Source organism: Plasticicumulans lactativorans, assembly GCF_004341245.1.
Taxonomy (GTDB): Bacteria; Pseudomonadota; Gammaproteobacteria; order Competibacterales; family Competibacteraceae; genus Plasticicumulans_A; species Plasticicumulans_A lactativorans.
In genome coordinates this window covers 57,672-169,864 of sequence record NZ_SLWY01000004.1, presented here as the reverse complement: position 1 = coordinate 169,864, position 112,193 = coordinate 57,672, and the positions used below count along the sequence as shown (strand labels likewise).

Annotated in this window: 105 protein-coding genes and 1 pseudogene (2 of these 106 cut by a window edge); 55 read left to right on the top strand and 51 right to left on the bottom strand. The window is 69.9% G+C overall.

Annotated features, from left to right (window positions below; genetic code table 11):
• Positions 1–6, top strand: the end of a protein-coding gene (locus EV699_RS04295; RefSeq protein ID WP_132539315.1) for a GlsB/YeaQ/YmgE family stress response membrane protein. 231 nt of this gene lie to the left of the window's left edge; 6 of the gene's 237 nt are visible here — the last part of the coding sequence; the start codon falls outside the window, past its left edge; its stop codon occupies positions 4–6.
• Positions 7–21: 15 nt separating this feature from the next.
• On the opposite strand, the gene EV699_RS04290 is transcribed toward EV699_RS04295, so the two are convergent.
• A complete protein-coding gene (locus EV699_RS04290; RefSeq protein ID WP_132539313.1) occupies positions 22–1,314 on the bottom strand; it encodes a S41 family peptidase in 1,293 nt (430 codons plus the stop codon).
• 424 nt (positions 1,315–1,738) lie between these two features.
• On the opposite strand from EV699_RS04290, the gene EV699_RS04285 reads away from it, so the two are divergent.
• From EV699_RS04285 to EV699_RS19840, 8 genes are all read left to right on the top strand, one after another.
• Positions 1,739–2,164, top strand: coding sequence for a rhodanese-like domain-containing protein (locus tag EV699_RS04285; protein ID WP_132539311.1), 426 nt, complete (start codon positions 1,739–1,741; stop codon positions 2,162–2,164).
• A gap of 25 nt (positions 2,165–2,189) precedes the next feature.
• Entirely contained in the window at positions 2,190–2,444 is a 255-nt protein-coding gene (gene grxC, locus EV699_RS04280; protein ID WP_132539309.1) for a glutaredoxin 3, read from the top strand.
• Positions 2,445–2,534: 90 nt separating this feature from the next.
• A complete protein-coding gene (gene secB, locus EV699_RS04275; protein WP_132539307.1) occupies positions 2,535–3,008 on the top strand; it encodes a protein-export chaperone SecB in 474 nt (157 codons plus the stop codon).
• 16 nt (positions 3,009–3,024) lie between these two features.
• A complete protein-coding gene (locus EV699_RS04270) occupies positions 3,025–4,029 on the top strand; it encodes an NAD(P)H-dependent glycerol-3-phosphate dehydrogenase (RefSeq protein ID WP_132539305.1) in 1,005 nt (334 codons plus the stop codon).
• 78 nt (positions 4,030–4,107) lie between these two features.
• Positions 4,108–5,610: a YifB family Mg chelatase-like AAA ATPase gene (locus tag EV699_RS04265; protein ID WP_132539303.1), complete on the top strand. Its 1,503-nt coding sequence runs from the start codon at positions 4,108–4,110 to the stop codon at positions 5,608–5,610.
• Positions 5,611–5,792: 182 nt separating this feature from the next.
• The gene (locus tag EV699_RS04260) at positions 5,793–6,212 is read left to right on the top strand and encodes an HIT family protein (RefSeq protein WP_132539301.1); all 420 of its coding nucleotides are present in this window, start codon (positions 5,793–5,795) and stop codon (positions 6,210–6,212) included.
• A gap of 104 nt (positions 6,213–6,316) precedes the next feature.
• Entirely contained in the window at positions 6,317–6,508 is a 192-nt protein-coding gene (locus EV699_RS04255) for a hypothetical protein (protein ID WP_132539299.1), read from the top strand.
• Positions 6,509–6,592: 84 nt separating this feature from the next.
• Entirely contained in the window at positions 6,593–6,760 is a 168-nt protein-coding gene (locus EV699_RS19840) for a hypothetical protein (protein WP_165904027.1), read from the top strand.
• A 111-nt stretch (positions 6,761–6,871) separates the two neighbouring features.
• Here the strand turns inward: EV699_RS19840 and EV699_RS04250 are convergent, their stop codons facing one another.
• The 6 genes from EV699_RS04250 to EV699_RS04225 are packed head-to-tail and all read right to left on the bottom strand — an operon-like array spanning position 6,872 to position 12,723.
• Positions 6,872–7,630, bottom strand: a complete 759-nt coding sequence (locus tag EV699_RS04250; protein WP_132539297.1) for a lysophospholipid acyltransferase family protein — start codon at positions 7,628–7,630, stop codon at positions 6,872–6,874.
• On the bottom strand, positions 7,627–8,160 hold the full coding sequence (locus EV699_RS04245; RefSeq protein ID WP_132539295.1) for an HAD family hydrolase: 534 nt from the start codon (positions 8,158–8,160) through the stop codon (positions 7,627–7,629). The genes EV699_RS04250 and EV699_RS04245 overlap by 4 nt, the downstream gene beginning before the upstream one ends.
• Before the next feature lie 57 nt (positions 8,161–8,217).
• Positions 8,218–10,293, bottom strand: a complete 2,076-nt coding sequence (gene glyS / locus EV699_RS04240) for a glycine--tRNA ligase subunit beta (protein ID WP_132539293.1) — start codon at positions 10,291–10,293, stop codon at positions 8,218–8,220.
• Complete coding sequence (glyQ, locus tag EV699_RS04235) at positions 10,286–11,248, bottom strand: glycine--tRNA ligase subunit alpha (RefSeq protein ID WP_132539291.1); 963 nt, start codon at positions 11,246–11,248, stop codon at positions 10,286–10,288. Before glyQ ends, glyS begins: the two co-directional genes overlap by 8 nt.
• Before the next feature lie 38 nt (positions 11,249–11,286).
• Positions 11,287–12,486 carry a patatin-like phospholipase family protein gene (locus EV699_RS04230; protein WP_132539289.1) on the bottom strand — a complete coding sequence of 400 codons (1,200 nt, stop codon included), beginning with the start codon at positions 12,484–12,486 and terminating at the stop codon, positions 11,287–11,289.
• A gap of 30 nt (positions 12,487–12,516) precedes the next feature.
• Positions 12,517–12,723, bottom strand: a complete 207-nt coding sequence (locus EV699_RS04225) for a heavy-metal-associated domain-containing protein (protein ID WP_132539287.1) — start codon at positions 12,721–12,723, stop codon at positions 12,517–12,519.
• 417 nt (positions 12,724–13,140) lie between these two features.
• On the opposite strand from EV699_RS04225, the gene glnA reads away from it, so the two are divergent.
• From glnA to pcaC, 4 genes are all read left to right on the top strand, one after another.
• On the top strand, positions 13,141–14,550 hold the full coding sequence (glnA, locus tag EV699_RS04220) for a glutamate--ammonia ligase (RefSeq protein WP_132539285.1): 1,410 nt from the start codon (positions 13,141–13,143) through the stop codon (positions 14,548–14,550).
• Positions 14,551–14,887: 337 nt separating this feature from the next.
• Positions 14,888–15,961 carry a nitrogen regulation protein NR(II) gene (gene glnL, locus EV699_RS04215; protein ID WP_132539283.1) on the top strand — a complete coding sequence of 358 codons (1,074 nt, stop codon included), beginning with the start codon at positions 14,888–14,890 and terminating at the stop codon, positions 15,959–15,961.
• 8 nt (positions 15,962–15,969) lie between these two features.
• Entirely contained in the window at positions 15,970–17,379 is a 1,410-nt protein-coding gene (gene glnG / locus EV699_RS04210; protein WP_132539281.1) for a nitrogen regulation protein NR(I), read from the top strand.
• Between the two features lie 106 nt (positions 17,380–17,485).
• Positions 17,486–17,887 carry a 4-carboxymuconolactone decarboxylase gene (pcaC, locus tag EV699_RS04205; RefSeq protein WP_132539279.1) on the top strand — a complete coding sequence of 134 codons (402 nt, stop codon included), beginning with the start codon at positions 17,486–17,488 and terminating at the stop codon, positions 17,885–17,887.
• Between the two features lie 72 nt (positions 17,888–17,959).
• Here the strand turns inward: pcaC and EV699_RS04200 are convergent, their stop codons facing one another.
• Positions 17,960–18,664, bottom strand: coding sequence for a tetratricopeptide repeat protein (locus tag EV699_RS04200; protein WP_165904026.1), 705 nt, complete (start codon positions 18,662–18,664; stop codon positions 17,960–17,962).
• Between the two features lie 301 nt (positions 18,665–18,965).
• On the opposite strand from EV699_RS04200, the gene EV699_RS04195 reads away from it, so the two are divergent.
• From EV699_RS04195 to EV699_RS04180, 4 genes are all read left to right on the top strand, one after another.
• Positions 18,966–20,075 carry an S-(hydroxymethyl)glutathione dehydrogenase/class III alcohol dehydrogenase gene (locus EV699_RS04195; RefSeq protein WP_132539446.1) on the top strand — a complete coding sequence of 370 codons (1,110 nt, stop codon included), beginning with the start codon at positions 18,966–18,968 and terminating at the stop codon, positions 20,073–20,075.
• 4 nt (positions 20,076–20,079) lie between these two features.
• Positions 20,080–20,601 carry a GNAT family N-acetyltransferase gene (locus EV699_RS04190; protein WP_132539275.1) on the top strand — a complete coding sequence of 174 codons (522 nt, stop codon included), beginning with the start codon at positions 20,080–20,082 and terminating at the stop codon, positions 20,599–20,601.
• Entirely contained in the window at positions 20,598–21,494 is an 897-nt protein-coding gene (fghA, locus tag EV699_RS04185; RefSeq protein ID WP_132539273.1) for an S-formylglutathione hydrolase, read from the top strand. Before EV699_RS04190 ends, fghA begins: the two co-directional genes overlap by 4 nt.
• Before the next feature lie 332 nt (positions 21,495–21,826).
• Entirely contained in the window at positions 21,827–22,480 is a 654-nt protein-coding gene (locus EV699_RS04180; RefSeq protein ID WP_132539270.1) for a dioxygenase family protein, read from the top strand.
• Between the two features lie 48 nt (positions 22,481–22,528).
• Here the strand turns inward: EV699_RS04180 and EV699_RS04175 are convergent, their stop codons facing one another.
• A complete protein-coding gene (locus EV699_RS04175; protein ID WP_132539268.1) occupies positions 22,529–22,879 on the bottom strand; it encodes a bleomycin resistance protein in 351 nt (116 codons plus the stop codon).
• 764 nt (positions 22,880–23,643) lie between these two features.
• Complete coding sequence (gene ubiK, locus EV699_RS04170) at positions 23,644–23,937, bottom strand: ubiquinone biosynthesis accessory factor UbiK (RefSeq protein WP_132539266.1); 294 nt, start codon at positions 23,935–23,937, stop codon at positions 23,644–23,646.
• Between the two features lie 287 nt (positions 23,938–24,224).
• Here ubiK and glnK (EV699_RS04165) point away from each other — a divergent pair, with 287 nt between their 5' ends.
• The 3 genes from glnK (EV699_RS04165) (at position 24,225) to glnK (EV699_RS04155) (ending at position 26,446) form a co-directional block, all read left to right on the top strand.
• Positions 24,225–24,563 carry a P-II family nitrogen regulator gene (glnK, locus tag EV699_RS04165; protein ID WP_132539264.1) on the top strand — a complete coding sequence of 113 codons (339 nt, stop codon included), beginning with the start codon at positions 24,225–24,227 and terminating at the stop codon, positions 24,561–24,563.
• A gap of 38 nt (positions 24,564–24,601) precedes the next feature.
• Positions 24,602–25,948 (top strand): ammonium transporter, encoded by a 1,347-nt coding sequence (locus tag EV699_RS04160; RefSeq protein ID WP_132539262.1) that lies wholly within the window; start codon positions 24,602–24,604, stop codon positions 25,946–25,948.
• A 159-nt stretch (positions 25,949–26,107) separates the two neighbouring features.
• The gene (gene glnK / locus EV699_RS04155; protein WP_132539260.1) at positions 26,108–26,446 is read left to right on the top strand and encodes a P-II family nitrogen regulator; all 339 of its coding nucleotides are present in this window, start codon (positions 26,108–26,110) and stop codon (positions 26,444–26,446) included.
• A 71-nt stretch (positions 26,447–26,517) separates the two neighbouring features.
• On the opposite strand, the gene EV699_RS04150 is transcribed toward glnK (EV699_RS04155), so the two are convergent.
• The 4 genes from EV699_RS04150 to EV699_RS04135 all read right to left on the bottom strand — a co-directional run bounded on the left by EV699_RS04150 (position 26,518) and on the right by EV699_RS04135 (position 30,566).
• Positions 26,518–27,291, bottom strand: coding sequence for an ABC transporter permease (locus EV699_RS04150; RefSeq protein ID WP_132539258.1), 774 nt, complete (start codon positions 27,289–27,291; stop codon positions 26,518–26,520).
• Positions 27,292–27,350: 59 nt separating this feature from the next.
• Positions 27,351–28,274 carry an ABC transporter ATP-binding protein gene (locus EV699_RS04145; protein ID WP_132539256.1) on the bottom strand — a complete coding sequence of 308 codons (924 nt, stop codon included), beginning with the start codon at positions 28,272–28,274 and terminating at the stop codon, positions 27,351–27,353.
• On the bottom strand, positions 28,271–29,677 hold the full coding sequence (locus tag EV699_RS04140; protein WP_132539254.1) for a M20 family metallopeptidase: 1,407 nt from the start codon (positions 29,675–29,677) through the stop codon (positions 28,271–28,273). The genes EV699_RS04145 and EV699_RS04140 overlap by 4 nt, the downstream gene beginning before the upstream one ends.
• Before the next feature lie 106 nt (positions 29,678–29,783).
• The gene (locus tag EV699_RS04135; RefSeq protein ID WP_132539252.1) at positions 29,784–30,566 is read right to left on the bottom strand and encodes a hypothetical protein; all 783 of its coding nucleotides are present in this window, start codon (positions 30,564–30,566) and stop codon (positions 29,784–29,786) included.
• A 72-nt stretch (positions 30,567–30,638) separates the two neighbouring features.
• Here EV699_RS04135 and EV699_RS04130 point away from each other — a divergent pair, with 72 nt between their 5' ends.
• The gene (locus tag EV699_RS04130) at positions 30,639–31,409 is read left to right on the top strand and encodes a ferredoxin--NADP reductase (RefSeq protein WP_132539250.1); all 771 of its coding nucleotides are present in this window, start codon (positions 30,639–30,641) and stop codon (positions 31,407–31,409) included.
• Positions 31,410–31,579: 170 nt separating this feature from the next.
• Positions 31,580–31,774: a hypothetical protein gene (locus tag EV699_RS04125; RefSeq protein WP_132539248.1), complete on the top strand. Its 195-nt coding sequence runs from the start codon at positions 31,580–31,582 to the stop codon at positions 31,772–31,774.
• 21 nt (positions 31,775–31,795) lie between these two features.
• Here the strand turns inward: EV699_RS04125 and EV699_RS04120 are convergent, their stop codons facing one another.
• A complete protein-coding gene (locus EV699_RS04120) occupies positions 31,796–32,344 on the bottom strand; it encodes a DUF3455 domain-containing protein (RefSeq protein WP_132539246.1) in 549 nt (182 codons plus the stop codon).
• A 312-nt stretch (positions 32,345–32,656) separates the two neighbouring features.
• Here EV699_RS04120 and EV699_RS04115 point away from each other — a divergent pair, with 312 nt between their 5' ends.
• The 4 genes from EV699_RS04115 to EV699_RS04100 all read left to right on the top strand — a co-directional run bounded on the left by EV699_RS04115 (position 32,657) and on the right by EV699_RS04100 (position 36,736).
• Complete coding sequence (locus EV699_RS04115; protein WP_132539244.1) at positions 32,657–33,952, top strand: hemolysin family protein; 1,296 nt, start codon at positions 32,657–32,659, stop codon at positions 33,950–33,952.
• Between the two features lie 10 nt (positions 33,953–33,962).
• Positions 33,963–34,883: a patatin-like phospholipase family protein gene (locus tag EV699_RS04110; RefSeq protein ID WP_132539242.1), complete on the top strand. Its 921-nt coding sequence runs from the start codon at positions 33,963–33,965 to the stop codon at positions 34,881–34,883.
• Positions 34,880–35,578, top strand: a complete 699-nt coding sequence (locus EV699_RS04105; protein WP_243662551.1) for a sulfite exporter TauE/SafE family protein — start codon at positions 34,880–34,882, stop codon at positions 35,576–35,578. The genes EV699_RS04110 and EV699_RS04105 overlap by 4 nt, the downstream gene beginning before the upstream one ends.
• Before the next feature lie 87 nt (positions 35,579–35,665).
• Positions 35,666–36,736 (top strand): 3-deoxy-7-phosphoheptulonate synthase, encoded by a 1,071-nt coding sequence (locus EV699_RS04100; protein WP_132539240.1) that lies wholly within the window; start codon positions 35,666–35,668, stop codon positions 36,734–36,736.
• Positions 36,737–36,743: 7 nt separating this feature from the next.
• On the opposite strand, the gene EV699_RS04095 is transcribed toward EV699_RS04100, so the two are convergent.
• The 5 genes from EV699_RS04095 to pdxR all read right to left on the bottom strand — a co-directional run bounded on the left by EV699_RS04095 (position 36,744) and on the right by pdxR (position 43,435).
• On the bottom strand, positions 36,744–37,205 hold the full coding sequence (locus EV699_RS04095; RefSeq protein ID WP_165904025.1) for a thermonuclease family protein: 462 nt from the start codon (positions 37,203–37,205) through the stop codon (positions 36,744–36,746).
• Positions 37,202–38,626, bottom strand: coding sequence for an AcvB/VirJ family lysyl-phosphatidylglycerol hydrolase (locus EV699_RS04090; RefSeq protein ID WP_132539236.1), 1,425 nt, complete (start codon positions 38,624–38,626; stop codon positions 37,202–37,204). The genes EV699_RS04095 and EV699_RS04090 overlap by 4 nt, the downstream gene beginning before the upstream one ends.
• A complete protein-coding gene (gene mprF, locus EV699_RS04085; protein ID WP_132539234.1) occupies positions 38,623–41,181 on the bottom strand; it encodes a bifunctional lysylphosphatidylglycerol flippase/synthetase MprF in 2,559 nt (852 codons plus the stop codon). Before mprF ends, EV699_RS04090 begins: the two co-directional genes overlap by 4 nt.
• A 54-nt stretch (positions 41,182–41,235) precedes the next feature.
• Positions 41,236–41,700 carry a tRNA (cytidine(34)-2'-O)-methyltransferase gene (locus tag EV699_RS04080; RefSeq protein WP_132539232.1) on the bottom strand — a complete coding sequence of 155 codons (465 nt, stop codon included), beginning with the start codon at positions 41,698–41,700 and terminating at the stop codon, positions 41,236–41,238.
• A gap of 235 nt (positions 41,701–41,935) precedes the next feature.
• On the bottom strand, positions 41,936–43,435 hold the full coding sequence (gene pdxR / locus EV699_RS04075; RefSeq protein WP_132539230.1) for a MocR-like pyridoxine biosynthesis transcription factor PdxR: 1,500 nt from the start codon (positions 43,433–43,435) through the stop codon (positions 41,936–41,938).
• An 88-nt stretch (positions 43,436–43,523) separates the two neighbouring features.
• On the opposite strand from pdxR, the gene EV699_RS04070 reads away from it, so the two are divergent.
• Together EV699_RS04070 and EV699_RS04065 are read left to right on the top strand one after the other, a co-directional pair.
• On the top strand, positions 43,524–44,147 hold the full coding sequence (locus EV699_RS04070; protein ID WP_132539228.1) for an FMN-binding negative transcriptional regulator: 624 nt from the start codon (positions 43,524–43,526) through the stop codon (positions 44,145–44,147).
• A 33-nt stretch (positions 44,148–44,180) separates the two neighbouring features.
• Positions 44,181–44,537: an antibiotic biosynthesis monooxygenase family protein gene (locus tag EV699_RS04065; protein ID WP_132539226.1), complete on the top strand. Its 357-nt coding sequence runs from the start codon at positions 44,181–44,183 to the stop codon at positions 44,535–44,537.
• A gap of 140 nt (positions 44,538–44,677) precedes the next feature.
• On the opposite strand, the gene EV699_RS04060 is transcribed toward EV699_RS04065, so the two are convergent.
• From EV699_RS04060 to EV699_RS04050, 3 genes are all read right to left on the bottom strand, one after another.
• Entirely contained in the window at positions 44,678–45,163 is a 486-nt protein-coding gene (locus tag EV699_RS04060; protein WP_243662550.1) for a hypothetical protein, read from the bottom strand.
• A gap of 239 nt (positions 45,164–45,402) precedes the next feature.
• Positions 45,403–45,897 (bottom strand): HNH endonuclease, encoded by a 495-nt coding sequence (locus EV699_RS04055; protein WP_132539224.1) that lies wholly within the window; start codon positions 45,895–45,897, stop codon positions 45,403–45,405.
• Positions 45,898–46,006: 109 nt separating this feature from the next.
• The gene (locus EV699_RS04050; RefSeq protein WP_341540215.1) at positions 46,007–46,201 is read right to left on the bottom strand and encodes a KTSC domain-containing protein; all 195 of its coding nucleotides are present in this window, start codon (positions 46,199–46,201) and stop codon (positions 46,007–46,009) included.
• A 697-nt stretch (positions 46,202–46,898) separates the two neighbouring features.
• Here EV699_RS04050 and EV699_RS04045 point away from each other — a divergent pair.
• The gene (locus EV699_RS04045) at positions 46,899–47,348 is read left to right on the top strand and encodes an Hsp20/alpha crystallin family protein (protein WP_132539222.1); all 450 of its coding nucleotides are present in this window, start codon (positions 46,899–46,901) and stop codon (positions 47,346–47,348) included.
• Between the two features lie 85 nt (positions 47,349–47,433).
• Positions 47,434–47,916 (top strand): hypothetical protein, encoded by a 483-nt coding sequence (locus tag EV699_RS04040; RefSeq protein ID WP_132539220.1) that lies wholly within the window; start codon positions 47,434–47,436, stop codon positions 47,914–47,916.
• Between the two features lie 19 nt (positions 47,917–47,935).
• Here EV699_RS04040 and EV699_RS04035 read toward each other — a convergent pair whose 3' ends face one another.
• The 7 genes from EV699_RS04035 to EV699_RS04005 form a co-directional block, all read right to left on the bottom strand.
• Positions 47,936–48,958 (bottom strand): hypothetical protein, encoded by a 1,023-nt coding sequence (locus EV699_RS04035; RefSeq protein ID WP_132539218.1) that lies wholly within the window; start codon positions 48,956–48,958, stop codon positions 47,936–47,938.
• The gene (gene mukB, locus EV699_RS04030; RefSeq protein ID WP_165904024.1) at positions 48,955–53,331 is read right to left on the bottom strand and encodes a chromosome partition protein MukB; all 4,377 of its coding nucleotides are present in this window, start codon (positions 53,329–53,331) and stop codon (positions 48,955–48,957) included. Before mukB ends, EV699_RS04035 begins: the two co-directional genes overlap by 4 nt.
• Positions 53,318–53,992, bottom strand: coding sequence for a chromosome partition protein MukE (locus tag EV699_RS04025; protein ID WP_132539214.1), 675 nt, complete (start codon positions 53,990–53,992; stop codon positions 53,318–53,320). The genes mukB and EV699_RS04025 overlap by 14 nt, the downstream gene beginning before the upstream one ends.
• A 3-nt stretch (positions 53,993–53,995) precedes the next feature.
• Positions 53,996–55,339, bottom strand: a complete 1,344-nt coding sequence (locus EV699_RS04020; RefSeq protein WP_132539212.1) for a hypothetical protein — start codon at positions 55,337–55,339, stop codon at positions 53,996–53,998.
• Positions 55,340–55,421: 82 nt separating this feature from the next.
• Positions 55,422–56,063 carry an anti-virulence regulator CigR family protein gene (locus tag EV699_RS04015; RefSeq protein ID WP_132539210.1) on the bottom strand — a complete coding sequence of 214 codons (642 nt, stop codon included), beginning with the start codon at positions 56,061–56,063 and terminating at the stop codon, positions 55,422–55,424.
• 257 nt (positions 56,064–56,320) lie between these two features.
• The gene (gene msrB, locus EV699_RS04010; protein WP_132539208.1) at positions 56,321–56,797 is read right to left on the bottom strand and encodes a peptide-methionine (R)-S-oxide reductase MsrB; all 477 of its coding nucleotides are present in this window, start codon (positions 56,795–56,797) and stop codon (positions 56,321–56,323) included.
• A 138-nt stretch (positions 56,798–56,935) separates the two neighbouring features.
• On the bottom strand, positions 56,936–57,379 hold the full coding sequence (locus EV699_RS04005) for an SLATT domain-containing protein (RefSeq protein ID WP_165904023.1): 444 nt from the start codon (positions 57,377–57,379) through the stop codon (positions 56,936–56,938).
• Between the two features lie 111 nt (positions 57,380–57,490).
• Here EV699_RS04005 and rep point away from each other — a divergent pair, with 111 nt between their 5' ends.
• Together rep and EV699_RS03995 are read left to right on the top strand one after the other, a co-directional pair.
• Positions 57,491–59,533, top strand: coding sequence for a DNA helicase Rep (gene rep / locus EV699_RS04000; RefSeq protein WP_165904022.1), 2,043 nt, complete (start codon positions 57,491–57,493; stop codon positions 59,531–59,533).
• A gap of 154 nt (positions 59,534–59,687) precedes the next feature.
• The gene (locus EV699_RS03995; RefSeq protein ID WP_132539202.1) at positions 59,688–60,788 is read left to right on the top strand and encodes a LacI family DNA-binding transcriptional regulator; all 1,101 of its coding nucleotides are present in this window, start codon (positions 59,688–59,690) and stop codon (positions 60,786–60,788) included.
• Between the two features lie 57 nt (positions 60,789–60,845).
• On the opposite strand, the gene iolG is transcribed toward EV699_RS03995, so the two are convergent.
• From iolG to EV699_RS03980, 3 genes are all read right to left on the bottom strand, one after another.
• Positions 60,846–61,859, bottom strand: coding sequence for a bifunctional inositol 2-dehydrogenase/D-chiro-inositol 1-dehydrogenase (iolG, locus tag EV699_RS03990; protein ID WP_132539200.1), 1,014 nt, complete (start codon positions 61,857–61,859; stop codon positions 60,846–60,848).
• A gap of 44 nt (positions 61,860–61,903) precedes the next feature.
• Positions 61,904–62,725 carry a TIM barrel protein gene (locus EV699_RS03985; protein WP_132539198.1) on the bottom strand — a complete coding sequence of 274 codons (822 nt, stop codon included), beginning with the start codon at positions 62,723–62,725 and terminating at the stop codon, positions 61,904–61,906.
• Positions 62,726–62,845: 120 nt separating this feature from the next.
• Positions 62,846–63,748 carry a sugar phosphate isomerase/epimerase family protein gene (locus EV699_RS03980; protein ID WP_132539196.1) on the bottom strand — a complete coding sequence of 301 codons (903 nt, stop codon included), beginning with the start codon at positions 63,746–63,748 and terminating at the stop codon, positions 62,846–62,848.
• Between the two features lie 513 nt (positions 63,749–64,261).
• On the opposite strand from EV699_RS03980, the gene EV699_RS19835 reads away from it, so the two are divergent.
• Both EV699_RS19835 and EV699_RS03970 read left to right on the top strand, forming a co-directional pair.
• Positions 64,262–64,651 (top strand): hypothetical protein, encoded by a 390-nt coding sequence (locus EV699_RS19835; RefSeq protein ID WP_165904021.1) that lies wholly within the window; start codon positions 64,262–64,264, stop codon positions 64,649–64,651.
• Positions 64,652–64,781: 130 nt separating this feature from the next.
• The gene (locus EV699_RS03970; protein ID WP_132539192.1) at positions 64,782–65,879 is read left to right on the top strand and encodes a HupE/UreJ family protein; all 1,098 of its coding nucleotides are present in this window, start codon (positions 64,782–64,784) and stop codon (positions 65,877–65,879) included.
• A gap of 169 nt (positions 65,880–66,048) precedes the next feature.
• Here EV699_RS03970 and EV699_RS03965 read toward each other — a convergent pair whose 3' ends face one another.
• The 5 genes from EV699_RS03965 to EV699_RS03945 all read right to left on the bottom strand — a co-directional run bounded on the left by EV699_RS03965 (position 66,049) and on the right by EV699_RS03945 (position 75,611).
• Complete coding sequence (locus EV699_RS03965; RefSeq protein WP_132539190.1) at positions 66,049–66,792, bottom strand: M48 family metallopeptidase; 744 nt, start codon at positions 66,790–66,792, stop codon at positions 66,049–66,051.
• A gap of 4 nt (positions 66,793–66,796) precedes the next feature.
• Positions 66,797–70,114, bottom strand: coding sequence for a type I restriction endonuclease subunit R (locus EV699_RS03960; protein ID WP_132539188.1), 3,318 nt, complete (start codon positions 70,112–70,114; stop codon positions 66,797–66,799).
• A gap of 73 nt (positions 70,115–70,187) precedes the next feature.
• A complete protein-coding gene (locus EV699_RS03955; protein WP_132539186.1) occupies positions 70,188–71,846 on the bottom strand; it encodes an ATP-binding protein in 1,659 nt (552 codons plus the stop codon).
• A complete protein-coding gene (locus EV699_RS03950; protein ID WP_132539184.1) occupies positions 71,843–73,108 on the bottom strand; it encodes a restriction endonuclease subunit S in 1,266 nt (421 codons plus the stop codon). The genes EV699_RS03955 and EV699_RS03950 overlap by 4 nt, the downstream gene beginning before the upstream one ends.
• A complete protein-coding gene (locus EV699_RS03945; RefSeq protein ID WP_132539182.1) occupies positions 73,101–75,611 on the bottom strand; it encodes a type I restriction-modification system subunit M in 2,511 nt (836 codons plus the stop codon). Before EV699_RS03945 ends, EV699_RS03950 begins: the two co-directional genes overlap by 8 nt.
• Positions 75,612–75,795: 184 nt before the next feature.
• Here EV699_RS03945 and EV699_RS03940 point away from each other — a divergent pair, with 184 nt between their 5' ends.
• Together EV699_RS03940 and EV699_RS03935 are read left to right on the top strand one after the other, a co-directional pair.
• Positions 75,796–76,221, top strand: coding sequence for a GNAT family N-acetyltransferase (locus EV699_RS03940; protein ID WP_132539180.1), 426 nt, complete (start codon positions 75,796–75,798; stop codon positions 76,219–76,221).
• 149 nt (positions 76,222–76,370) lie between these two features.
• Complete coding sequence (locus tag EV699_RS03935; protein ID WP_132539178.1) at positions 76,371–76,859, top strand: heme-degrading domain-containing protein; 489 nt, start codon at positions 76,371–76,373, stop codon at positions 76,857–76,859.
• A 12-nt stretch (positions 76,860–76,871) separates the two neighbouring features.
• On the opposite strand, the gene EV699_RS19830 is transcribed toward EV699_RS03935, so the two are convergent.
• The 4 genes from EV699_RS19830 to polA all read right to left on the bottom strand — a co-directional run bounded on the left by EV699_RS19830 (position 76,872) and on the right by polA (position 82,392).
• Positions 76,872–77,969, bottom strand: coding sequence for an alpha/beta hydrolase (locus EV699_RS19830; RefSeq protein WP_165904020.1), 1,098 nt, complete (start codon positions 77,967–77,969; stop codon positions 76,872–76,874).
• Positions 77,966–79,090, bottom strand: coding sequence for a hypothetical protein (locus EV699_RS19825; RefSeq protein WP_165904019.1), 1,125 nt, complete (start codon positions 79,088–79,090; stop codon positions 77,966–77,968). Before EV699_RS19825 ends, EV699_RS19830 begins: the two co-directional genes overlap by 4 nt.
• Before the next feature lie 110 nt (positions 79,091–79,200).
• Positions 79,201–79,494, bottom strand: a complete 294-nt coding sequence (locus tag EV699_RS03925) for a nucleotidyltransferase family protein (RefSeq protein WP_132539176.1) — start codon at positions 79,492–79,494, stop codon at positions 79,201–79,203.
• Positions 79,495–79,617: 123 nt separating this feature from the next.
• Positions 79,618–82,392 carry a DNA polymerase I gene (gene polA / locus EV699_RS03920; protein ID WP_132539174.1) on the bottom strand — a complete coding sequence of 925 codons (2,775 nt, stop codon included), beginning with the start codon at positions 82,390–82,392 and terminating at the stop codon, positions 79,618–79,620.
• A 166-nt stretch (positions 82,393–82,558) separates the two neighbouring features.
• Here polA and EV699_RS03915 point away from each other — a divergent pair, with 166 nt between their 5' ends.
• The 5 genes from EV699_RS03915 (at position 82,559) to EV699_RS03895 (ending at position 86,228) form a co-directional block, all read left to right on the top strand.
• Positions 82,559–83,284 carry an LOG family protein gene (locus tag EV699_RS03915; RefSeq protein ID WP_132539172.1) on the top strand — a complete coding sequence of 242 codons (726 nt, stop codon included), beginning with the start codon at positions 82,559–82,561 and terminating at the stop codon, positions 83,282–83,284.
• Positions 83,285–83,312: 28 nt separating this feature from the next.
• Positions 83,313–83,648 carry a DUF2782 domain-containing protein gene (locus EV699_RS03910; protein ID WP_132539170.1) on the top strand — a complete coding sequence of 112 codons (336 nt, stop codon included), beginning with the start codon at positions 83,313–83,315 and terminating at the stop codon, positions 83,646–83,648.
• Positions 83,649–83,717: 69 nt separating this feature from the next.
• Positions 83,718–84,659: a homoserine kinase gene (locus EV699_RS03905; RefSeq protein ID WP_132539168.1), complete on the top strand. Its 942-nt coding sequence runs from the start codon at positions 83,718–83,720 to the stop codon at positions 84,657–84,659.
• Positions 84,660–84,762: 103 nt separating this feature from the next.
• On the top strand, positions 84,763–85,632 hold the full coding sequence (locus EV699_RS03900) for an NAD(P)-dependent oxidoreductase (protein ID WP_132539166.1): 870 nt from the start codon (positions 84,763–84,765) through the stop codon (positions 85,630–85,632).
• Between the two features lie 47 nt (positions 85,633–85,679).
• Positions 85,680–86,228, top strand: a complete 549-nt coding sequence (locus EV699_RS03895; RefSeq protein ID WP_132539164.1) for a lipocalin family protein — start codon at positions 85,680–85,682, stop codon at positions 86,226–86,228.
• Between the two features lie 12 nt (positions 86,229–86,240).
• On the opposite strand, the gene EV699_RS03890 is transcribed toward EV699_RS03895, so the two are convergent.
• Together EV699_RS03890 and argS are read right to left on the bottom strand one after the other, a co-directional pair.
• Positions 86,241–86,972, bottom strand: coding sequence for an SPOR domain-containing protein (locus EV699_RS03890; protein WP_132539162.1), 732 nt, complete (start codon positions 86,970–86,972; stop codon positions 86,241–86,243).
• A complete protein-coding gene (gene argS / locus EV699_RS03885) occupies positions 86,969–88,654 on the bottom strand; it encodes an arginine--tRNA ligase (RefSeq protein WP_243662549.1) in 1,686 nt (561 codons plus the stop codon). The genes EV699_RS03890 and argS overlap by 4 nt, the downstream gene beginning before the upstream one ends.
• Before the next feature lie 228 nt (positions 88,655–88,882).
• Here argS and prsT point away from each other — a divergent pair, with 228 nt between their 5' ends.
• Positions 88,883–91,699: an XrtA/PEP-CTERM system TPR-repeat protein PrsT gene (prsT, locus tag EV699_RS03880; protein WP_132539158.1), complete on the top strand. Its 2,817-nt coding sequence runs from the start codon at positions 88,883–88,885 to the stop codon at positions 91,697–91,699.
• 156 nt (positions 91,700–91,855) lie between these two features.
• Positions 91,856–93,004: a PEP-CTERM sorting domain-containing protein gene (locus tag EV699_RS03875; protein WP_132539156.1), complete on the top strand. Its 1,149-nt coding sequence runs from the start codon at positions 91,856–91,858 to the stop codon at positions 93,002–93,004.
• A 79-nt stretch (positions 93,005–93,083) separates the two neighbouring features.
• Here the strand turns inward: EV699_RS03875 and murB are convergent, their stop codons facing one another.
• From murB to EV699_RS03850, 5 genes are all read right to left on the bottom strand, one after another.
• Entirely contained in the window at positions 93,084–94,112 is a 1,029-nt protein-coding gene (murB, locus tag EV699_RS03870) for a UDP-N-acetylmuramate dehydrogenase (RefSeq protein ID WP_132539154.1), read from the bottom strand.
• Positions 94,113–94,163: 51 nt separating this feature from the next.
• Complete coding sequence (locus EV699_RS03865) at positions 94,164–95,150, bottom strand: gluconeogenesis factor YvcK family protein (protein WP_132539152.1); 987 nt, start codon at positions 95,148–95,150, stop codon at positions 94,164–94,166.
• Positions 95,151–95,192: 42 nt separating this feature from the next.
• On the bottom strand, positions 95,193–97,385 hold the full coding sequence (locus EV699_RS03860) for a primosomal protein N' (protein WP_132539150.1): 2,193 nt from the start codon (positions 97,383–97,385) through the stop codon (positions 95,193–95,195).
• Between the two features lie 265 nt (positions 97,386–97,650).
• Positions 97,651–98,262: a trimeric intracellular cation channel family protein gene (locus tag EV699_RS03855; protein ID WP_132539148.1), complete on the bottom strand. Its 612-nt coding sequence runs from the start codon at positions 98,260–98,262 to the stop codon at positions 97,651–97,653.
• 28 nt (positions 98,263–98,290) lie between these two features.
• Positions 98,291–98,923, bottom strand: a complete 633-nt coding sequence (locus tag EV699_RS03850; RefSeq protein ID WP_132539146.1) for a MarC family protein — start codon at positions 98,921–98,923, stop codon at positions 98,291–98,293.
• A gap of 199 nt (positions 98,924–99,122) precedes the next feature.
• On the opposite strand from EV699_RS03850, the gene EV699_RS03845 reads away from it, so the two are divergent.
• Positions 99,123–99,545: a hypothetical protein gene (locus EV699_RS03845; RefSeq protein ID WP_132539144.1), complete on the top strand. Its 423-nt coding sequence runs from the start codon at positions 99,123–99,125 to the stop codon at positions 99,543–99,545.
• Between the two features lie 66 nt (positions 99,546–99,611).
• Positions 99,612–100,793 carry a TRAP transporter substrate-binding protein gene (locus EV699_RS03840; protein WP_132539142.1) on the top strand — a complete coding sequence of 394 codons (1,182 nt, stop codon included), beginning with the start codon at positions 99,612–99,614 and terminating at the stop codon, positions 100,791–100,793.
• Positions 100,794–100,867: 74 nt separating this feature from the next.
• Here EV699_RS03840 and EV699_RS03835 read toward each other — a convergent pair whose 3' ends face one another.
• Complete coding sequence (locus EV699_RS03835; RefSeq protein WP_132539140.1) at positions 100,868–102,301, bottom strand: TRAP transporter large permease; 1,434 nt, start codon at positions 102,299–102,301, stop codon at positions 100,868–100,870.
• A 1-nt stretch (position 102,302) separates the two neighbouring features.
• Positions 102,303–102,839, bottom strand: a complete 537-nt coding sequence (locus EV699_RS03830; protein WP_132539138.1) for a TRAP transporter small permease subunit — start codon at positions 102,837–102,839, stop codon at positions 102,303–102,305.
• Between the two features lie 185 nt (positions 102,840–103,024).
• On the opposite strand from EV699_RS03830, the gene ubiD reads away from it, so the two are divergent.
• From ubiD to EV699_RS03780, 10 genes and pseudogenes are all read left to right on the top strand, one after another.
• Positions 103,025–104,491, top strand: a complete 1,467-nt coding sequence (ubiD, locus tag EV699_RS03825) for a 4-hydroxy-3-polyprenylbenzoate decarboxylase (RefSeq protein ID WP_132539136.1) — start codon at positions 103,025–103,027, stop codon at positions 104,489–104,491.
• A 5-nt stretch (positions 104,492–104,496) separates the two neighbouring features.
• On the top strand, positions 104,497–104,754 hold the full coding sequence (locus EV699_RS03820; RefSeq protein WP_424450018.1) for a YkgJ family cysteine cluster protein: 258 nt from the start codon (positions 104,497–104,499) through the stop codon (positions 104,752–104,754).
• 41 nt (positions 104,755–104,795) lie between these two features.
• Positions 104,796–106,640, top strand: coding sequence for a type I restriction-modification system subunit M (locus tag EV699_RS03815; protein WP_132539134.1), 1,845 nt, complete (start codon positions 104,796–104,798; stop codon positions 106,638–106,640).
• Positions 106,637–107,269 (top strand): annotated as a pseudogene (locus tag EV699_RS03810) (DUF1016 N-terminal domain-containing protein); the annotation flags it as partial. The gene EV699_RS03815 and the pseudogene EV699_RS03810, both read left to right, overlap by 4 nt.
• A gap of 62 nt (positions 107,270–107,331) precedes the next feature.
• The gene (locus EV699_RS03805; protein ID WP_243662548.1) at positions 107,332–108,684 is read left to right on the top strand and encodes a restriction endonuclease subunit S; all 1,353 of its coding nucleotides are present in this window, start codon (positions 107,332–107,334) and stop codon (positions 108,682–108,684) included.
• On the top strand, positions 108,681–109,124 hold the full coding sequence (locus EV699_RS03800; RefSeq protein WP_132539130.1) for a hypothetical protein: 444 nt from the start codon (positions 108,681–108,683) through the stop codon (positions 109,122–109,124). Before EV699_RS03805 ends, EV699_RS03800 begins: the two co-directional genes overlap by 4 nt.
• Before the next feature lie 5 nt (positions 109,125–109,129).
• The gene (locus tag EV699_RS03795) at positions 109,130–110,074 is read left to right on the top strand and encodes a DUF5655 domain-containing protein (RefSeq protein WP_132539128.1); all 945 of its coding nucleotides are present in this window, start codon (positions 109,130–109,132) and stop codon (positions 110,072–110,074) included.
• A gap of 105 nt (positions 110,075–110,179) precedes the next feature.
• Positions 110,180–110,788 carry a nucleotidyltransferase domain-containing protein gene (locus EV699_RS03790; protein WP_341540213.1) on the top strand — a complete coding sequence of 203 codons (609 nt, stop codon included), beginning with the start codon at positions 110,180–110,182 and terminating at the stop codon, positions 110,786–110,788.
• Positions 110,736–111,185: a DNA-binding protein gene (locus tag EV699_RS03785; protein WP_132539124.1), complete on the top strand. Its 450-nt coding sequence runs from the start codon at positions 110,736–110,738 to the stop codon at positions 111,183–111,185. Before EV699_RS03790 ends, EV699_RS03785 begins: the two co-directional genes overlap by 53 nt.
• Positions 111,182–112,193, top strand: partial view of a type I restriction endonuclease subunit R gene (locus EV699_RS03780; RefSeq protein WP_132539122.1) — the beginning only. It continues 2,099 nt past the right edge of the window; the window shows 1,012 of its 3,111 coding nt (coding positions 1–1,012); it begins with the start codon at positions 111,182–111,184; its stop codon lies off the right edge, out of view. The genes EV699_RS03785 and EV699_RS03780 overlap by 4 nt, the downstream gene beginning before the upstream one ends.

Here is a 112,193-nt window from a genome sequence, read left to right as displayed (position 1 = left end):
CGCTGAACGCGCCGCCCCCGCTCAGGAGGCCGGGCGCATCAGCGCCAAGCCCTTCAGCAGGTTGAGCGCCTCGTTCAGCGGGTAGTCCGACTTCGCCAGCGGCGTGGCGCCGGCGTCGGTCTTGGGCGCCGCCGGGCGGCCGCCGCCGCCGTTGGGGTTGCCGAGGTGGCCGGCGAGATCGGCCTCCTTGAGGCGCTCGGTCACCTCGAGCTCGGTGACGCGCAGCGCGTCGATCAGGATGTCGGGCGTGATGCCCTCGGCCTGGATCGAGCGCCCGCGCGGCGTGAAGTAGCGCGCCGTGGTGATCTTCAGCGCGGTGCCGTCGACCAGCGGCATGATGGTCTGCACCGAGCCCTTGCCGAAGGTGCGCTCGCCGACGATCAGCGCGCGGCGGTGATCCTGCAGCGCGCCGGCGACGATCTCCGAGGCCGAGGCCGAACCGCCGTTGACCATCACCACCAGCGGCGCGCCGCCCAGCAGGTCGCCGGGGTTGGCGTTGAAATTCTGCCGCGAGTCGGGGTCGCGCCCTTCGGTGTAAACCACCAGGCCGCCGTCGAGGAAGGCGTCGCTGACCTCCACGGCGCCCGAGAGCACGCCGCCGGGGTTGTTGCGCAGGTCGAGCACCAGGCCCTTGAGCGTGCCGCCGGCCTCCTGGCGCAGCTTGTCGAGCGCCTCGCGCAGGTTGGGGGCGGTGCGCGTCTGGAACTGGGTGATGCGCACGTAGCCGAACCCCGGTTCGAGCATCCGGCTCTTCACGCTCTTCACCTGGATGATGTCGCGTTCGAGGGTGATCTCGATCGGCTTGTCCTGCCCGCTGCGCACGATGTTGAGCTTGATCGGGCTGCCGGCCGGGCCGCGCATCAGCTTGACCGCCTCGGTGAGGCTCATGCCCTTGGTCGGGGTGTCGTTGATGCGGATGATCAGGTCGCCGGCGAGGATGCCGGCGCGCGCCGCCGGCGTGTCGTCGATCGGCGCGATCACGCGCACGAAGCCGTCCTCCTGGCCGATCTCGATGCCGAGCCCGCCGAACTCGCCGGTGGTGCCGACCTGCATCTCGCGGTAGGCCTCCTTGTCGAGGAAGGCCGAGTGCGGATCGAGTCCGTTCAGCATGCCCTTGACCGCCGCTTCGAGCAGCTGGCGGTCGTCGACCGGTTCGACGTAATCGCGCTTCACCCGTTCGAGCACCTCGGCGAAGGTGCGCAGTTCGTCGAGCGGCAGCGCCGGCGGCGGGTCGTCGGCCAGCGCATGGCCGGCACCGAGGCCGAGCGCGAGGGCGATGCCGAGGGCCAGCGCGGGGCGGATCTTGAGGCTCATGGGGACTCCGGCGAAACGGTGGGAAGAGGCGCAGCGGTGGCGTTGGTCGGACGGCGGCGGGAAGGTGCCGGCAACGCTACGGCAGCCGGTGGTCGTGCACCGCATCGGCCTCCCGCGGGCGCCGCCACCGGCCACGGCGGCCGCACGGCGCACCGGGCGCGGGATGGCCGCGACCGTTGCGGAGATGGCGCGGGGCCGGTACCAGGGAGGGCGGGGCGGCGGACATGGGGGCGTCGGCGTGGCACGGAAAAAGTCCTGAGAGGATAAAACCTTGGCTGCAGCGGCGCCAGCCGGCGACGCCACGGTGCGCTGCGCCGGCGACAGCGGATGGCGGGCGGGGCCCCTTGGGCCGGGCGAACGGGTACACTTCGCCCACCATCGCCGGCCCCGGCCGGTTCCGTCGACGTCACCGCAGAGACCCCGTATGCCCGAATTCCTCGCCTTCGCCCAGAAGCACTGGATGCTTTTCGCCGCCCTGTTCGCCATCCTCGGCATGCTGATCGTCGGCGAGTTCCGCCGGCGGACGAGCGGCGCCTACAGCGTCACGCCGATGGAAGCGCTGCGACTGATGAACGATGCCGATGCCGCGGTGGTGGACGTGCGCGAGGTGAGCGAGTTCCGCGTCGGCCACATCCCCGAGGCGCGCAGCCTGCCGGCGGGCGAACTCGACCGCCGGGTCGGCGAGCTCGAGAAGTTCAAGTCGAGCCCGCTGATCGTCTATTGCCAGAATGGCGAGCGCTCGCTCGCCATCGCCCGCAAGCTGCGCGACCAGGGCTTCGCTTCCGCGCGGGCCCTGGCGGGCGGCCTGTTCGCCTGGCAGGGCGCCAGCCTGCCGACGGTCAGAAAGTAGCGCGACGCGGGGCCGGTGCCGGGCCATGCCTGAGATCGTGATGTACGCCTCCGCCTGGTGCCCCTACTGCCGGGCGGCGCGAGCGCTGCTCGACCGCAAGGGCGCGAGTTACACCGTGCTCGACGTCGACGCGCAGCCCGACTTGTGGGACGAGATCCTGCGGCGCAGCGGACGCGACACGGTGCCGCAGACCTTCATCGGCGAGCACCATGTCGGCGGCTACGACGACATGGTCGCGCTGGACCGCCGCGGCGAGCTCGACCGCCTGCTGAGCGGCTGAGACGCCCCGGCGGTGGACCCGCCACCGCGGGCGCAGGTATAAAGCGACGCCCCGTCCGCGGGGCTTTCCCCACCGACAGCAGGCCATGTCATGAGCGACGAGAACACGCAGCAAGAAGCCGTGCAGCAGCAGTTCGAGATCCAGAAGATCTACGTCAAGGATGCTTCGCTCGAGATTCCCAATGCCCCGGTGGTCTTCACCGAGCAGTGGCAGGGCGAAAGCAACCTGCAACTCGGCAACGCCTCGAACCAGCTCACCGACGAGCTCTTCGAGGTGGTGCTCACCGTGACGCTGACCACCAGCAATGCCGGCAAGACCGCCTACCTGGTCGAAGTGAAGCAGGCCGGGATCTTCACGCTCAAGGGCTTCAGCCGCGAGCACATGGGGGCGATGCTCGGCGCCTACTGCCCGAACGCGCTGTTCCCGTACGCGCGCGAGACCATCTCCACGCTGGTGCAGAAGGGCGGCTTCCCGCCGGTGTGGCTGCAGCCGGTGAACTTCGACGCGCTCTACCTGCAGCACCTGCAGGCGCAGCAGCAGCAGGCCGGCGCGGCATCCGCCTGACCCCGCGCGTGTCGTCATGACGCAATGCGTGGCGGTACTGGGGGCAGGCTCGTGGGGCACGGCGCTGGCCCTGCAACTCGTGCGCAACGGACATGCGGTCCGGCTCTGGGGGCATGATCCGGAGCACCTTGCGCGCCTTGCCCGCGAGCGGGTCAACGCGGCCTTCCTGCCCGACATCCCCCTGCCGCCGGCCCTGGCGCCCTGCGCCGATCTCGCCGCGGCGGTCGCCGGCGCCGCCCTGGTGCTGATCGTCGTGCCCAGCCACGCGTTTGGCGCGACGCTCGCCCGCCTCGCGCCGTTGCTGCCGGCGGGGCAGGGGGTGGCCTGGGCCACCAAGGGGCTCGAAGCCAACAGCGGGCGGCTGCTGCACACCGTGGCGGGGGCCGTCCTCGGCGACGGCCACCCGGGTGCCGTGATCTCCGGGCCGAACTTCGCCGCCGAGGTCGCGCGCGGGCTGCCGACCGCGACGACCGTGGCCGCCACCGATACCGCCCACGCGCGCTTCGTCGCCGGGCTGTTGCACGGCCCGGGGTTCCGCGCCTACACCAGCTCCGACATGGTCGGTGTCGAACTCGGCGGCGCGGTCAAGAACGTGCTTGCGATCGCCTGCGGCGTGGCCGACGGCCTCGGCTTCGGCGCCAATGCGCGGGCCGCGATCATCACCCGCGGTCTGGCGGAGATGGTCCGGCTGGGGGTGGCGGCCGGCGGCCGGCTCGATACCTTCATGGGCCTCGCCGGCGTCGGCGATCTCGTGCTGACCTGCACCGACGACCAGTCGCGCAACCGTCGCTTCGGCCTGGCGCTGGGGCACGGGGCGACGACGGCCGCGGCGCTCGAACGGATCGGGCAGGTCGTCGAAGGCGCGCGCGCGGTTCCTGAGGTGCTGCGCCTCGCACGTGCGCTCGGCGTCGAGATGCCGATCGCCGAGCAGGTGGAGCGCGTGGTCCACGGCGGCCTCGATCCGCGCGCCGCCGTGAGTGCGCTGCTCGCGCGCGAACCCAAGGCCGAAGGCTTCGCCTGAGGCCATGGCGAACCATCCGCGGACCGGCCGGTTGCCGCCGCGGATATCCGAAGGGTGTATCCGCAGGGAGGGGGAACCGTGTCGCTCGCTACCGTGAACTGCCGCGCCCGCGTCGGCATCACCGCGCCGGCCGTGCTCGTCGAGGTGCACCTGTCCAACGGGCTGCCGGGGCTGACCCTGGTGGGCCTGCCCGAGGCCGCGGTCAAGGAAAGCCGCGACCGCGTGCGCGGCGCCATCCTGAACGCGCGCTTCGAGTTCCCGGCGCGCCGCATCACCATCAACCTCGCGCCGGCGGACCTGCCCAAGGAAGGCGGGCGCTTCGATCTGCCCATCGCGCTCGGGCTGCTGGCGGCGAGCGGGCAGATTCCGGGCGAGCCGCTCGCCGGCTTCGAATGCCTCGGCGAACTGGCGCTCGGCGGGGAACTGCGGGGCGTGCGCGGCGTCCTGCCGGCGGCGCTCGCCTGCCGCGACGCGGGGCGCAAGCTGCTGGTGCCACGCGCGAACGCCGATGAGGCCACGCTGGTGCAGGGGCTCGACGTCTTCGCCGCGGACCACCTGCTCGACGTGTGCGCCCACCTGCGTGACGGGCACACCCTGCAACCGTACGTACCCACGCGCGCGGCATCGGTACCGCGGCTGATGCTCGACCTCGCCGACGTGCACGGCCAGGCCCACGCCAAGCGGGCGCTCGAAATCGCGGCGTCCGGCGCGCATAACCTCTTGTTCTCAGGCCCGCCTGGCACCGGCAAGACGCTGCTGGCGATGCGCCTGCCCGGCATCCTGCCGGCGATGAGCGAAGCGGAAGCGATCGAGGTGGCGGCGATCGCCTCGGTCAGCAGCCAGGGATTCTCGGCGCTCGACTGGGGGCGCCGCCCGTTCCGCTCGCCGCATCACACGGCGTCGGGGGTCGCACTCGTCGGCGGCGGGGGCAATCCGCGCCCCGGCGAGATCAGCCTGGCGCACTGCGGCGTGCTGTTCCTCGACGAGCTGCCCGAGTTCAACCCGCGGGTCCTCGAAGTCCTGCGCGAGCCGCTGGAATCGGGGCACATCACGATCTCCCGCGCCGCCCAGCAGGCGGATTTCCCGGCCCGCTTCCAGTTGATCGCCGCGATGAATCCCTGCCCGTGCGGGTATCTCGGCGATCCCGAGCGGCCTTGCACGTGCTCGGCGGAAACCGTCAGGCGTTACCGCGGGCGTCTGTCCGGCCCGTTGCTGGACCGCATCGATCTGCATGTCGAGGTGCCGCGGTTGCCGCGCCATCTGCTGCGGGGTGACGATCCCGAGGAGCCATCGGCCGCGGTGCGGGACCGGGTCGAGAGGGCGCGGGCGCGGCAGACGGCGCGGGCGGGTGTACCCAACGCGGCGCTGGGCCCGCGGGAGATCGTGCGCGACTGCCGCCTGGGCGATGCGGATCATCGCCTCCTCGAACAGGCGATGGAGCGCCTGGGCCTGAGCCCGCGTGCCTATCACCGCATCCTCAAGGTCGCACGGACGATCGCCGACCTTGCCGATGCGCCGTCCATCGGCACCTCCCATCTCACGGAAGCGATCTCCTACCGCCGGCTGGATCGGGCACGCTGATGCGGCGTGTCGGGATCAGCCAGAGCGGCTATCGCTGACGCCCTCACGCCGCGTTACTCCGCCGGAGCGTGCTGCCCGGCATCAGTGGCGCCACCGCCAGGCGTCGGGGCAGCGAAACGCGTCGACGCGGGGCGATGCTACGCTCCGGGGCGTTCCCGTCACCGTCGAAGGAGTAGGCCCTCGTGAGCGCTGTCGACAACTGCGTGTTCTGCAAGATCGTCAAAGGTGAACTGCCTGCGGTAAAGCTGTTCGAGGACGCGGACGCCCTGGCGTTCATGGATGTGTTTCCTGCCTCGGTGGGTCACGCGCTGGTGATCTGTCGGGACCATCACGCCAACCTGCTCGACATGCCTGACGACGGCCTGGCGGCAACCGCGGTCGTCGCACGCCGCATCGCGCAGGCGATCATGACGGCGCTGCGGCCGGATGGTTTCCAGATCCGCCAGTTCAACGGGGCGGCGGCCGGGCAGACCGTTTTTCATTACCACGTCCACATCGTGCCCGTGCACCAGGGCGTCGGCGCACCGGCGCATGGCCGCGAGCGTAGCGATCCCCACGTGCTCGAGGAACTCGCGGCACGCATCCGCGCGGCGCTCGCCTAGCTGCGCGTATCGACTGTTACCGGTTGTCACGAGTTGTTGTTTGCCTTGTCGTGCGGGCACCACATCCCTATGATGTAGACACGACGTATATACGAGTGCTTGCCATGGTTGGAAAGAAGAAGAAAAAGGGAGACGAGGATAAGGAATGCAAACTCGTGGTGCGTATCGAGAAAGGGTTGCGCGACGCTTTCGTTGATCGTTGTCGCGACCTCGACACCACGGCGTCGCGGGAAGTCCGCCGGTTCATCCGGAGCTTCCTGAAACCGGTAGATCAAGAAGGGGAAGACGGCCGCTAGCGCGATCGTCGAATACACCCTCACAGTTCAATGGCGGGAGAAGCGCGTCACCGAACTCAATCACGTACTCTGGAGGTCATCGTCATGCAGGAGCGAGTGGATATCACCCATAGCCAGACCCAGGCGGCCATCGACGCGATGGAAGCGTATTTCGCGGCGCGCGCGCGGGGCGCGCCGCGTGCCGAACGCGAGCGTCTCGAACGACACTGGCTGAGTGCCGCCCGGCGGTTGCGCATCAGCAGTGCGTCGTGACTCCCGGCGCCACGGTGGAGGCGATTCCGGGCCTGTCGTTCGGCAGAGGGAAGCTGCCGATCACGCGGCAACGCCTCGGCTCATGAACCTTCACCGTGGCCGGCCGTTCACTTACGGGGCGGGCGGCATTCCGAGGTCATCGCGGGCAGGCGGAAGCGTGGTCTGAGCGTGTTCGATCCACGCTTCGGTCAAGGCGATGAGTTCCTTGCCGCTGCGGTGAGCGCTGTCGATGGGAGGACCGATCACGAAGTGGATCGTGCCCGGATATTTGATGAAGCCTCGCCGCGGCCAGACTTCGCCCGCATTGTGGGCGATTGGCAGGATGCTGCTTTTGGCATGCGCGGCCAGAATCGCGCCGCCAGCGTGGTACTGGCCGCGCGCGCCGGGGGCGACGCGCGTTCCTTCCGGGAAGATGACCACCCAATCTCTCTCTTCCAGCCGCTGCTTGCCTTGGGCGAGGACCTGGCGCATGGCGCCGCGCCCATCCTTGCGGTCGATTGCGATCGGCTTCAGCAGGGCGAGGGCCCAACCGAATACCGGCACCCAGAGCAGTTCACGTTTGAGGACCCATACCTGCGGCACGAAGAGGTGCTGCATGAAGAGGGTTTCCCAGGTCGACTGGTGCTTGGCGAGAATGACGCAAGGCTGCGCCGGGATGTTTTCGACGCCGCTCAACACCGTCCGTACGCGACACGTGACACCCAGCCACCAGACCATGAAGCGGGCCCACTGGCGCACGACGCCGTAGCGAATGCGCAGCGAAAATGGCCACGTGAGTAGCGACAGCAGCGACCAGACGGTAACCGAGACGACCCCCCCGACGCTGAAAAGCAGGGAGCGCAGAAAGAGTTCGGCCTTCCGGGGGCTCATGAACGGACCTCGCGCGCCGGATTGCCCAAGCGATATTCCGCCCACCCGTGCAGGTTCGGGAAAGCCTCGCACTCCGTGCCGACCACCATGCCGGGCGTGTACAAGCGCACGGTCTGCGCCCCACTGGCATGTGCGCCGGCGATGAAGGCATCGCTGACACCAATCGCGGTGAGCGCGTGTACCGGTTGATGCAGCCGCCGCGCGATCGCTTCGAACAGTCCGGGATTGGGCAGGTGCCACGGGTGCCGGGGGTCCGTACCGGTGTGGACGACGACGGCGTCGATCGCGCCGCCCGCCTCGTGGATGCGTTGCTGCATCAGATTGTGTACGCGGTGCAGGGACTCGAGCGTCATGCTGCCACGACCGATGGCGGGTTCATGGTGGGCGACGACGATCTGCCATCCGGCATGGCAGATCCGGGCGAGCGCTTCGAGTGATCCGGTGATCGGATTCCACAGGGCAGGGGAGGTAACCCCTGCGTCGACCGGACAGTTGAGAACACCATCCCGTTCGACGATCAGCGCGAGCATTGGGCGTTACCTACCTGACGACGTTCGGAGTGAATGGCGGATCCGTTGCGGGCGCGTTCAGTTGCTCAGCTTCGACAGATCCGCCACGCGCAGGAACAAGCTACCCAGTTCGTTCAGCAGCGCGATCCGGTTCTGGCGCAGCGCGGTGTCGTCGGCCATCACCAGCACGGCATCGAAGAACGCGTCGACCGGTGCACGCAGGCCCGCCAGGCGACTGAGGCCTTCGGCGTAGAGACTCGCCTCCAGCATCGGCACGGCTTCCGAGGCAATCTCGGCGAGAGCGGCGGCCAGCGCCAGTTCGGCGGGCTCCACCAGCAACTCGGTACGCACGGCGAAGGGTAGTTCACCTTCCAGCTTGCGCAGGATGTTCCGGATGCGCTTGTTGGCCGCTGCGAGGCTCTCGGCCTCGGGTAATTGACGAAAGTCGGTAACGGCCCGGATCCTGCGGTCGAAATCCAGGGGCCGGGGGGGGCGTAACTCGGCCACCGCTTCGAAGGCATCGGCCTTGAAGCCCTGTTCGATGTAATAGCCGCGCAGACGCTCGGACATGAAGTCGAGCACCGTGTCGATCGCCGCCGCGGTGTGAACCGCGGCGGGGAAGGCCGCGGCAGCCTCGTGCAGCACGGCCGGGAGATCGATGTCGAGCCCGCCCTCGATGATGATGCGCAGAGCGCCGAGAGCGGCACGCCGCAACGCGAACGGGTCCTTGTTGCCCGAAGGGCCCTGCCCGATGGCGAAGATGCCGACGAGCGTGTCGAGGCGTTCGGCGAGCGCAAGGAGACGTCCGGTCGCGGTGCCGGGGATGGCGTCACCGGCGAAGCGGGGCCAGTACTGCTCCTCGATGGCGCGTGCGGTTTCAGCGGACTCGCCATCGTGCTTCGCGTAGTAGTGCCCCATCGTGCCCTGCAGTTCGGGGAACTCCTGCACCATGCTGGTGAGCAGGTCGCATTTGGCCAGCCGCGCCGCATGCTCGACGCCGTCGGGGTTGCCGCCGGTCGAGCGGGCCAGCGTGCGGGCAAGTGCCGCGACGCGTTCCGACTTGTCGTACAGCGAACCGAGCCGTTGCTGGAAGACGACGTTCTTCAGTGCAGGCTGATGGGATTCGAGCCGGGTCTTGCGGTCCTGATTCCAGAAGAATTCGGCATCCGCGAAGCGTGGTCGGATGACGCGCTCGTTGCCGGCACGGACCTTGGCGGGATCGCGACTCTCGATGTTGGCAATGGTGATGAAATGCGGCAGCAGCCGCTGCTGCGCGTCGACGATCGGGAAGTATTTCTGGTTGTCCTGCATCGTCGTGATCAGGGCTTCATGCGGCACTGCGAGAAAGCGCGGCTCGAAGTTGCCGACGAGCGCCACGGGCCATTCGACCAGCGCGGTGACTTCGTCGAGCAGCGCGGGCTCGATCACGGCGGTGCCGCCCAGCTCGCTGGCCAGGTGGGAGGCCTGGCTGCGGATCGCTTCGCGACGCTGGCCGAAATCGGCAAGCACCTTTCCGGTTTCGGCCAGCACTGCCGCGTAGGCTGCAGCGCGTGGTAACGGTATCGGCTCCGGGTGGTGGAAACGGTGTCCGTGCGAGTCGCGTCCGGCCCGCACGCCGAGGATGGCGCCGGGTACGACGTCGTCACCGAACAGCATCACGACCCAGTGGACCGGACGGACGAACTCCTCACTGCCATTGCCCCAGCGCATGCGCCTCGGTATCGGCAGCTCCTTCAAGGCCGTTTCCACGATCTCGGGAATCAGCGTGGCGGTCAGGGCGCCGGGCACGATCGAGTGGTAGGCGAGCCAGGCACCCTTCGCGGTTTCGACACGGTCGAGCTCGGCGACGGTCACGCCGCACGAGCGCGCGAAGCCCTCGGTCGCCTTGCTGGGATTGCCAGCCGCATCGAAGGCGGCAGCGAGGGCGGGTCCGCGGCGTTCGACCCGCCGTTCGGGCTGCACCACGATCAGGTCATGGACGAGTACGGCGAGCCGGCGCGGCGCCGCGAAGCGTGTCAGGACGCCATGTCCGAGTTCCTTGCGGCTCAGCCCATCGCGGATGCCGGCTTCGAACGCTTCGGAGAGCAAGTGCAGGGCCTTCGGCGGAAGTTCCTCGGTTCCGATCTCGATCAGCAGGTGGCGCGTCTCAGCCATGACTGGCCACCTCTGCGCGCTTGCACATCGGGAAGCCGAGCGCTTCGCGCGACTGCAGGTAGGCCTGGGCGCAGGCGCGGGCGAGGGTGCGCACGCGCAGGATGTAGCGCTGGCGTTCGGTCACCGAGATGGCCTTGCGGGCGTCGAGGAGGTTGAAGGTATGCGAGGCCTTGAGCATCTGTTCGTAAGCGGGCAGGGCAAGGCCGAGTTCGATGAGGCGACTGGATTCGCTTTCGCAGGTATCGAACCAATCGAACAGCTTCGTGGTGTTGGCGTGTTCGAAGTTGAAGGTGGATTGCTCCACTTCATTCTGGTGGAACACATCGCCGTAGCTGATGCGACCGAAGGGGCCATCGGTCCAGACCAGGTCGTACACGCTTTCGACGTTCTGCAGGTACATCGCGATGCGTTCGAGACCGTAGGTGATCTCGCCGGTAACCGGCCGGCAGTCGATACCGCCGACCTGCTGGAAGTAGGTGAACTGGGTGACCTCCATGCCGTTGAGCCAGACTTCCCAGCCGAGCCCCCATGCGCCGAGCGTCGGCGACTCCCAGTTGTCTTCGACGAAGCGGATGTCATGGATCAGGGTATCGATGCCCAGACGCTCCAGGGAGCCGAGGTAAAGTTCCTGAAAGTTGTCAGGTGAGGGTTTGATGACCACCTGGAACTGGTAATAGTGCTGGAGGCGGTTGGGGTTTTCGCCGTAACGCCCGTCGGTGGGGCGACGCGAAGGTTGTACGTACGCGGCAGCCCAGGGCTCGGGGCCGACCGAGCGCAGGACGGTTGCGGTGTGGAACGTGCCGGCGCCGACTTCCATATCGTAAGGTTGTAGGAGTGCGCAGCCTTGTTCGGCCCAGTACTCCTGAAGGGCCAGGATCAGGCCCTGAAACGTCGATACGTCACGCACGTGTTGCCTCCGGACCGGAACGCGCAAGGAAGGCCCGCGTAGAGCCATGAAAGGGCACGGAGTATATCCCGAGTGGTGGAGACGGTTCATCCGAGGCGGGGGGCGTCCCGAGGCGTTTCACGTGAAACCTCGGCAGGTGCCCGAAGACCCAGCAAACGTCGCAGGCGCGGATAATCGTTGCAGGCGTCACGGTAACCGAGGGCGATCAACTCGCGGCAGAAACCCTGTTCGAACAGCAGGTAGCTGATCAGCGGGCGGCCGCGTCCGCGCGTCGCGCCGATGCTGCGCAGCAGATAGTGGACGGAGCGTGGAAAATCACCGGCGTGTCGTTCGGCCAGTGGCCGGACGTCCTCGCTCGGGAACACCGTCATCAATTCGATGGTCCGCAGGGCCTGCCGTGACCGCATGGTCGACGGTACGTACTGCAGCGTGTGATTGATGCGTCGCAGACGCTCGATGTCCGTCGACAGCCCATCCATGAAAATGGTGTCGAGGATGAAGCTCGCGATCTGGCCGGGCGACGGGTGTTCGAGGTAGGCCACGGGAGGACGGTTGGGGTCGTCCGGCATTTCATTGCGGGCCCCGATGGCGAGCAGTCGCGATGCACCGAGATGCAGCGCACAACTCAAGGGGGCCAGTTGGCGCATGGACCCATCACCATAGTAGTCATAGCCAATGCGTACGGCTGGAAACAGGAACGGGATCGCTGCGGACGCCAGGATGTGGTCGATCGTCAGCGGGCGGGGAATCCCGATGCGGCGCGTGCGTTCCCAAGGGGGGATGGAGGCGTGGCCTTGGAAGAAGGTTGTCGAATGGCCGCTGTTGTAGGCGGCCGCGGTCAGGCTGAAGGCGTGCAATCGCCCATCATCGATCCAGCGCTGGATGCGCACGGGATCGACATGGGCTTCGAGCAGCATGCGCAGCGGAGCGTTGTCCAGCAGCGACCGTGGCGTGTAACGGCCGATCCCTCCGAAGAGCAGAGACAGTGTCCAGAGCAAGGCGCTCTTCGCAGCCAGCCGGGGAGCCGTACGAAAAACCTGCTCGCAGTGCATGTTCGACCACACGCGCTCCAGCGTCGCCACTCCGCGCTTGAAGTGGCCGGCTTCCGTCGCCAGCACGGCTGCGTTGATGGCGCCTGCCGAGGTTCCGCAGATGATCGGAAACGGGGTCGGCCCGTTGTCGGGCAGCAGTTCAGCAATGGCCTTGAGCACGCCCACCTGGTAGGCCGCCCGTGCGCCGCCTCCCGTGAGCAGCAGTCCGGTCAGATCGTTTGGGCTGCCGAGCATGTTCCCGGAGTCCAGGTGGCGGCGGGGCTCTCAGCCCGCCTTCTCGGGAAAGCCCAACTCCGCCAGCCGCTGGCGTACGGCAGGCCCCACCGCTTCCGTGTCGACCTGGATGGAGACGATTCCGTGGGCGACATCGACGCTGATCGTTCCGACGCCGGGCGTGTGCCGTAAACCCGTTTCGATAGCCTTGGCACAGCTACTGCAGCCGATGTTGTCGACTTCGAGCTTTATTTCCATCACCGGATACCCCGCTTTGAGTGACTATCGTTTGTAGAACATATGGATAACGGAAACACTGATCCGGAAGCTTGTTCACAGTTGGCGTATGCTTTGCGCTGTCGCGTTGACAGGAGGATGACCCTAGGTGATCGGTGCCAATCGATCTCCGATCCCATTGTCATGGTGTTGATGTGTCCTGTTGATATGGTTTGAACCCGTCCTGTGTGACCCATTTTAGTGCGCATGTGCAATTGTGGTGCACGATTTTGATGCACCAAGACTTGGCACCTGCTTGTCCATATACTGTCCGCCGACTGAAACCGTAATCCTCAATTCTGGCACGCTTCATGCTGATAGTGAGCGCGCGAGTGATCGGCCGTCGAGGCCGAGTATGGTCGTTTCACCACCGTCATCCGAAGTTACGGAGGAAGTTCAATGCCCGCTGCTGATGTTCTGAAAAAGATCCAGGAAGAAGGGATCAAGTTCGTGGACTTTCGCTTCACGGATACCCGCGGGAAGGAGCAGCACGTCACCGTTCCCGCCAGTACCGTAGACGAGGATGTGTTCGACAGCGGCAAGATGTTCGATGGCTCTTCGATCGCCGGCTGGAAGGGGATCAACGAGTCCGACATGATCCTCATGCCCGATCCCGCCACGGCATTCGTGGATCCCTTCTTCGACGAGCCGACGATCAATATCACCTGTGACGTGATCGAGCCGGCCACCATGCAGGGCTACGAGCGTGATCCGCGCTCGCTCGCGCGCCGCGCCGAGGCCTACCTGAAGTCCACCGGCATTGCTGATACCGCCTACTTCGGGCCGGAGAACGAGTTCTTCATTTTCGACGACGTCCGCTTCTCGACCGAGATGGGGCGTGTGTCTTATACGATCGATTCCGAAGAAGCGGCCTGGAATACCAACAAGCAGTACGCCGACGGCAACATCGGCCACCGGCCGGGCGTCAAGGGCGGCTATTTCCCGGTGCCACCGGTCGATTCCCTGCACGATATCCGCGCGGCTATGTGTCTGGCGCTGACCGATGCCGGCTTGCGCGTCGAAGTTCACCACCATGAAGTGGCCACGGCCGGTCAGTGCGAGATCGGCGTGGGCTTCGACACGCTGGTGCGCAAGGCCGATGAGGTTCAGGTACTGAAGTACGTGATACAGAACGTCGCCCACAACTACGGCAAGACGGCGACCTTCATGCCGAAGCCGCTTCACGGCGACAACGGTTCGGGCATGCACGTGCACCAGTCGCTGGCGAAGGACGGCAAGAACCTGTTCTCCGGCGACCTCTACGGCGGGCTGTCGGAGACGGCGCTGTTCTACATCGGCGGCATCATCAAGCATGCCAAGGCCTTGAATGCGTTCACCAATCCGTCGACGAACTCGTACAAGCGCCTGGTCCCGCACTTCGAAGCGCCGGTGATGCTCGCCTACTCGGCCCGCAACCGCTCGGCGTCGATCCGCATTCCGTACGTTTCCAATCCGAAGGGGCGGCGTATCGAGGTTCGCTTCCCGGACTCCACCGCCAATCCCTATCTGGCGTTTGCGGCGATGCTGATGGCCGGTCTCGACGGCATCCAGAACCGCATCCACCCGGGCGATGCGATGGACAAGGACCTGTACGACCTGCCGCCGGAGGAGGAGAAGCTCATCCCGCAGGTGTGCTTCTCGTTTGAGCAGGCCCTGGCCGAACTCGACGCGGATCGCGCCTTCCTGACCAAGGGCGGCGTCTTCACCGACGACCTGATCGATGCCTACATCGCGCTCAAGACCTCCGAGGTCCAGCGCGTGCGGATGATTCCGCATCCGGCCGAGTTCGAGCTGTACTACAGCCTCTGATCAACGCGTCGTTACGCCGATGCGAACGCCCCCGCAAGGGGGCGTTCCTGTTTTTGGAGGGGCCATCGCCGCTGCTTCATGGGATGTTGCCGATTCAGCGGCGAATTCAGTTCGCAGTCGCAAGCCGCTGGTCGGCATGTGATGCACTAATTTGGTGCTGCTGATGCCTCAAATAAGCGGGCTCCGATGCACGGGGCAGGATCATGTATGAAGTGCCTGCCCTATCGCAGGTGCCCGGATGCCCAGTTTTAGGCTCCAAGCGGTCCGCAGCGCATGTCGGAGCACCGTTCTCCTGCACGATTTTGGCGCTGGCTCGGGTCTTGCAAGCACCGCCGACATGTACCGGGAGATTGCCGTCGTGGTCAGGACTGATTACCCCCGCCGCGTCATGGACAACATGACTACCGGTGTCATAGTGCTGGATCGAAATCTGCGGACGGTTTACATGAACCCGGCCGCGGAGATGCTGTTTGCCCTCAGTTTCCGCCAGGCCCTGGGCGCCAATTTCTCGGACCTTGCGATCGGTGCCGAGGCGCTGATCAAGGGCATGCGGCGCTGCCTGGAAGCCGCGCACCCCTACACGGAGCGGGGCTTGCAGCTGACGTTGCCGGGGGAACACCTGATCACGGTCGACTGCACCGTCACGCCCATCGTCGAGTCCGAGCAGCCGCTCGAACTGCTCGTCGAGTTGCGCCAGGTCGACAGGCAATTGCGCATCACGCGCGAGGAAAACCTGATCGCCCAGCAGACCACGGCGCAGGCCCTGGTGCGCAACCTCGCTCATGAGATCAAGAACCCGCTGGGAGGTCTGCGCGGTGCGGCCCAACTGCTGGAGCGGGAGTTCGGCGAAGAGCGCCTGAAGGAGTACACGCGCATCATCATCCACGAGGCCGACCGCCTGCGTGGATTGGTCGACCGCATGCTCGGGCCTACCCGCCCCCCCGTGCGCACGGAAACGAACATTCACGAGGTCCTCGAGCGCGTGCGCAGCCTGGTGCTCGTGGAGGGCATCGGCAGCACCGAATTGGTTCGCGACTATGATCCGAGTATCCCGATGCTGAAGGGCGATCCGGATCAGCTCGTGCAGGCGCTGCTCAATATCGTGCGCAATGCCGTGCAGGCGCTCGCCGGCCAAGGCACCATCACGCTGCGCACGCGTGTTCAGCGTCAGTGCACGATCGGCGCAAAGCGCCACAAACTCGTAGTGAGGGTGGACATCGTGGACGATGGGCCCGGCATTCCTGAAGCCATCGCTGAACGCATCTTCTATCCGATGATCACCGGGCGCGCCGATGGGACCGGACTCGGTTTGTCGATTGCGCAAGGTTTGGTCAGCCAGCATGGCGGGCTCATCGAATGCACCAGCCAGCCGGGCGAGACGACATTTACCCTGCTTTTGCCGATGGAGTGAATCAAACGATGGCCAGGAAAGAACAGGTCTGGGTGATCGACGATGATCACTCGATCCGCTGGGTGCTCGAAAAGGCGCTGCAGCGAGAGGCGATGACCGTGACCTCGTTCGAAAGCGGCAATGCCGCGCTCGCCGCCCTCGAACGCAGCCCGTCGCCGGATGTCATCGTCGCGGACATCCGCATGCCCGGCATGAACGGACTCGAACTGCTGGCGTGCCTGCGTGAACGGGCTCCCGGTCTGCCGGTGATCATCATGACCGCGCATTCCGATCTCGACAGCGCCGTTTCGGCCTATCAGGGCGGTGCTTTCGAGTATCTGCCCAAACCGTTCGATGTCGATGAAGCCGTTGCGCTCGTGCGGCGGGCAAGCGACCTGCGCCGGCAGCAGGCGGCACAGGTCGACAGCGCCGGTCCGATGCCCGAGATCATCGGCGAAGCGCCGGCGATGCAGGAAGTCTTTCGGGCCATCGGGCGACTGTCGCGCTCCAACATCACGGTGCTGATCAACGGCGAGAGCGGGACGGGCAAGGAACTGGTGGCGCGCGCCCTGCATCGCCACTCGCCACGCGCCGACAAGCCCTTCATCGCATTGAACATGGCGGCGATTCCCAGGGATCTGCTGGAATCGGAACTGTTCGGTCATGAGCGCGGTTCGTTCACCGGTGCGCAGAGTGCCCGCCAGGGGCGATTCGAGCAGGCCGACGGTGGAACCCTGTTTCTCGACGAAATCGGTGACATGCCGGCCGAGCTGCAGACGCGGCTGCTGCGCGTGCTCGCGGAAGGGGAGTTCTATCGTGTCGGCGGTCACACACCGACCAAGGTCGATGTCCGGGTGATCGCGGCAACTCATCAGGACCTGGAGGCACGTGTACGCCAGGGGCAGTTCCGCGAGGACCTGTTCCACCGCCTCAATGTGATCCGGATCCACCTGCCGCCGTTGCGCAAGCGCCGGGAGGACATCCCGCTGCTGATGAATCATTTCCTGAAGGCAGCCGCGCGCGAACTCGACGTCGAACCGAAGACCTTGCGCCCGGATGTCGTGGGTTTCCTGAGTCAGCTCGAATGGGCGGGTAACGTACGCCAGCTGGAGAATCTGTGCCGGTGGCTGACCGTGATGGCGTCCGGCCGCGAGGTCCATCTGGAGGATCTGCCGAGCGAGCTGCGCAGCCCTCCGGTCAACAGCGCTGAAGGCATCGTCGGCGTGTCGGACTGGCGCCAGTCGCTGTCGGACTGGGCTGCAGCCAGCCTGGCCCGCGGTGAAAGCGATCTCCTCAACACGGCGCTGCCGGATTTCGAGCGGATCCTCATCGATGTCGCCCTGAAGCACTCGGGCGGCCATCGGCAGGATGCCGCAAGGTTGTTGGGCTGGGGCCGTAATACACTCACCCGCAAGATCAAGGAGCTTCACATGGAGTGAGGACGTGCGGGGTTTCAGCGTGCGATCCGTGTTTCACGTGAAACACCAGGCGAGAAAGTCGATGTGGAACAATCGCCCGCGAGAGCCGTAACAACCGAGGACTGCGATGAACGACGAGCAATTCGACAAAGGGCTGAAGGTCCGGCGGGAGGTCATGGGGGATGCGTTCGTCGACCGGGCGCTGGCAAACCTCGACGACTTCACCCGCCCCTTGCAGGAACTGGTGACCGGGTACGCGTGGGGTGAGATCTGGACGCGGCCCGGGCTGGATCGACGGACGCGAAGCCTGCTCAATCTGGGGATGCTCGCTGCGCTGAATCGTGGCACCGAGTTCAAGGGGCACGTCCGCGGAGCGCTCAACAATGGCTGCACCCGCGAGGAGATCGTCGAGGTGCTGCTGCAGGCAGCCGTGTACTGCGGAATGCCGGCAGGTGTCGAGGCCTTTCGCAATGCCAAGGAAGTGCTCGATCAGATCGACACGGAGCGCCGTGCGGCCGATCAAGCCTGAGCGGCGTCCCCCTGCGGCAACAAAAAAGGCGCTCAGGCGCCTTTTTTGTTGCCGCAGGGGGCGTGGTGCGACTCACTGCATCTGCGCACTCGCAGGCGCCGGTGCCTTACCGCTGCGGACCTGCTTCAGTTCGCCCAGCAGGCGCTTGGCGTCTTCGTCGCCTTGATTGGCAGCGAGCTTCAGCCACTTCTCCGCCTCGGCATAGCTCTGCTTCACGCCCAGCCCGTTGCCGTAGTACACGCCCAACTGGGTCTGGGCCGGCGGCAGTCCCTGATCGGCAGCCTTGCGTACCCATTTGGCCGCCTCCGTGTAGTTCTTCTCGACACCCACGCCTTGGGCATACAGCAGGCCGAGCTGCATCTGGCCGGGAGCCCAGCCTTGCTCGGCGGCCAGGCGCGTGAGCCGCACGGCTTCCGCCGGGTCCTTGTTGACGCCCCCCTGGCCGAGCGCATAGGCGATCGCCAGGTTGGTCTGCCCGCCAGGGAAGCCCTGATCCGATGCCTTGCGGAACCAGCGTACGGCTTCGTTGATGTCCTGCTCCACTCCGGCACGCGGCTCTCCACGGGCATAGAGCAGACCAAGCTGCGTTTGGGCACCCGGGTTGCCCGCTTCGGCCGCAGTCCGGAGCTGTTTCATCGCCTGCGCGACTTCGGGTTTGACATCCGCTGCGGCGGCGCTGGTCGACTTGTCGTCGGATTTGGCGGCGTTCATCGCGGGGAAGGAACTGCAAGCGGTACCGGTGAACACCAGCGCCGCGATCAACAGCAATCGTTTCAACAGTATGTCCTCGTCAGTAAGAAGCGTGATCCCGCATGGGCGGACCTGCGTGATCGGACAATTATGACCCTCTGTCCGTGTCCGCGAAAACCGGCGCATATCATTCGCAACGGGCATGGCCCGGGACTTGGCCGATCGTCAGCGGGGGAGCGAATCGAACCGATGTGTGTGTCATGCCCACGGGCGTCTAAAGTTCAACGTACCGCATTTCGAGTGCTACCCGCGGCAGATCGTTCACCGCCGATGCCGCCGGGCCTCTTCCAATAAAGCCAGCCGCGATCCGTGCCGAAGGAGCACCTGCATGAAAATCCGAGCCGCCGTTGCCTGGGCGCCCCAACAGCCCCTCGACATCACCGAGATTGACATCGAAGGCCCGCGCGCGGGGGAGGTCCTGCTGCGCGTCGTCGCTACCGGCGTATGCCATACGGATGCGTTCACTTTGTCCGGCGATGATCCGGAAGGGGCCTTTCCCTGCGTGCTCGGCCACGAAGGCGGCTGCATCGTCGAAGAGATCGGCCCCGGCGTCAGCACCCTGAAGCCCGGCGACCACGTGATTCCCTTGTACATCCCCGAGTGCGGGCATTGCGAATACTGTGCCTCCACCAAGACCAACCTTTGCCAGAGTATCGCGTCGACCGTGTGGACGGGTTACATGCCCGACGGTACCCGCCGCTTCTCGAAGGGGGGCGAACCGATCTTTCACTACATGGGCTGTTCGACCTTCGCCGAGTACACGGTCGTGCCCGAAATCGCGCTGGCGAAGATCAACCCTGCCGCGCCCCTCGACAAGGTCTGCCTGCTCGGCTGCGGCATCACCACCGGCATCGGTGCCGTGTTGAACACCGCGAAGGTCGAACCGGGATCGACGGTCGCCGTGTTCGGCCTCGGCGGCATCGGCTTGTCGGTGATCCAGGGCGCGGTGATGGCCAAGGCCGGGCGCATCATCGCCATCGACACCAACCCCGGAAAATTCGACATGGCACGTGCGCTGGGCGCGACCGACTGCGTCAATCCGCACGACCACGGCGTGTCGGTGAAGGAGGTCATCGTCGACATGACCCGCGGCGGCGTCGACTACTCGTTCGAATGCATCGGCAACGTCGAGGTGATGCGCGAGGCCCTGGAGTGCACCCACATGGGCTGGGGCGTGGCGACGATCATCGGCGTGGCGGGGGCCGGCCAGGAGATCCGCACGCGGCCGTTTCAGCTCGTGACCGGGCGTACCTGGAAAGGCACCGCCTTCGGCGGCGTCAAGGGTCGCTCGCAACTGCCCGGCTACGTCGAGAACTACCTGGACGGCCGCATCGAGATCGACCCGATGGTGACGCACGTGATGGGCCTCGAGGACATCAACCGGGCCTTCGACCTGATGCACGAGAGCAAGAGCATCCGCTCGGTGATCGTCTTCTGACGGCATGACCGGCGCCGCGATTCGCATCCGCCCCTACCGGCCGACGGACGTGACGTGCCTGATCGCCCTGTTTCGCGACACGGTGCGCCGCGTCAATCGCCGTCGCTATGGACCGCGACAGGTGCGCGCCTGGGCACCCGAAACGATCGACGTCGCCGCCTGGTCGCAACGCCTGACCGCTCACACGAGCTTCGTCGCCGCGCGCGGCAGTCGTGTGCTCGGTTTTGCCGAACTGGCTGCCGATGGCTGCGTCGACACGCTGTACGTGCATGCACGGTGGCAGGCGCAGGGGATCGGCTCGCGCCTGCTGGCTGCGGTCGAGGCCGCGGCGCGCACGCACCGCCTGGCGCAGCTCTACGCCGCAGCCAGCCTGAGCGCCGAAGGCTTCTTCGCGGCGCACGGCTTTCGCCTGCGGCGCCGGCAGATCGTCGAGTTGCGAGGCGTGGGTTTTCGCAATGCCGTCATGATCAAACCTCTCGCTCCCCCGCGCCGTCCGCGCCCGGGCCTCACGTGGAGAACTGCATGAACGCCCCGATCCGCATCGAGCACGTCCGCGAACACGGCGGCTGGCTCGACCGCTACACGCACATGTCGGCGTCGTGCCAGTGCGCGATGACCTTCTCCGTTTACCTGCCACCCCAGGCCGAGTTCGGGCCGGTGCCGGTGCTCTACTGGCTGTCGGGGCTGACCTGCACGGACGACAACTTTCGCGTCAAGGCCGGCGCGCAGCGCTATGCGGCCGAGCTCGGTCTCGTGCTGGTGATCCCCGATACCAGCCCGCGGGGGAGCGAGGTGCCCGATGATCCCGCCTACGATCTCGGCCAGGCCGCCGGTTTCTACGTCGATGCCGAGCGCTCCCCCTGGAGCACCCACTACCAGATGCACCGCTACGTCACGCAGGAGCTGATCGGGTTGGTGGAAGCCCACTTCCCGGTGCGGCCCGGCGTACGTGCCATCAGCGGCCACTCGATGGGTGGACACGGCGCCCTGGTGCTCGCACTGCGCAACCCCGGCCTGTTTCGCAGCGCATCGGCCTTCGCGCCGATCTGCCACCCGTCGGCCTGTCCGTGGGGTGTGAAGGCCTTCAGCCACTACCTCGGCGAGGACGAGGCCGCCTGGCGGGCCTGGGATGCCACCTGCCTGATCGAGGACGGTGCCAGTGCGCCACCGCTGCTGATCGACCAGGGTACGGCCGACGAATTCCTGTCCGAGCAGTTGCACCCGGAGGACTTCAGCCGCGCCTGTGCCCGGCGCGGCGTTCCCCTGACGATGCGCTGGCAAGCCGACTACGACCACAGCTACCACTTCGTGGGCAGCTTCATCGGCGAACACCTAGCCTGGCATGCGCGCGCCCTGCAGGCGGCGGAAGCCGCGTCCGGCGCCGTGCCCAAGGGCCCGGTTCAGGAACGCACGGCATGACGTCGCGGGTCATGGCGGCGCCACCGCCTGCCTGAGCGTCGTCGTCCCCGATGGCCGGCCGTGGACGGCATCGTCTGGCGTGCGGGGCATCACGGTGCCACGTCCGGGTGTCCGGGCCGCGCACCGGTTCCGTCATCCGGCTCCAGCACGACGTGCGGCGACGTCCGGGTCGTGTGGCGCAGCGGCAGGATCAATGCGCCGAGCGGGCTCGGCGCAAGCATTGCCTCCTCAGCCGTAGCGTGGCGCAGCGGCCGTAATCGGTCCGTGCAACCCGCAGCGGCGTGCGCGTGTCGAACCAACGCCTGTCCCGCCACGCCGCCCCGAGGTGCAGCATGAAGACCGTCGCCGTCGATCTGCTACGTCGCCGCCTGCTCGCCGCATCCGCGCTGTGGATCGGCGGCAGCGTGCTGATCCCCGTCGCGCGGGCGCTGGGTGGCGTGCGGGCGCCGACGCCGGCCAATGCGCTCGGCCCGTTCTATCCGCGCCATCCGCCGGCCGAGGTCGATGCCGATCTCGCCGTCGTCGAGGGGCAACGCGGACGCGCAGCCGGCACGCCGCTATCCGTCAGCGGCCGGGTGCTCGATCGGCACGGTCGAGCCATCGCCGGAGCGCGCATCGAGGTATGGCAGGCCAACGCGTACGGCCGTTACCACCACCCGGGGGATGGCAATGCCTCGGGGCCCCTCGATCCGGCCTTCCAGGGCTACGCGCTGCTGCACAGCGGCGGCAACGGCAGCTTCCGCTTCGCGTCCGTGATGCCGGGGCCTTACACCGGCCGTACGCCGCACATCCACTATCTGATCGACGCCGCCGGAACGCGCCTGGTGACGCAGATGTTCTTCGCCGGCGAGCCCCGCAATGCGGAGGACTTCCTGTACGCGGCGCTGCCGGACGCGGGGCGTGTGGCGGCGACCGCGATCGACGTCGCCGCTCCCGCTGCCGGCGGGCGTGCGGTGCAGTGGGACATCGTGCTCGCCACCGGCTGAGCGCTTTGTCGGCGGTGCCGCGATGTCGCGCGCCGGGGCGCGGCGGTCCTACGCGTGCTCGGCGAAGCGGATAAGGTTGCCGTTGCAGTCGACGATCGCGAACTCGCGCAGGCCCCAGGGCCGGACCGCGAGTTCCCCGTTCGGGTGGATGACCCCATGGCTGCGGCACTCGGCGTAGAGGGCGTTGATGCCGACGACGTTCAGGCGGCAGCCCGAGGCTTCGGCCATCGCGCGATCGGGGCACAGCCAGAAGTGAATCTGCACGCCGTCGCGGCTCACCGCGGCATGGGTGGGCTGCCGGAACTCGGTCTTGAACCGCAGCACGCGTCGATAGAACTCCAGGGTGGCATCGAGATCCTGGGCGGGCAGCACGGGAACGGCGGAAGCGATGCGGCTCATCGAGGTCTCCTGGCCGGTGGCTGGCGGCGAAGGATGGGCGGATTGTCGGGACACGGCAAGGTGGCAGCCGCGTTGTGCCGGTCGTTGGCTGACGGGATGGCGAACGCCGTGGCCGCGTCGTCACGGCTCGCACCGCCATCGTCTCTCCGGCACGCCGCTGGCCGCGGGCGACAGGCGGAGCGCGTGCACCGGTATTGCGCGTCGAATCGGAAAGGCTGCGGAGCCGCGTCGGCGACCCGCACCGGTGCCGTGCACGGCGTGTGCGCGTCGGCTGCGCTGGCGGGCTGCTGAAACCCCGCCCGCCGATGCCCGTCGAGGCGTGACAGGCCCTCCCCCACCGCGCGGGTCATGGAGATTCCGCGTCGCAGCCCCGTCGTGCACCAGGTCGGGGCATTGGATCGCCGGTGCGTTCGGCACGTCGTCAGGGAGTCCTGGCGAGCAGTCCGGCGGCAAATGCCCATCGGCCCCAGGCGGGTCGCACGGCGGCGGATGACCCGTCCGGGCCCCGGACGCCTCCCCGCGGCGGGCATGCGACGGTACGGCGACCCGATGGGGCGCCGGCGGGCTTGGTGGCGCCCGCCGCCTGCTGCCCGCCGGCGGTCTTCACGCCAGCGGAAACGGGCGGTGCAGCGAGCATGCGTCGGCGGTGGCGAACGTGGACGCCGGCATGGAAATCCCCCGCTCCGCAGGGGATTTCCAGCGGAACTGGCCGTCACCGGCGCCCTGCGGGTGAAGACGGCGGGGCGCGGCGGCCAGGGGTCAGGTCAGCCTTGCAGGCCCACGTCCTCGGACGGCGGGGCCGCTGGGGCAACCGCCAGTACCTGTGCTTCGAGTGCTGCAACGCGGGTTTCGAGTTCTTCGAGGCGTGCCCGGGTACGGGCGAGCACGGCGGTCTGCACGTCGAATTCCTCGCGCGTCACCAGTTCCATGCGCGCGAACGCCGCCTGCAGCGTCGCGCGGAAGTTCTTCTCCAGGTCCTGTTGCAGGGTGCGCAGGCCCGGCGGCACCGCTTCAGCGAAACGGCGGGCCAGATCGTCGAGCATTTTGGGATCGATCACGGCAGGGGTCCTCATGCGTAAGGTCAGGGGGAGCGAGTGTAACGGTCCGGCGCCGGCGCGGAGATCGTGCCGATGCACCCATCTGGTGCATCATATTGGGGCGCTCTGCCCCAATGGCACGCAAGACGTGCGCACGACTTGCGGGCATTGCTGCAACTTGCTGATTCAAAGGGCCCACCACTGAATGGCATGGTGCGTGCTTGAGTTGTACAGCAGCGTTCCGTCGGCCAGCGGCACGACGGAATCCGGCAACCCGTACTCGAGCATTGGTATTCAGGAGCACCGACATGAAGCTGGTCACCGCCATCATCAAGCCTTTCAAACTCGACGACGTCCGCGAGGCGCTCTCCGACATCGGCGTGCAGGGCATCACCGTCACCGAGGTCAAGGGCTTCGGGCGGCAGAAGGGCCACACCGAGTTATACCGCGGCGCCGAGTACGTGGTCGATTTCCTGCCGAAGGTGAAGATCGAGATCGGCATCGACGACGGCCTGGTCGACCGCGTCGTGGAGGCCGTCAGCAAGGCGGCGAACACCGGCAAGATCGGTGACGGCAAGATCTTCGTCTACGACCTCGAGCAGGCCTTCCGCATCCGCACCGGCGAGAGCGGCGCGGCAGCGCTCTGAGACCCGGCCCTTTTTCGTCTCGAACGAGGAACCCTTCCATGCAAAAGAAAAACCTCTCCGGGGCCATCGCCCTGCTCGCCTTGCTCGGCGCGCCCGTGCTGGCCCTAGCTGAAGAGGCCGCTGCCGCCGCGCCGACGCCCACCCTCGATGCCGGCAACACGGCGTGGATGCTGACCTCCACGGCGCTGGTGCTGTTCATGACCATCCCGGGCCTGGCGCTGTTCTACTCCGGCCTGGTGCGTGCCAAGAACGTGCTGTCGGTGATGATGCAGTGCTTCGCGATCACCGCGCTGGTGTCGGTGCTGTGGGTGCTGTACGGCTACAGCCTGGCGTTCGACACCACCGGCATGGTCAAGGGTGAAACCAACTTCCATTCGATCATCGGCAGCTTCGCCAAGGCGTTCATGGCCGGCGTGGGGCGCGACAGCCTGACGCTGACGATTCCCGAGACGGTGTTCGTGACCTTCCAGATGACCTTCGCGATCATCACCCCGGCGCTGATCGTCGGTGCCTTCGCCGAGCGCATGAAGTTCTCGGCGATGCTGCTGTTCATGGGCATCTGGTTCACCATCGTGTACCTGCCGGTCGCGCACATGGTGTGGAGCGGCGACGGCGCGCTCTTGTGGGACTGGGGCGTGCTCGACTTCGCCGGCGGCACCGTGGTGCACATTAATGCCGGTATCGCCGGCCTGGTGGCCTGCCTGGTGCTCGGCAAGCGCAAGGGCTACCCCACCACCGCGATGCCGCCGCACAACCTGACCTACACGCTGATCGGCGCCTCGATGCTGTGGGTGGGCTGGTTCGGCTTCAATGCGGGTTCCGCGGTGGCTGCCGACGGTTCGGCCGGCATGGCGATGCTCACCACGCAGGTCGCCACCGCTGCCGCAGCGCTGGGCTGGATGTTCGCCGAGTGGCTGGCGCACGGTAAGCCTTCGGTGCTCGGCATCGCCTCGGGTGCCGTCGCCGGTCTGGTCGCCGTGACGCCCGCGGCCGGCACCATCGGCCCGATGGGGGCGATCCTGCTCGGCGTGATCGCCGGCGTGGTCTGCTTCCTTTCCTCCACCAAGCTCAAGCGCGCGCTCGGCTATGACGATGCGCTCGACGTGTTCGGCGTGCATGCAGTTGGCGGCATCATCGGCGCCATACTCACCGGCCTGTTCGCCGACGCGAGCTTCGGTGGCAAGGGTCTGGCCGAAGGCGTGAGCATCGCCCAGCAGTTGTGGATCCAGACCAAGGGCGCGGGCTTCACCATCATCTACAGCACGGTGCTGAGCTTCGTGATCCTGAAGATCGTCGATGCCATCGTCGGCCTGCGCGTCAGCGACGAGGAAGAGACCCAGGGTCTCGACATCTCGCTGCACGACGAGCGCGGCTACACCCTCTGAGCCCGCTGCAGGGAGCGTGACCGGGGGTGGCGGGCGCAGGGGATGCGCCGCCACCCCGCGGCGTTTCTCGGGTCGGCTACGACAAGCCGTGCTCATCGGTTATAGTCCGGCGCACGCTCGCCTCTGCATCACTCGCCAACTCGTCACAGGGGATTCGCCATGAAGCTTGTGTCCGCGATCATCAAGCCGTTCAAGCTCGACGACGTCCGTGAGGCGTTGTCGGAGATCGGCATCCAGGGCATCACCGTCACCGAGGTCAAGGGCTTCGGGCGGCAGAAGGGGCACACCGAGCTGTACCGCGGCGCCGAGTACGTGGTCGATTTCCTGCCGAAGGTGAAGATCGAGATCGGCTGCGACGACAGCAACGTCGATCGCGTGATCGAGGTGATCTCCAAGGCGGCGAACACCGGCAAGATCGGCGACGGCAAGGTGTTCGTGTTCAACCTCGAACAGGCGATCCGCATCCGTACCGGCGAGAACGGCTCCGACGCCCTCTGAACACGCCTGCCCCTGTCAGGCCGTGACGGGCGCCCTCGTGGCGCCCTTTCTGTTGGTGGTGCCCGCCCGTCTCAGTTGCGGATGCCGGTGCCGCGTTCGAGCAGCCACAGCGCGTAGCCGCCGAGCGCGACCACGGCGATGACGATGATGGCGAAGGCCGGCGTCATCGCGATGTCGGAAACGCCGAGGATGCCGTAGCGGAAGGCGTTGACCATGTACAGGATCGGGTTGGCCAGCGACACGCCGCGCCAGAAATCACCGAGCATGTTGATTGAGTAGAAAATGCCGCCGAGGTAGGTGAGCGGTGTCAGCACGAAGGTCGGCACGATCGAGATGTCGTCGAAGCTCTTCGCGTAGATGCCGTTGACCAGGCCGGCGAGCGAGAACACCACGGCGGTCAGGAACACCACGCCGATCGTCACCCCCCAGTGGCTCACGTGCAGATCGGTGAAGAACAGCGCGATCGCCGTCACCACCGCCCCGACGGCCAGCCCGCGGGCCACGCCGCCGCCGACGAATCCCGCCAGGATCAGCCAGTTGGGGATCGGCGCGACGAGCATCTCGTCGATGTAGTGCTGGAACTTGGAGCCGTAGAAGCTCGACACCACGTTGGCGTACGAATTGGTGATGATCGCCAGCATGATCAGCCCCGGCGCGATGTACTGCGGATAGGTGAAGCCGTCCATCGCCCCCACCTGGCCGCCGATCAGCCTGCCGAAGATCACGAAGTACAGCGTCGTGGTGATCGCAGGCGGCAGGATGGTCTGGATCCAGATGCGCGCGAAGCGCAGCACCTCCTTGATGATGATGGTCTTGAAGGCGATCCACTGGTCGTGTGCGTGCATGATGCTCGTTCGCGGGGCGTGCGGAAGGGATGTGCCGGAGGGCGTCGGGACGTCGCGCGTCAGGCGGCCTTGCCTTCGACCAGCCGGATGAACAGCTCCTCCAGCCGGTTCGCCTTGTTGCGCATCGACATCACGCTGATGCCCTGCGCCGACAGCCCCTCGAACAGCGCATTCATGCCGCGGTCCTTGGTCACGTCGGCTTCGAGCGTGGTGTCGTCGATCGCGGTGAGTTCGTAGCCCGCCACGCGCGGCGCATGCTGCAGCGGTGCGGCGAGGTTGAGGACGAAGGTCTCCACCTGCAGGCGCGCCAGCAGGGACTTCATGTCGGTGTTCTCGATCAGGCGCCCGGCATCGATGATGGCGATGCTGCGGCACAGGCTCTCGGCCTCTTCGAGGTAGTGCGTGGTCAGGATGATGGTGGTGCCGGCGGCGTTGATCTCGCGCATGAAGTCCCACATCGAGCGGCGCAGTTCGATGTCCACGCCCGCGGTGGGTTCGTCGAGGATCAGCAGGCGCGGCTCGTGCACCAGCGCGCGGGCGATCATCAGCCGCCGCTTCATGCCGCCCGACAACTCGCGGGCGGCTTCGCGGCGCTTGTCGAGCAGCCCGAGCTGCTCCAGGTAGTGGGCGGCGCGATGGTAGGCGAGCTTGCGCGGGATGCCGTAGTAGCCGGCCTGGTTGACGACGATCTCCTCGACCGGCTCGAACTGGTTGAAGTTGAACTCCTGCGGCACTAGGCCGATGCAGCGCTTGGCGTCGAACAGTTGCGCATCGAGGTCGTGGCCGAAGATGCGCACCTCGCCGGCGGTCTTGTTCACCAGCGAGGCGACGATGCCGATCGTCGTCGACTTGCCGGCGCCGTTGGGGCCCAGCAGGGCGAAGAAATCGCCGGGCTCGACGCGCAGGTCGATGCCCTTCAGCGCCTCGTGGCCGGAACGGTAGGTCTTGCGCAGGTCGCGGATGTCGAGGGCGGGGGGGGTCATCGCTGGGCATGCTCCGCGAGCACCTGCGCCACGCAGGCGGTGAGCTTCTTGGCCGTCGGCAGGTCGAGGAATTCGTTCGGGCCGTGCGCGTTCGAGTGCGGGCCGAGCACGCCGGTGACGAGGAACTGCGCCCGCGGGAAGCGCGCGCCCAGCATGCCCATGAACGGGATCGAGCCGCCCTCGCCCAGGTACATCGCCGGCGCGCCGAAATGGCTGCGCGAGGCGGCGTCGACCGCCTGCCCGAGCCAGCCGGCGAGGGGCGGTGCATTCCAGCCGTCGCTGCACTTCTCGAGCTCGAAGCGGATGCGCGCGCCGTACGGCGGATTGCGCTCCAGCGTGGTCTTGACGTGGTCCGCGGCCCGTTCGGCGTTGCAGGTGGGCGGCAGGCGCAGCGAGAGCTTCACCGCCGTCAGCGGCCGGCAGACGTTGCCGGCGGCTTCCAGCGCCGGCAGCCCGGCCGCCCCGGTCACCGACAGCGCCGGTCGCCAGGTCCGGTTGAGCACCAGGTCGGCGAGGTGCGGGCTCACCGGGCGCGCACCCGGCACGAACGGGAACTTCTCGTAGACCGCGGTGCCCAGCGTGTCGGCCGCGCGCATCGCCTGCACCGCGCGCTGCGGCGGGATGTCGACGTTCAGCACCGGGGCGAGGATCTCGCCCGAGTGCTCGTCCTCGAGCCGCGACAGCAGGCAGCGCAGCACGCGGAAGCCGTCGGCGACGATGCCGCTCGCATCGCCCGAATGCACCCCTTCGGACAGCAGCTCCACGCTCAGATTGCCGGCGATCATCCCGCGCAGCGAGGTGGTGCACCAGAGCTGCTCGTAGTTGCCGCAGCCCGAGTCGAGGCACACGACCAGATCCGGTTCGCCGATGCGCTCGGCGAGGCACTCGATGTAGGCCGGCAGGTCGGGGCTGCCGCTCTCCTCGCTCGCCTCGATCAGCAGCAGGCAGCGCGCGTGCGCCAGCCCCTGCGCCTGCAGCGCGCGGAGCGCGGTCAGGCTCGCGAAGGCCGCGTAGCCGTCGTCGGCCCCGCCCCGCCCGTACAGGCGTTCGCCGCGCAGCACCGGCGTCCACGGCCCCAGGCCTTCGGCCCAGCCGCTCATCTCGGGCTGCTTGTCGAGGTGGCCGTAGAGCACCACGGTGGCATCGAGCGCGCCCGGCACCTCGACGACGATCAGCGGGGTGCGCCCGGGCAGGCGCAGCACCTCCAGGGTCAGGCCGGCGAGCGGCTGCGCGGCGCACCACCCGGCGATCAGCGCGACGGCACGCTCCATGTGCCCGTGCGCCTCCCAGTCCGGATCGAACAGCGGCGACAGGTTGGGGATGCGGATGTACTCGATGAGCTGCGGGACGATGTCGGCGTCCCACTGCGTGTCGATCAGCGTGCTAGCGAGTTGCGGGTCCATGGGGAAGGTCCGGCCGGTGAGTGACCGATTCTAGCGCCGCCGTCCGCGCCCGTACGTATGCGTTCGTGCATGGCGGCCCGCCGGCGGCGGCGCGGTCGGCGGGGGCTCAGGCAGGTGCCGCCGCGACGGCGGGCGCGCGCGCGTGCACGCGCCGCGCGGCACGCATCACGTACATGTCGAACAGCGCGTAGAAGGCGCCGGCGAGGATCGGCGGGTTGGTGGTGGCGAGCCCCAGGTGCGGCAGCACCGGCTGCCAGCGCCAGTTGCCGAGCCAGGTGCCCCAGAGCTCCAGCAGCAGCGCGAGCACCAGCATGGTGGCGTAGAGCTTGCGCGAACGGCCGTGGCCGTACGCGACCAGGAACAGCGCCACCAGCAGCACTTCGAACTGGCTCCAGCCGGCCACCCATGCCCACAGCGCGTAGGCGACAGCGACGGCGGGCACCAGCACGGTGATCAGGTCGGGCAGGCGGCGCGCCAGCGTCGGCCCGAGCATGAAGAGCAGCACGTGGCCCGGGGGCACGAAGGCGGGCACGTTGTGGAAGCGGTAGTCGTAGAACCCCAGGCCGAGCGAGAAAAACAGCTCGGCGCACATCGCGAACGCGGTGGCACGCACCAGCGCGCGCCGCCACGGCGGGGTTTCCGCGTGCAGCAGCAGCGCCCACAGGGTCCAGACCACCGCGCTGACGACGAACTGGCCGACGAGGTCGGTGTGCGCGTCGACGGCGAGGCCGAGCAGCAGCACCAGCGCGATCGCCACGGCCTTCAGCTCGGCGTGCGGGCCGGCGAGCGGGGCCGTGCGGCCGACGAGTTCGCGCAGCGCGGCGGGATCGGGAGAGGGAGCGTGCCGCGCTTTATTTCGAAAAGTTCTTTCAAAGCTGCGAGAATTCAATTTGCGATCCGATCTCTTACCGTAAGCTATTGCACCCGCACATTTCGCAGTCCCAGCCGTCCCGAGACTTCCATGACGTCCAGCGACAAGTACACCGTCGAAACCATCACCTACATCCAGCCGTGGAACCCGAACCTGTTCACATTCCGCACCACGCGGTTTTCGGGCTACCGCTTCATCCCTGGCCAGTTCGCCCGCCTCGGCATCCCCGACGGCGACCGCATCATCTGGCGCCCGTACTCGATCGCCTCGGCCAACTGGGACGAACACCTGGAGTTCTACTCGATCGTGGTGCCGGAGGGGGAATTCACGCCCCGCCTCGCGCAGCTGCGCGTCGGTGACACGCTGCTGGTCGACAAGACCAACTACGGCTTCCTGACCACCGACCGCTTCGAGTGCGGCAAGGATCTGTGGATGCTGTCGACCGGCACCGGGCTCGCGCCGTTCGTGTCGATTCTGCACGACTTCGACACTTGGCAGCAGTACGACAACCTGATCCTGGTCCACGGCGTGCGCCACGCCAACGAGCTCGGCTACGCCGAGCTGCTGCGGGCGCTCCCTGAGCACGAGATCTTCGGCGAGTTCGCCCACAAGCTGCACTACGTGCAGGCGGTGACGCGCGAGGACGTCCCCGGCGCGCTGCGCGGGCGCATCACCGAGCTGCTGGATTCCGGCGAGCTCGAATGCACCACCGGCGTGACCTTCGACGCCGAGCGCGCCCGCGTGATGATCTGCGGCAATCCCGATCTGGTGGAGGATCTGCGCGGCATGCTCACCGCGCGGGGCATGAGCCTCGCCAAGCGCGGCCGGCCCGGGCATTTCGCGATCGAAAACGCCTACTGAGCGGCCGGGAAGGCCACGTGGCGTAGCGAAACAAGGTGTAACTGCGGCCGAGGCGGCCAGGGGGTAGGGTAAGTCCATCCCCGGCGCCGCGCCCGCCCGCTCAACCCCGCATCGATTCCCCTCATCCGGGGCGCGGGCGGCGTCGGGGAACCAACACCCCGGAGCCCGCCATGCGCAGCCAGACGCCGCCCGAACTCGAACAGCTCGAACGCCTCCAGCGCGCGGCGCGCGACGCCGGCGTCGGTAGCGGCGAAGCCGGGCCGGCACGCTGCGAGCGCTGCGGCACCACCCTCACGCCGCTGCGCCGGGCGCGGGGTCACGTCCTCTGCCCGGGCTGCGCCGGCGGGATCGCGCAGCGCCGCTGACGCGCTTCGTTCCAGTCCCTCTCACCCCGCCGCGTAGAAGTAATACGTGGCGCCGAAGTCGACCCGCACCTTCTTGCCAGCGGCCTTCTGTGAGCAGGCCTTCGCCGCGGGCGGCAGTCCGCCGCGGGTGTCGAGGCGCTGGATGCTGCTGACTGTGGTCATCAACCCCTCTCCTTCGTGGGCCTGCGCGGTCAGCAGCTGCCAGGGCAGCGCCGCGGCGGGGTCGGGGGCGGCAACCTCGGCTTTCACGGCACCGACGACCTTGCCGCCTTCGCGGATCTCCCAGCTCGGGCCGGCGTAGTGCAGGCCGATCTTGTTGCCGTCGGCATCGAACAGCGTCGCTTCGGGCGCCCCGGCTACCCAGGCGTAGCGACCGCCTTTCTGCGCCCGGCATTCGTAGGTCTGGGCGCCCTTGGCGGGGGTGACGAGGACCAGGCGTTCGCCGCTGCCGACGGTCAGCGGGGCCGGCACCTCGGGGGCGGCCGGGCCGCGGTTCAGGCCGAGGCTGGTGCAGCCGGCGAGCGGCAGCAGGCAGAGGGTGACGAGCACGGAAGCACGACGGTCGGACATGACTAGTTCCTCGCGAACGGGGGCGGCCGCGCGGCCGCGATCGCACAGAGCATAACGGTCCGCCGCACCGGGCGGGCAGCGTGTGCTGCGGTGGGCGGTACGTCCGGTGTACGGGATGCGTGTGCTACGATCGTTCACCTTTCGTTCGTCGGTATCGCCGCGCACATGCCTACTCCGGCTTCACCGGAACCCCCCCCGTCGCTGACGGCACGCCGTTCGAACCGTTCCCCCCAAGCATGCCGGCACGGCGCCCCTGACGCGGACGCCGGGCGCGCCGGCCCGTTGCCCGTTCGTTCTGAGGATCCCTGAGTCATGTTCGCCTGGGAGATCGTGATCGTCCTGCTGTTGATCGTGCTCAATGGCTTCTTCGCGATGTCGGAACTCGCGGTGGTGTCGGCGCGGCGTGCGCGCCTGCAGGTGCTGGAGCAGGACGGCGTCGGTGGTGCGCGCGCCGCACTGCACCTGTCCGAGGCGCCCGGGCGCTTCCTGTCGACGGTGCAGATCGGCATCACGCTGATCGGCATCTTCGCCGGCGCCTACGGCGGTGCCACCATCGCTGGCGCGCTCGCGGTGTGGCTCGACGAACACTTCGCCAGCCTCGGCACCGAAGCCGCCGGGGCCCTGGCGCTGGCGATCGTGGTCGCCGCGATCACCTACCTGTCGCTGATCGTCGGCGAACTGGTGCCCAAGCAGCTCGCGCTGCGCCACCCCGAGCGCATCGCCGTGCTGGTGGCGCCGATCATGCTCGTGATCTCGCGCCTCGCCCTGCCGCTGGTGTTCCTGCTCGACGTGTCCACCCGCATCGGGTTGCGGCTGGTCGGCGGGCATGCGGCATCGGAGCAGAAGGTCAGCGACGAGGAGATCAAGACGCTGATCGCCGAGGCCACCGAGGTCGGTGTCGTCAAGCAGGCCGAGCGCGCGATGATCGCCGGCGTGATGCGCCTCGCCGACCGCCCGGTGACGGCGCTGATGACGCCGCGCCCCGACATCGCCTGGCTCGACCTCGACGATGACGAGGCCGCGACGCGTGCCGCGCTGCTGGAGTGCCGCTACTCGCGCCTGCCGGTGTGCAAGGGCGATCCGGACGAGATCCAGGGCGTCGTGGAGGCCAAGGACCTGCTCAACCGCGCCCTCGCCGGGCAGCCGCTCGACCTGCGCGCGGTGATGCGCGAGCCGCTGGTGGTGCACGACGGCGTCAGCGCGCTGGGGCTGCTCGAATCGATCAAGCAGTCGCCGCTGCACATGGCGCTGGTGGTCGATGAGTACGGCAGCCTGCGCGGGCTGGTCACCGCCAACGACATCCTCGAAGCCATCGTCGGCGAGCTCGCCGAGCACGGCGCCGAGGCCGACCCGTCGATCGTGCAGCGCGAGGACGGTTCCTGGCTGATGGACGGCGGCGTGGCGATCGACGAGATCAAGGAAACCCTCGGCCTGCGCAGCCTGCCCGACGAGGACGACTACGACACGCTCGCCGGCCTGGTACTGGCGCAGCTCGAACGCCTGCCGAGCGCCGGTGACCACTTCACGCTCAGCGGTTACCGCTTCGAGGTGGTCGACATGGATGAACGACGCATCGACAAGGTGCTGATCAGCGCCGTCGAGCCCTAGCCCGCCGCCGATGGACGCTCCCGCGCCGACCAGCCCGCCCGCCGCGCCGCGCGTCGGCATCGCGCTCGGCAGCGGCTCGGCGCGCGGCTGGGCGCACATCGGCGTGCTGCGCGCGCTGGCCGCGCTCGACATCCACCCGGAGATCGTCTGCGGCACCTCGATCGGCGCGCTGGTCGGCGCGGCCTACGCCGCCGAGCGCCTGGACGCGCTCGAGCGCTGGGTGCTCGACATCGACCGCTGGCAGGTGCTGCGCTTCATCAACCCCGGCTCCGGCGGGCTGGTCGAGAGCGAGCGCCTGATGCAGGCCTTCGGCGAGCAGGTCGAGGACTGCGCGATCGACAGCCTGCCGCGGCGCTACGCCTGCGTCGCCACCGAGCTGCACAGCGGCCGCGAGCGCTGGCTGCGCCGCGGCAGCCTGCTCGACGCGGTGCGCGCCTCGATCGCGCTGCCGGGGCTGCTGCGGCCGGTGTACCGCGATGCCGTCTGGCTGGTCGACGGCGGGCTGGTCGACCCGGTGCCGGTGTCGCTGTGCCGGGCGCTCGGCGCCGAGGTGGTGATCGCCGTCAACCTCAACGGCGAGCTCGTCGGGCGCCCGCCGGCGCGCCCGCGCAGCCGTGCCGCCGAGCTGCTCGAACCCGTCGCCGGGCGCCTGCAGGAGCTGCTCGGCCTCGGCCGCGAAGCCGCGCCGCCCGATACCCCCGGCCTGTTCGAGGTACTCGGCGGCGCGCTGCACATCATGCAGGACCGCATCACCCGCAGCCGCATGGCCGGCGACCCGCCCGACGTGCTGCTCGCGCCGCGGCTCGGGCAGATCGCGCTGTTCGAGTTCGACCGCGCCCCCGAGGCCATCGCCGTCGGCCGCGCGGCGGTCGAGCAGAACCGCAGCGCGCTGTTCGCCGCCCTCGGCCGCCCGGAGCCCGACCCCGCGTGAACGTCGACGACACCCGCTACCTGGCCGCCGCCGTCGTGGCGCTGCTCGGCGGCGTGCACTGCGTGGGCATGTGCAGCGGCATCGTCGGTGCCCTCACCCTCGGCCTGCCGGCACCGGTGCGCGGGCGTTTCGGCGCGCAACTGCCCTTCCTGCTCGCCTACAACGCCGGGCGCCTGGCCAGCTACACCCTCGCCGGCGCGCTCGCCGGCGGCGTCGGGGCGTGGGCCGCGCACCTCACCGTCGTGCACCAGGCGCAGCTCGTGCTGCAGGCCGTGGCCGGCGCCTGCATGGCCGCCCTCGGCCTGTACCTTGCCGGCTGGTGGCGCGGCCTGCTCGCGGTGGAGCGCCTCGGCGCCGTGCTGTGGCGGCGGCTGGAGCCCTTCGGCCGGCGCCTGCTGCCGGTGCGCTCGCCGCTGCAGGCGCTGGCGATGGGCGCGATCTGGGGCTGGCTGCCCTGCGGCCTGGTCTACAGCGTGGTGATCTGGGCCGTCGCCGCCGGCAGCGCGCGCGAAGGCGCGCTGCTGCTGCTGAGTTTCGGCATCGGCACGCTGCCGGCGCTGCTGACGATGGGCGCCTTCGCCGCCACCCTCGCCGGCCTCGTGCGCCGCCCGGCGGTGCGCATCGCCGCCGGCCTCGCGGTGCTCGGTTTCGGCCTGCTGCAGCTTGCCCGCGTCGCCGCCGCGCTGCCCGGCTGAGCCGCGCCAGGCGCCTTGACGCTTCCCCGCGGGCTCGCGTAGAACCGCGTCCTGCCGATGGTTTTTCCCGCCGAGGAGAAGGCGCCCATGTCCACCACCCAGATCGAGAACGTCAACGTCGCCTCCATCGAGATGCTGCTGACGCCCGAGGAGCTGCACAAGCGCCTGCCCCTCAGCGCCGCCGCCCGCGACACCGTGCTCGCCGGTCGCGCCGCCGTCGAGGCCATCCTCGACCGCCGCGACCCGCGCCTGTTCGTCGTCGTCGGCCCCTGCTCGGTGCACGATCCGAAGGCGGCGATGGAATACGCCCACCGCCTCAAGGCGCTCGCCGGAGAACTCGCCGACACGCTCTACCTGGTGATGCGCGTGTACTTCGAGAAGCCGCGCACCACCACCGGCTGGAAGGGGCTGATCAACGACCCCGACATGAACGATTCCTTCAACATCCAGAAGGGGCTCGGCATCGCCCGCCGGCTGCTGCTCGACATCGCCGAGCTGGGGTTGCCCACCGGCACCGAGGCGCTCGACCCGATCAGCCCGCAGTACCTGTCGGACCTGATCACCTGGGCGGCGATCGGCGCGCGCACCACCGAGTCGCAGACCCACCGCGAGATGGCCTCGGGCCTGTCGACCCCGGTCGGCTTCAAGAACGGCACCGACGGCAGCCTGACGGTGGCGATCAACGCGCTGCTGTCGGTGTCGAGCCCGCACAGCTTCCTCGGCATCGACGGCCAGGGCCAGTGCGCGATCATCCGCACCCGCGGCAACCGCTACGGCCACGTGGTGCTGCGCGGCGGCGCCAAGCCCAACTACGACTCGGTGACGGTGGCGCTGTGCGAGCAGGACCTCGCCAAGCACAAGCTGCCGCCGAACATCGTCATCGACTGCAGCCACGCCAACTCCAACAAGAAGCCCGAGCTGCAGCCGCTGGTGCTGCACGACGTGGTCAGCCAGGTCTGCGAGGGCAATCGCTCGATCGTCGGCGTGATGATCGAGAGCAACCTCAACGCCGGCAACCAGGCCATCCCCGCCGATCTCTCGCAGCTCAGGTACGGCGTGTCGGTCACCGACGCCTGCGTCGACTGGGCCACCACCGAGACCATGCTGCGCGAGGCCGCCGCCAAGCTGCGCCCGGTGCTGGCGCGCCGCGCCGGCTGAGCCGGCCTCAGCGCCGCGGCCGGGCCGCCGGCAGCGTCGGGTCGTCGAAGCTGCCGAGCCAGAGCCCGCGGCCGGCGGCGCGGGCGGCGTCCTGCGCGCGCAGGTAGCGCGCGCTCTCGTCGCGGCGCGCCACCGCCCAGCCGGCTTCCACCATCGCCAGGCCGACATCGGTGCCGTCGACGTAGCAGGTGGCGCTGTCCGCCGCCTCGCGCACGCACACCGGCTCGCGCCCGGCCACCAGGCTCTGCAGGAAGGCGCGCGCGTGCTGGCCGCAGGGGTAGCGGCGCGGGCCGTTGTCGCGCAGCTCCTCGCAGGTCTGCTCGGGATCGGGCGCGGCCACGCCGAACAGGCGCACGCGCTCGCCGCCGACGCTGATGCTGGCGGTGTCGATGCCGCGCGGGCCGGCGGCCGTGGCGGCCGCGGCCAGCGCCAGCAGCGCGACGGCGACGAGGGAGCGGATGGCGTTCAAGGGGTAGCTCCCGTGGCGGCGCGCTGCGCGGCGTCGAGCACGCGCTCGGCGAGCGCGCGGTAGTTCTCGTCGAAGTGGTGGCCGCCCGGCAGCCGCAGCACCGTCGGCCTGGCGTTGCTGCCGAGCTCGACGCAGGCGGTGTCGTCCTCGTCCTCCACGCCGTACACGCACAGCGCCGGCACCGCCAGCTGCAGCAGCTCGGGGGCGACCAGCAGCGCGCGCGGGTTGTGGCTGTCGTCGCTCGCGCCGATCCAGTCCCAGGGGTGGAACTCGAACTCGACGCGCCGGCTCGGCGCCAGCAGCGCGGCGAGCGCGACGCCGTCGCGCCCGGCCGGGCTCATGCGGTTGACCGCGAACGGCAGGATGTCGGCACCGAGCGAATAGCCCACCAGCAGCACGCGGCGCCGGTCCCACGCGCTGCGGTAGTGGGCGAGCACGCGCTCGAGGTCGCGCCCGGCCTCCTCGGGGCTGCGCGCGCGCCACAGGTACTTGAGCATGTTGAAGCCGACCACCGGGATGCCGGCGGCCTGGAAGCGTTCGCCGAGTTCGCGGTCGATGTCGGCCCAGCCGCCGTCGCCGCTGAGGATCACCGCGAGCCAGTCGGCGCTGCCGCGCTGCGTCGCCTGCGCCGGCAGCTCGATCAGCGGCAGGTCGGCGAGCGCCGTCGTCGGCGCCGGTGTCGCCAGCGCCTCCCAGGCATCGCCGAAGGGCGCGAGCCAGGGGGTGGGCACGCCGGCGAGCGCGGCGTCCGGCACGTCCACCGCGTGCGCCCGCGGTACCTGCGCGACGAAGGCCTGCAGCGCCGCGTCGGTGACGCCGTCGGCGCCGCCGCGCAGCGTGGTCCAGCGGATGCGCAGCTGCGGCGGCGGCACCAGGTGCTCGCCGGGGCTGCCGGCGGCGGCCTGCGCCACCCGCCCCTGGTCGCCGTCGCACAGCGGCCACTGGCTGGTCCATGCCGGGTCGAAGCCGAGCGTGAGCACGCCGCGGAAGGTGTTGATGGTGCTCTGCGCCGCCGCGGCCCAGACCAGCTGCGCGCCGAGCCCGCTGCCGACCAAGAGCGGCTGGCGGTAGTCGGCGAGCCCCAGAGTTTTTTCGGCGTACTGCGCGAAGGCCTCGAAATCCCAGCCGATGAACGTGCAGGCGTCGGCGCCGTCGTCCTCGGGCCTGGCCTGGCGCCACAGGCGCCCGGCGTCGACGCCGAGCACCAGCGTGCCGCGGGCGCGCAGGGCCTCGGTGAGGGCGGCGTCGAGCGCGCCGGGGCCGGCGGCGTCGGAGGCGAGCACCGCCACCGCGCGCGGCTCCCCGGCCGGGCGCGTCACGCTGACCGTGCCGAAGCGGCCGTACTCCAGGGTTTCGGCGCCGGCGGCGAGGCTCGCGGCGAGCAGGCCCGCACAGGCGGGCACGAGGCGGATGGCACTCACTTCTTCACGACTCCCTGCACGCTGCCGGCGATCAGCGTGGTGAGGTTGGCGAGGATGTGCGGCAGACGCAAGCCGCCGGGCACGGCCAGGTAGCGCGGCTCCCACACCGGCCCGAACTTGTCCTTGTACTGGCGCACGCCCTTGAAGTTGTAGAAGCGCTCGCCGCGGCCGAACACCAGCGCGCCGAAGCGGTTCCACAGTGGCGCCAGCGCGCGCGAATGCAGGCCGGCGAGCGGCGCCATGCCGAGGTTGAACCACGCGTAGCCCTGCGCGCGGCCCCACAGCAGCAGGTGCACGAAGAGGAAGTCCATGGTGCCGTTGGGCGCGCCCGGCACCTGGCGCATCAGGTCGATCGACAGCTCGTGATGCCCGGCACCGCACCACAGGTTGGCGAAGGCGACCAGCGCCCCGTCGCGCTCGACCAGCGCCAGCGGGCCGCCGGCGAGGTACTCGGGGTCGAAGCGCCCGAGCGAGAAGCCCTTCTCGCCGGTGTTCTTGGCGTCGAGCCACGCCGACGACACCTGCGCCAGCGCCGGCAGCAGCGCCGGCACCTCGGCGGCCGGCGCGATGCGGAAGGTGTAGCCGTCGCGTTCGAGCTTGGAGCGGATGTTGCGCAGGTTCGCGCGCGCCTTGCCGTCGAGCGTGAAGCGGGCGAGGTCGACGCGCGCCTCCTCGCCGATCTTCAGCAGCGTCAGCCCCAGCTCCAGGTAGAGGTCGAGGTTGACCGGGCTGACCTGGTAGAACACCGGCCAGCCGGCGTGCGCCTCGACGCGCTCGCGGAACGCCCAGGCGAGTTCGCGGCGCTCCTCGGCGGTGCCGATCGGGTCGCCCATCGACACCCAGGAGCGGCCCTGCACGCCGTACATCAGGAAGCCGTCGCCCTGCTGCGACAGCAGCACGCTCTTGTCGCCGAGCAGCGCCAGGTGCGCGTAGGTCAGCGGGCAGGCGGCGACGCGCGGGCGCAGCGCCTCCAGCGTGGTGCGGTCGGTACCGGTCACCGGCTGCGCCGGGCGCAGCAGCCGCGCCAGCGCCAGCGCCGCGAACACCGCCGCGACGCCGACCAGCGCGCGCAGGAAGCGCGGCGCCTCGCCGTCGTCGTCGAAGGTGAACTGCCACCACAGCTCGCGGCTGTAGTCGACCTCCTTGTACGAGAAGAAGCCGAGCCACACCGCGGTGGCGGTGATCATCGCCACCGCCGCAAGCCAGCCCGGCGTGAAGCGCTCCTCGAACAGCGAGGCCTTGCGGTAGAAGTGGCGCCGGCACGGCAGCAGCGCGAGCAGCAGCAGCGCGAGCAGCAGCGCCTCCTCGTAGTCGGCGCCCTTCAGCAGCGCGCTGACGCTGCCGGCGCCGAGCAGCAGCACGGTCACCACCCAGGCCGCGTCGAGGCGCCGCTGCAGGCTCTGCGCGAGCAGCAGCAGGCCCATGCCGATCACGCTGCCGGCGAAGTGCGACAGCTCCAGCAGCGACAGCGGGATGACGTGCGCGAGCCAGTCGAGTCGCCCCTCGGCCGCCGGGCTCACCACCGAGAACAGCAGCACCGCGCCGCACACCGCGCTCATCAGCGCCAGCAGCGGCGGCAGCAGTGCCGGGACCAGCGGCGCCACCAGCGCACCGAAGCCGCCGAGGCGCGCGCGCAGGCGCGTGGCCTCGTACAGGCCGAGCGCGAGCGTGGCGAGCAGCAGCGGCAGCAGGTAGTAGATGACGCGGAAGGCGAGCAGCCCGCCGAGCAGGTCGGCGGCCTCCAGCCAGGGTTCGAGGGTGCTCAGCACCACCGCCTCGAACACCCCGAGCCCGCCCGGCACGTGCGAGATCAGCGCCGCGATCTGCGCCATCAGGAACACCGTCAGGATGTGCAGGAAGCCGAGCTCCTCGGCCTTCGGCAGCAGCACGTAGAGCACCGCCGCGGCGAGCACCCAGTCGGTCGCCCCCACCACCACCTGGCGCCAGGCGAGGCGCGTGCGCACCACCGGCAGCTCCCACGGCCCCAGCCGGAACGGCTGGCGGCGCAGCCGCGCCGCCACCAGGTAGCCCGCCACCGGCAGCAGCAGCAGCACGCCGAGGGTGCGCCCGTGCGGCAGCGGCACGTGCAGCAGCTCGGGCAGGTCGACCGGCTTGGCGATCAGCACGCCGCCGGCCGCCACCAGCAGGCCGAGCCACAGCGTCAGCGTCGAGAACAGCACCACGCGCGCGATCTCCAGCGCCGACAGCCCCCAGCCGGAGTACAGCCGCAGCCGCAGCGTGCCCGAGGCGAACACCGACAGGCCGATGGTGTTGCTGAAGGCGTACGACAGGAACGACGCGAACATCACCTTGTACATCGCCAGCGGCCGGCGGATGTAGCGCATCGCCAGCAGGTCGTAGGCGGTGATCACCGCGTAGCTCAGCACCGTGAGCACGCCCGCGCCGAGCAGGTTGAGCGCGGGCAGCTCGTCGAGGTAACCGACCATGTCCTCGTACTGGTAGTCGGCGAGCTGCGCGTGCAGCGCCCAGAGCGCGATCAGGAACAGCGCGAGCGCCGCGAGCGGTGCAAAGTTGCGAAGGGGTGGCAGGGTCATCGGGCAGTGGGCGGGGCGTGGGCTGGGGCGCGCAGTCTACGGCTTCGGCGGCGTTCAGGCGCCACCGGCGTAGCCGTGCTGGCGCCAGGCCTCGAACAGTGCCACCGCGACCGCGTTCGACAGGTTCAGGCTGCGCTGCCCGGGGCGCATCGGCAGCCGCAGCCGCGCGTCGTCGGCGAAGCCGGCGAGCACCTCGGCGGGCAGCCCGCGCGTCTCCGGCCCGAACAGCAGCGCATCGCCCGGCGCGTAGGCCAGCTCGTGGAAGCCGCGCGCGGCCTTGGTGGTGAAGGCGTAGACGCGGCCCGGCGCCACCGCGGCGAGCGCCTCGGCGAGCGAACGGTGCTCCTGGAGCCGCGCCCACTCGTGGTAGTCGAGCCCGGCGCGCCTGAGCTTCGCGTCGTCGAGGGCGAAGCCGAGCGGGTGCACCAGGTGCAGCGTCGCACCGGTGTTCGCGCACAGGCGGATGACGTTGCCGGTGTTGGGCGGGATCTCGGGCTGGAACAGGATGACGTGGAACATGCGCGGCTCCGGGGCGGGGCGCCGAGCTTAACGCGTCCGCGGGGCGGGCCGCTGGCGGCGCATCGCGCGCGGGCGCGCAACGCGGCCTGCCGGCGCCGGCGGAAGGCGTTCTTCAGGGCGCCCGACCGAGGCGCCGGAGCGGTCGCCGGCGGATCGGCGCACCCGCCCCGTGACGAGGACGCCTGATCGCGGCCGGCCCGCCGTTCATGTCGGTGGCGTGCTGCAGATCACCGTCTCACCGATCAGGCGGCCCGGCGCGCAGCGCATCGATCACCGCCGCCAGCAGATGCACCCCTTGCCGGATCTGTTCGACCGCCAGGCTGGCGTAGCCCAGGATCAGCCCCACCGGGGGCGCCTGCAGGCGGGACTGCGGATCGGCGAACAGCGGCGACACCGGGTAGACGCCCACGCCCCTGCCGCGGGCGGCAGCCACCAGCGCGGGTTCGTCCTGCGGTCGCAGGAACGGCAGCCACAGCACCACGTGCAGGCCGGCGGCCGTACCGCTGACCTGGGCGTCGCCCGGCAGGTGGTGGGCGATGGCATCGAGCAGTGCCGTGCGGCGGCGCTCGTTCTCGCGCCGCACACGCCGGACGTGACGCTCGTAGGCGCCGCTGTCGATCAGCGATGCCAGCACGCGCTGCTCCACCACCGGCGCATGGCGGTCGGTCAGCCGCTTGGCCTGCCGGAACACCGGCACCAGCTCAGGCGGCAGCACCAGGTAGCCGAGCCGCAGTTGCGGCGACAGCGCCTTGGAGAACGTGCCGACATAGATCACGTGGCCATCGGTGTCGATCGACTGCAGCGCGTCGATCGGGCGCTGGCCGTAGCGGAACTCGCCGTCATAGTCGTCCTCCACGACCCAGGTGCGGTGCTGCCGGGCCCACTGGAGCAATTCGATGCGACGGCCGATCGGCATCACGCCCCCCAGCGGAAACTGGTGCGACGGCGTCACGTATGCCAGGCGGACCCGTTCGTCCCGGGGGAGGCCGGTGGTGACCAGGCCGTGCCCGTCCACGGGCGTGGCGAGGCACCTGGCCCCGGTGGCCTCGAAGCAGTGGCGGGCCATCAGGTAACCGGGGTCCTCGAAGACGAAGGCGTCGCCGGCGTCCAGCAGCAGCCGTGCGCACAGGTCGATGGCCTGCTGCGAGCCCTGTACCACGAGAATCTGCTCGGCCTGGCAGGCCAGTCCCCGGGCACGCCGCAAATAGCCCTGGAGCGCGCGCCGCAGCGACGCATCGCCTTCGGGCGCGGCGTAGCGCAGGCTCGGCTGCTGGCGCAGCAGTTCGGCCTGGTATGCGCGCCGCCAGGCCAGGGTCGGAAAGTCCCGGGACGCCACCGCGCCGTACAGGAAGTCGAATCGGGGCGGTTCGGCGCAAGGCAGCGCCGGCATGTCGCTTCCCGCCACGCGACGCCCGAACGCGGACAGGGGCGGCGCACGCCTGGCACTGCGGCCTGCCGTCGCAGCGGCGGGTGCGGGGGCCGCCAGCGGGCTGGCCACCCGGGCCACCCGCCCCGTGGAGGTGACGAGGAAGCCCTCGGCCGCGAGCTGCTCGTAGGCGGCGGTGACGGTGCTGCGCGAGACCCCCAGCTCGGCCGCCAGGGCGCGCGTGGACGGCGTCCCCGCGCCCGGCGCCAGGGTGCCGTCGGCGATCTGGGCACGCAGCAGGTCGTAGATGCGGCGCCCGGCCCCGGCGGCACCGCGGCGATTAGCGGTCGGTTTGCGAAACTGGTCCATAAAGAATCAAGGAAACTGGCTCTTCATGCTGTGCCGGTTGAGGGTGATAGTGAGCTGAATTCCGTCGCCACCCGTTCGTCCGCCCACTATGTACATTCCAGCCCACTTTGCTGAAACCCGACCGGAGGAGCTCGGCCGCATCATCCGCGAACATCCGCTGGGCATGCTGGTCACCCAGGGGAGCACCGGACTGGATGCCGATCACCTGCCGTTCGAATTCGATGCCGACGAGGGCGCGCATGGCGTGCTCACGGCCCACGTGGCCCGCGCCAACCCGCTCTGGCAGCGCTGCCCGACGGGCACGCCGGTCATGGTCGTATTTCGCGGCGCCGAGGCCTACATCTCGCCCAACTGGTACCCGAGCAAGCACGAGGCGCACCGCCAGGTGCCGACCTGGAACTACGAAGTGGTGCACGTACACGGCACGCTCATCGTGCATGACGACGAGCGCTTCGCCCTCCGCATCGTGGGGCGCCTGACCAGGCGCCACGAGGCGGCCGAACCCCGGCCCTGGAAGATCAGGGACGCCGCGCCCGAGTACATCAGCAGCATGCTGCGCAACATCGTGGGCATCGAGATCGCCATCACTTCGCTGGTGGGCAAGGTCAAGCTCAGCCAGAACCGGGAGGCGCGGGATCGCCTCAATGCCGCCGACACCCTGGAGGCGCGCGGGTGCGGTGAAATGGCGCATGCCATGCGCCATGCCGAATGAACCACAGCAACCCTGCCGGGACCACACAGCGCCATGTACACATCCACCTTCACGTTCGCGAAAGGCGAATTCGACGATGCGTTCCACGCGCTGGACGATGAGATCGCCAGGATCGCGAGAGCCATCCCCGGCTATCTGGGCGAAGAAAGCTGGGAGAACCCCTCAACGGGGCTCATCTCCAACGTGTACTACTGGGAAAGCATGGATTCGCTCCAGGTGCTCATGAAGCACCCTGCGCACGTCGCCGCAAAGCAGCGGCAGGCGCAGTGGCTCGATGGCTATCAGGTCGTCATCGCCGAGGTCATCAGCAGCCATGGCGATGGACGGATTCCGCACCCGCTCGCTCACCTGACGCCACCGGCCAACGGACGGCGCCCGTACGGCGGCTAAGGCGCGTGCACGACACGATCCGTCCAGCCATTCGTGGTCGAAGCCTTGAACGTCAGGACCGCGCTGTCGGGTCCTGCTGCACCCGTTTCACGGCGGCACCCTTGCGTTTCTCCTCGGGCTTTTGCGCCGCGGCCGGCCGCTCATTCTGCCTTCGCATCCGCGCCGTGCTCGGAAAGCTGCGCCCCGAACCATCGGTGCACGGCGGTCAGCAGGTGGATATCCGTTGTCTCGAACGTGATCTCCGCGCCGTCCGGAAGCGCGGTGTAGCTGACCCTGATGCGGGAGGCGCCTTCCTGGAGTTCCCTGATCCCCGGCATGGCCGGCCCATGCAGCTTCGCCGGGTCCGAATAATCACCGTTCTGGAATCTCTCGGCTTCATGCGCCAGGTGCTGCTGAATCAGGGCAATCTGCTCGCCGGCTCCCGCGTCCCTGGCAATGACGCGCTGCACGCCTCCCTGCTCGGTCATCCTGAAGATGTGCACGCTCCTGGACACATCGAATGGCATCACGCCATGCGACATCTGGTGGACGTGCTCCTGCTGCGTCATTTGCGCCGGAGCCGGGGTGACCGCGCAGGCAAGCAGTAGCGCCGCCAACGCGTTAAAGGGCGTGCCGAGTTTTCTCATGGTTCTCCTCTGGAAGCCTCCACCTTGTGCACACGGAGAGGGGCCCAACGCTGGTTTGATTTGTGGTTTGGCGTAGCCCGTAGACTTGTAGGTTGGGCTTCATAAAATGAAGCCCAACCTACTGTGCTGTGCGGTTGGTGAACGAGTTGACGGTTAACGTTTGCCATAACCAACAGTGAAAAGCGGTACGGCGAAGAAGCGTCGCTTCTCACTGTTCGAGTTGATGGCGTTGCTCGGCATCATTTTCGTGCCCGTTGATCAACTTGACGAAATACCCAAGCCCATGTTGCAGGATTGATTTTTCCCTGTCCCCAATGCCTGCTGGTTTTTGGAAAAGCTTCTTCAAGGATACCTCGAATTTCTTGCATGAGTTCATCAGTATGAGTGAGCCCGGAAAACGGTTTTTCGCCAAAGATAAGCTCATACTCTCTGATTCCACGTTCTTGCCAGTATGTGCCATAGAAAGGAACTGCATGTGCGTGCAGCCAGATCCACATGAATTCTGGGTCAGCAACATTTGGAGCTTCGGCATGGCACTGAGCACACAAGAGTATGAGATTTCTAGGACTCTCATCCCCTCCAAGAGCACGTGGAATGATGTGGCAGCGCTGGAGCAGGCGTTTATGTGCACAACGCCAACACAGTTTTTCTGCTTCTGCCCAATCCACAGACAAACCGCACTCGCTTTGGTGGTTGGACCAGTACTCTACAATTTCACGATGAGTTGTATTCATGATGCTGAACGCTAGAGATCAGCCGCGGATTTGCTGTCGCGAAGCGAAGTCAAATACGTCGACTGGAGTACCTTGTTGGATGACAGTTGCATTGATTTAGCGGTATTTTTTAGCACTGATATCGACCTCGAATATGGTTTGTGTAGTAAGTGCCTTTTGAGCCAGAGCGAAGAAAAGCATCAAAGACGTTTTGCGGAACTCTACAAAAATCGTATGCACCGCCCTCCTTGAATCGTATGCGCATGCGCATAGTGCTTGGATCATAGCCGATGGCGGAAATAGCGGATGAAGATACCGTAATCATGTTCATTTCTTTGCTCTTCAACTAGAAGTAACCGATCTATCGGCCGCATAAACGCGTCAGCAGCCCATGGCCCGTAGGTTGGGCTGAGCTTGCGAAGCCCAACGTTTAGAGTGACAAGTGATAACAGGTGAAGTAGAGCCCTGCATTACCTGTGAGTTGCGGATCAATAGGCATATGAAGAAACCCCACTACAATTGGACGATCTATCGGTCACATAAACGAGCCTGCAGTTGCGGGAGGCTTTCAGAAAAATAGTGGTCGGTCAATCGGTTGGCAAGACTGCACTTGAATGTCCGCATAACACCTGATTCGGTTCATCGGAAATGCTTGCGGACCGCATCGGCACGCACCCGCCCGTCCGCCACCATGACCTTTGCGCACGAATGACATGGCAGCGTGCAGCCCCCGGCCCGGACGGATTTCACCCGTGCCCGTACATACCCGCAGCGCACGCGTCGGCCTTCCCCCCGCGGCAGCCCCTGTGAGCGAACGTCGCTGGTGGCGGCACGGCCGCAGCCCGCGCGGCCGTGGTCGCCGAGCGCGTGTCGGTTTGGTTGATGCAGGTCAATAGATCGGCGCGGGGGCGGGCGTAAAAGGCGCGCCTTGGACCTCATATCGTGACAAGGAAGGCGGCGCGCGGCGCAGGCGGGGCGTGCGCGCCCCGGTCCCTTTCACCCGCCGTGGGGAGGTAAAGATCATGTCCCTGATCAAATGGGATCCGTTCCGTGAGCTGGAGGAAGTCTCCGATCGCCTCAACCGGCTGTTCACACGGCCCGGTGCACGCGCCGAAGGCGCCGAGAAGGGGATGGCGGTGACCGACTGGACGCCGGCGGTCGACATCAGCGAGACCGACACCGCCTACCTGATTAAGGCCGAGCTGCCCGAGGTGAAGAAGGAGGACGTCAAGGTCACGCTCGACCGCGGCATGCTCACCATCGAGGGCGAGCGCCGGCAGGAGAGCGAGGAGAAGAACCAGCGCTTCCACCGCATCGAGCGCTCCTACGGCCGCTGCGTGCGCAGCTTCCAGGTGCCCGACGGGGTCGACACCGCGCGCATCGGCGCCAGGTTCGACAACGGGGTGCTGGCGATCACGCTGCCGAAGTCGGAAAAGACCGCCGCCGACGTCAAGAAGGTGGAAATCGCGTGATCCCGGCGTATACCGGGTCTACGCCCGGGACGAGGGATCGCGGCATCGGTCGCGAAATGTATGCCGGGCGCAGGAGGTTGACGACATGAACGCCAGCAGCAACGAGATGTTCGAGCAGTACATGAAAGCGGAACGCCAACTGTGGAACCAGTGGCTGGACGCGGAACGCCAGTTCGAGGAGGCCACGCGGCCGTTCTGGCAGAACAGCATCGGCCCGATGAAGCTCTGGAGCGAGCAGATGTCGACGCTGTTCGAGGCCAGCCGGGCCTGGCGTGAAGGCTGGATCGGGTTGTGCGGTGGCGGCTTCGGCGCGGCCACCCCGACGCTGTTCGACGGCTACCGGCAGATCCTCGAAGCGCAGCTCGCCTGGCAGCGGCAGTGCGCCGAGCTGTTCATGGGCGCGGCCGCCGGCGGCGCCGAGCACGCCTCGTGGGAGGCGCTCTGCGAGCAGGCGCTGAAGTCGGTCGACGCGGCCATGCGCATGATGCCGGTCGCCGGTGCCGAGCACGCGACGACCTCGGTCGCCGGCGGCCCGCGGGAGCACCAGCGGCAGGCGAAGTCGGCTTGAGCCGGCGCGCCGCCGCGCGTCAGCCCGCCGCCGCGCAGGCGGCGGCGAGGCTTGCCGGCAGCCGCCGGTCGAGCAGGATCGCCTCCTGTTCGAGCCACAGTCCACGTTCCGCGAGCGTCGCCAGCAGCGGATGGCGCTCGCCGGAAGGCGCTTCCGGCCAGGGCGCTGCCGCCGCGGCCGGCGTGAGCCCGAACCCCGCCTCCAGGTACTCGCCCCACCACTCCGGGATGAACGGCGCCGGCGCCCGTCCGAGCGCCGCGGCAAGGCGTTCGCCGATCGCCAGTCCCGCGCCGTCGAGATCGCCGAAGTGCAGCCAGCCGCGCCCGCCGGCGAGCGCCGGCAGGTGGCGCAGCGCGAGCGCCTGGTCGTGCCCCGGCACCCACAGCACCGCCCAGCGCTGCGGCAGCGGCAGCTCGACGTAGGCGCCGAGGTTCTCGACCGTGATCAGCCCCGCCGGCCCCGGCGCGTCCCAGCCGAGGCCGGCATCGAGCGCGCGTTCGGCGAGCACGATCTCGCCCTCGCGCGCGGTGCGTTCGCCGGTGCCGAGCGGCGTGCCGCCCAGGCAGAGTTCGAGCCCCGGCGCGCAGCGCAGCCGCAGCACGCCGTCGGCGCTCGGCGGCACGCGGTGCAGCTCGTCGCGCGCCTGCTTCGAGTGCGCGCCCCACAGCGCCTGCTGCACGCGCTGGTTGAGCCGCGCCGGCAGCGCCACGGGCAGCGTGCGCGCCAGCAGCGCCGCGCGCTGAAGCGCGCGCAGCTCCTCCGGCCGGCCGGGGTCGAGGCCGCCCGCGGCGGCCTCGGCGATGAGCGTGCGCCACGCCGGCAGCAGCCGGTCGAGGCGCCGCTCCAGGCTCGCGCGTGCTTCGGCCGCCGCGCGCGGCGCGCCGGGCAGGCGCCAGCGCCGCGCATCGGCGCGCTCGATGCAGTAGTCGCGGTGCAGGCGTTCGAGCAGCGGGCGCAGCGCGGCGGTGTCGGCGAGGGTGCCGTCGCGCCACAGGCGCAGCAGCGCCGCCGGTTCGAGGTTCGGGTCGGGCGGGTGGCTCACGGCGGCGGCGCGATCTCGATGCGGCGGCTGATCACCCGCTCGCGCCCGTCCTGCAGGATGCGTTCGAGCAGGTAGCCGATGCCGGGGTGGGCACGGTCCACCTGCGGCGCGGCCACCAGCAGCTGCAGCGGCATGCGCTCGCAGAGCTGGCGCAGCGTCGCCAGCGCGTCGCGGTCGAGGCGCGAGGCCTCGTCGAGGAACATGAAGCGCAGCGGCGCGAAGCGCCGGCGGCTGCGCTTCAGCGCGGCGGAGTCCTCCCACGCCTTCAGCGCCATGATCAGCACCGCGATGCCGGTGCCGATGGTCTCGCCGGTCGACAGCGTCGAGCTGCTCGCCACCTCCCAGTGCTGCGCGCCGAAGCGGTTCACCTCCACGCGCAGGTCGAGGTATTCGCGGTAGTCGAGCAGGCGCTCGCCCTGGATCTGCCCGCCGGTGACCTCGCGGTACAGCTCGGCGAGCGCGTCCTCCAGCGACAGCTCGGCGCGGTGGAACAGCTCGCCCTGCCCGCCCAGCGCGTGCAGCACGTCGAGCATGTGCGGGTGCGGCTCGGCGTTGATGCGGATGCGGTAGATCGCGCCGAAGGCGGCGTCGCCAAGCGCGGCGTTGAAGCGCTGGATGCGGCTGCGCTCGCGGCGGATCTGCTGGCCCAGCGTGTAGACCACGTCGGCCGAGCTCATGCGCAGCTTGTCCTCGGCGCTCGCCAGGCTGTCGCGCACCTCGGTGAGGCGCCGCTGCAGCTGCCCGAGCGCGGCGCCGAGGTCGGCGAGCGCGGCGGCGTCGAGCGGCAGCGTGTCGAGCAGGTGGCGGCGCACTGCGGCCCACAGCGCGAGCGCGGCGCCGGCATCGGCGTCGGCGGCGCCGGCGAGCGCCGCCTTCACGCCGTCGTCGTCGCCCAGCGCGTGCGCCTGCTCGTCGCGGAAGAGGAGCTCGCGCAGCGCCGCGCAACTGGCGGTGGCGCGCCGGCGCAGGGCCTCGGCGTCGAGTTCCGCCGCCTCGGCCGCCAGCGGCCCGCGGCCCAGCCAGTGCGCGGCGTGCGCGTGCGCCGCCGCGCGGGCCGCGCGCCAGCCGGATCGCGCCGCGCGCAGTGTCTGGCGCGCCGCGGCGTAGCAGGCGCGGGCGGCGTTGACGTGGTCGGCGGCGCGCTCGCGCGCGTTCATCGCCGTCGAGCGTGCCGCGACCGCCGCATCGCGGCGGCCTTCGGCCTCGCCCAGGGCGGCGGTGGCCGCCGTCACCGCGGCCACGGCGGCGGCGAGCGCGGCGGCGCTGCCGTCGTGGCGGTGGCGTTCGAGCCGCGCGCGGTGCTCGGCGACGCGCGCCTGCAGGTGCCCGCATTCGCCGTCGAGCCGGGCGATCCCGGCGATGGCGTCGTTGAGCTGCGGGCGCAGGCGGTCGAGTTCCGCGCGGGTCGCTTGCAGCGCCAGCGCCTGGTGCGCCTGCTGTTCGCGGCGCGAGGCGAGGAGGTCCTGGCTTTCGGCGAGCTCGGCGGCGGCGCCGGCATAGGCGGGGCCGAACTGGTCCTGCGCGACCGCGTGCGCGAGCGTCTCCACCGCGAGCAGCGTGGCTTCGAGCGCCTGCGCCTCGGCCTCGCAGCGCGCGCAGGCGGCCGCGAGCGCCGCCGGGTCGGCGGTCGGCGGGGCTTCGAGGTCCGGCAGCAGCCGGCGCAGCGCGCGCGCGGCGTCGCGGTCGAAGGCGCGACCGCGGGCTTCGAGCCCGGCGAGCGCGCGGCGCCGCGCGGCGGCCGCGTCGGCGTGGTCCTCGGCGTCGAGCAGCTCGGCCTCGGGCTCGGCGGCCTGCCATTCGCGCAGGCGCAGCGCCAGCGCGTCGTGCTCGCGCCGCAGCGCCTGCGCCGCGTGCGCGTTCGCGCTCAGCCGCTGGCCGAGCGTGTCGCGCTCGGCGGCGAGCGTCGCGAGCTCGGCGCCGGCGGCGTGCCAGTCGAGCGCGTGCGCGTGCGGCGCCAGCGCCCGCGAGCACGCCAGCGAGCGCTGCAGCGCCTCGCGGCGTGCTTCGAGCTCGCGCAGCGTGTGCCGCTGCGCGGCGCAGCGCGCCTCCAGCTTCTCGCAGGCGCGCAGCCGCGCGGCGCGGCCGAGCGTCGGTTCGGCCGGCACCCGGCTGAGGCGCAGCGCCGCGCCCTGTTCGACCAGCCGCCAGTCGGCGGACAGCGCCTGCGCCGTCGGCGCTTCGCCGGGGCCGAGCAGCCACAGGGTGTCGAGCGCCGGGGCGGCGGCGACCAGCGCGGTGGTGGCGGCGGCCGGGTCGGGCACCACCAGCGCCTGCGCCAGCGGCCCGAGCCGCGCTTCGGCCTCGGCGGCCGCGGTCTCGTCGAGCTCGTCGTAGCGGCGGCTCAGCGGCTCGCCGGCGCACAGCTCGGCGAGGCGCACGAGTTCCGGGTCCTCGCCGTGCAGGCGGGCGCGCAGCGCGGCGTGCGCGGTGTCGAGCCGCGCGCGCTCGGCCTCCGCGTGCAGGCACTCGCCGTGCAGCAGCGCGTGTTCGGTTTCCAGCGCCTCGGCGAGCGCGCGCCAGGCGGCTTCGCTGTCGACCTCGCGGCCGCAGGCGGCGTGCAGCGCATCGGCGCGGTCGCGGGCCTCGCGCCAGGCGTCGGCGCGCCGCGCGGCCTCGGCGTGGCGGGCGTCGGCGTCGCGGCGGGCGTCGAGCAGCACCTGCCGCGCTTCGGCGGCGGCCTCGATTTCCTCGTGCAAGGCCTCGGCGCGTGCGCCCTCGCGGGCGAGCGCCGCGCGGAAGCCGGCGGTGTCGGTGGCGTCGAGCGTCGCGGCGAGGCTGCGCAGCCGCGCCTGGCGCGGCGCGAGGCGTTCGTGGTGGCGCAGCGCGTCACGCAGCGCCGGCAGTTGTTCGAGCGCGGCTTCGAGCTCGCGCCAGCCGGCGTCGAGCGCGCGCGCGGCGGCGTGGGCGTCGGCCGGCGCCGGCAGCGGGTCGGCGACCCGCGCCAGCGCGGCGTAGGCGGCATCGAAGCGCTGGCGCTGCGCCGCGGCGGTGGCGTGCTGCTGGCGCAGCGTGGCCAGCCGTGCGGCGAGCGCCAGGCGCTCGCCGCGCAGGCGCTCGTGGTGGGCGGCGGCGGCCTCGGCGGCGAGCCCGGGGGCGGCGAGCGCCGTGCGCGCGGCGTCCAGCGCGGCGCAGGCGCCGCGGTAGACGGCGTCGCGGCGGTAGGCGCCGTCGTAGGCCGCCTGCAGGTTGCCGACTTCGTGGCCGAGGGTCTGGTAGCCGTGCTCCTCGGTCTGCTCGCGGGCCTGCAGCTTTGCGTGCCCGACGGCGAGCGCCTGCCGGTGCGCCTGCGCCGCGTCGCGCTCGCCGGCGGCGGCGGCGAGGCGCGTTTCGGCGGCGTCGAGCTGCTCGCGCTCGGCGCGTGCCGCGGCGGCGTCGCTGCGCTCGGCCTCGGCCTGCTCGCGCCGCTCGCGCGCCCGTTCGCGCTCCGCCTCGGCGGCCTGCCGCGCGAGTTCCGCGGCGTCTTCGCGGGCGATCGCGGCGCTGAGCGTCCGCGTGGCCTGGACGCCGTCGGCGCGCTCGCGCAGCGCCTGCGCCGCGGCGGCGCGCGTCGCGGTGCGCGCGGCGAGCCAGGCGGCCTCGGCCTGCTCCTCGGCGCGGCGGTTCAGCATCTCGATGCGCCCGGCGTGGTGGGCGAGGCGTTCGATCTCCAGGCGGTTGCGCTGGCAGCGGTCGAGGTTGTCGCGCATCTCGCGCACCGCGTTGCCGATGCCGCGGTCCTCGGTCAGCAGGTAGCTGCGCAGGCCGCGCTGGATGTCGCCCGACAGCCCGCCGTACAGGCTGGTGTGCAGCACGCGGTGGAAGCGCGCGCGTTCGGCGTGGTCCTGCATCGGCAGGCTGGTGAGGCCGAGTTCGTAGAGCTGGTCGAGGTAGTCGCGCAGGGTCTCGAAGGTGGTGCAGGTGGCGCCGGCCTCGTGCGCGCGGCGGCGCAGCTCGGGCAGGTCGAGCACGCGCAGGCGGGCGTCGGGCAGGGACTCGACCAGCAGCTCGCGCAGCGCCTCGGGGGCGGCGAGGCCGTCGATCATGAACGGGCGGATGTCGAGCTCCTGCCCGCGCGGGCGCAACTGCACGCCGATCGCCACGCGCCCGCCGCGGCCTTCGAGCACCAGCGCGCTGTAGGCCGGGGCCTCGCCGCCGAGGCGCCCGAGCAGGCCGCTGTCGCCGCCGCCGCGGCCCTCGCCGAGCGCCTGGAAGCGCAGCAGGCTCTGGTCGGGCATCAGCACCACGAAGGCGGCGATCATCACCGTGGTCTTGCCGGCGCCGTTGCCGCCCTGCAGCGTGGTCAGCGCCGGGTCGAGCGCGTAGTCGCGGTAGCTCACGCCGCGCCAGTTGACCAGCGTGAGCTGGCGTGCGCGGCTGAAGTCAGGCGGCGTCATCGGCATCGTCCCCGCTGTCGGCGTCGTCCTGGCCGAGCATCACCACGCCGCGCGCGGCCAGCCGCGCGGCGTCGAGCTGCCCGGCGCCGTCGCGGAACGGCTCGGCGAAGCGGTACAGCGCCTTGCGCAGGCGCACGCAGGGCACGCGCTCGCGCGTCTCGCGGTCGATGAAGCCGAGCCGCGCGAGCCGCGACAGCGCGCGGCCGACCGCCTCGCGGATCTCGCGGTTCCCGGTCTCCTCGTCGACCGCGCGCTTGCGCCCGCTCAGCACCTCGGCGAGCGCGCCGCGGCCGACCGCGTTCTGCAGCGCGAGCAGCACGGTGTCCTCGTCGAGCAGCCACAGCCGCTGCAGGTGGTGCGGGTCCATGCGCAGCAGCGCCAGCACCAGGCCGACCAGCATGTCCTCGCGGGCGAGGTGGCGGCGCGCGAACAGCGCGCCCGACTCGCCCGGCAGCAGGTAGGCGTAGCCCTCGGCGGCGCGCACCAGGCGCGCGCCGTAGCGCGCGTAGAACGCCGCCAGGTGCTCCTCGGCGGCGTTCAGGAAGTGCCAGCGGCGCGCATCGGTCTCGTCGAGGTGCACGCCGCGGCGCAGCAGCGTGTCGACCTCGGGGAACAGCTCGTCGGCCAGGGCGTCGGCGAGCGTGGGGTAGAGCCGGTCCATGTCTCAGCGGGCCTCGGGGGTGAGTTGCAGATCCTCGACCTGCAGCCGCGCGCCCAGCGCCACCGGTGCCGCGGCCGGTTCGTGCGCGGCCTGCGGGTGGCGCGCCAGGGCGTGCGCGAACAGCCGCGCGTACAGCGCGTAGCGCAGGTCGAGGGGGGTGTCGGCGGCGCTCGCCGCGAGCAGCCCGGCGAGGCTCACGCTGCCGCCGCCGGCGAGGGTCGCGTCGAGCGCGGCGGCGAGCGCGGCATGGCGGGCGTCGAGCGCGGCGTCGGCGTGCGCCGGTGCGCCCTCGGCCTCGTCCGGCAGCGTCGCCGCGTGCGCGTCGGCGGCGGGGTCGACGGCCTCGGGGCGCAGCCGCAGCAGCTGGCCGGCGTCGTTGACCACCAGCGCCCAGGGCGCGTCGGCGTAGCTGCGCAGCGCCTCGGCGAGGCGTGCGGCGACACTGCGCTCGCGGTCGAAGCGCACCTGCGTGCGGATGAACTCGTTGACGGTGCGGGTGTACTCGCCCCAGCGCTCGAAGCGCGACTGGCACCACTGCGCCACCGTGCCCAGGCGCAGCAGCAGGCCGGCGGCGCGCGCCGCCACCGCGGCGTGGCCGCCGGCGAGGGCGGCGCTCTCGATCGCCTCCAGGCGCTCGTTGAGCAGGCTGGTCTGCTCGAACATCGCCTCGCGCAGTTCGCGCAGCGTCCCGGCGGCGGCGTTCAGCAGCGGGCCGCAGCGCTCCAGCGCGCTGTCCCAGTCGGCGTCGAGCAGCGCCTGGATCGCCTGGCGGGTGTCGCGCTGCTCGGCGTCGAGCGCGTGCTGGCGCCGCTCGATCGCGCCGATCAGCTCGTGCACCACCAGCCGCAGCGGCGCCTCGACCTGCGCCTCCCAGTGCGCCGGGTCGGCGTCGTGCCGTGCCGCGGCCTCGATCTCGGTCAGGTGCGCGAGCACCGAGCCGAGCACCACGGCGAGCGACTGGCGGTCGAGCCGCTCCGGGCCGAGCGCGTGCTCGAGCAGCGCGCGCGCCAGCGCCGACAGCGTGTAGGTGCCGCCGTGGCGGATGCCGCCGAAGTCGAGCCGGGTCAGCAGGCGCTGCTCGATCAGCCGCCCGACCGCGCGCTCGGCACGCTCGCCGCCGCCGCCGAGCGCGCCGACCACCTCGTCGACGCTGCGGTGCACCTGCATGAGCGTCGCCAGGTCGAACTCGGTGGTGGCGTCGATCTCGCCGGTCAGCGCGAGGCCGGCGAGGAAGGCCAGGTCCTCGGGCGTCACCTCCAGCCGGAAGCCGCTGGCGTAGGCCTGCTGCACGCGCAGCGGCACGCTGACGGCGGCGGCCGGGGGCGGGGACGCGGGCGGCGGGGACATGCGCGGGGCGGCTCTCGCGGCAGGGGCGGGAGCCGGAGTCTAACAAGGTGGCGCCGCCGCGCGTCACGCCGGCGGCGGCCCTTCAGTGGAACAGGTCGGGCACCACGTCGACGATCAGGCCGGTGGTGACCGACACCAGCACCAGGTCGGTGCCGCAGCGCCACCAGCGGTGGTCGACGACCGGCGGCAGCGTCTCGCCGAGTGCCACCGGCACCGTGTGGCGGGCGATGCCGGGGGGCACCGGCTTGCCGCGCACCAGGTTCATGCGGATGCCCGGCGGCAGCGGCTTGGTGCCGATGGCGACGATGCGGTCGTCGTCGTCCACCAGCGCGAGCACGCTGGTGCGCGTCAGGCTGCCCACCACGTAGCCTCCCGGCGTCTTCGTGCCGAGCACGTCGCCCGCGGCCGGCGCCTTGGCGCGCGACTTGTCGCTGCGTGCCGCGGGGGATGCCGGCGCGTGGTCGGCACTGCGGCCGTGCGACCCGGAGGCAGCGCCCGCGCCGTCGTGGCCACCACCCTGGCCGCCGCCCTGGCCGCCTCCGGGGCCACCCCCGCCGCCACCGTGTCCGCCACCCCCACCGTGTCCGCCACCACCGCCCCCTCCACCACCACCTCCTCCCCCACCACCGCCACCGCCTCCTTCCTTGGCGAGCACCACGGGGCTGCCGGCGAGCGCCAGCAGGGAGAGGAGCACCAGGGCGGTCCGGGCGTTGCGTTTGCGCATGGGGGCGTCTCCGGGAGAGCAGTCGATGTCTGCGTCGGCGGCATCAGGTTTCGTGCCAGCATGCCGGAGGCTCGTGCCGACGGCCTTGCCGATCAGGGGTTTGCGTCGGCGCCAGGAGGGAGCGCCACGTGGGCTGCCGTCGTGCCGCGGCGACGGGCGGCGGGCTTCGTCGCACCGTTCCCGCGCCGGATCAGCCCTTTCCGCCGTCGCCGCGCGGCGACGGTGGCTGTCGTCCAGCGGCGACGGTGGCGCGCTACTTACTCGGTGGCGACGTGCTGCGGCGGTTCCTCGCCTTCGGCGAAGAACTCCAGCGAGGCCGAGTTCAGGCAGTGGCGCTCGCCGGTCGGCGGCGGGCCGTCGGGAAAGACGTGGCCGAGGTGGCCGTCGCAGCGCGTGCAGCGGATCTCCACCCGCACCATGCCGTGGCTGGTGTCGCGCAGGCGGCGCAGGTGGGATTCGTCGACCGGTGCGTAGAAGCTCGGCCAGCCGGTGCCCGACTCGAACTTGGCCTCGGAGCGGAACAGCGGCAGCCCGCACAACCGGCACGCGTAGACGCCGCGGCCGCGGTTGTGCAGCAGGCCGCCGCAGAACGGCGGCTCGGTGCCCTGGTAGAGCAGGATGCGCACCGCTTCGGCCGGCAGGCCGGCGGCGAGGCGTTCGCGCTCGGCGGCGCTGAGCGGGGCGAGATCGTAGCCGGCAGCGGAGCGCGGGCGGGTAGCGGGGTGGATGGGCATGGGTGACCTCCCGGTTTTATCGTTGTTGGCGCATACCTTGCGACAACCGCAGCGGCTGGCGGTTGCACATGGACGCCGGGCCTCGCGTGCGCGTGCGCGCCCGATCGTCACCCCCAGCCTAGCAGCCGCTCCACGGGCTCAGCGCGGCGCGGGCGGCGCCGGCAGGGCAGGGCTTTCCCTGGCGAGGGCGTCCCAGCGCCGCCGCAGTTCGTCGAGCCGGGCCGCCAGCTCGGCCTCCTGCGGCGGCGGAAACGCCTGCAGCAGCGCGAGCTTGCGGTGCAGCGCCGCGCACCGCGCGGCGGCCTCGCGCTGGCGCAGCGCGTGCTCGGCCTCGTCGCGGAAGGTCAGCACCGCCGCCAGTACCGCGGCGAACACCCCGGCCAGCGCGGCGAGCACCCGCGCGCCGGCCTCGGGCCCGGCGGCGAGCGGCAGCAGCCCGGCGGCGACGGCGAGCGCGATCGTCGCCAGCCCGAACGCCAGCCGCCGGCGCCCGGCCCGCGTCGCCGCCCGTTCGTGCGCCCACTGCCGGCGCTGCACCGCGCCTTCCCAGTCCGCCACCAGCGTCCGCTGTTCGTCGTTCATCGGCATCGCCCTCCGGCCGCCCGCTGCGGCCCGCCGATTGTCGGCCGCCGCCGCGGCGCACGCCAAACCGCCCGCGTGGCCGCCGCCGGCCGGCACGCCGCAGCGGCTACAATGCGGCCCCCTTCCCGCTCTCCCGGCCCCGCCGTGCACACGCTGAACCCCCCGCAACGCGAAGCCGTGCGCTACATCGATGGCCCCCTGCTGGTGCTCGCCGGCGCCGGCAGCGGCAAGACGCGCGTGATCACGCAGAAGATCGCCTTCCTGGTGCGCGAGTGCGGCATCGCCGCGCGCCACGTCGCCGCGGTGACCTTCACCAACAAGGCCGCGCGCGAGATGCAGGAGCGCGTCGGCAAGCTGCTGCAGGGCGCCGATGCCCGCGGCCTGCGCGTCAGCACCTTCCACACCCTCGGGCTCGACATCCTGCGCCGCGAGGGCAAACACCTCGGCCTGCGCGCGAACTTCTCGATCTACGACGCACGCGACAGCCTGCAGCTGATCCACGCGCTCGCCGGCGACACGCTCGACGCCGAGGCCGCGCAGAAGGTGCAGTGGATCCTCTCGCACTGGAAGAACGCCGGCACCGACCCCGCGGCCGCGCTCGCCGAGGCGCAGGACGAGCCCACCGCCGAGGCCGCGCGGCTGTTCGCCGCCTACGTGCAGCAACTGCGCGCCTACAACGCAGTGGACTTCGACGATCTGATCGGCCTGCCGCTGGCGCTGTTCGAGGCCGACGCGGCGATCCGCGAGACCTGGCAGGGGCGCATCCGCTACCTGCTGGTCGACGAGTACCAGGACACCAACACCTGCCAGTACCGGCTGGTCAAGGCCATCGTCGGCGCCCGCGGCCAGCTCACCGCGGTCGGCGACGACGACCAGTCGATCTACGCCTGGCGCGGCGCCCAGCCACAGAACCTGCGCCTGCTCGCCGAGGACTACCCGCGGCTGAAGATCGTCAAGCTCGAACAGAACTACCGCTCCAGCCGGCGCATCCTGCGCGCCGCCAACACGCTGATCGCCAACAACCCGCACGTGTTCGACAAGCGCCTGTGGAGCGACCTCGGCCACGGCGAGCCGATCCGCGTGATCGTCTGCAAGGACGGCGACGACGAGGTGGCGCGCGTCGTCGGCGAGCTGATTCACCACCACTTCAAGCACCGCAGCGCCTGGCGCGACTACGCGGTGCTCTACCGCGGCAATCACCAGTCGCGCCCGTTCGAGACCGCGCTGCGGCAGAACAACATCGCCTACCGCATCGCCGGCGGGCAGAGCTTCTTCGCCCAGGCCGAGGTCAAGGACGTGCTCGCCTACCTGCGCCTGCTCGCCAACCCCGAGGACGACGCCGCCTTCGTGCGCATCGCCAACGTGCCGCGGCGCGAACTCGGCCCCGCCACGCTGGAGAAGCTCGCCGGCTACGCCGCCGGGCGCGGCATCGCGCTGCTGCCCGCCTGCCTCGAACTCGGCCTCGCGCAGCACCTGCCCGAGCGCGCCGCCGACAAGCTCGCTGGCTTCGCGCGCTGGCTCACCGACCTCGCCGAGCGCGCCACCCGCGGCGACCCGGCCGTCGCGGTGCGCGACCTGGTGCGCGAGCTGCACTACGAGGACTGGCTGAAGGAGCAGGCCAGCGACCCCAAGGTCGCCGCCAGGCGCATGGCCTCGGTCGAGGAGCTGATCGACTGGTTCGCGCGCATGGGCGAGGTCGCCGAGGGGCCGCCGCCGAGCCTCGCCGAGCGCGTCGCCAAGATGGCGCTGATCGACCTGCTCGAACGCCAGGAGGAGGAGGCCGAGGCCGACGCGGTGACGCTGATGACCCTGCACGCCGCCAAGGGCCTGGAGTTCCCGCACGTGTTCATCATCGGCATGGAGGAGGAACTGCTGCCGCACCGCGCGAGCCTCGACGCCGACACCGTCGAGGAGGAACGCCGCCTCGCCTACGTCGGCATCACCCGCGCCCAGCGCACGCTGACCTTCACGCTGACCAAGCGGCGCAAGAAGTACGGCAACTGGGAAAGCTGCGAGCCCAGCCGCTTCCTCGCCGAACTCCCCGCCGAGGACCTCGAATGGGAAGGCGCCGGCGTCGAACTCGCCCCCGAAATCAAACAGGAACGCGGCCGCGCGCACCTGGCGAACCTGAAGGGGCTGCTGGGGAAGCGCTGAGGAGGCGGTGCGGGCCGATGCTGCCGCCGTCGTGCGTGGGCACGATCGGCAGCGGTGGTGTCGCGGAAGGGGCCGCGGTCGAAACCGGCGCGTGGTCGGCAACGGCGAGACGAACCGGGGAGCGCGACCTGCAGGCCGATGGGCAGGGGGTGACGTGGCGACGAACGACGAGAAGAAGCCGCTCAGGCGAAAGAAGACCCCGCGCTTCGAGGAGATTGCCGCCGCCACCGGCGTCAGCATCAGCACCGTGGACCGGGTCCTGAACGAGCGGGGCAGCGTCTCGCCGGCCACCCGGGCCAGCGTCATCGCCGCCGCCAGAAAGCTGGGGGTGCCGCGCATCCTGCCCGACGCGCGCCACGGCCTGCTGCGGCTGGACGTGCTGCTGCCAGACAACAACACCCCGTTTTTCCGGCGACTGCGCCAGGCCTTGCAAAGGGTGTCGCAGATGCTGGACAAGCGCGTCGTCGTGCGGCAGCTGATCCTGCCCGAGCACGATGACGGGGCCATGTACAAGGCGATCCTGCATCCGCCCTACCGTCGCCACGGCCTGATTGCGACGGTGCCGGACAATGAGCGCGTTCGCGAAGCCCTGCGCCAGGTCCTCGCCGAGGGCGTTCCGGTCGTGGCCATGGTCAATGCCATTGCCGACATGCCGCAGCTCCATTACGTGGGGATCGACAACCACCGGGCAGGACGGACCGCCGGGTATTTCCTCGGCCGGCTGGTGCGGCGGCCGGGGCGGGTGCTGTTGCTGGGCGGCCGGCTCGACTACGAGGCGCACGTCGATCGCAGCCGTGGCTGCCGCGAGGTGCTCGCCGAGCTGTATCCCGAACTGACGTGCAACGCGCAGACCGTCACGACCCACGACGACCCCGACCAGTGCTACCTGGCGGTCGCCCGCACCCTCAAGGCGAACGACGATCTGGTCGGCATCTACAACAGCGGAGCAGGCTCTCCCGGTATCGAGGCCGCGCTGCGCAAGTTCGACATGGCCGGCAAGGTCGCCTGGGTGGGACACGAGCCCTCCGACGAGCACCGGCAGTACATCAAGAACCGCGTCATGGACCTCGTCATCGACCAGGACCCGGACGGCCAGGCGATCAACGCCCTGCAATACCTGCTGCACGCCTGCGGCATGGTCGAGGTTCCCCCGCCCAGCGCACCGAATGAGTTCCGTCTCTACTGCCTGGAGAACATGTGGCAGCGGCACTACCTGCCCGGCGGTGCCGACGGGAGCCGGTCACGACGGCCATGAAAACCGGCCGGGCCGTCGCAGCCCGGCCGGTGCCCGCAGGAGGGGCCGTCGCGCCGCTCACCTGCCGTAGAAGGCCGGGCGCGGGGCCATGCGCACGGGCACGATGTCCCCCGTCTTCTGCGCCAGCACGCAGGCATCGGCCGTCACGGCGGCGGCATAGCCATCCCACGCCGACGGGCCGCCGACCTCGCCCTGCCTGACCGCGTCGATGAAGCCCTGGAGTTCCACGTCGTAGGCGTCGATGAAGCGCTGTTTCCAGTCGGTCAGGATCGCCACCGAGTTCCTGGCCTGGCTGCGCATCGGCACCGCCGACGGCTCCGGCAGCCTGGCGATGCCGGTCTCGCCGACCACTTCGCACTGGATGTCGTAGCCGTACTGGCAGTTGACGAAGACTTCGACGTCGATGCGCACGCCCTTGGCGGTCTCCATCAGGATGATCTGCGGATCGGCCAGGTGGGACGAAGCATTGCGGGTCTTCTTCGGATAGACCACCTGCACCGAGGCGTAGTCGTCGTCCAGCAGCCAGCGCAGCACGTCGATCTCGTGGATCACGGTATCGGTGATGGCCATGTCGGTGGTGTAGCCGTCGCCGACGGACGGGTTGCGGTGGGCGCAATGGACGATCAGCGGCGCGCCGATCTGATCGCTGTCGATGACGTTCTTGAGCGCGCGATAGCCCTTGTCGTAAGGGCGCATGAAGCCGACCTGGACCAGCCGTTTACCGTGCTCGACCTCGGCCTGCACGATGCGCATGCAGCCTTCCGCGGTGACGGCCAGCGGCTTTTCGCAGAACACCGGCTTGCCCCTGGCAATGGCGGCCAGCACGAATTCTTCGTGCGTCGGGCCCCACGAGGTCACCAGCACGGCCTCGACGTCGGCGGCGGCGATCAGGTCGTGGCCGTTGGCGTACACCGTGGCATTCAGCCCGAGTTTCTGCACCACCTCCTGCGCCTGCTGCGGATGGATGTCGGTGACGGCCACGACCGTGGCGCCCGACAGGCTCTGGGTGATTCTGCGGGCATGATCCTGGCCGATGGCCCCGGTACCGATAACACCGATCTTGAGCGTCATGACGTATTGCTCCCGATATGGCTGAGGCTGAATGCAGACGCCGCTTACAGCAGCGCGGTGCGGATGAAATCCATGCTGGTTTTCAGGATGCGCTCGCTGTCGGAGGCCTCCATGACTTCGGCGGCGAACGGCTCGAACGACACGACGCCGTCGTAGCCGCGCTCGCGCAGGATCTTCAACTGGCGCAGGTTGCCCAGACGATCGGCCTCGCCGACCAGGACGCGGTGGCCATCGCGCATCTGCGCGTCGGCGAGCTCGGCGGATTCGACGCCCGAGATGTGCACCAGCCCGGTCAGGTCGGGATAGAAGACGTCTTCGCCCGACAGGTAATGGTGGAAGGTGTCGTGCACCAGGCGGTAATTCTTCTCGCAGCCGGCGTCGTAGATGGCGTTCACGGCATCGGACTTGCGACGCAGCGAGCATTCTTCGAAGCCCAGCGGCTCGACCAGGCCGAGCAGGCCGTTGTCGTCCAGGATGGGGCGCAACTGCTTCAACGCGGACACCAGGTCGACGCGGCGTTCGGCGGCGCTGCGCTGGTCGTCGCGGCTGTTCAGGGGGCACATCACCAGCGCCTCGGCGCCGCAGTCACGGGCGTAGTTCGCGAGGCTGACGGCGCGCTGGGCGAGGTCGGCATCGAACACGTCGAACGGGTACAGGGCGTTGATCGAGCGGATCGTCACGCCGGCCTGCTCGGCCGCCGTCCTGATGGCGCCGGCGGGCGTGCCATCGCTGATCTCGACGCCGTTCAGGTCGTTGCGGATTTCGATGGTGGTGACACCCAGGCGCTTGCACATCGCCAGGTACTCGTCGAAAGCCAGGCGGGGCGCGCTGATGCGGTTGAGGGCGAAGCGGATGGGCTTGCTCATGTCTCTATCCTCTGGTCATAAAAGGGCGCTGGATGGGACGCCGTGCGTTTTCCGGGCAAAGCGCGGCCACTCCGGCTGCTGCCGGAGAACGAAACGGCCGTGGAGTCGTGGATTACCGGCTCAGCGGCGCGGGTACTGGTCGAGGTAGCGCTGGATTTCCTGGCGCATGAAGCGGCTGGAGTCCTCGGCGCGCTCCTCCCAGGCGAACACGCAGGCCGACAGCACGCCGTCGAAGCCCACCTCGGCGAGCGTGGCGAAGAACACGTCCCAGTCGATCTCGCCTTGGCCGATGTCCAGGTGCTGGTGCACGCGGATCTGCGTCGAGCCCGGCGGGTTGACGATGTAGCGCAGCTGGCTGCTCTTCTTGTGGTTGAAGGTGTCGGCCACGCGCACGTGCGCCAGCACCGGCGCGGCCTCGCGGATCATCGCCGCCAGGTCGTCGCCGTAGTAGAAGGTGTGCGGCGCGATGTAGCTGAGCTTCAGCGCCGGGGAGCCGATGTTCTTGACGATGTCGGCCGCCGGCTGCAACTGCTCCACCCAGTCCTCGGGGTGCGGCTCCACCGACAGCGTGAGGCCCTCGCGCTCGAAGATCGGCAGCAGTTCGTCCATCGAGCGGAACCAGGCCGCCTCGCACAGCTCCCGGGTGTTCGCCCCCGGGCGCTCGCCCACCGAACGCTCGGGCGAGGCGCCGCGGCCGAACTCGCTGATCATCAGCCGGCAGTCCATCTCGATGGACACCTCGATGGCTTTCTTCCAGCAGCGCACCGCCCACTGGCGCTCGTCCTCGAAGGGGCTGGCCCAGCGGTACATCGGCTGCAGCGTGGCGAGGCTCACGCCGTGGTCCTTCAGGGCGCGCTTGAAGGCGGCCATGCGCTCTTTCGTCGCGCGCGGCATGACCCACCAGTCGAGGAAGTCCGCACGCGGGGACAGCTCGATGTGCTCGTAGCCGAGCTCGGCCGTCGCCCGGCACAGCTCGGGCAGCGACAGGTGGCGGATCATGTAGGGGTCGAGGGCGATCTTCATGGCTGTCTCCTCACATTGGAACGTCACGCTGCTGACGACCTTTCTTCCCCGCCGGGCATGGTCGCGGGGGCCGCCGACCGAGGGGGATGCGGTTGTTCCGCGGCGCCCAATGTAGGGAAGGGAGGGCGCCGTCACACCTGGAATTTTGACGATTTATCGTCAATCCATCTCCCGCCCTTCACGCCAGTGGCTCCCTTTCCGTTCCGACGCAGCGCAAGCCCCGATCGCTCCAGCGACGGCTTGATTCGGCGCAGGTTGGCGGTGAGCGCAGCGAACCCCAACATGGCGGCGTGTGGGGCGCCGGGGTTCGGTCATGCCCGCGCCAGCGGGCACCCAGCGACCGGCGCGTTTCCCGACGCTAGCCACATTGGCAGAGAACGGCGCTTTCCTGCCGCCCGGGGCGAAGCCAGCGCCGTCGGGTTCCCGCGTCGCCGTGGCGCATGGCATCATCGCCAGCGCGCCGGCGGCATCGCCCCGGCCCGTCCCGTCGACCTGCCACCCCGCCTTTCGCCCATGCCGAATCGCCTGCGCCACGCCGTTCTCCGCTTCGCCGTCGCGTTCGCGCTGCTGGTCTGCCTGGTGCCGTATCCGGGTGCGGCGCAGCCCTCGTTCAGCCCCCTGCTGCGCGATGCGATCGACGCCGTGCGCCACGCGCGGCTGGCGGTCGCGGTCGACGATAGTGCGCACACCCACAGCGATGGCACGCCGGCCGAGCGCCTGCCGGGGCACCGGCACGGCGTCGACGCGGCCGACCACGCGCACGAGACCGCGAACCTGCCGCCGCCGGTCGCGGCACCGCTGCACCGTGCCGCTGCCGGCTGGCAGCCGCATTACCGCTTCAGCGTCCGCGGCGCACCGCCGGCGCGCCTCGAACGACCTCCCCGCCTCGCCGCCTGCGCGTGAGCCGCCGCCCGGCGGCCGCGCCCGACTCCCTCGTCATGCCGCCGACCGCGCCGTGCGCGGCCCGCGGCTGCGCGCGGGCGCCCCGTTGCGGGCGCCCGCCGGAATCGATTGGTCCTGCGAGGCATTACCGATGATCCACGGCATCCGCCCCCTCCGCGCCCTGCTCGCCGCCCTGCCGGCGCTGCTGGCGCTCACCCCCGCCGCGCTGGCGCACGGTGTTTCCGCCGCACAGCGCCAGGTGCTCGTCGACGGCGGCCCGCTCGCCTACCTGCTGTCGGGCGCGCTGCACATGCTGACCGGCTACGACCACCTGCTGTTCCTGTTCGGCGTGGTGTTCTTCCTGACGCGCTTCGTCGACGTGGTGACGTTCGTCACCGCCTTCACGCTCGGCCACAGCATCACGCTGATCGCCGCCACGCTGCTCGGCATCACCGCCAATGCCTACCTGATCGACGCGGTGATCGCGCTCAGCGTGATCTACAAGGGCTTCGAGAACACCGACGGCTTCCGCCGCAAGCTCGGCGTCGCGCCACCCGACCTGCTGTGGATGGTGTTCGCCTTCGGCCTGATCCACGGTTTCGGCCTGTCGACGCGGCTGCAGGAACTGCCGCTGCCCGAGGACGGGCTGGTCGTGCGCATCCTGGCGTTCAACCTCGGCGTGGAACTCGGCCAGGTCGCCGCGCTGACCGCGATGATCGTGCTGATCGCCGGCTGGCGCCGCACCCCCTCGTTCCAGCGCTTCAGCCGGGCGGCGAATTACGGCCTGATGGCGATCGGCGTGCTGCTGTTGCTGAGCCAGTTGCACGGCTACCAGCACACCGTCGGCGACCCCGAGAACCTGAGCTTCAACCAGGAGGAGCACCTGCACCGCCACCGCGACATGGATGCCGCCGTGCGCGCCGCCGAACGCGACAACCTCACCGCGGCGCTGCCGCCGGCGGATTTCCACGCCCTCGGCGTCGCCGCGGCCGACGGTGCGACGGTCACCCGCGACAGGGCCGTGCTGTACGCCCGCCAGGCCGTCGACGCGATGGTCGAGCGCGCGATCGTCGAGGCGCACTGGCTGGCCGCCGCGGTCGCCAGCGCCGAGCGCAGGCTGCGCTACAACCAGCCCGGCTGGACCGTGGTGCTGCAGCAGCCGCAGGCCGCCGATCCGGCCCGGCGCGAGCTGTACGTGTTCCTCGACACCGCCGGGCGTTACCTGGCGGCGAGCCATACGGGGCGGTGAGGGGGCGCGGGCCCTCGCTGCGGCCGGCATCCCTCAGGTGCCGGAAGCGGCCGTCGGCCGGGCGCGCCGGTCTTCGGACCGATCGAGCCCGGCAGCGGTGTGCTACCGCTGCTTCGGCGCCTTGATCACGTCTCGGCGGGATCGTCGGCGATTTCGTCGACTCTTGCGCTCAGATGCCTTCGACGCCCATGCCGTGTTCGGCCAGCCAGGCCTTGCGCTGCGCGTAGTCGGGCAGCGCGCGTTCGACGCGCAGCCAGAACTCCGGGGTGTGGTGTGGCTGGTGCAGGTGGGCGATCTCGTGCACCACGATGTATTCCGCGATGCGTGCCGGCAGCAGGATGGTCTTCCAGTGGAAGTACAGCCAGTCGCCCTTGCCGCAGGAACCCCAGCGGTAGCCCAGTTCCTGCACCTTGACGCCGGCAGGCTGGACTTCCATCCGGGAGCGGTATGCAGCCACCCGTGCCGCGAGCCAGGTCCGCGCATGCTCGCTGTACCAGCGCACGAACTGCTCGCGTGCGTCGGGCAGCGCATCGCGGCGCAGCGCGAAGCGGCCGTTGACCAGCTTCAGCGGCGCCTCCTGCTGATCGACCAGCTTCAGCCGATGGCTGCGCCCGAGGTACAGGAAGCCCTCGCCGTCGACGTATTCCTTGCGCGGCACGTGGCACCGCAGCCGCTCCTTTTCCGCCAGCTTGGTGTAGATCCAGAAGCGCTTCTCGATCACGAAGTCGCGCAGGGCTTGATCGCTGACGTCGGGCGGCGCCGACACGATCAGCTCGCCGTTGCGTTCCACGGTGATCTGCAGCGTCCTGCGGCGTGCGCTGCGGCGGACCGTGAACCGCAGTTCATCGACACTGAACTGGTTCGTGGCGGCGTCAGTCGGGGGATGCGGTGGGCGATTCAGCGGGGCCAGCATGCCCTTACACCTGCAGCAGCCTGTCGTGGCTGGCCCGGGCCTGCTCCATCAACTGATCCGCCAGGATGCCAGCCGCGTCGGCACCGACCAGCGGCGGGCGCAGGCGCATCAGGTGGTCGAACAACTGCCCGTTCAGGTCGTCTTGCGCTGCGCGCTTGTGCGGGCTCCAGATACTGCGGTTGCCCTGCAGTTCCTGCACCAGCAGCTCGACCAGCTCCACCGTCACATCCTTCAGGCGCAGCAACTCGGCCGCGGAAGGCGTGGCATCGGCACAGATCACCTTCAACACCGTCCGCAGGAAGGGCGCGCAGTGTTCAGGCAGGTCCGCGGGTGCATCGGCGATGCTCGCCCGGCCGCTGCGCAGCTCGTCGATGATCTGCTGCAGTTGCGCGAGGAGCTGGTCCCATTGCTCGCCCAGCGACCTGAGGATGTCGTTAAGCCGCTCCGACAGCTTGCGGTACAGCACCGGGTCCTCGTCCAGGTGCTTGCGGATGTGGGCGCGGATGGCGTGCTCCATTTCGGAAGCCTTGGCGCGGTCGCCGGATGCACGGGCGACGTGGCTGTCGAATTCGACGTCGGTGAGCTGGATCGGCGGGATCTTGGGGTCCACTCCCAACGAAATCACGTGGTCGTCGATCAGCTTGCGCACCTTGGCGCCCACGTCCTTGCCGAGGACCGGCATGTCCTTGTAGCGGTTGCGGGCCCGCGCGTGGATGTAGGCCAGTTGCTTCGCGTCACCCGAGTACGGCAATCCTTCGGGGCGGGGCAGCACGGTGTCCAGCGAGGCGAGGAAGGCCTTGAGCTTGACCGCGAACTCCGCGCGCAGGCGCTCGTCGCCCAGCACCGCGACGCAGGCCTCGGTGTCGGCAAACGGGTCGATGCCCTGCTGGCGGAACAGGTCCACGACGCGCAGATGGCGATCGCGCAGCACCGGTACCTCGTCCCCGAGGCTGGCGAGCGCGCCTTCAACGTCCTCGTCGGCGTAGGCGGCGAGCGCTTCCTTCAGGTGCTGCGCCACGCCGTAGTAATCGACCACGACACCGCAGCGTTTGCCGAAGCCGGTGCGGTTGACGCGTGCGATGGCCTGCAGGAGTTCCGCTTCGCGGATCGGTCGGTCCAGGTACATCACCCCCTCGATGGGTGCGTCGAAGCCGGTCAGCAGCATCGACTTCACGACCAGGAAGGTCAGCGGATCGGCCTTGTCGGGCCGGGCGTGGAACAGGGGCTTCTTGAAGCGCTTGATCAGTTGCTCCTGCGCCGCGTTGTCGGTCCATGGCTTCCAGGCCGGATCGTCGTTGTTGCTGCCGGAGATGATCGGCGCGAACTCGATGCGGGCCAGGGTGTCGCGGTAGCGCCAGGCCTGCACCACCGCCTGCACCTTCGGCGGCCGCTGGCACAGCGCCTCGTCGTCCAGCGCCTTGTCGGCCGGCGACAGCGCCTGCGCCTCGGCGAGCAATTCGTCGCGGGCCTTCCCGAGCGCATCGAAGTAGCGGATCGCCGCCAGCCGGCTGTACGCCACCACCTGCGCCTTGTAACCGTTGGGCAGGATGTGGGTGACGTAATGGCGGAGGATGTCGCGCGCCTTGTCGGCAATGAGCAGCGGCGCGTCGAAGATGTGCCCCTTGGTGGCGTACTTCCGCTTGATCGCCTCCAGCTCCTCGGGCGTGTGCTGGCGGAACAGATCCTCGAACAGTTCGTCCAGGCTGGCGCCGTCCTTGATCGCCCCGACGGCGGTACGCCCCTCGTAGAGCACCGGCACCGTGGCGCCGTCGGCCTCGGACTCCCGGATCGTGTAGCGGTCGATGAACTCGCCGAAGATTTCGTGGGTGCGCTTTTTTTCACCCATGATGATCGGCGTGCCGGTGAAACCGATGCGCGCGCAGTTGGGCAGGCCGGCGAGCAGGCTGGCGTGCAGGTCGCCGGCCTGGGTACGGTGCGCCTCGTCCACCAGCACGAGGATGGCCTCGTCCTCGTTCAGCACCTCGAAGGGCCCGCCCGCCTCATAGGCCGCCTTCGGTTCCGCCAGCCTGGGCAGATCGTCCGCCGTCAGCGGGGCATCGCCTTCGGTGTCGGTGTTGCGGTACTTCTGGATCGTGGCGAAGACCAGCCCCGGCCCCTTGCGTCGCGCGAGTCGCCGGATACCCACCGCGCTCTCGGCCACTTCCACCACTTCGCCGGTGAGCGTGGCCGTCACCGACAACTGGCCCTGCAGGTCCTTGCGGTCGGTGACGACGATGACCTTGAACCGGCGCAGTTGCGCGTCGGCGCGCATCTTGCGCACCAGGAACACCATCGTCAGCGATTTGCCCGAGCCCTGCGTGTGCCAGATGATCCCGCCGCGCTGGTCGTGCTCGCCGTGTTGCAAGCGGGTCTGGCCGGTCTTGAGCCGGGCGATCGAACGGTTCACGGCCCGGTACTGCTGGTAGCGGCACACCGTCTTGATGGTCTGCCCGCCCACCTGCATGAACAGCAGGAAGTGGCGCACCGCGTCGAGCAGGTGCGAAGGCCGCAGCAGCCCGGCGATCAGGCGTTCCTGCTCCGAGAGCACGGACTTGCCGAGCCCCTGTGCCACCTCGATCTCGCTGCCGATCCCGTCGGGGCCGACCACCGTCTTCCACGCCGCAAAGTGCTCGCAGGCCGCGCCGACGCAGCCCACCCGCGCCTCGTCGAAGCTGGTGACCACCAGCAACTGGTTGGTGGCGAACAGCGCCTCGCAGCCTTCGTTGTCCTCCACCTCGAAGGCGGTCTTGCGCTGGTTGCTGTAGCGGCGCAACTGGTCGACGGCTTCGGCCAGCGGCTCGGGGATGGATGGGCTCTTGCACTCCACCACCACCAGCGGCACGCCGTTCACCAGCAGCACCAGGTCCGGCACGATGAAGGCCTTGGCCGCGTTGAAGCCCGGCGGGCAATCCACCCGGTACTGGCTGACGACGGTGAAGCGGTTATTGGCCGGGGACTCCCAGTCGATGTAGCGGATCGTCTGGCCGCGTCCGCCGTCCCAGCCGGGCAGCCCTTCGACCGTCAATCCGAGGGTGAGCAGTTCGGTGGCCTTTTGGTTGGCCTCCAGCAGCTTGTGGGTGCCCAGCCGCGTGATGGCGGCCACGGCCTCCGACAGGCGGGCGTCGTCCAGCCACGGTGCCCCGCCGGGGCCGGGGTTCAGCGCGTGCAGGCGCTCGCGCAGCACGCGCTCCTGGATCACCTCGGCGAAGCTCGCGCGGTCGCTGGCGGCCGGGGCGTCGAGGCTGCCTGCGACAGGTGCCCAGCCCAGCGCCTCAAGCTGTGCCACAAATGGCTTTTCGACGTCTTCGAGTTCCCGACCCATGCTGGCTCCCTACGTTTTCTGGCGTTGCGCATAAGTGCGCATAAGCGCGCATAAGCGCGCATAAAGTCCGGATTCACGGCGCGCCGGGCAGCGTGTAGTAGGCCCCGCGCTTCTCGCCGTGTGCCACCAACCGTCCTTGCTCCACCAGCTTCCTGAGCAGGCGGAAAGCCTGATCGTCGGTCAAACGGCACAGTTCCATCGCCTCGGATCGCTTGATGCGTCCGTGCTGGCTGACGAAGTTCAGCACCATCTGTTCGGTCTGGATGCCGGAGAAACCCTTCTGCCGGGTATAGGCCGCCTTGCTCCCCGCTCGCTGGTACACGCTTGCCGACAGCGTGTAGCTGCGCCCCCTCGTCGTGCCGTGTGCCTCGACCAGCCCCGCTTCCGTCAGCGCCTCCAGCGTGCGCTTGGCGCTGGCGGCGTCGCGCTGGATGCGCAGCGCCAGCTCGTCGGCCGACACGCGCTTGAGTTCGCGCAGCGCTGCCAGCGCGATCAGGCTGTCGATCGGCAGCTCGCCATTGCTGCGGCGCTCTTCCTCGACCACCAGCCGCCTGAAGTCGAGGTCGGCGGCGTCCGTTCCCAACCTGACGATGACGCTGGTCGTGTCCGTGCGGGCATAGTCCGGCGCCGGGCGGCCAAACTTGAGGAGGCCGCGATAGATCTTGTCCACACCGCGACCGGATCGCTCGACGATGCCGATGCGCTTCATCGCATCGGCCAGCACGCGGTTGCGCGGGCGCGGCTCCGTGGTGAGCAGGTTGGCCAGGGTCACCCCGTCCACCAGCCCGCCGGGGTTGCTGACCACCAGCGCATCGTTCTCCAGGCGCACATGCACCGCACCGAGGCGATAATAATCACGGTGGATCAGCGCATTGGCGACCGCTTCACGGAAGGCGCCCATATCGACCTTGGGAACCGGCACGCGGAACAGACCGACCTGCAGTTCTTCTTCCGGGTTGTAGGGCAGGAAATTGGTTTCCAGCCAGTCGATCGCCTTGATCAGCGGAAAGTTGCGGAACTCGTTGAACCGAACGGCCTGTTCCGCGAGCACCTGGAACGCAAACTCGTGCGTGGGAACCAGCGCGCGCAGCGACGCCTCGCGCCCGATCACCAGCAGTCCGGTCAGCGTTGGAACCCGGCTCCCGTCAGGCTGGCGCACTGTGAAGCCGAGCGCGCCGTCGACGGCTTCGTCGTCCAGCTCCAGCAGCACTCGATCGCCGCCGTGCTTCTGCACCGCCTGCCGCAGGCGCTCGCGCTCGAGTGGATCGAAGTCCGCCAGCGTCGCGCCCTCCACAGCCTGCGCCGAGACATCGAGTGCGCCCATGCTCGACGCGCGGCTCACCCGGTCGTGCGGCAGCATCGGCGCGCATTCGGGCGTGCCGTCGAACTTGATGCGGCGGCGCAGATACACGCCGGCGCTGGTAGACACCTCCGTGCGCTTCGGCACGACGATGCGCGCCACGCGCACCCCGCCGACCACCGGCGCATCGACCTGAACCGTGACCGACGGCGCCGTCCGCGCGGCGACCAGCCCGACGAGGCCGTTGAGGTTCTGGTGTTCGGGATGCAGCCCGGTGGGCGTGCCGTCGTCCTCCACGCCCAGCCACAGCTCGCCGCCCTCGGCATTGGCGAGGCAGGCGACGGCCTCGACCAGTTCGTTGTCGGGCAGGCGCTTGCGGTCGCTCTTGAACTCGACGGTGAGCGATTCGGCGGGCGGCAGGCCGGGGGTCATGACGCGGCGTGCTCCAGCAGCGGCGTGACGCGGACGCGGCCGGTGAGGAGGTCTTCCTCGACACCCAGAGCCGTAGCACGGAGCGCCTTCAGCCAACTCTCCTCCGCGGTCAGCCTTACATCGACTTGCAGTACCGATGCCACGATGGCCCTCTGCTCAGGCAGCGGCGCTCGCGGCACGGGGAGGATCCGCATCTCCCCGATATTGAAATTGTGCTGTGCGCTACCGAACTGCAATCGAGACACTTGCCGTTGCCCCATGGGGGCGTTCATGTACTGCGCTAGGAACGAAGAGTTCAGGCGCTGTCTTTGCGGTGTCGCGACCACTAGCGAGAAGCAATTCGAACCGTCAAGAGAAGCCGGGATCACCGCCGCTGTGCCTGGATACCCCGTCCGAACGATCACAACGTCGCCTTCGCGCAAAACCGACTTGATCTGCTCTCGGTTGAACCGCTGTGTGACGTGGAGAAGGTCTTCCAACATGATCTGATTCGCCCGTACGTTCTGTGAGCGTATGAATGGAACTCCCTCCGGCACATACGCGTGCGTGGCAGTGTTCACAACCCCGACGGTTAGTCGGTCACAATAGGTCGCCGCGGGACCAATCTCCCACTCCTTCGGAATCCACCCCAGCGGCGACTCCTTGTAGAGTTGTGGCGCCTCGGCCTGGGGCGGGCGCAGTTCGCCGTTGGAGTCGATGCCGCGTGTCAGCAGGTCGTGCAGCAGGCCCTGCTTGACGGCCTTGAGCTTGGCGATGATCGCCTCGGTTTCGTGGATGGCGGTGTCGAGGGTGTCGAGGATCTGGGCGATCTTCGACTGCTCAGGAAAGCCAGGACAGAAGACCCCCAGTTCACTCAGGTGCTTCCACGAAGTTCGCGGCATCTTCGTGCCGACAGATGTCATCTCAGCCGCCGCGCCGACTAGCTCGGTCCGAAGCACTTTTCCCGCAAAGCTTGGATCGATCCCCGTATTCGGTCGCAAGACCAAGATGTCCGTTGAGCAGTAGCCGTCGAAAGGTGCAACGACGCATTTGCGCAGGTTGGGGCGCAGCTTGCCGAAAAGGATGTCGCCGGCCTGGAATATGGCATTGGTGCTGATTGACGAGCTTGCGATCGCCCAACCCACCAAGTGCGCACCACGCGAAGGGATGTTTTCCAGTCCAACGTATGGCTTTATCGGGTCCTTGCGTACAGTGATCTTGGTGTCGACCGGCGACACTAGTGCTGACAGTGCGCGGTAAAGACTCGCTTCGTCGTCAGACATACCCCAACCCCTTCAAAAACCCCTGCAGCGCCCGCGCCGCCGCATCCCGCTTGTCCTCGATCTCGGTCAGCGTCACGCGGTACTTGTCCCACCCGTTCTCGAATGCCGCGACGATCTCCTTGCGCTGGGCGGCGATGTAACGCTCGACGATCGCGCGCATGTCGTCGTGCAGGATGGCTAGCAGCAGCTCGGCGGCGGCTTCGGGCGACAGGCCATCGACGGCGGCGTTGATGTGCTGCTTGAAGCTGTCGTCCTTGGCCTTGAGCTGCTTCTTGACCGCGGTGAGCTCCTTCTTCCAGGCCTTGAGCTGGGCCTCGTCCACCGCGTTCTCGTCGTCCTCATCCCCGTCCGCGGCCTCGGTGCCAGCCTCGGCGTCGGCACCGTCTTCGCCCTCGGGCACCGAAGGGCTGGCGGCCTTGATCTGGCCGTCCAGCTCGGCCTTCTTCGCCTCCAGCTCGTTGATGGCCTCGACGAAGTCGCTCATCAGGAACTTGACCAGCTTGTGCTCCAGCGGGCTTTCCTTGGCTCCCTTGTCTTCCCGCGCGGTGACGATGCCGGTGCGCCACGCGTCGACCACGCCCCTGGCGCCGCGCGCCATCAGGGTGAGGAAGTCGTACTTGGTCTGGTACCAGAAGCCGGCGACGATGCCGCGCACCTGGAAGGGATCGAGCAGGCCGATGGCTTCGAGCGACTCGCTGAAGCTGGCCAGCAGGTCGTTGCGCAGGGCGACGAGGCTGGCCGCGTTGTCCATCTGCCCGGAAAGCTGAGTGATGCGGGTGCTGTGCGCCTGCCACCAGCCCTCGAAGGCTTTGCGAATGGCCGCTTCCTTGGCGACCAGCCCGGCGTTGCCTTCGATGGCCGGCTTGAGGTCCTGCCGCTTGGCCAGCTCGGGCCGGAAGTCCAGGTACTTGGCGTCACGGTCAACCAGCAGGTCCATCGGGTTCAGGCCATGTGCGGCAAACAGCGCGGCCTTGGCCGCGATTTCGGCCTTGGGCACGCCGCCGATCAGGTGCGCGCGCACGTCGTGCGGCTCGGGCGGCGGGGCGTTGTCGGCGTAGCGGCGGATGTTGAGGTTGTAGTCGTTGGCCTTCAGCGTGGCGTTGTCGACGATGGCCGAGAAGCCGGGCACTTCCCGGAAAGCGTCGAAGGTGGTGACGATCTTCTCGATGTGCTCGGGCAGCAGGTGGTTCTGCGCCCGGCCTTCGAAGAATTCGCGGTCGGCGTTGATGAACAGCACGCGGCCCTGCCGCTCGGCGGGTTTGCCGCTGACGCGATGCGCGCCGTTCTGCTGCTGTTTCCGCAGCACCAGGATGCAGGCGGGGATGCCGGTGCCGTAGAACAGGTTGGGCGCGACGCCGATCACGGCTTCGAGCAGGTCGTCATTGATGATGCCGGCGCGGATGGCCCTTTCCTCGCCACCGCGGAACAGCACGCCGTGCGGCATGACGGTGGCGACCATGCCGCCGTCGCGGGTGACGGCGAGCATGTGCTGCAGGAACATCAGATCGGCCTTCTTCGCGCCGAGCGGCACCTGCCCATAACGGAAGCGCTCGGGGAAGCGGGGGTTCCAGGCCGGGTTGCCGTCGGCGTTCTTCTCGGCGTTGCCCCAGTTGATCGAGAACGGCGGGTTGGTCAGCACGCGGTCGAAGCGCATCAACTCGCCGCCTTCGACGTGCTGCGGATCGGTGAGGGTGTCATCGTTTCGCAGGTCCGCCGTGCTGATGCCGTGCAGCAGCATGTTCATCTTGGCGATGGACCACACCGTGCCGTTGAACTCCTGGCCGAACAGGTTGGCCTTGCGGCCGTCCTCGCCGTGCTCGTCGATGTATTCCTTGGCGGCGATCAGCATGCCGCCCGAGCCGCAGCAGGGGTCGTAGATGTCGTGGGCGAGCCGGGGTTTGAGCAGCCGCACCATCATCCGCACCACCGAGCGCGGCGTGTAGAACTCGCCGCCCTTCTTGCCGGCGGAGTCGGCGAACTCGCCGATCAGGTACTCGTAGGCGGCGCCGAGCAGGTCGGGGAACTCGAAGTCCTCGTTGCGCAGGCGGTAGGTGCCGAAATGGGTGATCAACTGGCGCAGCTTGCTGTCGGGGATCTTGCTGCTGCCGATCTTGCGGGTGAAGTCGATGTGCTCAAGCACGTCGTACAGGCTGGTGTTGGCCGTTTCGATGCCCGTCAACGCCTTGTTGAGGAAGTCGCCTACGTTATGGTGCGCCTCGTTCAGTAGATAGCCGTATCGAGACTGGGGTGGCACCCAGAAGAAGCCTTCCCGCTTGTACCAGCGCTCGACTTCGGCCGACAGGCGGGCCTGGCCTTCGGTCTTGCCCGCGTCCATTTCCAGCCGGATGACCTCCTCGCGCCGCTGCTCGAACACGTCGGAGCAGCGCTTCAGGAACAGCATGCCGAAGATGTATTCCTTGAACTCCGACGCGTCCATCTTGCCGCGCAGGATGTCGGCGGCCTTGAACAGGTGGCGTTCCAGTTGGGGCAGGGTCAAAGGCATCGGTGGGCTTCCAGTCGTCGGCCGGTCATTGCGCGGGGTCGCGGGCGGGGTGGGATGATCCGGGGTCGCGAGGCTGGTTGCCAATGCCCTGGAAGCGGGTGGCCCGGGACCACGCGGGCGGGTGCGCCGCCATCATCGGCGCTAACGTAGGCGCCCCGCCGTCACCGCACCCGTCCGCCGCGCCATGCACATCGACCTCACCACCGCCCCCGATCCCGCCGACCTCGCTGCGCTGGAGGCCGGGATGTGGCGTTACACGGTATCGGTGCTGCCCGGGCTGCCCGATGCGTCGGCGGACGTGCCGGTGGCGGCGTTCGTGCGCGACGGGGACGGGGTGGTGGTGGGCGGGATCAAGGCCGCGGTGTACTGGAACGGTGTCGAGGTCGAGGTGCTGTGGGTCGACGCGGCGTACCGGCGGCGCGGGATTGCGTCGGCGCTGCTCGGGCGGGTCGAGGACTTCGGCCGCGCGCACGGGGCGGTGGTGGCGTTCCTGAAGACGGTGGGCGCGCGGGCGTTCTACGAGCGCCTCGGCTACCAGGTGTACGGCGTGCTGGAGGACCGGCCGATCGGCACCCTGCTGTACCACATGAAGAAGCGCCTCGACCGCTGACGCGCCGGCGCGTTGTCCGGCCCTGCCCGCTCACGTATCGTCGCGCCGCCCCCCGGCGCCGGGCGCCCCGGGGCCGACCGCGGCGCCCGGCGCCGTTTCGGCCGCACGGCGCAGGTCGCCGGACGGCCCCCAGCGGGGAGACTTTCCAGTTGAGCAACACCGATCTGATCGCCGCGCTCGAACGGCAGGAGCAGGCGCTGGTCTTCAGCGCCTTCGACGAGACCACCGCGTTCGAGCTCGGCTGCGCGCTGCGCGCCGCGGCGGCGGCGCGCGAGGCCGCCGTCGTCATCGACATCCGCCGTGTCGAGCGGCGGCTGTTCTTCGCGGCGCTGCCGGGCTCCTCGGGCGACAACGACGAGTGGGCGCGGCGCAAGAGCAACGTGACGCTGCGCTTCCAGTGCTCGTCGATGCTCGCCGGGGCGAAGTTCGCGGCCCAGGGCAAGGTGCTGGGGCCGGACATCGGGCTCGACCCGATGGATTACGCCGCGGTCGGCGGCAGCTTCCCGGTGCGCGTGCGCGGCGCCGGGGTGGTCGCCGCGATCACCGTCTCCGGCCTGCCGTCGCGCGAGGACCACGCGCTGATCGTCGGCGTGCTGGGCGCGCACCTCGGCGTCGACGGCGTCGCCGCGCTGCCGTGAGCGCCGCGCGGCTCAGCGCCGCGCCGGGAAGTGCGCGTCGAGGAAGCCGCCGAGCGTGCGTGCGAGCGCGTCGAAGTGCGGGTTGGCCTCGCCGTTGTAGGGGTTGCTGCGGCGCACCAGGTACGAGTGCGGCAGCGCGTCGGTGGTGATCGGCAGGATGCGCCCGCCGTTGGCGAGTTGCGGCGGGTCGCCGGCCTCGGGCACGCCGGCGGTGACGACGACGACCGGCGCGGCGATGCTGCCGGCGAAGGCGAGTTCGGCCTGCGGCGACACGCGCTCGTCGGCGTAGGTCAGCGCGACGAAGGTCGGCACCCGCAGCTGCGCGCCGAGCGCGCGCACCTTCTCCTCGGTGGTCACCGCGCCGTCGCGCCGCGGTTCGCCGTGGGCGAGGTTGTGCGCCATCAGCCGGCGCAACTGGCACACGCCGTTGCCGACGCGCACCTTGTACTTGACCGGGTTCTCCGGGATCGCGGTGACGACCGCTTCCTCGCGCAGGCCGGGCGCGCAGCTCAGCCCGGCGACGGCGTCGTAGTGGCGCAGCTCCAGCGCCGGCACGAACAGCACCAGGCCGTGGATGTCGGGGCGGCGCAGCGCGGCGTCGATGCCGAGCGCGGCACCGAGCGACATGCCGCCGACCACCAGCTCGTCGCCGAACATCGCCGCCAGCGCCAGGCCGGTTTCGACCTCGGCGCGCCACTGCTCGGCGGTCACGTCCAGCATGTCGGCGGTGCGGGTGCCGTGCCCCGGCAGCAGCACGGTGACGACGTTGAAGCCGTGCGCGTAGAGCAGGTCGGCGAGGTCGGCCATGTAGTAGGCCGAATCGTTGAGGCCGTGGACCAGCAGCGCGGCGTAGGCGGTGCGCCCGGCGTGCAGGCGGGCGACCGGGGCGCTCGGCAGGCGGTCGCGGTCGCCGCGGGCGCGGATGGTCTCGATCTTCGCCCGCCGGTAGTCCTCGAACTGCGCGCGCCCGGCGGCGAAGCAGGCGTCGGGCACCGCGGCGCAGCTCGGTGCGGGCGGGGCGGCGAGTTCGGCGAGCGGGCCGGCGCAGCCGGCGAGCGCGAGCGCCGCGCAGGCGTGCACGAGCGCGCGGTGCAGGCGGCGGGCGTTCATGCGGCGGGCTCCGCCGGCGGTGCGGCGTCCGCGTCGGGCGGGGGCGGGGTGCCGTCGTCGCGCCGCGGCAGCGTGCACAGGCGCTCCTGGAAGCTGCGCAACTGCTGCACGGTCAGGTCGCTGCCGAGCAGCGTGCAGTAGTGACGCAGGCGCGACGCCGGCAGGCCGGCGGCGTCGGCGATGTCCTGCAGCGCGGCAGGGTCGCGGGTGGCCGGCAGCAGGTCGAACATGCTGCGCACCTGCGCCTGGCGCAGCGCGACGATGTCGTCCTTGAAGTAGGTGTAGAGCCGCGCCTGGGCGATCCAGTCGATGATCTGGGTCGGGTTGAACGAGGTGCGCACCACCAGCTCGATGAAGTTGGCGCAGGCGAGGTTCTGCGCGTCGTCGACGCCGACCTCCGCCAGCCGCGCGCGGTGATAGACGTTGATGCCCTCGATCATGCTGAGCGGCAGCGCGTGGGCGGCGCGGCGGGTGTCGGCGAACAGGCGCACGCGCTCCTTCAGGAACTGCAGCGCCTCGTCGGGGAAGAAGCCGACCAGGAAGGCCGTCGCCGGCAGCGTATTGCGCACCACCGCGACGTTGCCGGCCTCGGCGCTCAGGTGCGACACCATCAGCGCCAGCGCCGGCGCGAGCATCATGCGGATGCCGGCGCTGAAGTACACCGAGGGCGTCAGGTCGCCGGCGTTGAGCCGCCGCAGGATCGCCTGCGCCGACCACAGGTAGGCGCCGAGGAAGGCGAGCGTCATCACCGTCATCCCCTGCAGGCGCAGCGCCTGCATCTGCTCGACGCTGCCGCTGAACACGCCGGTGAGCAGGAAGTTGGCCTTGCCCGGATGCTCGCCGACCAGGTCGGCGCCGAACAGCAGCGCGTAGAAGCCGAGGATCGACATCAGCCACGCGAACAGCACCGGCAGGCGGTAGTTGCTGCTGGCGTACTGCTCGGTCACGCGGTCGCGGGCGAACTCGGCCTCGTCGTCGGCGATCGCGAGCATCTGCACCACGCGGGAGAACTCGGCCTTCTTCTTGGTCCGCCGCACCAGCAGGAAGGAGGCGATCGTGACCGGCATCAGGCCGCTGAGGAACAGCGTCAGCAGGCCCTTGAACATGTCCGAGGTCATCATGGTCGCCCCGTCCCCCGCCGCCGCGCCGGTCGCCGCGCCGCTTCGGCGCGACGGTGCGCGTCATCGGGTATAGACCGTGCGGCGGCGGCCGTCGCCGTCCGCGGCGGGCCTCAGCCGACGTCGAGGGCGGCGTGGTCGAAATCGGCGGGCGTGGTCTCGCCGGCGGTGGCGAGGAGCAGCTCGACCGGCGCGCGCAGCACCTCGTCCTCGAGGAAGCCCTTCAGGTCGACGAAGCGGTCGAAGCTCGGGTCGCCGAGGAACTCCACCAGCAGCTCGACCGGGGCGTCCGCCGCGGCCTCGTCGCGGATCGTCGCGCCGCACAGCACCAGCCGGCGCACCCCGAAGCGCTGGGCGATGACGGCGCGGTGGCGGCGGAGGCGGGCGAGGGCGAGGTCGCGGCGCATGGGCAAGGCTCCAACGGGGCGGGGATGGACGGCAGCTTCACCGGGGCGGTGGCAGGGGCGCTGCCCCGCGAGGCGGGGCGTGGCCGTCACTTATAACAGGCCGGGGGCGCATCGCGCGCGGCCTCAGTGCGCCTCCTCCCAGTTGTCGCCGACGCCGACGTCGACGTCGAGCGGCACGCTGAGCGCGGCGGCGGCCGACATCAGTTCGCGCACCCGCGGCACGAAGGCCTCGACCGCGTCCGCGGCGACCTCGAACACCAGTTCGTCGTGCACCTGCATGATCATCCGCGCCGCCGCGCCGCCGCCCTGCAACCAGGCGTCCACCGCCAGCATCGCGCGCTTGATGACGTCGGCGGCGGTGCCCTGCATCGGCGCGTTGATCGCGGTGCGCTCGGCGGCGGCGCGCCGCGCCGGGTTCTTGCTGCGGATGTCGGGCAGGTACAGGCGGCGGCCGAACACGGTCTCGACGTAGCCGCGCTCGGCGGCCTCGCCGCGGGTGCGGTCCATGAACGCCTTCACGCCGGGGTAGCGGGCGAAGTAGCGCTCGACGTACTCCTGCGCGGCGCCGCGGCCGATGCCGAGCTGGCGGGCGAGGCCGAAGGCGCTCATGCCGTAGATCAGGCCGAAGTTGATCGCCTTGGCGGCGCGGCGCTGGTCGGTGCCGACCCGTTCGAGCGGCACGCCGAAGACCTCGGCGGCGGTGGCGCGGTGCACGTCCTCGCCCTGCGCGAAGGCCGCGCGCAGGCGCTCGTCGCCCGACAGGTGCGCCATGATGCGCAGTTCGATCTGCGAGTAGTCGGCGGCGACGATGCGCGTGCCGGGCGGCGCGACGAAGGCCTGGCGGATGCGCCGGCCCTCCTCGGTGCGCACCGGGATGTTCTGCAGGTTGGGGTCGCTCGACGACAGCCGCCCGGTGCTGGCGACGGCCTGGTGGTAGCTGGTGTGCACGCGCCCGGTGCGCGGGTTGACCAGCGCCGGCAGCTTGTCGGTGTAGGTGCCGCGCAGCTTCGACAGGCTGCGGTGTTCGAGGATCACGCGCGGCAGCTCGAACTCGGCGGCGAGCTCCTCGAGCACCTCCTCGTCGGTCGAGGGCTGGCCGGTGGGGGTCTTCTTCTTCACCGGCAGGCCGAGCTGGTCGAACAGGATCGCCTGCAGCTGCTTCGGCGAACCGAGGTTGAAGGGCTGGCCGGCGAGCCCGTGGGCCTGGCGTTCGAGCCCGAGCAGGCGCTGCGCGATCTCGCCGCTCTGCCGGCGCAGCAGCGCCGGGTCGATGCGCACGCCGGCGTCCTCCATGCGCGCCAGCACCGGCACCAGCGGGATCTCCAGCTCGCGGTAGAGCGCGGCGAGCCGCGGCTCGGCTTCGAGTCGCGGCCACAGCGCCTGGTGCAGGCGCAGGGTGACGTCGGCGTCCTCGGCGGCGTACTCGCCGGCGGCGTCGATCGGCACCTGCTCGAAGCCGATCTGCTTGGCGCCCTTGCCGGCGACCTGCTCGTAATGGATGGTCGTCTCGCCGAGGTACCTGGCGGCGAGCGAGTCCATGTCGTGGCGCGTGGCGGTGGAGTCGAGCACGTAGCTTTCGAGCATGGTGTCGTGCGCGATGCCGGCGAGCGCGACGCCGTGGTTGCGCAGCACGTGCCAGTCGTACTTGAGGTGCTGGCCGACCTTGGCGCGCGCCGGGTCTTCGAGCAGCGGCCTGAGCGCGGCCAGCACCTCGGCGCGGTCGAGCTGCTCGGGGGCGGCGGGGTAGACGTGCGCGAGCGGCACGTAGGCGGCGCGGTGCGGCTCGACCGCGAACGACACGCCGACGATCTCGGCCTGCATGTAGTCGAGGCTGGTGGTCTCGGTGTCGAAGGCGAACAGCGCCGCGGCTTCGAGCCGCGCGAGCCACCCGGCGAACGCGGCCGCGGTGACGACCACGTCGTAGTCGCGGACCTTGGCGGGCGGGTCGGCGGGCGTGGCATCGACGGCCACGGCGTCGCCGGCAGCCGCCTCCCCGCCCGCCGCGTCGACGGCGACGGGCGCCGGGGCGGGGGCGGCTTCGAGTTCGCGCAGCAGCGAGTTGAACTCGTAGCGGCGGTAGAGCGCGAGCAGCGCCGGGCGCTCGGGGCCGTGGTAGGCGAGCCCGTCGAAGCCGACCTCGAGCGGCACGTCGCAGCGGATGGTGGCGAGCGCGCGCGCGAGCGGCAGCTGCCCGAGGTGTGCGCGCAGCGTGTCGCCGGCCTTGCCCTTGATCGCGCCGGCGTTCGCCACCAGCGCGTCGAGCGAGCCGTACTCGGCCAGCCACCTGGCGGCGGTCTTCGGGCCGACGCCGGGCAGGCCGGGGATGTTGTCGACGCTGTCGCCCATCAGCGCGAGCAGGTCGACGATCGCCTCGGGCGGCACGCCGAACTTGGCGAGCACGCCGGCGCGGTCGTAGACGCTCTCCTCGCCGTTGCGCTTCATCGTGTCGAGCAGCGTGATGCGCGCGTCGACCAGCTGGGCGAGGTCCTTGTCGCCGGTGGCGACCACCACCGCCAGGCCGCGCGCGGCGGCGTCACGCGCGAGCGTGCCGATGACGTCGTCGGCCTCCACCCCCGGCACCGCCAGCAGCGGCAGGCCGAGCGCGCGCACCATCGCGTGCAGCGGCTCGACCTGCGCGCGCAGGTCGTCGGGCATCGGCGGGCGGTGCGCCTTGTAGTCGGGGTAGAGCGCGTCGCGGAAGGTCGGCCCCGAGGCGTCGAACACCACCGCGGCGTGGCTGGGGGCGAAGCGCTCGACCAGGTTGCGCAGCATCATCACCACGCCGCGCATCGCCCCGGTGGGCTCGCCGGCGGCGGTGGTGAGCGGCGGCAGCGCGTGGTAGGCGCGGTAGAGGTAGGAGGAGCCGTCGACGAGCAGCAGCGGAGGCGTGGCGGTCATGGGGAGGTCCGTGTGGTGGCCGCGCACGGCGGCCGTCGAGCCGGTGAAGGGGCCGCCGGGCGGGCGCGCCGCATCATTCTGACACCCGCGCCGCGCGTGCGCGTGCTAAAGCTGCGGGAGTGCGGCGCACGCCGCGTTTCCGTCCCGAGCCAGGTAACCAGGCGCCATGAACACGCAGAACAAACACCACCACCCCGGCCTGCACCCGGTCAACGACGCGCTGCTGACGCGCGAGTCGTGGAAGATCTTCCAGATCATGGCCGAATTCGTCGAAGGCTTCGAACGCCTCGCCCGCATCAAGCCGTCGGTGAGCATCTTCGGCTCGGCGCGCACCACCGCCGGTTCGCCCTACTACGTGCTCGCCGAGGAGATCGCCCGCAGCCTGTCGGACGCCGGCTTCTCGGTGGTCACCGGCGGCGGTCCGGGCATCATGGAGGCCGCCAACAAGGGCGCCTTCGACGGGCGCTCGCCGAGCATCGGGCTCAACATCCAGCTGCCGCACGAGCAGCACGCCAACCACTACCAGAACATCGCGCTGACCTTCCGCCATTTCTTCTCGCGCAAGGTGATGTTCGTGAAGTACGCCTCGGCCTACGTGGTGCTGCCGGGCGGCTTCGGCACCCTCGACGAGATGGCCGAGATCCTCACGCTGGTGCAGACCGGCAAGACCCGGCGCATCCCCATCGTGCTGGTCGGCGCGACGTTCTGGACCCCGCTGATCGACTGGTTCCGCGACACGCTGGCGGCGCAGGGGATGATCGACATCGAGGATCTGGGGCTGTTCCGTGTGCTGGACAAACCCCAGGAGGTCGTGGATGCTATTTTTGAGCACTACGAGAGCCGCGGTTTCGAACCATCGGCCGAAGAACAGGAAATCCTGCTCGACCTCTGATCCGCCCACTTTCCAAGGATTGCCCCGTATGCGCGCACTGCTCCCCGCCCTGCTGCTCGCCAGCGGAATCGCCGTCGCGGCCGAAGCGGTCGATGCGCCGAAGCCGCCCGCCCTCCAGCCGCTGCCGGAGGGGGCCGAGGACGCGCAGGAGGAGCTGGCGCCCGAGGTGACGATCGTGCGCGGCGCCGACGGCGTCACCGAGGAGTACCGCGTCAACGGCACGCTGTACATGGTCAAGGTCACGCCGCGCAAGGGCCTGGCCTACTACCTGGTCGACACCGACGGCGACGGCAACCTCGAGACCCGCTACAACGACCTCGACCCCGGCATCGCCGTGCCGAGCTGGATCCTGCTGCGGTGGTGAACGCCGCCTGACGCACCCCGAGGCCCCGTTCCGCGACGGGGCCTCGTCATTTTCCGGAAGCACCCCGCCATGTCGGTCTACACCTCGGTCGAGCGCCACGAGCTCGAAACCTTCCTCACCGCCTACGATCTCGGCACGCTGGTCGACTTCGAAGGCATCAGCGAAGGCATCTCCAACACCAACTACTTCGTCACCACCAGCCGCGGCGCCTACGTGCTGACGCTGTTCGAGCTGATCGGCTGCGACGACGTCCCCTACTACCTCGACCTGATGGCCTACCTCGCCGAGCGCGGCGTGCCGAGCGCGCACCCGCTCGCCGACCGCGACGGCCGCTACATGCGCGTGCTCAAGGAGCGCCCCGCCGCGCTGGTGCAGAAGCTCGGCGGGCGCGGCATCCGCGGCGTGCCCAGCCCCGCGCAGTGCATGGAGATCGGCCGCGCGCTCGGCCAGTTGCACCTGGCCGGCGCGGGCTTCGCGCAGCGACGCGACAACGACCGCGGCCCGCCGTGGTGGCAGGCGGCGGCGGCGCGGGTGCTGCCGCTGCTCGGTGCCACCGACGCCGCGCTGCTGCGCGACGAGCTCGACCACCAGGCCGCCCACCCGCGCGCGCTGCTGCCGCAGGGCGTGGTGCACGCCGACCTGTTCCGCGACAACGCGCTGTTCGACGGCGAGCGCCTGACCGGCCTGATCGACTTCTACTACGCCTGCACCGACGCCTACGCCTACGACGTCGCGGTGACGCTGAACGACTGGTGCTCGCAGCCCGACGGGCGTCTCGACCACGCCCGCGCCGAGCCGCTGCTCGCGGCCTACCAGGCGGTGCGCCCGTTCACGCCGTCCGAGCGCGACGGCTGGAGCACGGTGCTGCGCGGCGCGGCGCTGCGCTTCTGGCTGTCGCGGCTGGTCGACCAGTTGTTCCCGATGGCCGGCGAACTCACCTACATCAAGGATCCGGACGAGTTCAAACGCATCCTGCTGGCGCACCGCGCCGAGCCCTGGCCGCTCGCCTGAGGTCGCCGTCCGACCCGCGCCGCGGCAGGGCGCCGCGGCAGGGCGCCGCGGCGCGCGGCTATCATCAGTGCGCCCGATCCCAACCGCCACGAGGCTCCCCCGAATGAAAGCCGGCATCATCGGACTGGGCGCCATGGGCTACCCCATGGCGCTGAACCTGCACCGCGCGGGCCTGCTCGCCACGGTCTGGAACCGCAGCGCGGCCAAGGCCGCGGCGGTGGCCAGCGCGACCGGTGCCGTGGCCGCGGCCGACGCCGCCGAGGTGGCACGCAACTGCGACGTGGTGATCACCTGCGTGTCGGCCGACGCCGACCTGCTCGAGGTGGTCGATGCGCTCGCCGCCGGGGCGCACCCGGGGCTCGTGGTGTGCGACTGCTCGACGGTCGCCGCGGCCACGGCGCAGGAGGCGGCACGGCGCCTCGCCGCGACCGGCGCGGCGTTCCTCGACACGCCGGTGTCGGGCGGGGTCGAGGGGGCGAAGAACGCGACGCTCGCGGTGATGGCCGGCGGTGATGCCGCCGCGCTTGAGCGCGCCCGCCCGGTGCTCGCGGCGCTGTCGGCGCGGATCGTGCTGATGGGGCCGGTCGGCAGCGGCCAGGCCACCAAGGCGGTCAACCAGATCATGTGCGCCGGCATCGGCCAGGCGGTGACCGAGGCGCTCGCCTTCGGCCGCGCGATGGGACTCGACCTCGAGCGCGTGATCGAGGTGGTCGGCGCCGGCGCCGCCGGCAACTGGTTCCTCGACAAGCGCGGCCACACCCTGATCCGCGACGACAACGCCGTCGGCTTCAAGACCCGCCTGCTGATCAAGGACCTGAACATCTGCGTGGCGATGGCGCGCGCCGCCGGCGGGCACCTGCCGACGATCGAAACCCTGCTGCCCCAGTACGAACAGCTCGTCGCCGAAGGCTACGGCGACGAGGACCACTCGGCGCTGTACCGCCTGAAGAAGCGGCTGTTCCCGGCCGGCTGAACGCCGCCGCCCGCGCCGCGCCGTCCCATCCACCCCAGGAGCCCGCCATGAAGGCCCGCCTCGCCGCCGCCCTGCTCGCGCTCGCCAGCCTCACCGCGCAGGCCGAGGAGCCGTTACCGACCGTGCCGCAGGTCGACCTCGCCCGCTACGCCGGGCGCTGGTACGAGATCGCGCGCCTGCCGATGTACTGGCAGCGCGACTGCGTCGCCGAGGTCAGCGCCGACTACGCGCTGCGCGAGGACGGTGCGATCGCCGTGCACAACCGCTGCCGGGTGGCCGACGGCCGCTACATCGAGGCCGACGGCGTCGCGCGCGTCGCCGACCCGGCGGCCGGCAACGCGCGGCTGCAGGTGCGCTTCGCGCCGTCCTGGCTCGGCTTCCTGCCGTTCATCTGGGGCGACTACTGGATCCTCGCGCTCGACCCCGACTACCAGTGGGCGCTGGTCGGCGAGCCCGGCCGCGAGTACCTGTGGATCCTCGCCCGCACCCCCGAGCTCGACGCCGCCATCGAGGCCCGGCTGGTGGAGCGGGCGGCGGAACTCGGCTTCGACGTCTCGCAGCTGATCCGCCCGCAGGGCGACGGCGAGGGCCGCTAGCCGCGGGCGTGCTCAGTCGACCTTGAGCGCGATCGAGGGCACGCCGACGCCGGTGAGCTTCTGCTGCACCTGGCGCGCGGCGGCCTCGTCCTTGAACGGCCCTAGGCGCACCCGGTGCACCGGCGTGCCGTCGGGCAGGCGCCCGGCCTCGACGCGCGAGCTCACCCCGTGCAGCGCGAGCCGGGCGCGCACGGCATCGGCCTGGGCCGCCGACGGGAAGGCGCCGGCCTGCACCAGGTAGCCGCGCGCCGCCGCCGGCTGCGCCGGGGGCGTCGGCGCCGTCGCCGGCTTGGACGCGCCGGCGGCGGCCGGCGGGGTGCCGGTGCCGCTCAGGATGGTGGTGATCGCCACGGTCGAATCGGCCACCGGCGGCCGCGGGCCACGCCCGCCGATCTCGTCCTGCGGGATCGTCACCTGGCGATCCTTCAGCACGTTGTAGAAATCGAAGCGCGACTTCGGCACTTCGATCGGCGGTGGCGTGGTCTTGCGCACGCTGCGGGCGTCCTCGACCGGCTTGCCGCCGCGGCTGGTGGCGAGGTAGCCAGCGGCCGGCAGCGGGCCGGGCGGTGGCGCCGCGGCGACGGTCGCCGCCTGGTGGTTGCGCCACCACGCCACCCCGGCGGCGCCCGCGCCGCCGAGGCTCATCACCACCACCGCCCAGCCGAGCACGCGCACGCGCTGGTACTGGCGCGATTTGCGCGGGGTCTGGATCGGCGGCTTGTAGTCGCGACGGGCGCTGCTCACATGCTCTCCGGTGCCGACACGCCGAGCAGGGTCAGACCGTTGGCGATCACCTGCCGCACCGCGGCGATCAGCGCCAGGCGGGCGTTGCGCCGTTCGGCGTCGTCGACCAGGAAGGGCTGGGCGTTGTAGTAGGCGTGCAGGCCCTGCGCGAGCTCGCGCAGGTAGCCGGCGAGCAGGTGCGGCTCGTCGTCGCGCGCGGCGACGGCGATCAGCTCGGGGTAGCGGTCGAGCTGCAGCATCAGCGCCTCCTCGTGCGGATCGTCGAGGCGGCCGAGGCTCGCGCGGCCGGCGGCGGCGTCGAAGGGGATGCCCTTGTCGTCGGCCTGGCGCATCACGCTGCACACGCGCGCGTGCGCGTACTGGATGTAGTAGACCGGGTTGTCGAGCGACTGCTGCTTGGCCAGGTCGATGTCGAACACGAGCTGCGAGTCGGACTTGCGCATGATCAGGAAGAAGCGCGTGGCGTCGCGGCCGACCTCGTCGATGAGGTCGCGCAGCGTCACGTAGCCGCCGGCGCGCTTGGAGATCTTCACCTCCTCGCCGTTGCGCAGCACGGTGACCATCTGGTGCAGCACGTATTCCGGCCAGCCCGGCGGGATGCCGACGTCGAGCGCCTGCAGCCCGGCGCGCACGCGGGCGAGCGAGCCGTGGTGGTCGGCGCCGAGTTCGGTGACCACGCGCCGGTAGCCGCGCTCCCACTTGGTCCAGTGGTAGGCGACGTCGGGCAGGAAGTAGGTGTAGCTGCCGTCGCGCTTGCGCATCACCCGGTCCTTGTCGTCGCCGTAGGCGGTCGAGGCCAGCCACAGCGCGCCGTCGCTCTCGTAGGTGCGCCCGCTGCCGGCCAGCCGCGCGACGGTGCGCTCGACCAGCCCGTCGGCGTACAGGCTCGACTCCAGGTAGTAGACGTCGAAGGCGACGCCGAAGGCGCGCAGGTCGAGGTCCTGCTCGTGGCGCAGGTAGGCCACCGCGAAGTCGCGGATGGCGTCGAGGTCGTCGGGGTCGGCCTTGGCCTGCACCTGGCGGTCGTCGGCCACCACCGCCTTGCCGGCCAGGTAGTCGGCGGCGATGTCGCGGATGTACTCGCCGCGGTAGCCGTCCTCCGGCCAGCCGGGGGCGCCGGGTTCGAGCCCGCGGATGCGCGCCTGCACCGACAGCGCCAGGTTGCCGATCTGCACGCCGGCGTCGTTGTAATAGAACTCGCGGGTGACGTCCCAGCCGGTGGCCTCGAACAGGCGCGCGAGGGTGTCGCCGATGGCGGCGGCGCGGCCGTGGCCGACGTGCAGCGGGCCGGTGGGGTTGGCGGAGACGAACTCGACCTGGGTCTTCACCCCGCCGCCGGCGTTCGAGCGGCCGTAGGCGCTGCCCTGGTCGAGCACCGTGGCGATCACCGCCTGCCAGGCGGCGGGCGCCATGAAGAAGTTGATGAAGCCCGGCCCGGCGATCTCGACCCGCGCCAGTTGCGGGTGCGCCGGCAGCGCCGCGACCAGCGCCTCGGCGAGCTCGCGCGGCTTGCGCCGTGCGACCTTCGCCAGCGTCATCGCGACGTTGGTGGCGAAGTCGCCGTGGGCGCGCTCGCGGGTGCGCTCGATCTGCACCTCGGGGTGGACGTCGGCAGGCAGGGTGCCGGCCTGCGCGAGCGCGGCGAGGGCCTCGGTGACGAGGCGGGCGAGCAGGGTCTTCACGGGGGACTCCGGAACGGCGGGATGCGGCGGCGCGGATTCTACCCGCCTTCGTGGCGCCGGATGAAGGCGCGCGCGGCAATGCGGCTGTCCGCCTGCGTCGCGGTGCCTGCCCGCCGCGCACGGCGCAACGGCCATGCCGATGCTCGCCACCGCCCGCCACGGCATTAAGATGCCGCCGCGGCGTCCGCGGGCGCCCCGACGCCACCACCACCGGAGAAACTGCCCGATATGAACAGCCCAAGGCTCGTCGTGCTGGCCTTCGCCCTGATGCTGCTGAGCGCGAGCGGCGTGGCCCGGGGGGCCGCGACGGAGATCGACGCCATCTACGCGGATGCCGTCGCGCGCTTCGCGGTCGACGATTTCGACGGCGCCCTCATCCAGGTCAAGAACGTGCTCCAGCAGCAGCCCGACCACGCCGGGGCCAACGTGCTGATCGGGCGCATCTACATGGCGACGGGCCGCCAGAGCCTGGCCGAGGCGGCGTTCAGCGCCGCCCGCAAGCTCGGCGCCGCCCCGGCCGAGATCGAACCCTACCGCGCGGCGGGCTTCCTCCAGCAGGGCCAGTACCGCCGGCTGATCGATCAGGTCCCGGTGGCCGGGCTCACCGGCGAGGCGCTGGCGAAGGTGCTCGCCGCGCGCGGGCAGGCCTACCTGGCGCTCGGCAAGTTCGCGGACGCCGAGCGCAGCTTCGCCGGGGCGATCGAGCAGGCCGACGCGCTGCCCGATGGCCACACCGGCATGGCCAGCCTGCGCCTGGGCCTGGGGGATCTCGCCGGCGCCGAGCGCGAGGCGGAAGCGGCGCTGCAGCGCGGGCAGCGCGACGTCGCGGCCTGGATCGCCTGGGCCACGGTGCAGCAGGCGCTGGGGGCGCAGGAGCAGGCGCTGCAGGGCTACGACTACGTGCTCGCGCTCGACGCGCGCAATCTGCCGGCGCGGCTGGCGCGGCTGGAGATCCTGCTGCAGCTCGGCCGGCTCGACGACATGCGCAAGGACTTCGACGCGCTCGCCTCGACCGACCCGCTCGATCCGCGCGGCATGCTGCTCAAGGCCCAGTGGCTCGCCCGCCGCGGTGAGGCCGACGCGGCCAAGACCCAGCTCACCGAAGCCGCGAACGTGCTGAAAGCCATCCCCGACGAGGTGCTGGCGCAGATACCGCAGTTCCTGCTGGTATCCGGGGCGGTGCATTACGCGCTGGGCGAACTCGGCCACGCGCGCGAGGACCTGACGCGGTACGTGGACCGCGTGCCCGGCCATGTCGGCGCCCGGCAGATGCTGGCGACGATCCTGATGCGTCAGGGCCAGCCGGAGCAGGCGCTGGCGATGCTGGAGCCGGTGCGGGCGCAGGCCGCCGGCGATGCCCGCTTCCTGGCGCAGCTCGGCGCGGCGTACATGGCGCTCGGCCGCCAGGCGCAGGCGATCCAGGTGCTCGAAGAGGCGGCGAAGCTCGACGCCGGGGCGCCCGACGTGGTGGACCGGCTGGCCGAGGCGCGCTTCCGCGGCGGGCAGCAGGGGCAGGCGATGCAGGACCTCGCCGACACCTTCGAGCAGCACCCGGATCGCCAGACCTCGGGGCTGATGCTCGCCATCATGCAGATGCGCACCGGCAAGCTGAAGGAAGCGGTCGCGACCACCAGCCGGCTGGTGGAGGCCGCGCCCGACGATGTCGTCCTGCTCAACTTCAAGGCGCGGGCGCAGGCGGCCGACGGCGATCTCGACGGCGCCTACGCGACGCTCGAGCACGCGGTGGCGGTCGATCCCAGGCAGCTCCCGCTGCAGATGAACCTGGCGCGGCTCGACGTGCGGCGCGGGCAGGTGGACAAGGCGATCGAGCGCCTCGATGCGCAGATCAAGGCGCATCCGGACAACATGGCCCTGCTGGAGGAGGCGGGGGCGCTCTATGCCAAGGTCAACCGGCCCGACGCCGCCCAGGTGGTGTGGGAATACGCCCGGCGCCTCGACGACCGCGCCCTGCAGCCGCGTCTCGCGCTGGTGGAGATCTACCTGCGCACCAGACAGCCCGACAAGGCCCTGGCCCTCGCCAACGAAACCGCGGCGGTCGCCGCGGCGTCCCCCACCGACGCCCGCAACCCGGCGGTGTTCGCGGCCCTCGGCATGGCCCAGCTCGCCGCCGGCCTGCCGGCGCAGGCGCGGGGTTCGTTCCGGCGCCTGCTCGGGGTGGTGCCGGAGACGCCCGCCGCCTACCTGCGCGTGGCCCGCTACCAGATGCTCGCGCGCGACTACCCCGAGGCGGCGGACACGCTGGAACGGGCGCTGCGCATGGACCCGCGGAACACCGACGTGCTCGTCGCCGCGACCGAAACCTACCTGGCGGCCGGCAAGCTCACCGAAGCCGAGGCGCGCGCGCGCCGGCTGCACGCCGCCGGCGCGACGCCGGTGTCATACGGCCTGCTCGGCGAGGTGCTGCAGCGGCAGGGCAAGGCCACCGAAGCGGCGGAACTTTACACCGCGGGTTTCCGGCAGTTCCCGCGCCCGGCGCTCGTCGCCGGCGCCTACCGGAGCCTGGCGAGCGCCGGGCGGCTCGACGCGGCGGTCGCGCTGCTGCAGGAGTGGATCACCGCGCATCCGGACGACGATCCGGGGATCACGCTGCTCGCCGAAGGCTTCCTGCGGCAGGGCAACTGGCAGGTCGCCGCGGGGACCTACGAGCACCTGCTGGCCAAGCGCCCCGACGCCGTGCTGCTGCTGAACAACCTCGCGCTCGCCTACCTGCACCTGTCCGACCCGCGTGCCCGCGACGCTGCGCAACGCGCGGCGGCACTGGCGCCGGACAACGGCGCGGTGCTCGACACGCTCGGCTGGGTGCTGACGCAGCAGGGCGATGCCGCGCTCGGCCTGCCCTACCTGCGCACGGCGCAGACGCGGCTGCCCGACAACCCCGAGGTCAGCTACCACCTCGGCATCGCGCTGCACCGCCAGGGGCAGGTCGACGAGGCCCGCCAGCACCTGGCGCGGGCGGTGGCGAGCGGCAAGCCCTTCCCCGGCGTCGAGGACGCGCGGCAGGTGCTGGGGACGCTGAAACCCTGAGCCCGCGCGCGCGACTGTCGGTTTGTTTTACAAGCGCTGACAAACATCCCTTGCAATGCACTGATTTTTCTGGATGGCCATTGGTGGCTCGAAACGTGCTTTGCGTCAACGTGCCGACTTGTTATGCAGCCGGAACCTTTTCGGAGAGCCAATAAAATGACACGTTTCCACAAGCTCCCGCTCGCAGCGGTACTCGGGCTGACATGCATGGTCGGCGCGGCGCATGCGACATCGATCAACCTCCCCCCGTCCAATACCAACGCGTACCAGTACGGTGACTTCTACTCGTACTCGCTGCCGATCCTGGCCTACAAGTACGACCTGGCGAACGGCGGCGGCACCGGACCGGGCAACCCGTACTACATCGCCTCCTCGCCGGGCAACATTTCCGCCGATCTCGTCGTCGCGACCGGTACCAACAACAACCCGGTGAACGACAACCACAATCCGACCGACTACGGCCCGATCGATGACCCGTACCGGACCCCCGACGGCTCCGGCGCACCGCCCCAGTTCCAGACCACCGATGCGAACCTCGGCGGCGTCCACGACCCTGATTACTGCACCGGCGGCGGTTGCCCGGCCTACTTCACGTCGGAGTTCACCGGCGACAAGAAGGACTCCTGGGACGCGCAGGTCGGCACGCTGCTGAGCTTCCTCAACAACGGCGCCGGCGGCTACGACGAATTCGTGCTCTTCTTCAACAACAACCAGGTCAACAGCGGCGCTTCGACCAACCAGAACCTGGTCGCCTTCGCGCGCGTGACCCTGTGCGACGCCACCGACAGCAACTGCGCGACCTTCGACTTCACCAACAACCGCGGTACCGGCGGGGTGGCGGGGGGCAACGTCGCCAATTACACCTACGGCACCAACCTGCCCGCCGACGACAACATCGCGAACCCCCCCGCGGACATGACCGAGTATCTCGCGTCGCCCGCCGAGCAGTACCACTACGTGGTGTCGGGCGGCGAGATCTGCACCGACGCGACGGCCACGAGCATCGTCGCCTGCGGCAGCCCGGGCGCGGTCAGCTTCAACCACAACCTGGGCGCCAACCAGGCTGCCTATGCGCTGTGGTCGCCCGAGCTGAACGTCGCGCTGCGTTCGGGCCTGTACTCGTACATGCACACCGACATCCGCATGGGCGCGCTGAACAATGGCTATGAGCAGATCTTCGCCGGCAAGGGCATCATGGCGCCGCAGGTGCCCGAACCGGCCTCCGTCGCGCTGATGGGGCTCGGCCTGCTGGGCTTCGCCGGCCTGCGCCGCAAGGGCCGCAAGGCGAACCGCGCCGCCGCCTGAACCGGCGCCGCGCATCGCCGTCCCCGACCCCCGGTGCCGCCGCGTGCGGGCCGGGGGTTTTTCATGCCCGCGCGGCGGCCTACACCGCCACCGGTTCGGGCTCCAGCTCGATGCCGAAGCGCGCGCGCACGTCGGCCTGGATCGCCCGCGCGAGCGCCAACACCTCGGCGCCGTCGGCGCCGCCGCGGTTGACCAGCACCAGCGCCTGGCGCTCGTACACGCCGGCCCGGCCGAGGCTGCGGCCCTTCCAGCCGCAGCGGTCGATCAGCCAGCCGGCAGCAATTTTTACAGTGCCGTCGGGCTGCGGGTAGGCGACCAGCTCGGGAAAGCGCGCGCGCAGCGCCGCGGCGGTCGCGGCGGTGACGAGCGGGTTCTTGAAGAAGCTGCCGGCGTTGCCGAGCGTCGCCGGGTCGGGCAGCTTGCGCCGGCGCACCGCGCACACCGCGTCGAAGACGTCGCGCGGTGTCGGCGCGGCGATGCCGCGGGCGGCGAGTTCGTCGCGGATGTCGGCATAGCGCGCATCGACCCGGGGCGTGCGGCTCAGCCGGAAGGCGACGCGGGTGACCAGCACCCGCCCGGCGAGGTCGCGCTTGAAGCAGCTGTCGCGGTAGGCGAAGCCGCAGTCGGCGGCGGCGAGGCGGCGCTGCCCGCCGCTGGCGAAGTCGAGCACCTCGACCCATTCGCAGCGCTCGCGCATCTCGACGCCGTAGGCGCCGATGTTCTGGATCGGGCTCGCGCCGACGGTACCGGGGATCAGCGCGAGGTTTTCGAGCCCGTACCAGCCGCGCGCCAGCGCGGTTGCGACGAAGCCGTGCCAGTTCTCGCCGGCGCCGACCGCCACCGTGAGTTCGTCACCGGCTTCCGCCAGCACCTCGATGCCGGGGATGGCGACGTGCAGCACCAGGCCGTCGAAATCGCGCGTGAACAGCACGTTGCTGCCGCCGCCGAGCACCAGCCGCGGCAGCGCACCGAGGCTCGCGTCGGCGAGCAGCGCGGGCACCTGCGCCGCGGCCTCGATGCGCGCGTACCAGGCGGCGCGCGCCGGCAGGCCGAAGGTGTTGTGGGGCTGCAGGGAAACGTCGCGCTGCACGCGCAGGGTGTCGTTCATCGGGGTCGCCGCGTCGCAAAGCGGCGATTCTAGCGCCGCCGCGCGCTGCGCTCAGGAGAAGTACAGCCGCATCAGGTGGCGGGCGACGCGGTCGGCGTTGTGGCGGATCAGCGTGCGGTGCGCGATCAGGTCGACCTGCGTGCGCATCTGCGGCGGGCCGGCGAGGAAGGTGTCGCCCACCGCGCCGTAGTGCTGGCGCTGCAGGATGGCCGGGTCGAAGCCGACGCCGTACTCGTGCTCGCGGGCGTAGCGCTCGCGCAGTTCGGCGCCCGGCCGCTCGGTGTTGTAGAGCACGTGTTCGAGCACCGGGCGGCCGGCGAAGCGCTCGATCTCGGCGGCGAAGTCGTGCACCTGGAAGCCGTCGGTCTGGCCGGGCTTGGTCATCAGGTTGCACACGTAGACCACGCGCGCCGGGCTGATGGCGAGCGCGTCGCCGATGCCGGGCACGAGCAGGGTCGGCGCGAGCGAGGCGTAGAGGTCGCCGGGGGCGATCACCACCATGTCGGCGGCGTGGATCGCGACGATCGCCGCCGGGTTCACGCGCGGCTGCGGGCTCAGGAACAGCTCGGGGCGGCGGCCGCCGGCGAAGCGCGAGGCGCCGACGCGGGATTCGCCGCGCACCAGCGTGCCGCCGGGTTCACGCAGCATCAGGTGCACGTCGTCGAGCGTCACCGGGACCACGGTGCCGCGCACCGCGAGCACTTCGGCGGCGGTTTCGACGGCCTCGGCGAAGCTGCCGGTGATGCGTTCGAGCGCGCTGAGGAACAGGTTGCCGAAGGCGTGGCCGGCGAAGGTGCCTTCCTCGAAGCGGTAGTTGAACAGCTCGCGCACCCGCGGCGAGTGTGACAGCGCGACCAGGCACTGGCGCACGTCGCCCGGCGGCAGGGCGCCGAGTTCGTCGCGCAGCACGCCGGTGGAGCCGCCGTCGTCGACCATGTTGACGATCGCCGTCAGGTGGCCGACGTAGCGCTTGAGCGCCGAGAGCAGTGTGAAGCTGCCGGTGCCGCCGCCGATCACCACCATGCGCACTCCCGACACCTCGCCCACGTCCGTCGTCCCCCTGGCCTGTGCTTGCGGGCACTAGAACAGATCGACCGGATCGACGTCCAGCGACCAGCGCACCTGGCGCGCGCCGGGCAGCGCGGCGAGGGCCTCGACCCAGCGCGCGAGCAGCGCCTGCAGCAGCGGGCGTTCGACGGCCTGCAGCAGCAGTTGTGCACGATGGCGTCCGGCGCGGCGTTCCATCGGCGCCGGCACCGGGCCGAGCACCTCCACGCCGGCGGGGCCGAGCGTGCCGGCGAGGGCGGCGGCGGCGTCGAGAAAGGCGAGCGGCGCGGCGGCCGTCGCGGCCTCGGCACGCAGCAGCGCCTGGTGCGCGAACGGCGGCAGTTGCGCCTCGCGGCGTTCCGCCAGCAGGGCCTCGGCGAACGCCGGGTAGCCCGCGTGCAGCAGGCGCTGCAGCAGCGGGTGGTCGGGGTGGTGGGTCTGGATCGCCACGCTGCCCGGGCGCCCGGCGCGTCCGGCGCGCCCGGCCACCTGCACGAGGGTCTGCGCCATGCGCTCGGTGGCGCGGAAGTCGGCGCTGAACAACCCCTGGTCGGCATCGACCACGCCGACCAGCGTGACCTCGGGGAAGTGGTGGCCCTTGGCCAGCATCTGCGTGCCGATCAGCAGGCGGTGGCGGCCGTCGTGCACGCCGTCGAGCAGGCCCTCGAGCGCGCCCTTGCGGCGCGTGCTGTCGCGGTCGATGCGGGCGACGCCGACGCCGGGAAAGTGGCGCGCGAGCGCCGCCTCGATGCGCTCGGTGCCCTGGCCGAGGCCGAGCAGTTCCGCGCCGCCGCAGTCCGGGCAGGCCCGCGGCAGCGCGCGCTCGCTGCCGCAGTGGTGGCAGAGCAGGCGCTGGCGGCCGCGGTGCACGGTCATCCGCGCATCGCAGCGCGGGCACTCGGCGAGCCAGCCGCAGGCGTGGCAGTACAGCGCGGGCGCGTAGCCGCGGCGGTTCAGGAACAGCAGCACCTGGCCGCCGGCGTCGAGGTGGGCGCCGATGCGGGCGAGCAGCGGCGCCGACAGGCCCTCGTCGAGCCCCTGGCGGCGCAGGTCGATGACCTCGGTGGCGGGCGGCTGCGCGCCGGCGGCGCGCTCGTCGAGGCGCAGGTGGCGGTAGCGGCCGAGCTGGACGTTGCGCAGGCTCTCCAGCGCCGGCGTGGCCGAGCCCAGCACCACCGGGATGCCGGCGGCGTGCGCGCGCACCACGGCGAGATCGCGCGCCGAATAGCGGAAGCCGTCCTGCTGCTTGAACGACGGGTCGTGTTCCTCGTCGAGCACGATCAGGCCCGGGCGCGCGAGCGGCGCGAACACCGCCGAGCGCGTGCCGATCAGCACGCCGGCGCTGCCGCTGCGCGCGGCGAGCCAGGCGTTGAGGCGCTCGCCGTCGCTGAGCCCCGAGTGCAGCACCGCGAGCGGCGTCGGCAGGCGGGCGCGGAAGCGCTCCAGCAGCTGCGGGGTGAGCCCGATCTCGGGCACCAGCACCAGGGCCTGCCGGCCGGCGGCCAGCGTGGCGGCGATCGCGCGCAGGTAGACCTCGGTCTTGCCGCTGCCGGTCACGCCTTCGAGCAGGAAGGCCGCGAAGCCCGTGGCGGAGGTGATCGCCGCGACCGCCTCGGCCTGCGCGGCGGCGAGGGGCGGGCCGGGGTGCGTGGGCGTCGGTGCCGGGGCGACCGGGGCCGCGGTGGCGACCCAGCCGCGGGCCGCCAGCGCCCGCAGCGGCGCGACGACGTCGCCGGCGAGCGTGCGCAGCGTGTCGGCGTCGAGGCCGTGCGGGCTGGCGCCGAGGCGTTCGAGCAGCGCGCGCTGGCGCGGTGCGCGCCGGGGTTCGCCGGCGGCGAGCGCGGCGTGGCCGTCCGCGGTGAGCTGCCACACCCGCAACTGCGTCGGCCGCGCCGCGGCGCCCCGGCGCAGCGCCGCCGGCAGCAGCGTGGCGTACACCTCGCCGGGCGGGTGGTGGTAGTAGCGTGCCGCCCACTCGGCGAGCGCGAGCAGGTCGGCATCCAGCAGCGGGGCGGTGTCGAGCACCGACACGGCCTGGCGCAGCCGCTCGCGCGGCACGTCGCTGCCGGCGGCGAGCGCGAGCACCACCCCGACGACGATGCGGCGGCCGAAGGGCACGCGCACCCGCTGCCCGGGGGCGAGCGGCGGATGCTGCTCCGGCGGCAGGTAATCGAAGCAGCGATACAAAGGTGAAGGGACGGCGACGCGCAGGATGGGGGCGGTCATGGCGCGAAACCGGTGCACGGAGGCGGGATGACGCCGATCCGTCGACTTGTGGATAACTTTGTGGATGAAACCCGCGCCGTTACCCGATCCGGCCCGTATTGGCAAGTCCCGACACGCAAACAGGCTTCCCTGATGGGTCGAAAAGGCTTTCCGATCAGCATATTGTGCAGCGCGTCAGATGCGCCGGCGGAAGCCTTCGGGCAGCTCCGTCCATCGATACGCCTGTGTATAAGTGAAGTACCCGCGCTGCGGCCGTGGCCCGGCATCAACCATGGTGCGCACCGTCGGCGTGCGCCGGCAGGTTCAGGTGCCAGCGTATCGCCGCCAGCCGCACCACGAGCGTGAGGGCGACGGCGGCAAGCAGCGCGGCATCGGCGCCGGCGATGCCGAACAGCACGACGTAGGCGCAGCCGCCGAGGATCGCCGCGGTGGCGTAGACCTCGCGGCGGAAGATCAGCGGCACCTCGGCGCAGAGCACGTCGCGCAGCACGCCGCCGGCGGCACCGGTGAGCATGCCCATCACCGGCACCACCAGCGGGTGGGCACCGCTCGCCTGCGCCTTGGCGCAGCCGAGCCCGGTGAACAGCGCGAGGCCGGCGGCGTCGGCGAGGTTGAGCAGGCGCTCGGGCATCGGCCGGTGGCGCACCCAGAAGAAGGTGACGAGGCCGGCGGCGGAGGCGACCAGCAGCGCGTCGGGCTCGCGCACCCAGCCGACCGGGGCGACGCCGAGCAGCAGGTCGCGCAGCGTGCCGCCGCCGATCGCGGTGACGATCGCGATGATGCCGACGCCGAACACGTCGAGGCCCCGGCGCACCGCGGCGAGGGCGCCGGCGACGGCGAACACCGCCACGCCGAGCAGGTTGAGGAAGGCGATCACGTGGCGTTTCCGGGCGGCACGGGCGCGGTCACGCGGCCGTCAGCAGGCTGGCGCGCACGCCGTCGACGACGTACTGCGCGGCGAGCGCCGCCAGGATCACGCCGAACAGGCGGTCGACCACCATCGCGCCGGTATCGCCCATCAGCTTCAGCAGCCGCGGCGCCGCCAGCAGCGCCAGCAGCGTCAGCCCGAGCACCACGAGCAGCGCCCCCAGCGCGCCGTAGAACAGCATCGGGCTGGCCTGCGTGCGGCTGGTGGTCAGCAGCACCGTGGTCAGTGCGCCGGGCCCCGAAAGCAGCGGGAAGGCCAGCGGGAACACCGAGATGTCGTCCTTGAAGTGGGCCTCCTCCTGCTCGCGCACGGTGGCGTTGCGCATCCCCGACGGGCGCGCGAGCACCATGTCGAGCGCGAGGATGAACAGCAGCGCGCCGCCGGCGATGCGGAACGCCGGGATCGAGATGCCGAGCAGGCGCAGCAGCAGGTCGCCGGTGAGGGAGAAGAACAGCAGGATGCCGGTGGCGATGGCCACCCCCTTGATCGCCATGCGCTTGCGGTAGGCCGGCGCGCCGCCGCGGGTGAGCGAGGCGAACAGCGGCGCGATGCCGATCGGGTCGATGACGACGAAGTAGGTCACGAAGATGCTGAGGAGTTGTTCCTGCATGGCGGCAAGACCGGCAGCGGAGGGCGCGTCAGTCTAGGCCGGGCGCGGGGCGCCCGCCATGCGCCGCCGGCAGGCGGGGTTGACGGCGTGCCGCTGCGCCGCACGGCGGGTGGCGCGGTTTGGGCCCGACCACGGCCGGCGCGTATAGTACGGCGCGGTTCGCGCGGGCCTTCGCCCGGTTTCTTTTCGAGGACGTTTGATGAAGAAAGCCCTTGTCGCTCTCACCCTGGCCGTGTTGACCGCCTGCGGCGGGCCCGCCACCGGCCCGTCGTTCAAGACCACCGCCAACACGGTGTTCACCACCGGGCTCAACGAGCGTGGCCAGCCGGTGAACAGCGTCGAGGCGATCAGCCTCGACCAGGACCGCTTCTACGTGTTCACGGCGTGGAACCAGATCGCGCCCGGTGAGCACCGCTACCTCACGCGCGTGCTCGACGCCGACGGCCAGGCGGTGCTGAGCGATTCGCAGAAGCTGCCGGCGAACAACGTGAGCGCCACCAGCGTCAGCGAGTTCATGCTCAACAAGTACCTGTACAAGCCGGGCAACTGGACCATCGAGGTCTACCTCGACAACGAGCGCTACGGCGAGCGCCGGCTCAAGGTGCTGCCGGCGACGAACTGACGCCCCCTCCTATACTCAGACGCGTTGCAGCGTCCATGACAAACCACAATCACAGAGGAGAGCCCCATGGAGCGTCGTGATTTCCTGAAGACGGCGGGTGCGTCGATCGCCGCCGGCGCGACCGCAGCGGTGCTGCCCCAGGCGTTCGCCCAGCAGGCGCCCGCCGCGCCGGCAGCGCCCGCCGCCGGCGCTGCGGCACCCGCGGCGCCGGCCGGCGCGCCGGCGGTGGTGTCGTCGCAGCCGGTGATCAAGTGGCGCCTGGCATCGAGCTTTCCGAAGAGCCTCGACACCATCTACGGCGGCGGCGAGGTGCTGGCCAAGCGCATCGCCGAGATCACCGACGGGCGCTTCGAGATACGCGTGTTCGCCGGCGGCGAGCTGGTGCCGGCGTTCGGCGTGCTCGACGCGGTGCAGCAGAACACCGTCGAGTGCTGCCACACCGCCTCGTATTACTTCCACGGCAAGAACAAGGCGATCTCGCTCGACTGCAACATCCCCTTCGGCCTCGGCAACCGGCAGATGAACTCGTGGTTCGCCTACGGCGGCGGGCGCGAGGTGCTGCGCGAGATGTTCGCCGCCTACAACGTCGTCAACTTCCAGGGCGGCAACACCGGCACGCAGATGGGCGGCTGGTTCCGCAAGGAGCTGAAGTCGCTCGAAGACGTCAAGGGCCTGAAGATGCGCATCCCCGGCTTCGGCGCCGAGATCTTCTCGCGCCTCGGCGCGGTGCCGCAGTCGCTGCCGGGCGGCGAGATCTACCCGGCGCTCGAACGCGGCGCGATCGATGCCGCCGAATGGACCGTGCCCTACGACGACGAGAAGCTCGGCTTCTACAAGGTCGCCAAGTTCTACTACTACCCGGGCTGGTGGGAGCCGGGGCCGACGCTGTCGTTCTACGTCAACAAGGGCCAGTGGGAGTCGCTGCCCAGGGCCTACCAGGCGGCGTTCGAAGCCGCCGCCGCCGAGGCCAACGTCAACATGATGGCGGCCTACGACGCCAAGAACCCGCCGGCGCTGCAGCGCCTGGTGCAGAACGGCGCCGAACTGCGCCGCTACCCCGACGACGTGCTCAAGGCCGCCTACGAGACCGCGCAGAAGATCTACGAGGAGGAGTCGGCCGCGAACCCGGTGTTCAAGAAGGTCTACGAGTCGCTGAAGGCCTTCCAGCAGCCCTCCGACCTGTGGATGGGCTCGGCCGAGGGCACGCTCGCCAACTTCATGCAGGCGGTGCGCCGCGCCAAGCGCTGACGCCGCGCCGGCCGCACACCCAGAACCCCCGGCGCCGCGCGCGGTGCCGGGGGTTTTTCATGCGGCGGCGGGACTCACTTGGGCTTGTCGTCCTTGAACAGGTCGTCGAAGCCGCCGTTGTCGCCGCTGTCGGGCAGGACGATCTCGACCGGCGCCTTCGCCTTGGACGGATCGGGGCGGTCGAGCCCGATGGTGACGATCTGCGGGAACAGGATGATCAGCCCCACCATGATCAACTGGATCAGCACGTACGGCACCGCCCCCCAGTAGATGTCGACGGTGCGCACCGCGGGCGGGGCGACGCTGCGCAGGTAGAACAGCGCGAAGCCGAACGGCGGGTGCATGAACGACGTCTGCATGTTCACGCCGAGCAGCACGCCGAACCACACCAGGTCGATGCCGAGCTTGTCGGCGACCGGCGCGAGCAGCGGCACGACGATGAAGGCGATCTCGAAGAAGTCGAGGAAGAACGCCAGCAGGAACACCATGATGTTGACGACGATCAGGAAGCCCGTCGCCCCGCCCGGCAGGTCGAGCAGCAGGTGCTCCACCCAGACGTGGCCGTTGACGCCGTAGAAGGTGAGGCTGAACACCCGCGCGCCGATCAGGATGAACACCACGAAGCTGGTGATCCTGGCGGTCGCCGCCATCGACTGCACCAGCAGGTCCTTGGTCAGCTTGCGCTTCATCAGCGCGAGGATCAGCGCGCCGACGGCGCCCATCGCGCCGCCTTCGGTGGGGGTGGCCCAGCCGATGAAGATGGTGCCGAGCACCAGGAAGATCAGCACCAGCGGCGGCACCATGGCCTCGACCACGCGCGCGAGCAGCGCGGTGCCGCGCAGCGAGCGCGCCTCGGGCGGCAGCGCCGGCACCTTCGTCGGGTAGAGGATCGAGTTGATCAGGATCCAGGCCACGTACATGCCGGTGAGCATGAAGCCGGGGAGGAAGGCGCCCTTGTACATGTCGCCGACCGAACGCCCGAGCACGTCGGCCATCACGATCAGCACCAGCGACGGCGGGATGATCTGCGCCAGCGTGCCGGAGGCCGCGATCACCCCCGAGGCGAGCGGTTTGTCGTAGCCGTAGCGCAGCATGATCGGCAGCGAGATCAGGCCCATCGCGATCACCGAGGCCGCCACCACGCCGGTGGTCGCCGCGAGCAGCGCGCCGACGAAGATCACCGCGTAGGCGAGCCCGCCGCGGATGCCGCCGAACAACTGCCCGATGGTGTCGAGCAGCTCCTCGGCCATGCCGGTGCGTTCGAGCACCAGCCCCATGAAGGTGAAGAACGGGATGGCCAGCAGCACCTCGTTGGCCATGATGCCGAACACCCGGTCGGGCAGGGCCTGCAGCAGCGACGGCGTCAGCAGGCCGAGCTCGATGCCGACGAGGCCGTAGAAGATGCCCACGGCCGCCAGCGAGAACGCCACCGGGTAGCCGAGCAGCATGAACACCACCAGCGAGGCGAACATGATCGGCGCCATGTTCGCGGCGAGGAACGCGGCCATGTCAGTGGCCCTCCTTGTGGAACACGGGCATCGGGCGGTGGCCGGTCAGCGAGGCGATGTTCTTGATGATCTCCGACAGCCCCTGCAGCGCCAGCAGCGCGAAGGCGACCGGGATCGCCCCCTTGATCGGCCACCAGTAGAGCCCGCCGGGGTTGTTCGAGCGCTCGTTCTGCGCGAACGCGATCAGGAAGTAGCGCCAGGAGTCGACGGTGATCAGCAGGCACACCGGCAGCAGGAACAGGAAACCGCAGACGATGTCGATCCACACCCGCGTGCGCGGCGACAGCTTGCCGGCGACGATGTCGATGCGCACGTGCCCGCCCTGCTGCAGCGTGTAGGCGGCGCAGAACAGGAACACCAGGCCGAACATGAACCACTGCGCTTCGAGCAGGCCGTTGTGGCCCCAGTTGAAGGCGTAGCGCAGCGTGGCGACGGTGGCGCTGAGCACCGCGCAGACCAGGATCAGCCAGATCGCCACGTTGTTGATCCAGCGGTTGATGGCGTCGACCGCGGCGGAGAAGCGCAAGAGCAGATCCATCGGGCCTCCTCGGCTCGTTGTGGCGGCGTTGGCGCCTCGCGCGCTCGCCGCTCGGGTTTTGTTGGTAAGGTCACGCCCCGGCTGCCGGCACCGGGTGCAATCCGCAGGTGCCGGGATTCCGAATGACGATAGCAGAGCCGCCGCCCGCCGCGATCGCGCGGGCACGGCCCGCCCTGGAGCCACGAATGAAATACCGGGACCTGCGAGACTTCCTGCAACTGCTCGAAGCGCGCGGCGAACTCAGGCGCGTGCGCGCGGCGGTCGACCCGCGCCTGGAGATGACCGAGATCTGCGACCGCGTGCTGCGCGCCGGCGGCCCGGCGATCCTGTTCGAGAACCCCGTCGGCCACCGCGTGCCGGTGCTCGCCAACCTGTTCGGCACGCCGCAGCGCGTGGCGCTCGGCATGGGCGAGGAGAGCGTGGCGGCGCTGCGCGAGGTCGGCCGGCTGCTCGCCTTCCTGAAGGAGCCGGAGCCGCCGAAGGGCCTGAAGGACGCCTGGAACAGCCTGCCGGTGTTCCGCAAGGTGCTCGACATGGCGCCGAAGAGCGTCACCCGCCCGCCCTGCCAGGAGGTGGTGGTCGAAGGCGATGAGGTCGACCTCGGCGCGCTGCCGATCCAGACCTGCTGGCCCGGCGACGCCGGCCCGCTGGTCACCTGGGGGCTCGTGGTCACCCGCGGGCCGCACAAGCCGCGGCAGAACCTCGGCATCTACCGCCAGCAGGTGATCGGCCGCAACCGCCTGATCATGCGCTGGCTCAGCCATCGCGGCGGCGCGCTCGACTTCCGCGAGTTCCAGCTCGCCCACCCCGGGGAGCGCTTCCCGGTGGCGGTCGCGCTCGGTGCCGACCCGGCGACCATCCTCGGCGCGGTCACGCCGGTGCCCGACACGCTGTCCGAGTACGCCTTCGCCGGCCTGCTGCGGGGCGGGCGCACCGAGGTAGCGAAGTGCCTGGGCAGCGAGCTGCAGGTGCCGGCGAGCGCCGAGTTCGTCCTCGAAGGCCACATCGCCCCCGGCGACACCGCGCCCGAGGGGCCGTTCGGCGACCACACCGGCTACTACAACGAGGTCGACACCTTCCCGGTGTTCACCGTCGAGCGCATCACCCACCGCCGCGAGCCGATCTACCACAGCACCTACACCGGGCGCCCGCCGGACGAGCCGGCGATCCTCGGCGTGGCGCTGAACGAGGTGTTCGTGCCGATCCTGCAGAAGCAGTTCCCGGAGATCGTCGACTTCTACCTGCCGCCCGAGGGCTGCTCGTACCGCCTCGCGGTGGTGAGCATGCGCAAGCAGTACCCCGGCCACGCCAAGCGCGTGATGCTCGGCGTGTGGAGCTTCCTGCGCCAGTTCATGTACACCAAGTTCGTCATCGTGGTGGACGACGACATCGACGCGCGCGACTGGAAGGACGTGATCTGGGCCGTCACCACGCGCATGGACCCGGCGCGCGACACGGTGATGATCGAGAACACCCCGATCGACTACCTCGACTTCGCCTCGCCGGTGTCGGGGCTCGGCAGCAAGATGGGGCTCGACGCCACCGGCAAGTGGCCGGGCGAGACCAGCCGCGAGTGGGGCCGGCCGATCGCGATGAGCGCCGAGGTCAAGGCGCGCGTCGACGCGCTGTGGCCCGAACTCGGCCTGGGCTGAACGCCGTGCCCGCCTGCCGCCCCGGCTGCGGTGCCTGCTGCATCGCGCCGTCGATCTCCAGCCCCATCCCCGGCATGCCGCACGGCAAGCCCGCCGGCGTGCGCTGCGTCCAGCTCGACGAGCACGAACGCTGCCGGATCTTCGGCCACCCCGGGCGGCCGGCGGTGTGCGCCTCGCTGCAGCCGAGTGCGTCGATGTGCGGCGACAGCCGCGGGCAGGCGCTGCGCCGGCTGGAGGAACTGGAGCGACTCACGCGACCGTGAGCCTGACCGCCTGCATTTTCGGAACACCGATCGGGAAACCCATGAACCACCAGGTCCTGTCGTCCTTCATCTGGTCGGTCGCCGACCTCCTGCGCGGCGACTACAAGCAGTCCGAATACGGCCGCGTCATCCTGCCCTTCACCGTGCTGCGCCGGCTCGACTGCGTGCTGGCGGCCACCAAGCCCGCGGTGCTGGCCGAGCAAGCCTCGCGCGAGAAGATGGGCGTCAACCCCGAGCCCTTCCTGCGCCGGGCGGCCGGCAACCTGGGCTTCTACAACACCTCGCCGCTGGACCTGCCCACCCTGCTCGGCGACCAGGACCACATCGGCCGGAACCTCTACGCCTACGTCGATGCCTTCTCGCCGGCCGCACGCGACATCTTCGAGCGCTTCGACTTCCACGCCCAGGTCGAGCGCCTGGCCAAGGCCAACCTGCTCTACCTCGTCACCGAGAAGTTCGCCCACATCGACCTGCGCCCCGGGGTGGTCGACAACGCGCAGATGGGCCTGGCCTTCGAGGAACTGATCCGCAAGTTCGCCGAGATCAGCAACGAAACCGCCGGTGAGCACTTCACCCCGCGCGAGGTCATCCGCCTGATGGTGAACCTGCTGTTCATCGAGGACGACGACGTGCTCACGCCCGGCAACGCCGTGGTGCGCACCCTCTACGACCCGACCGCCGGCACCGGCGGCATGCTCTCGGTGGCCGGCGAGTACCTGCTGGAGCACAACCCGCAGGCGCGGCTGACGCTGTACGGCCAGGAACTCAACGACGAGTCCTACGCCATCTGCAAGGCCGACATGCTGATCAAGGGCCAGGACGTGGCCAACATCGTCGCCGGCAACACGCTCAGCGACGACGGCCACGGCGCGCGCAAGTTCGACTACATGCTCTCCAACCCGCCCTTCGGCGTGGAGTGGAAGAAGGTCGAGAAGGCCGTGCGCCAGGAGCACGAGCAGAAGGGCTTCGACGGCCGCTTCGGCCCCGGCCTGCCGCGCGTGAGCGACGGCTCGATGCTGTTCCTGCTGCACCTGCTGGCGAAGATGCGCCCGGCCAGGGACGGCGGCAGCCGCTTCGGCATCGTCCTCAACGGCTCGCCGCTGTTCACCGGTGGCGCCGGCAGCGGCGAGAGCGAGATTCGCCGCTACGTGCTGGAGAACGACCTGCTGGAGGCCATCGTCGGCCTGCCCCCCGACATGTTCTACAACACCGGCATCAGCACCTACGTGTGGATTCTGTCCAACCGCAAGCCCGAGGACCGCAGGGGCTACGTGCAGCTCATCGACGCCAGCAGCTTCTGGCAGAAGATGCGCAAGAGCCTGGGCTCCAAGCGCAAGGAGATGAGCGACGGGCACATCGACACGGTGACGCGCCTGTTCGGCAGCTTCACCGAGGCCGAACTGGTCACCGTGCTCGATGCCGCCGGCCAGCCGGTCGGCGAGCCGCAGCTCGTCACCAACACCGACGAGCCGCCCACCACCCCCGCGGGCGGACGCCTGAAGCGCGTGCCCATCGCGCGCATCTTTCGCAACGAGGACTTCGGCTACACCACCGTCACCGTCGAGCGCCCGCTGCGCGATGAGGCGGGCAATGTTGTCTTGGGCCTGAAGGGCAGGCAGAAGGGCAGGCCGCAGCCCGACAGCGCCCTGCGCGACACCGAGAACGTGCCGCTGACCGAGGACATCAGCGCCTACTTCAGGCGCGAGGTGCTGCCGCACGCGCCCGATGCCTGGATCGACGAGGAGAAGAGCAGGGTCGGCTACGAGATTCCGTTCAACCGCCACTTCTACGTGTTCGAGCCGCCGCGCAGCCTGCACGCCATCGACGAGGAGCTGAAGGCGGTGTCGGCCAACATCATGCGGATGCTGGGGGAGCTGGCGGAATGAGCCCCCGCCGCAGCAGGGACAACCCCGTGGCCAGCGGCGGTGAGGCCGCCGGGTTCAACGACATCCTCGCCCTGATCGCCGGCGCGCGGCAGCAGGCCGTGCAGGCCGTCAACACCGTGCTGATCGAGCTGTACTGGCAGGTGGGCGGCATCATCGGCCGCCGCATCGCTGCGGCCGAATGGGGCGCCGGTGTGGTGGAGCGCCTGGCCGAACGCATTGCGCACGAGCACCCCGGGCTGCGCGGCTTCACGCGGCCCAACCTGTTCCGCATGCGGCAGTTCTACGAAACCTACTGCGGGGACGAGAAAGTCTCGGCACTGCTGAGACAATTGCCGTGGACACACCATCTCATCATCCTCGGCCAGAGCAAGCGCCCCGAAGAGCGCGAGTTCTACCTGCGCCTTGCCATCCAGGAACGCTGGAGCAGCCGCGAACTGGAGCGCCAGATCAAGGGCGCGCTGTTCGAGCGCACGATGCTCAGCCCGGTGAAAGTCTCGCCGGCGCTGCGACAAACGCACCCCGAGGCGATGTCGGTCTTCAAGGACAGCTACCTGGTTGAATTCCTCGGCCTGCCGGCGCAGCACGGCGAGGCCGATCTGCACCGCGGCCTGCTGGCCCAGTTGCCCGACAAGAAACTGCTGCAGGCCAAGCTGCACGAATGGCTGGCTCAGGGGCCGTGGGAGAACGAGGGATGAGCTTGCCGAGGTATGGGGAGTACAGGGACAGCGGGGTGGAGTGGTTGGGAGAGGTACCGGAACATTGGGAAATAAAGCGCCTCCGTACCGTTGCTGAATTGAATCCGTCGAAATCCGAAATCGCGGAGCTTGACCGCAGTACCGAAGTTTCCTTTTTGCCCATGGAGGCGATTGGCGACGACGGCTCGTTGAATCTGGACCGCATGCGGCCGATTCACGAAGTTGAAGCGGGCTACACGTACTTTCGCAACGGGGACGTGGCACTGGCGAAGATCACGCCTTGCTTTGAGAACGGCAAAGGCGGACTCATGCGTGGGCTGCAAGGAGGCATTGGCTTCGGTACGACGGAACTCATCGTCGCAAGGCCCCGGCCTAGCGAAACATCTGGTGAGTACCTGAACTGGATTTTTCGCTCTCCCGCTTTTCGGAAGCAAGGCGAGGCCAGCATGTATGGGGCGGGCGGGCAAAAGAGAGTGCCCGACGATTTCGTGAGAAACATCGCTTGGGCGTTTCCTTCGCCGATGGAGCAAACCGCCATCGCCGCTTTCCTCGACCGCGAAACCGCCAAGATCCATGCGCTGATCGCCGAGCAGGAAAAGCTCATCGCCCTGCTGGCCGAGAAGCGCCAGGCCACCATCTCCCACGCCGTCACCCGCGGCCTCGACCCCGACGCGCCGATGAAGGATTCCGGCGTGGCGTGGCTGGGGGAGGTGCCGGCGCATTGGGAAATTACTCGTCTCAAGCATGCGGCCAGCCTGATAGTCGACTGCCCACATGAGACTCCTGTCTACGATGAGGATGGCACTTACCGTGTCATCAGAACCGCCAACGTCACGGAAGGACGGCTATGGATCGAAGAGATGTATTCGGTTGGCGAGCAAGATTACCTGAACCGAATACGGCGCCAAGTCTTGGCAAAGGACGACATTGTCTATGGGCGCGAAGGAGAGCGATGGGGGTATGCCGCACAGGTGCCGTCAGTTGACATGTTTTGCCTGGGCCAGAGAATGATGCAGTTCCGAGCAGCTGACTCGATGCACGCCCGCTACTTGATGTGGCAACTCAACTCGCTAAGCACGTACAGGCAGGGGCAGATGGATACGGTAGGAGCCACCTCCCCACACGTAAACGTGCGGACTATCCGCAACTACGTTCTGGCCAATCCGCCGTTGGGCGAACAGTTGGAAATCTCGGCTTTCCTTGACGCGGAGACCAGCCTGCTCGACGCACTTGACGTGGAGGCGGCTCACGCTGTTGTCCTCCTCAAAGAACGCCGCTCCGCCCTCATCGCCGCGGCCGTCACCGGCCAGATCGACGTGCGCGGCGCGGCACAAGGGGGGCACGCATGACCACCAGTGCAGCCGTCGTCGGCTTCATCGCAAACCTGCTGCCCATCTTCACCCACGACAACCACGGCAGCCTGCACTGCGCCCGTTCTTTGCTCGACGGAACCCTGGTGCTTCCAGTCTCCGCCGACGAATGGGCCGATGAAGACGCCATGGTCCGCATCCATTGGCAAGGCGATGCCAACCGGAGCAGCGTGGTGCAAGGCGAGCTTTTCGCCACGCCCATCGTCGAGCGTTATGTTCGCCTGCATGCGGCGGGTGCCACGGAGGACGCCGTTGCCGCCGAGCTATGGTTCATGGCGAAGCACTTCACTCACAAGACGGGCCGCACGCTCTATCTGCCCAACCTCCGGGAGCCGCCCCACCCCGTGGTCCGCGCCGGCAGGAAGGCGCTGGAGATCGGAGAAGGCATTCTCGTCAACCTCCTTTCCGCCAGGCTCTGAATGCCATGAGCGACATCCAGCTCTTCCGCCTGTCCGCAGGCGTCGCCACCGAGTTGCCGTCGTCCTCCGCGGCGCTGGAGCGCAAGCTGCAGGCACTGATCGAAGGCCAGATGGAAGCCTTCCTGGGCGTGCGCTTCCTCGCCTCGGAATACGCCACCGGCAAGACGCACCGCGGTCGCATCGACTCGCTGGGCCTGGACGAGAACGGCTGCCCGGTCATCGTCGAATACAAGCGCCACAGCAACGAGAACGTCATCAACCAGGGCCTGTTCTATCTGGACTGGCTGCTCGACCACAAAGCCGAGTTCCGCTGGCTGGTGATGGAAAAGCTGGGCAAGGACGTGGCCGACAGCGTGGAGTGGGCCGGCACGCGGTTGCTGTGCATCGCGGCAGACTTCACCCGCTACGACCAGCACGCGGTGCAGCAGATCCCGCGCAACATCGAGCTGATCCGCTACAAGCTGTTCGGCGATGACCTGCTGTTGCTGGAACTGGTCAACACGCAGAGCGTGCAGGACGGCGGCAGCCCCGGCCGCGCTGCCGCACCGGTCGAACCATCGCCCGAGACGCCACAGGCCGGGCGCCGGCCGGCGGGCAAGGACAAGAGCCTGGCCGAGCAGTTGGAGGGCGCGCCCGAGAGCACCCGCCAGTTGTATGCGGATCTGCGTTCCTTCGTCTTGTCGCTGGGCGATGACGTCAACGAGAAGCCGCTCAAGCTCTACACGGCGTTCCGCAAACTCAAGAACTTCATCACGGTGGTCGTGCAGGCCAACCGCCTGCTGGTCTACCTCAAGCTCGACCCGGCCACGGTTGCGCTGGAAGAGGGGTTCAGTCGCGACGTCAGCACGATCGGTCACTGGGGCACCGGCAACGTCGAGCTGTGGCTGCGCACCGCCACCGACCTGGAGCGGGCCAAGCCGCTGATCGAGCGGGCGTACCAGGAGGGGTGACGACGTGCACAGGCGGACGTCTGGCCAGAACGCCAGCCCGCCGTGTTTGTCTTTTGTTGCCTTTTTGGCAACAATCGTCGCCCAATGAGCAACGATATCGCCCTGATGGACCTGCTGTTCCCGGCCACCCGCCAGCGGGCGCTGGCCGTGCTGTTGTTGCAGCCCGAGGCGGACTTTCATCTGCGCGAGCTGGCGCGGCTCACCGGCAGCCATGCGGGCACGCTGGCGCGGGAGCTGGACAAGCTCACGCAAACGGGCCTGCTGCTGCGCAGCGAACAGGGCAACCAGGTGCGTTACCAGGCGAACACGCGCCACCCGCTGTTCGGCGACCTGGCGGCGCTGTTCCGCAAGACGCATGGCGTGGTGCCCGCGCTGCGCGAGGCGCTGGCGCCGCTGGATGCGCAGATCCGGCTGGCGCTGGTGTTCGGCTCGGTGGCGCGCGGCACGCCCTCGCCGGGCAGCGACGTGGACCTGCTGGTGCTGGGCAGCGTGGGCTTCGTCGAATTGGTACAGGCCCTGTACCCGTTGCACGCCGCGCTGGGCCGCGAAGTGAACGCGGTGCTCTACACCCCCGAGGAGTTTGCCGGGCGCGTGCGCAGCGGCGACGCGTTCGCGCGCGATGTGCTGGCCAAGCCCCAACTGTTCGTGAAGGGAGATGCGCATGAGCTTGCAGAACTTGCAGGCGATCGGGCGGCTGCAGCCCCACACGCCTGATGCGGCTGGCATTGCCAAGCTGCTGCAGGCGGCGCGGCGCAACCTGGCCGATGCGCACATCGCGCAGGTCAGCGCCGACAACCGCTTCGATGCGGCCTACAAGTGCATCATGCAGTGCGCCATGCTGGGCTTGTGGGCCAACGGCTACCGTACCTCGACCAGCCAGCCGGGCCATCACCAGACGGCCATCCAGAGCCTGGGCCTGACGATGAGCGTGGCGCAGCGGGACATCATCGTGCTCGATGCGTTGCGCCGGCAGCGCAACGTGAGCGACTACGAGGGCGACCCGGTTTCCACGGCCACGCTGGATGCGTGCATCGATCAGGCCGCACGCCTGTTGGCGCATGCGGAGCAATGGCTGCAGGCCCACCGCCCCGACCTGCTGACTCCGCCATGAACCTGCACCAGGAACACCACTTCGAAGCCGAAATCTGCGCCCACCTGGCCGCCCACGGCTGGCTCCACGCCGAGGGCGACGCGGCGCGGTTCGATCGCGCGAGCGGCCTGTTCCTGCCCGACCTGCTGGCCTGGGTGGAGGCCACGCAGCCGGAGGGCTTCCGGCGCCTGGGCAAGACCCACGGCGCGGCCTTGCCGCAGGTGCTGGCCGAGCGCGTGCGCAAGAGCCTCGATGCGCGCGGCACGCTCGACGTGCTGCGCCGGGGCGTGGAGATGCTGGGCCTGCGCGAGCCGCTGCTGCTGGCGCAGTTCAAGCCGGCGCTCGCCATCAACCCAGCCATCCAGGCGCACTACGCCGCCAACCGGCTGCGCGTGGTGCGGCAGCTCCGCCATTCGCCCAACGCCCCGCAGGCCGCGCTGGACCTGGTGCTGTTCCTCAACGGCATCGCGGTCGCCACCGCCGAGCTGAAGTCGGACTTCACGCAGAGCGTGCACGACGCGGTGAACCAGTACCGCTTCGATCGCCATCCGCAGCCCCGGGGCGGCGTCGTGGAGCCGTTGCTCGGCTTTCCGGGCGGGGCGCCGGTGCACTTCGCGGTGAGCCAGGCGGAGGTGATGACGACGACGCGGCTGGCCGGCCCGGCGACGGTGTTCCTGCCCTTCAACCGCGGCAACGCGGGCGGCGCGGGCAACGCGCCGAACCCGGACGGCTTCGCCACCGCCTACCTGTGGGAGGAGGTGTGGGCGCGCGAGAGCTGGCTCGACATCCTGCACCGCTACCTCACGGCCAGGCGCGACGAGCGCAAGCAGCTCACGAGCGTCATCTTTCCGCGCTACCACCAGCTCGACGCGACGCGCCGGCTGGTGGCCGAGGTGCTGGCGAACGGCCCCGGCGGGCGCTACCTGATCCAGCACTCCGCGGGTTCGGGCAAGACCAACTCGATCGCCTGGGCGGCGCATTTCCTGGCCGACCTGCACGATGCCCGGCACGACAAGCTGTTCGACAGCG

Excerpts from the sequence above, each read along its gene's own strand:
- EV699_RS04050 (WP_341540215.1), bottom strand. The coding sequence starts at position 46,201 with ATGATTACGGTATCTTCATCCGCTATTTCCGCCATCGGCTATGATCCA.
- EV699_RS04255 (WP_132539299.1), top strand. The coding sequence starts at position 6,317 with ATGGTTGGAAAGAAGAAGAAAAAGGGAGACGAGGATAAGGAATGCAAA.
- EV699_RS03985 (WP_132539198.1), bottom strand. The coding sequence starts at position 62,725 with ATGAGCAAGCCCATCCGCTTCGCCCTCAACCGCATCAGCGCGCCCCGC.
- EV699_RS04195 (WP_132539446.1), top strand. The coding sequence starts at position 18,966 with ATGAAAATCCGAGCCGCCGTTGCCTGGGCGCCCCAACAGCCCCTCGAC.
- EV699_RS03940 (WP_132539180.1), top strand. The coding sequence starts at position 75,796 with ATGCACATCGACCTCACCACCGCCCCCGATCCCGCCGACCTCGCTGCG.
- EV699_RS04110 (WP_132539242.1), top strand. The coding sequence starts at position 33,963 with ATGGACGCTCCCGCGCCGACCAGCCCGCCCGCCGCGCCGCGCGTCGGC.
- EV699_RS04285 (WP_132539311.1), top strand. The coding sequence starts at position 1,739 with ATGCCCGAATTCCTCGCCTTCGCCCAGAAGCACTGGATGCTTTTCGCC.
- EV699_RS04060 (WP_243662550.1), bottom strand. The coding sequence starts at position 45,163 with ATGAGAAAACTCGGCACGCCCTTTAACGCGTTGGCGGCGCTACTGCTT.
- EV699_RS04250 (WP_132539297.1), bottom strand. The coding sequence starts at position 7,630 with ATGAGCCCCCGGAAGGCCGAACTCTTTCTGCGCTCCCTGCTTTTCAGC.
- glnK (WP_132539260.1), top strand. The coding sequence starts at position 26,108 with ATGAAGCTTGTGTCCGCGATCATCAAGCCGTTCAAGCTCGACGACGTC.
- glnK (WP_132539264.1), top strand. The coding sequence starts at position 24,225 with ATGAAGCTGGTCACCGCCATCATCAAGCCTTTCAAACTCGACGACGTC.
- EV699_RS19830 (WP_165904020.1), bottom strand. The coding sequence starts at position 77,969 with ATGAACGCCCGCCGCCTGCACCGCGCGCTCGTGCACGCCTGCGCGGCG.
- EV699_RS04005 (WP_165904023.1), bottom strand. The coding sequence starts at position 57,379 with ATGAACGACGAACAGCGGACGCTGGTGGCGGACTGGGAAGGCGCGGTG.
- EV699_RS04025 (WP_132539214.1), bottom strand. The coding sequence starts at position 53,992 with ATGGACCGGCTCTACCCCACGCTCGCCGACGCCCTGGCCGACGAGCTG.
- EV699_RS03850 (WP_132539146.1), bottom strand. The coding sequence starts at position 98,923 with ATGCAGGAACAACTCCTCAGCATCTTCGTGACCTACTTCGTCGTCATC.
- EV699_RS04245 (WP_132539295.1), bottom strand. The coding sequence starts at position 8,160 with ATGCTCGCGCTGATCGTCGAACGGGATGGTGTTCTCAACTGTCCGGTC.
- rep (WP_165904022.1), top strand. The coding sequence starts at position 57,491 with ATGCGGCCCCCTTCCCGCTCTCCCGGCCCCGCCGTGCACACGCTGAAC.
- EV699_RS04140 (WP_132539254.1), bottom strand. The coding sequence starts at position 29,677 with ATGGACCCGCAACTCGCTAGCACGCTGATCGACACGCAGTGGGACGCC.
- fghA (WP_132539273.1), top strand. The coding sequence starts at position 20,598 with ATGAACGCCCCGATCCGCATCGAGCACGTCCGCGAACACGGCGGCTGG.
- EV699_RS04230 (WP_132539289.1), bottom strand. The coding sequence starts at position 12,486 with ATGCTCGGCAGCCCAAACGATCTGACCGGACTGCTGCTCACGGGAGGC.
- EV699_RS04160 (WP_132539262.1), top strand. The coding sequence starts at position 24,602 with ATGCAAAAGAAAAACCTCTCCGGGGCCATCGCCCTGCTCGCCTTGCTC.
- EV699_RS03835 (WP_132539140.1), bottom strand. The coding sequence starts at position 102,301 with ATGGCCGCGTTCCTCGCCGCGAACATGGCGCCGATCATGTTCGCCTCG.
- EV699_RS04175 (WP_132539268.1), bottom strand. The coding sequence starts at position 22,879 with ATGAGCCGCATCGCTTCCGCCGTTCCCGTGCTGCCCGCCCAGGATCTC.
- EV699_RS04190 (WP_132539275.1), top strand. The coding sequence starts at position 20,080 with ATGACCGGCGCCGCGATTCGCATCCGCCCCTACCGGCCGACGGACGTG.
- EV699_RS04070 (WP_132539228.1), top strand. The coding sequence starts at position 43,524 with ATGTACATTCCAGCCCACTTTGCTGAAACCCGACCGGAGGAGCTCGGC.
- EV699_RS03980 (WP_132539196.1), bottom strand. The coding sequence starts at position 63,748 with ATGAAGATCGCCCTCGACCCCTACATGATCCGCCACCTGTCGCTGCCC.
- murB (WP_132539154.1), bottom strand. The coding sequence starts at position 94,112 with ATGAACGACACCCTGCGCGTGCAGCGCGACGTTTCCCTGCAGCCCCAC.
- EV699_RS04145 (WP_132539256.1), bottom strand. The coding sequence starts at position 28,274 with ATGACCCCCCCCGCCCTCGACATCCGCGACCTGCGCAAGACCTACCGT.
- EV699_RS03955 (WP_132539186.1), bottom strand. The coding sequence starts at position 71,846 with ATGACCCCCGGCCTGCCGCCCGCCGAATCGCTCACCGTCGAGTTCAAG.
- EV699_RS03965 (WP_132539190.1), bottom strand. The coding sequence starts at position 66,792 with ATGCTGGCCCCGCTGAATCGCCCACCGCATCCCCCGACTGACGCCGCC.
- EV699_RS03910 (WP_132539170.1), top strand. The coding sequence starts at position 83,313 with ATGCGCGCACTGCTCCCCGCCCTGCTGCTCGCCAGCGGAATCGCCGTC.
- EV699_RS03800 (WP_132539130.1), top strand. The coding sequence starts at position 108,681 with ATGACCACCAGTGCAGCCGTCGTCGGCTTCATCGCAAACCTGCTGCCC.
- EV699_RS03840 (WP_132539142.1), top strand. The coding sequence starts at position 99,612 with ATGGAGCGTCGTGATTTCCTGAAGACGGCGGGTGCGTCGATCGCCGCC.
- grxC (WP_132539309.1), top strand. The coding sequence starts at position 2,190 with ATGCCTGAGATCGTGATGTACGCCTCCGCCTGGTGCCCCTACTGCCGG.
- EV699_RS04225 (WP_132539287.1), bottom strand. The coding sequence starts at position 12,723 with ATGGAAATAAAGCTCGAAGTCGACAACATCGGCTGCAGTAGCTGTGCC.
- EV699_RS04115 (WP_132539244.1), top strand. The coding sequence starts at position 32,657 with ATGTTCGCCTGGGAGATCGTGATCGTCCTGCTGTTGATCGTGCTCAAT.
- EV699_RS03790 (WP_341540213.1), top strand. The coding sequence starts at position 110,180 with ATGGACCTGCTGTTCCCGGCCACCCGCCAGCGGGCGCTGGCCGTGCTG.
- EV699_RS04055 (WP_132539224.1), bottom strand. The coding sequence starts at position 45,897 with ATGAATACAACTCATCGTGAAATTGTAGAGTACTGGTCCAACCACCAA.
- EV699_RS04040 (WP_132539220.1), top strand. The coding sequence starts at position 47,434 with ATGAACGCCAGCAGCAACGAGATGTTCGAGCAGTACATGAAAGCGGAA.
- EV699_RS03860 (WP_132539150.1), bottom strand. The coding sequence starts at position 97,385 with ATGACCGCCCCCATCCTGCGCGTCGCCGTCCCTTCACCTTTGTATCGC.
- EV699_RS03845 (WP_132539144.1), top strand. The coding sequence starts at position 99,123 with ATGAAGAAAGCCCTTGTCGCTCTCACCCTGGCCGTGTTGACCGCCTGC.
- EV699_RS03895 (WP_132539164.1), top strand. The coding sequence starts at position 85,680 with ATGAAGGCCCGCCTCGCCGCCGCCCTGCTCGCGCTCGCCAGCCTCACC.
- ubiD (WP_132539136.1), top strand. The coding sequence starts at position 103,025 with ATGAAATACCGGGACCTGCGAGACTTCCTGCAACTGCTCGAAGCGCGC.
- iolG (WP_132539200.1), bottom strand. The coding sequence starts at position 61,859 with ATGACGCTCAAGATCGGTGTTATCGGTACCGGGGCCATCGGCCAGGAT.
- EV699_RS04180 (WP_132539270.1), top strand. The coding sequence starts at position 21,827 with ATGAAGACCGTCGCCGTCGATCTGCTACGTCGCCGCCTGCTCGCCGCA.
- glnA (WP_132539285.1), top strand. The coding sequence starts at position 13,141 with ATGCCCGCTGCTGATGTTCTGAAAAAGATCCAGGAAGAAGGGATCAAG.
- EV699_RS04125 (WP_132539248.1), top strand. The coding sequence starts at position 31,580 with ATGCGCAGCCAGACGCCGCCCGAACTCGAACAGCTCGAACGCCTCCAG.
- EV699_RS04015 (WP_132539210.1), bottom strand. The coding sequence starts at position 56,063 with ATGCGCAAACGCAACGCCCGGACCGCCCTGGTGCTCCTCTCCCTGCTG.
- EV699_RS03900 (WP_132539166.1), top strand. The coding sequence starts at position 84,763 with ATGAAAGCCGGCATCATCGGACTGGGCGCCATGGGCTACCCCATGGCG.
- EV699_RS04065 (WP_132539226.1), top strand. The coding sequence starts at position 44,181 with ATGTACACATCCACCTTCACGTTCGCGAAAGGCGAATTCGACGATGCG.
- EV699_RS03915 (WP_132539172.1), top strand. The coding sequence starts at position 82,559 with ATGAACACGCAGAACAAACACCACCACCCCGGCCTGCACCCGGTCAAC.
- EV699_RS03970 (WP_132539192.1), top strand. The coding sequence starts at position 64,782 with ATGATCCACGGCATCCGCCCCCTCCGCGCCCTGCTCGCCGCCCTGCCG.
- msrB (WP_132539208.1), bottom strand. The coding sequence starts at position 56,797 with ATGCCCATCCACCCCGCTACCCGCCCGCGCTCCGCTGCCGGCTACGAT.
- EV699_RS03925 (WP_132539176.1), bottom strand. The coding sequence starts at position 79,494 with ATGCGCCGCGACCTCGCCCTCGCCCGCCTCCGCCGCCACCGCGCCGTC.
- glyS (WP_132539293.1), bottom strand. The coding sequence starts at position 10,293 with ATGGCTGAGACGCGCCACCTGCTGATCGAGATCGGAACCGAGGAACTT.
- EV699_RS04120 (WP_132539246.1), bottom strand. The coding sequence starts at position 32,344 with ATGTCCGACCGTCGTGCTTCCGTGCTCGTCACCCTCTGCCTGCTGCCG.
- pcaC (WP_132539279.1), top strand. The coding sequence starts at position 17,486 with ATGAACGACGAGCAATTCGACAAAGGGCTGAAGGTCCGGCGGGAGGTC.
- EV699_RS04100 (WP_132539240.1), top strand. The coding sequence starts at position 35,666 with ATGTCCACCACCCAGATCGAGAACGTCAACGTCGCCTCCATCGAGATG.
- EV699_RS03830 (WP_132539138.1), bottom strand. The coding sequence starts at position 102,839 with ATGGATCTGCTCTTGCGCTTCTCCGCCGCGGTCGACGCCATCAACCGC.
- EV699_RS04290 (WP_132539313.1), bottom strand. The coding sequence starts at position 1,314 with ATGAGCCTCAAGATCCGCCCCGCGCTGGCCCTCGGCATCGCCCTCGCG.
- EV699_RS19840 (WP_165904027.1), top strand. The coding sequence starts at position 6,593 with ATGCAGGAGCGAGTGGATATCACCCATAGCCAGACCCAGGCGGCCATC.
- EV699_RS03815 (WP_132539134.1), top strand. The coding sequence starts at position 104,796 with ATGAACCACCAGGTCCTGTCGTCCTTCATCTGGTCGGTCGCCGACCTC.
- EV699_RS19835 (WP_165904021.1), top strand. The coding sequence starts at position 64,262 with ATGCCGAATCGCCTGCGCCACGCCGTTCTCCGCTTCGCCGTCGCGTTC.
- EV699_RS03945 (WP_132539182.1), bottom strand. The coding sequence starts at position 75,611 with ATGCCTTTGACCCTGCCCCAACTGGAACGCCACCTGTTCAAGGCCGCC.
- mprF (WP_132539234.1), bottom strand. The coding sequence starts at position 41,181 with ATGACCCTGCCACCCCTTCGCAACTTTGCACCGCTCGCGGCGCTCGCG.
- EV699_RS04080 (WP_132539232.1), bottom strand. The coding sequence starts at position 41,700 with ATGTTCCACGTCATCCTGTTCCAGCCCGAGATCCCGCCCAACACCGGC.
- secB (WP_132539307.1), top strand. The coding sequence starts at position 2,535 with ATGAGCGACGAGAACACGCAGCAAGAAGCCGTGCAGCAGCAGTTCGAG.
- EV699_RS04045 (WP_132539222.1), top strand. The coding sequence starts at position 46,899 with ATGTCCCTGATCAAATGGGATCCGTTCCGTGAGCTGGAGGAAGTCTCC.
- EV699_RS03960 (WP_132539188.1), bottom strand. The coding sequence starts at position 70,114 with ATGGGTCGGGAACTCGAAGACGTCGAAAAGCCATTTGTGGCACAGCTT.
- EV699_RS04020 (WP_132539212.1), bottom strand. The coding sequence starts at position 55,339 with ATGTCCCCGCCGCCCGCGTCCCCGCCCCCGGCCGCCGCCGTCAGCGTG.
- glnG (WP_132539281.1), top strand. The coding sequence starts at position 15,970 with ATGGCCAGGAAAGAACAGGTCTGGGTGATCGACGATGATCACTCGATC.
- EV699_RS03795 (WP_132539128.1), top strand. The coding sequence starts at position 109,130 with ATGAGCGACATCCAGCTCTTCCGCCTGTCCGCAGGCGTCGCCACCGAG.
- EV699_RS04270 (WP_132539305.1), top strand. The coding sequence starts at position 3,025 with ATGACGCAATGCGTGGCGGTACTGGGGGCAGGCTCGTGGGGCACGGCG.
- glnL (WP_132539283.1), top strand. The coding sequence starts at position 14,888 with ATGTACCGGGAGATTGCCGTCGTGGTCAGGACTGATTACCCCCGCCGC.
- EV699_RS04130 (WP_132539250.1), top strand. The coding sequence starts at position 30,639 with ATGACGTCCAGCGACAAGTACACCGTCGAAACCATCACCTACATCCAG.
- EV699_RS03805 (WP_243662548.1), top strand. The coding sequence starts at position 107,332 with ATGAGCTTGCCGAGGTATGGGGAGTACAGGGACAGCGGGGTGGAGTGG.
- EV699_RS03875 (WP_132539156.1), top strand. The coding sequence starts at position 91,856 with ATGACACGTTTCCACAAGCTCCCGCTCGCAGCGGTACTCGGGCTGACA.
- glyQ (WP_132539291.1), bottom strand. The coding sequence starts at position 11,248 with ATGGCTCTACGCGGGCCTTCCTTGCGCGTTCCGGTCCGGAGGCAACAC.
- pdxR (WP_132539230.1), bottom strand. The coding sequence starts at position 43,435 with ATGGACCAGTTTCGCAAACCGACCGCTAATCGCCGCGGTGCCGCCGGG.
- polA (WP_132539174.1), bottom strand. The coding sequence starts at position 82,392 with ATGACCGCCACGCCTCCGCTGCTGCTCGTCGACGGCTCCTCCTACCTC.
- EV699_RS03905 (WP_132539168.1), top strand. The coding sequence starts at position 83,718 with ATGTCGGTCTACACCTCGGTCGAGCGCCACGAGCTCGAAACCTTCCTC.
- EV699_RS04150 (WP_132539258.1), bottom strand. The coding sequence starts at position 27,291 with ATGCACGCACACGACCAGTGGATCGCCTTCAAGACCATCATCATCAAG.
- mukB (WP_165904024.1), bottom strand. The coding sequence starts at position 53,331 with ATGACGCCGCCTGACTTCAGCCGCGCACGCCAGCTCACGCTGGTCAAC.
- EV699_RS03950 (WP_132539184.1), bottom strand. The coding sequence starts at position 73,108 with ATGTCTGACGACGAAGCGAGTCTTTACCGCGCACTGTCAGCACTAGTG.
- EV699_RS03785 (WP_132539124.1), top strand. The coding sequence starts at position 110,736 with ATGAGCTTGCAGAACTTGCAGGCGATCGGGCGGCTGCAGCCCCACACG.
- prsT (WP_132539158.1), top strand. The coding sequence starts at position 88,883 with ATGAACAGCCCAAGGCTCGTCGTGCTGGCCTTCGCCCTGATGCTGCTG.
- EV699_RS19825 (WP_165904019.1), bottom strand. The coding sequence starts at position 79,090 with ATGATGACCTCGGACATGTTCAAGGGCCTGCTGACGCTGTTCCTCAGC.